The sequence below is a fragment of the Vibrio parahaemolyticus genome, assembly GCF_900460535.1.
GTDB classification, from domain to species: Bacteria; Pseudomonadota; Gammaproteobacteria; order Enterobacterales; family Vibrionaceae; genus Vibrio; species Vibrio parahaemolyticus.
Genome location: NZ_UHIL01000001.1, coordinates 2,883,032 through 2,998,374 on the forward strand (window position 1 = coordinate 2,883,032; position 115,343 = coordinate 2,998,374).

Sequence of the window (115,343 nt, forward strand, 5' to 3'; positions counted from 1 at the left end):
GTTCGCGAACTTCTGCTCGATTTCCAGAAAAATGCATGGTTTCTACTAACTGCCATCCCTGATTATCTGCAAAGGCAAAACACACCGTTCCAACCGGCTTTTCCTCACTGCCACCACCAGGGCCAGCGATGCCACTGATAGACACCCCAATTGTTGCATTGGAATGTTTTAATGCCCCCTGCACCATTTCGATTACAACCGGCTCACTCACTGCGCCATACGCTTCGAGTGTTTGAAGCTGCACTCCAAGCATCTCCATTTTGGCCTCATTACTGTACGTAACAAAAGCGCGGTCAAGCCAACCGGAGCTACCTGCAATATCAGTAATTGCGGCTGCAACGCCACCGCCAGTACAGGACTCTGCTGTAGTCAGCACATGCCCATGTCGCGCAAGTAACACACCTAAATCAGCACTTAATTTTGTTGTTTTTTCCATAGCCAAAATGCCCTTTGTCTCTTTTTACTTGATAGGGATTCACGTATCCTAAGCCGCTACGGAAATAAACAAAAGAACTTACCTGTGAAAGCTGAACAAAAACACACTCCGATGATGCAGCAATATCTCAAGCTAAAAGCTGAGAACCCAGAAATTTTGCTGTTCTACCGCATGGGCGATTTCTACGAACTCTTCTATGATGACGCGAAACGAGCGTCTCAACTGCTTGATATTTCATTAACCAAGCGCGGTTCATCGGCCGGAGAACCTATTCCTATGGCGGGAGTGCCATTCCATGCAGTGGAAGGGTATCTCGCGAAACTAGTTCAGCTTGGTGAGTCAGTCGCAATCTGTGAACAAATTGGGGATCCAGCGACGAGCAAAGGTCCTGTTGAGCGTAAAGTAGTACGCATTGTCACGCCAGGCACCGTAACCGATGAGGCGCTGCTTTCTGAACGTCTCGATAACTTAATCGCTGCGATTTACCATCACAACGGCAAATTTGGTTATGCGACGTTAGACGTTACTTCTGGCCGTTTTCAATTAACGGAGCCAGAAACCGAAGAAGCCATGATGGCAGAACTACAACGCACCGCACCGCGTGAGTTGTTGTTCCCTGAAGATTTCGAGCCAGTCCACTTGATGTCGAACCGTAACGGTAACCGTCGTCGCCCTGTATGGGAGTTTGAACTGGATACAGCCAAACAACAGTTGAACCAGCAGTTTGGTACCCGTGATCTTGTCGGTTTTGGTGTTGAGCACGCCTCTCTTGGCTTATGCGCCGCAGGTTGTTTGATCCAATACGTAAAAGACACACAACGCACTGCTCTACCACATATCCGCTCACTAACATTTGATCGCCAAGATCACTCTGTAATTTTAGATGCAGCTACGCGTCGCAATCTAGAAATCACCCAAAATTTAGCTGGCGGCACGGACAATACACTCGCCGCAGTTCTCGACCATTGCTCAACCCCGATGGGCAGCCGCATGTTAAAGCGTTGGCTGCATCAACCGATGCGTTGTATTGATACGCTAAACAACCGTCTGGATGCGATTGGTGAAATTAAAGATCAAGGCTTATTTACCGATCTTCAGCCAACTTTAAAACAGATTGGCGATATTGAACGTATCTTAGCGCGTCTTGCTCTACGTTCTGCTCGTCCACGAGACATGGCTCGCCTACGCCATGCCATGCAGCAACTTCCTGAACTAGAATCACTCACTGCATCCTTAACTCATCCATACTTAGTGAAGTTGGCTCAATATGCTGCGCCAATAGATGAAGTATGTGAGCTTCTTGAACGTGCTATCAAAGAAAACCCGCCGGTAGTGATCCGCGATGGTGGTGTGATTGCAGAAGGCTATAACGAAGAATTGGATGAGTGGCGTAAGCTCGCTGATGGTGCAACCGAGTATCTAGAAAAGCTCGAAGCGGATGAACGCGAGCGTCATGGCATCGATACGCTGAAAGTTGGCTACAACGCCGTACATGGATTCTTCATTCAGGTAAGTCGTGGCCAAAGCCATTTGGTACCGCCACATTACGTGCGTCGCCAAACTCTGAAAAATGCCGAGCGCTACATTATTCCTGAGCTTAAAGAGCATGAAGACAAAGTTCTGAACTCAAAATCAAAAGCACTCGCACTAGAGAAAAAACTGTGGGAAGAGCTGTTCGATTTGCTGATGCCTCATCTTGAACAAATGCAAAACCTAGCTTCTGCCGTTTCACAGATGGACGTGTTACAAAACCTAGCAGAACGCGCAGACTCATTGGATTATTGCCGCCCTACTCTAGTTAAAGACGCAGGTATTCACATTCAAGCAGGTCGCCACCCGGTAGTAGAGCAAGTCACCTCGGACCCGTTCATTGCTAACCCAATAGAATTAAGCTCAAGCCGTAAAATGCTCATCATCACGGGTCCAAACATGGGGGGTAAATCAACCTACATGCGCCAAACTGCGCTAATTGCGTTGATGGCTCATATCGGCTCTTATGTACCTGCAGAATCAGCACAAATTGGCTCATTGGATCGCATCTTTACTCGTATCGGTGCTTCAGATGACTTGGCATCAGGTCGTTCAACCTTCATGGTAGAGATGACAGAAACGGCCAACATTCTCCACAACGCAACCAAGAACAGCTTGGTGTTAATGGATGAGATCGGTCGCGGTACCAGTACTTACGATGGTCTTTCATTGGCATGGGCAAGTGCCGAATGGCTTGCAACACAAATTGGCGCGATGACACTTTTCGCTACGCACTATTTTGAACTAACCGAATTACCGAACTTACTACCAAACTTAGCGAATGTTCACCTAGATGCGGTAGAACATGGCGACAGCATTGCTTTCATGCACGCTGTTCAAGAAGGCGCCGCAAGCAAATCATACGGCTTGGCGGTTGCGGGCTTAGCTGGCGTACCTAAAACGGTCATCAAAAATGCTCGTACTAAACTGTCTCAACTAGAGCAACTCGGCCAAGCTAGCGACTCGCCTCGTCCAAGCACTGTGGATATAGCAAATCAGCTCAGCTTAATCCCTGAACCTAGCGAAATTGAACAAGCGTTATCAAACATCGATCCAGACGACTTAACACCTCGTCAAGCCCTTGAAGAGCTGTATCGTTTGAAGAAAATGCTTTAACGAGAATATCTAATCTCCCCTAAAACAGAAAAGGGCTATGGTTATCCATAGCCCTTTGTGTTTCGAGAAAGCTTAGTATTAATCGTCTTCGACGTTAAACAAGTTTTCCATATTTAGGCCTTGTTTAATTAGGATTTCACGAAGTCGACGTAAACCCTCCACTTGAATTTGACGTACACGCTCACGGGTAAGACCAATCTCTCGTCCCACTTCTTCAAGCGTAGACGGCTCATAACCAAGCAAACCAAAACGACGTGCAAGCACTTCTTTTTGTTTTGGATTCAACTCTTCCAACCAATGGATCAAAGACGATTTGATGTCATCATCTTGAGTCGACACTTCTGGATCAGAGTTATTTGCGTCAGGAATAATATCCAGAAGCGCTTTTTCACCGTCACCACCAATTGGGGTATCAACGGAGCTAATACGCTCGTTAAGACGCAGCATTTTGCTGACATCTTCTACTGGTATATCTAATTGAGCAGCAATTTCTTCTGCAGTTGGTTCATGATCGAGCTTTTGAGAAAGTTCACGCGCAGTACGCAGATAAATGTTCAGCTCTTTCACGACATGAATAGGCAAGCGAATGGTGCGAGTTTGGTTCATCAACGCACGTTCGATCGTTTGACGGATCCACCATGTTGCGTAAGTTGAGAAACGGAAGCCTCTTTCTGGATCGAATTTTTCAACCGCTCGGATCAAACCGAGGTTACCTTCTTCAATAAGATCGAGTAGCGCTAGGCCACGGTTGCTGTACCGACGAGAAATTTTTACTACTAAACGCAAGTTACTTTCGATCATGCGCTTACGAGCCGCTTCATCACCACGCAATGCTCTGCGGGCGTAAAGGACTTCTTCTTCAGCAGTAAGTAGAGGTGAGAAGCCAATTTCACCTAGATACAATTGAGTTGCGTCTAGGCTTTTACTGCTCGCGTCAAACTCTTCACGGACAGCTGTTTTGCCTTCGGTAGTAGATGATGATTTTTCGAGTTCGTTATCAATGGTCGTCTCTGACGCATTGTCGTATTCAAACTCTTCAACTTTGGATACTGTGTTGCTGATACTCATAACTACTCATAACGCCTCCCCCTGGCGAGTTAGCAAGACATGACAACTCAATATGTCGCTAAATGATTTCGCAAGTTGTTTTTCAAAGTCTTACGGTAAATAGCGTTTTGGATTCACTGATTTACCTTGGTAGCGAATTTCAAAGTGCAGCTTGACGGATTTTGCGCCTGAACTACCCATGGTCGCAATTTTCTGTCCGCTTTTTACACTCTGACCTTCTGTTACCAGCAGTTTGTCGTTATGTGCGTATGCGCTTAAATAATTGTCGTTATGCTTCACTATAATTAGGTTGCCATAACCTCTTAGCGCATTACCCGAATAAACGACCGTGCCGGCTGCGGTTGAAACGATAGGCTGACCACGCTGTCCTGCGATGTCAATGCCTTTATTTCCCTGTTCTCCCGCCGAGAAGTTCTTGATTACTCTCCCTTTTGTCGGCCACAACCACTTCGATACTTTGTCGTTTTGTACCGTCGTTGTTGGCGGCTTCGGTTTAGTAGGTTGGTTATCTTTTGAACCAACATACTCCTTTGCTTTGGTTTGTTCAACTTTCTTTGGCGGCTCTTTTTGTGCGACTTTAGTCGGAGTTGTTGTAGGCTTTTGACTAGAGTTTTTACTTGAAGTCACAGGCTTTGTCGTCGTCGTTGGCTTCACCACTGGAGGCGGTGTCGTTGTAACTACAGGTACTACAACGGGTTCAACTTTTTGGCCATATTTTGGCGCGACATATTTCGGAGCCCAAAGTTTTAGCTTTTGACCTGGATAAATGGTGTAAGGCTGAGAGAGTTCGTTGTAACGTACAAGATCATTTACATCTTTATCTGTGACGTAAGCAATGAAATAAAGTGTGTCACCTTTCTTTACTTCGTAGTAACTCCCTCTATAACTGCCACGCTCAACGCTCGAATAATCCTTCTTTAGGCTGGAAACAGGCGCAGGTGAGTGAGCCGCGCAACCAACGAGTCCCGCAGCTAATACAAAGCTAATACCAATATGACGCAGTAACTTACTCACCTAACCTCAGATCCTTAAGCCAAATCACCCGCGACAAGAGGAACAAAGCGAACCATTTCCACAACGGTAGAAAGGTACTCGTCACCCTTGCGTTCAATTCTAAGTAGTTGCTGCTCAACATCTCCGACAGGAATCACCATTTTACCGCCATCTTTTAACTGTGAGAGAAGAGCTTGGGGAATCACTTCTGCAGCAGCGGTAACAATGATGGCGTCAAACGGACCTTTCGTTTCCCATCCTAACCAGCCATCACCATGCTTCGTCGAGACATTGTAGATATCAAGTTGCTTAAGACGACGTTTCGCTTCCCATTGCAAAGATTTGATGCGTTCAACGGAATAAACATGGTCAACGATTTGTGCTAAAACTGCGGTTTGGTACCCAGAACCGGTTCCGATTTCCAAAACGTTACTAGCACGTTGAAGCTCAAGCAGCTCGGTCATGCGAGCGACGATGTAAGGTTGAGAAATAGTTTGTCCCTGACCAATCGGTAGCGCATTGTTATCGTAGGCTTGGTGCATCATCGCTTGAGAAACAAAGCTCTCTCTCGGTAAACAATGCATTGCATCCAAAACGCGTTGATCTTTGATGCCACTGGAGATAAGAAACGCTATCAACCTGTCAGCATGTGGGTTACTCATTACTTCTCTTCCTTCAACCAACTATCCATCGTACGCAGAGACTCATGAGCCGTGAGGTCTACTTGCAGTGGGGTAATAGAAACTCGACCATGCTCAATCGCATAGAAGTCGGTACCTTCACCCGCATCTTGTTCTTTCCCCGGAGGCCCTAACCAATAGATATCATGCCCACGCGGATCTTTCTGCTTGATCATATTTTCTGCGTGATGACGAGCACCTAAACGGGTCACTTCGATTTCACCAAGACTCTCGAGAGGCAAATCAGGTACGTTCACGTTCAACAAACGGTTGGTTGGGATTGGCGCTGCCAAGTGTTGCTCAACCAACTGTCGAGCAATTTTAGCAGCCGACTCAAAATGACGTTTACCAACCAGTGAAAATGCAATGGCTTGCACGCCAAGAAAATGCCCTTCCATTGCAGCAGCGACGGTACCAGAGTACAGAACGTCATCCCCCAGATTTGCACCATGATTAATGCCAGATAATACAAGATCTGGCAGGTCATCTTTCATCAGCTCATTTAGAGCAAAATGAACGCAATCTGTCGGTGTCCCTTGAACCGAATAAGTATTAGGAGCAATTTCTGTGACTCGCAGAGGCTGTTCCAATGTCAGTGAGTTTGATGCACCAGAACGATTTCGGTCTGGGGCAACAATGATCACTTCCGCGATGCTTCTCAGCTCATCCGCTAACGCGTGAATTCCTTGAGCATGCACACCGTCGTCATTACTAATTAGAATTCTTAAAGGTTTTGTATTTAGTGAATCCAGTTCCATTAGTATTCTCTTTCTACTTTGACCTCATTCACCAACTCACGAACAATGGATGTGGCAAAAGAGCCTGCATCGAGTGAGAAGGTCAACGTAATATTGTTACCTTCAACGTTCCAAGCTAAGTCTTTTGGTTTGAGTGCGATTTCACGACGATCGTGACGCATACGATTCCCACGGATCAGAGCCATTAAATCAGGTTCTTCATCAATAAATGGCTGTTCTAATGCAAGTGCATCAGCTTGGGTCGGTAACGCATTATCACCCGCTAAAGCGGCAGTAATCTCAACTTCACTCAATGCAAGCTTGTTTTGCATATCAGCAAGGTTATTCGCATCAACAGCCAACAATCCTTGTGATGTCTGTGCGATGTCACCATCGATGAATTTATCAAACACACCATTTTCTAGACGAGCAGAAACGATGCGGTTGAAAATCCATGAACGCGCGGCAGACAGGTACATGCTGCGTTTGTTTTGGTTACGCGTACGAACGTTCTCTCGTCCCCAACGACGGGCTTCGTCGAGGTTATTTCCATCGTTACCAAAGCGTTGGCTACCAAAGTAGTTTGGCACACCAACTTGTTTAACTTTTTCAAGGCGTTGCTCTACATCCGCCATATCTGTCACTTCAGACAAGGTAACCACAAACTCGTTCCCGATTAAGTCACCAGGACGCAGTTTTTTGTTGTGTCGATCGATCGCCAGAATTTCAATACTTGGGTATTGCGCCAAAAATGTCGAAAAATCTGGAGTCTCACCTTTAGGCAGATGAACACTTAGCCATTGTTCGGTTACTGCATGGCGATCTTTCAGGCCTGCCCAACTAACGTCTTTAGACTTAACACCACAAGCTTTCGCTAGCTCGTTAGCGACGAAACTGGTGTTCTCACCTGTTTTTCGAATGCGCACCATTAAGTGTTCACCTTCTCCCGTGAAGGCAAAACCCAAATCTTCGCGAACCTGAAAGTGTTCTGGTTGCGCTTTAATTTTTGCTGATGCGACTGGCTTGCCTGTGAGGTAAGCCAATGAGGATAAAATATCTGACATGATGTATTTCCACTGCTTACGCAGCTTTAAGGAGCAAATTATTCGATTATTGCTTAAATAGAAGCACGACTGCTTCTGTAGCAATGCCTTCTTTGCGTCCAGTAAAACCAAGACGTTCTGTCGTCGTTGCTTTTACGTTAATGTTGCTAATATCGGTTTCTAGATCTTCGGCAATGGCTGCACACATTGCATCAATGTGAGGCGCCATTTTCGGCGCTTGCGCCATGATGGTGACGTCTGCATTACCAAGGCGGTAGCCTTGTTCTTTTACTCGACGGTAAACGTCTTTCAATAATTCGCGGCTGTTTGCACCTTTCCATTTATCGTCGGTATCTGGAAAATGACGGCCAATATCACCCGCAGCAATCGCACCTAACAAAGCGTCAGTGAGAGCATGCAGAGCAACGTCGCCGTCTGAGTGCGCAATCAGGCCTTGTTCGTAAGGAATTGCAACACCACCAATAATCACAGGGCCTTCACCGCCAAATTTGTGTACGTCGAAACCATGACCAATTCGAATCATTTTTTATCCTTTATTTTCTAACCGCGCTCGCGGCTAAGATAAAACTCGGCTAAGGCGAGATCTTCTGGCTGAGTAATTTTAATGTTATTCGCACTACCTTGAACTAAAGCTGGCGTTTCTCCCAACCACTCTAAAGCCGATGCTTCATCAGTGATCGCAACACCTTGCTGCAATGCGTCTGCCAGTGCTCTTGTTAGCTGCTGAGTTTTAAACATTTGTGGAGTCAGTGCATGCCACAATGCTTCTCTGTCTACGGTATGATCGATGTTGTTTTCTTTGTTCGCTCGTTTCATTGTATCTCTCACGGGCGAGGCAAGAATGCCACCAGTAGGATGAGCACAACAAACATCAATCAGACGATCAATATCGTTTAATGTTACGCAAGGTCTCGCGGCATCATGGACCAGAACCCATTCACACGGAAGCTGCGCACTTACATAGTTTAGCCCTGAAAGCACTGAATCGGCTCTTTCTTTACCACCAGCGACACGTATTACGTCTGGGTGCTGGGCAATCGATAGTTCAGGGTAGTATGGGTCACCTTCTGTAATCGCAACCACAACTTTCGCGATTTGAGGGTGAGCAAGCAGTTTCTCTACGGTATGTTCCAATACCGTTTTTCCATCGATTAACAAATACTGTTTAGGTCGATCTGCTTTCATTCGGCTACCAACACCAGCCGCAGGTACAATAGCGATATGAGATGAAACGTTCTCTGACATCTTACGGGTTTTCCTCACCAACTATGCGGTAGAAGGTTTCTCCTTCTTTCACCAAGCCAAGTTCATGACGAGCTCTTTCTTCAATCGCATCAAGTCCTTGCTTTAAGTCATCTATCTCAGCAAACATTTCATTATTGCGAGCTTGTAGCTTGCTGTTCACCTGCTGTTGAACTTCAATTTCATCTTTTACTGTGTAGTAGTCAGACACCCCGTTTTTACCAAACCATAGAGTGTATTGAAGCCAACCAAACAGTAACGTAAGGGCTATAACAAAGATTCGCATATCGCTGCTAACATTCTGTACCGGAAGGAATTAGATAAGGTGACATATATAGCATAAATGCCGAGTTGCCTCTAGGGGATAAAGGGAGACTCACACGCTCCTTACAGGAAATAAGCACGAAAATAAAAAATGCCTAAGTTCGATGGCACTCTTTAATCGAGAAAGTAAAGAACCGTTTACGTGCTAGAAAGAGGAAGATTCGGTTTCAATTACCTGAGAAATTAGGACTGTTAGCTAACTAAGAGCTTGCTAGATACAGATGAGTTGGTTGCTTCTAGGTATTACCGCAGTACAGTCAGAACGGCTCATCACTCTAAAATACCGGCCTTTAAACACAAAAACGCCCCACCGAAGTAGGGCGTTTTTAGAAAGCTTTCAAGCTAAACTTTATTCAATTAAGAATTAAGCTTGGCCTTTAACTTCTTTAAGACCGTTGAAAGGAGCGCGCTCACCTAGAGCTTCCTCGATACGGATTAGTTGGTTGTACTTAGCAACACGGTCAGAACGGCTCATAGAACCAGTTTTGATTTGACCTGCAGCTGTACCTACCGCTAGGTCAGCGATAGTTGCATCTTCAGTTTCGCCAGAACGGTGAGAGATTACTGCTGTGTAACCTGCGTCTTTAGCCATCTTGATTGCAGCTAGAGTCTCAGTTAGAGAACCGATTTGGTTGAACTTGATTAGGATAGAGTTAGCGATGCCTTTCTCGATACCTTCAGCTAGGATCTTAGTGTTTGTAACGAATAGATCGTCACCAACTAGTTGGATCTTGTCGCCTAGAAGTTGAGTTTGGTGTGCGAAACCATCCCAGTCAGACTCGTCTAGACCGTCTTCGATAGATACGATTGGGAATTGCTCAACTAGACCAGCTAGGTAGTGGTTGAACTCTTCAGAAGTGAAAGTTTTGCCTTCACCTTTCATGTTGTAGATGCCAGCTTCTTTGTCGAAGAACTCAGATGCAGCACAGTCCATAGCTAGAGTAACGTCTTTGCCTAGCTCGTAACCAGCAGCAGCAACAGCTTCTGCGATAACTTCTAGAGCTTCAGCGTTAGATTTAAGGTTAGGAGCGAAACCACCTTCGTCACCAACAGCTGTGTTGTAGCCTTTAGACTTAAGAACTTTAGCTAGGTTGTGGAATACTTCCGCACCCATGCGTACAGCTTCTTTAAGAGTTGCAGCGCCAACTGGTTGAATCATGAATTCTTGGATGTCAACGTTGTTGTCTGCGTGCTCACCACCGTTGATGATGTTCATCATTGGTAGAGGCATAGAGAACTGACCAGCAGTACCGTTTAGCTCAGCGATGTGCTCGTATAGAGGCATGCCTTTAGCTGCTGCTGCAGCTTTAGCGTTTGCTAGAGAAACTGCTAGGATAGCGTTCGCACCGAATTTAGATTTGTTTTCAGTGCCGTCTAGTTCGATCATTACTGCGTCGATTGCAGCTTGGTCTTTAGCGTCTTTGCCAACTAGAGCTTCAGCGATTGGGCCGTTTACAGCTTCAATTGCTTTAAGAACACCTTTACCTAGGAAACGTGCTTTGTCACCGTCACGTAGCTCAAGAGCTTCGCGAGAACCAGTAGATGCGCCAGATGGAGCTGCCGCCATACCTACGAAACCGCCTTCTAGGTGTACTTCAGCTTCTACAGTTGGGTTACCACGTGAGTCGATGATTTCACGACCTAGAACTTTAACGATCTTAGACATTAATGTTTCCTCTCGTTTCAAATATAAATGTCAATTTTAAAGGGCAGCAGCACAACCTTCGCCGCCGCCCGTATCCTTTTACTTCTCGAATTCGCCGCGTGAGTATTGACCCGCAGCCTTAACGAAACCTGCAAACAATGGGTGACCATCGCGAGGAGTCGATGTGAATTCAGGGTGGAACTGAGCTGCTACAAACCATGGGTGAGCTGGGTTCTCAATCATTTCCACTAGCTTCTTGTCCGCAGATAGGCCTGACACTTTAAGACCTGCTTTTTCAATTTGTGGACGAAGAACGTTGTTCACTTCGTAACGGTGACGGTGACGTTCATGGATCGTCGCGCTACCGTACAGTTCACGAGCTTTTGTACCTTTTTCTAGGTGACATAGCTGAGAACCTAGACGCATCGTACCGCCAAGATCAGATGATTCAGTACGCTCTTCCACGTTACCTGTTTCATCAACCCATTCTGTGATCAAACCTACCACAGGGTACTTCGTGTCTTTGTTAAATTCTGTTGAATGTGCACCTTCCATACCCGCAACGTTACGCGCGTATTCGATAAGGGCAACTTGCATACCTAGACAGATACCTAGGTAAGGCACTTTGTTTTCACGTGCGTATTGAGCCGCACGGATCTTGCCTTCAACACCACGATCACCGAAACCACCTGGAACTAGGATAGCGTCTAGACCTTCTAGAAGCTCAACGCCTTTAGTTTCGATGTCTTGAGAGTCTACGTACTTAATGGTTACGTTTAGGCGGTTTTTCAAGCCTGCGTGCTTAAGTGCTTCGTTCACAGATTTGTACGCATCTGGTAGTTCGATGTATTTACCGACCATACCGATAGTTACTTCACCTGTTGGATTCGCTTCTTCGTAGATAACCTGTTCCCATTCAGAAAGGTCAGCTTCTGGCGCATCAATACCGAAACGAGTACACACTAGGTCATCAAGACCTTGAGACTTAACAAGTTGAGGGATCTTGTAGATTGAATCTACGTCCTTCATTGAGATTACCGCTTTCTCAGGAACGTTACAGAAAAGTGCAATCTTCTTACGCTCGTTCGCTGGGATCATGCGATCGCTGCGGCAAACTAGGATGTCTGGTTGGATACCGATAGACAGTAGCTCTTTAACAGAGTGCTGAGTCGGTTTAGTTTTCACTTCGCCAGCTGCTGCTAGGTAAGGAACAAGAGTTAGATGCATGAACATTGCGCGTTCACGGCCAAGTTCTACTGCTAGCTGACGGATTGCTTCCATAAATGGTAGCGATTCGATATCACCTACCGTACCACCAACTTCAACGATAGCAATATCGTGGCCTTCAGAACCTGCGATTACGCGGTCTTTGATAGCGTTAGTGATGTGAGGGATAACTTGAATTGTTGCGCCTAGGTAGTCACCACGACGTTCTTTACGAAGTACGTCGGCATAAACACGACCTGCAGTGAAGTTGTTACGCTTGGTCATCTTGGTACGGATGAAACGCTCGTAGTGACCAAGGTCAAGGTCAGTCTCTGCGCCATCTTCCGTAACAAACACTTCACCGTGCTGAGTTGGGCTCATTGTGCCTGGATCAACGTTGATGTAAGGGTCAAGCTTCATCATAGTCACTTTAAGACCACGAGCTTCTAGAATAGCTGCAAGAGATGCTGCTGCAATACCTTTACCTAGAGAGGATACAACCCCGCCAGTAACAAAAATGTAATTTGTCGTCATGTTTAACCTGAAATTGGTTGAATGAGGGAAATGGAGTGCTTCTGGACGGGAGATAAATATACCAGAAGCTCCTTACCGCCACAACGTGAAATCTATCACACCGTAATTTTTTATTTTTTGCTTCAAATCAAAGTGGGTAGAGACAAAGCAAAGTGCTTATTTATGTTCTGAGTCAGACTTGTCCCATAAATCGCGCTGTGACTACTTTGTCTGCAACTTCACTCTTCTTTTTTCACTTCATTCCAAAAATTGTCGAGTTCTGACAACGTACACTCGGTGAGTGTTCTTCCTGATTGCACGACCTTACCTTCAACTTGCTTAAAACGCTTGGCAAACTTAATGTTCGCTTTGCTTAATGCCACTTCTGGGTCTTTGCCAAGATGACGTGCTAAGTTGACCGTGGCAAACAACAAGTCCCCTAACTCAAGTTCGACTTTCTCTTCATCTGGTTCGATTTGAAGCGCTTCTTCCATCACCTCATCCACTTCTTCTTGAACCTTACTGACTACTGGCCCAAGCGAATCCCAATCGAATCCGTATTTCGCACATTTTTTCTGAATCTTTGTAGCACGAGAAAGCGCCGGTAAAGAGTTTGGTATTGAGTCTAGGATACTTTCTTCAGCTTTGCCTACTTGCGCTTTTTCTTTTGCTTTTTCCGCTTCCCAGTTGGCGTTAATTTCCTCGTCAGACTCAAACTCAACATCCGAAAAAACATGAGGATGGCGACGCGTCAGTTTTTCGTTCACGGTTTCGACCACATCCGAAAATTCGAACAGCCCTTGCTCTTTCGCTAATTGACTGTAAAAAATCACCTGGAACAGCAAATCACCCAACTCTTCTTTTAAATTTGGCCAGTCTCGATTTTGAATCGCATCCACAACTTCATAGGTTTCTTCTATAGTGTGCGGAACAATGGTGTCAAAGGTTTGTTTTAAGTCCCAAGGGCAACCGCTTTCTGGGTCACGTAGCTTCGCCATGATTTGTTCTAATTGTTCAATTGGATGACTCATTTTCTGTTCCTGTAAACCTTTCTATCTAAAGAAAAAGGTGAGCAGCCAAAACCACTCACCTTCTACATTATATTTTCTCAGCAGCTTTCACTAAGTAATTGTTACTTTGACAAGGCAACAAGTTTTCGCGACTCCTGAGCATAGCTCGCCTATGTGATGAGCCTGGGCCGGCACTCCGGAGTAAACGCAGTAAAAGTGACAAGTACGACGTGAAAGTTAGCCTAAGCGTTTTACCGACATAACATCCTTGATCTGCTCGACACGTTTCGAAACGCGAGAGAGCACCTCAATATTGGTCACTTCAAGATCAAAATCCATGATGGCGAGCTGACGACGGTAATCGACACGGCTCTTCATGCTGGTTACTTTGATTTTCTCGTTGGCAAATAGTGTGGTGATGTCTTTCAATAGACCGCCTCGCTCCATCGCTTCGACACGCACGGTGAGGATGTATGACCCTACAAATCCGCTGCCCCATACGGTATCAATGATACGTTCTGGAGCGTGATGACGCAGTTCTTCGAGCTGTTCACAGTCACTGCGGTGCACTGAGATGCCTCGGCCTTGGGTGATGTAACCACAAATGTCATCGCCTGGAATTGGCTGACAACAGCGAGCTAGGTGCGTCATTAGGTTATCAACACCTTCTACTACTACCGCGTCTTTTTTCGGGCGACTTTGCGCTGGTGCTTTGTGCTCGGCTTCTTGGAGTTTTTCTAGCGCTTGCTGATCCTCTTCTTCCGCCGTTGGTTTATTCACCAGTGCATTGATGTGGTTGATGATCTGATTGATACGCAGGTCGCCACTGCCTACACCGACGTAGAGTTCATCCGGCGTGTTGACGTTGAAGCGTTTTAGGGCGTAATGCTCTGCATCTTTTAACGTCGCACCAATCTTCACCAACTCGTGTTCGAGGATTTCACGTCCCGCTTCGAGGTTTTTCTCACGACTCTGTTTACGGAACCAAGCGTTGATCTTCGCACGAGCACGCCCTGAATGAACAAAGCCTAGTGAAGGGTTTAACCAGTCTCGCGATGGGTTTGGCTCTTTTGCTGTGATGATTTCGACCTGATCGCCCATGTGGAGTTTATGGGTGAACGGCACGATTCGGCCACCAACTTTAGCGCCAATACAACGGTGCCCGACTTCTGAGTGAATGTGGTAGGCAAAGTCTAGTGGTGTTGCCCCCATTGGTAAGTCGACAACATCGCCGCGAGGTGTAAATGCGTAGACGCGGTCATCGAAGACTTGGCTTCGGAGCTCATCCAACATCTCACCAGAATCGGACATTTCTTCTTGCCAATCCAATAGTTTACGCAGCCAGGTAATTTTCTCATCGTAACCACTGCGACTGCTCGCACCTTCTTTGTATTTCCAGTGCGCGGCAACGCCCAGTTCAGATTCTTCGTGCATTTGCTTGGTACGAATTTGAATCTCGATGGTTTTGCCTTCAGGGCCAAGAATCACGGTGTGAATCGATTGGTAACCGTTTGGTTTTGGGTTTGCAACGTAGTCGTCGAACTCACTCGGTAAGTGCTTGTATTTGGTATGAACCACACCTAACGCAGCGTAACAATCTTGCAGTTTGTCGGCGATGATACGTACTGCACGCACGTCAAACAATTCATCAAACGCCAAACTCTTCTTCTGCATTTTTCGCCAAATGCTGTAGATGTGTTTAGGACGACCACTTACTTCGGCATTAATGCCACAAGCTTTCATCTCTTGAGATAAGTCTTCGACAAAATCTTTGATGTATTGCTCACGGACAATACGACGCTCAGCAAGCTGCTTTGCAATTTGCTTGTAAGTGTCCGGTTGTTGATAACGGAAAGCGTAGTCTTCGATTTCCCACTTAAGCTGACCGATACCTAGGCGGTTAGCCAGTGGAGCATAAATGTTGGCACACTCTTTCGCCGCAGCACGTCGAACTTCGTCCGGTGCTTTTTTGACTTCAATAAGGTTGCAAATTCGTTCTGCTAGCTTGATGACAACGCAACGAAAATCATCCACCATGGCAAGCAGCATGCGACGAACGTTGTCTACTTGAGACGACGCAGCGCTGCCTTCCATCGTGACGTTAAGCTGACCGATAGCGGCCATTTCTTCTACGCCATCAATGAGCTTAATGATTTCTTTGCTGTATTTTTCTTCAAGAAGTTCTCTGTTGAAAGCACCACTTGAAACCAAAGGAAACAGTTGAGCCGCCACTAATGTTGCTTTGTCCATCGACAAGGTGATCAGAATTTCGATCATCTCTCGTCCACGCCACAACAGGAGTTCGGCTTGTTCGTGACCCGCCAAAATCGTTTGGCAATCTCGATAAACTTCGATTAAGCGTGATGCTGTGCTTTTCTCTTGTCCTAGGCTAGCCACCCAGTTTTCAAGTTCAAACTGTTCATTTTGGTTTAAATGCGCGCTTCTTACCGCAACCATCTCATCATCCTAATTATTATATTTGTGTGGTTTGACTAACACCGTCCAGGTTAGTTCTTTGCCTCCACGTTGAGTGTTGGCTTTATGACCGCCCACCACAAGTAAGCGGCCAAAGTCTTAAAAGTTAAGACTTTTCAAACAGTGCCATCGATTCTAGATGGCTGGTATGAGGGAACATGTCCAGCATACCTAATTTGGTTAGTTGATAGCCTTGCTCTAGCAAGCTCTGACTGTCCCTTGCAAGGGTAGCAGGATTACAAGAAACATAAACTACACGCTGAGCGCCAAGCGCAGAAACTTGATCGATGATCCCACTCGCTCCTGCTCGTGCAGGGTCCAGCAATACTTTGTCAAACTTTTCCGCAGCCCAAGCTTGGCCGTCAAAATCCTGCTCAAGGTTAGCGTGATAAAATTGCGCGTTATTGATTTGGTTCAAAGATGCATTATTTGAGGCTTTTTCAACCATCTCAGCCACACCTTCTACGCCAACGACATGTTTAGCACGCTTTGCGATCGGCAAGCTGAAGTTGCCTAATCCACAAAACAAATCTAACACTCGTTCGTCACTTTGAGGGTCTAACCACTGAATCGCCTGTTCCACCATTTTCTGGTTAACCGCTTGGTTGACCTGAATAAAGTTGTTCGGTGCAAAAGGGATTTTTACGCCCGCTTCTTGATAGAAAGGCACCTCACCCGCAACTAAGTTAAGTTGGTCAGTTTCTGGCATCAGATACAGCGAGGCTTGATGGCGTGTCGCTAATTCAACTAATGCACTGACTTCTTCATCGGCCAAATTGCTTAAGTGTCGCAGCGTGATACAAGGCCCGTTGTCACCCAACACCAGTTCTACATGCCCCAATTGCTCTGGCTTTTTGAACGCTGTTAGCACCGAATAAATCTCAGGCAATAGCGCATTCAACTCAGGAGCCAATACCGGACAATCCGTCACTTGTGCAATTTGCTTGCTTTGCTTTTTGCGGAAGCCGAAGTGCAACTGACGCGTTTTCTTATCGACAAACAAACTCACGCGAGCACGACGTCGGTAACCTAAAGACTCGCCCAATACTGGCGCATCCAACTCAATGTCACTGCCAGCAAATTTTCGCATTAACTGACGCAGCGTCTGCTGTTTGTGCGTCAATTGTTGGTCATAATTGAGGTGCTGCAAATCACAACCGCCACATTCATGATAATGCGGACAAAATGGCTCAACGCGCGCGTCGCTTGGCTTTAGGATTTTAATCAGCTTGCCGCGAGCAAATTTGCTCTTCTCTTCCACCAATTGCGTCACCACTTCTTCACCTGGTAATGCGCCGTCAATGAACAACGGTTTCTTTTTAAGGTAAGCAATACCTGCGCCGTGGTGATCCAAACGCTCTACTTGTACCGCTTGGTGACGAGTGTTTAATTGCGTTTTCTTTTTAGGTTGAAAGATACGTGCCATGCTCTGTGCCTGATTAGTGTCTAATTGCTCTGCTGCTTCACTATTCTTGATTGCAGCCGTTGTGTGATTCGAGTGACTTGATTATGCTTACCGTTTATCCGGTGACGTCACTTCTTTGCTCAAGGTAGTATGACTACTCTTGAGAAATAATGCGTTATTTTCCCATATCCAGACTCCGATGTAATTAGATAACATGACCAGATATGGCTTACGAGCACGTGTAATTACGCTGACTCTCGCTCCCACTCTCATTATTGGTTTATTACTGAGCGGCTTTTTCTCCTTTAATCGCTATCAGGACCTAGAGAAACAAGTAATCACTACGGGCAATAGCATCATTGAACCTCTTGCGATCGCCAGTGAATCTCACCTACTTGCTGAAAGCCGTGAAGCCGTACGTCGCCTGATTAGCTACGCGCACCGTAAAAATTCCAAACTCGTTCGCAGTATTGCCGTATTTGATGAACACCATGAACTGTTCGTCACGTCAAACTTCCATCCTAATTTTGAAGCGCTGATGTTCCCAAAAGATAAGCCGATCCCGAAGCTGGGAAATTCGGAAATCTATGAAAACTCCCTGATCCTGCGTGTGCCGATCTTGTCGGAAGGACACTATTTATCAGAACTGTCTAACGAAAACCAAGGCACGAAAGCCATTGGCTACATCGCGGTAGAAATGGATCTTTCTTCTCTGCGCTTACAGCAATACCAAGAAGTCTTCTCCGCTTTCCTTGTTTTGATCCTTGGTCTTGGGCTTGCGAGCGTGTTTGCTTCCCGCTTAATGCATGATGTTACCCAACCAATCACGCACATGAAAAACGTCGTTGATCGTATTCGTCGTGGTCACTTAGATGTGCGTATCGAAGGCAAAATGCACGGCGAGTTAGACCAACTGAAAAACGGTATCAACGCCATGGCGGTTTCGCTATCGGAATACCACGTCGAGATGCAGCACAGTATAGACCAAGCCACGTCAGACCTACGCGAAACCTTGGAACAGTTAGAAATTCAAAACGTTGAACTCGATATTGCGAAGAAGCGCGCACAAGAAGCCGCACGTGTGAAGTCAGAATTTTTGGCCAATATGTCGCACGAATTACGTACGCCATTGAATGGCGTGATTGGCTTTACTCGTCAAATGCTCAAAACGCAGCTTTCTAATAGCCAAACCGACTACTTGCAAACCATTGAGAAGTCCGCAAACAACCTATTAAACATCATCAATGACATTCTCGATTTCTCGAAATTGGAAGCCGGTAAGCTGGCGTTGGAAAACATTCCGTTTGATTTCCGCGAAAGCTTAGAAGAAGTAATCAACCTACAAGCCACCAGCGCGCATGAGAAAGGTCTGGAGATCACCTTGAAAGTGGATCCGAAGATCCCGCCAGGTCTAGTCGGAGACCCGCTACGTATCCAACAAATTTTGACTAACTTGGTGGGGAACTCCATTAAGTTTACTGAGCGCGGAAACATCGATGTTAGCGTCGAAATGCGTTCACAAGCAGGTGACTCGGTTGAGCTGCAATTTATGGTGCGAGACACCGGTATCGGTATTTCAGAGCGTCAACAAGCGCAGTTATTCCAAGCATTCAGCCAAGCGGATGCCAGCATCTCTCGTCGATATGGTGGTACGGGTCTGGGCTTGGTTATCACCCAGAAACTGGTTAGTCAGATGGGCGGCGAAATCAGTTTGACCAGTCGTCTTCACCAAGGTTCGACATTCTGGTTTACGCTTCGCCTCAACTCGACAGAAATGCCAATGAGCGATCTGATTGAAGTCGAGCTACTAACAGGCAAACAGTTGCTGTTGGTAGAACCAAACATGCAAGCGGCATCGGTGACTCAGCAGATCTTGAGTCAAGAAGGTATTCTCGTGACCTATCGTTCTTCCTTACCAGAGAACGAAGAGCACTACGATTACGTATTGCTGAACTTGGCAGCTAACCAAACTTATGACGAGCAATCAGTCGCTGCTTGGATTGAGCAAGCGAAGCGCATGGCGCCAAGTGTCATCATGGGTACACCGAGCACCGAATTAGCGCTTGCCGACCAAATCATGACCGAGCATCAAATCCAGTGCTTAACCAAACCGCTATCTCGCCGTAAGCTGCTGCAAAGTTTGATCAATGAACATGTTGAAGCACCTCAAGCTATTGCCGCTCCTGTTGAAACAGAAGAAAGCGAACGACTGCCACTGACGGTGCTCGCGGTGGATGATAACCCTGCAAACCTAAAACTGATTTCAGCACTACTGAAAGAAAGGGTTGAAACCGTAACGGCTTGTAGCAATGGCCAGCAAGCCGTAAATCTCGCTACCGAGAAGAAATACGACCTGATTTTTATGGACATCCAAATGCCATTAATGGATGGCGTGACCGCTTGTCAGAACATCAAAGAGCTTGAGTTAAACAAAGACACACCAGTGATCGCCGTTACCGCGCACGCCATGGCCGGGGAGCGCGACCGCCTACTCGCAGCAGGTATGGATGATTACCTCACCAAACCAATTGAAGAGCATGTACTGCAACAAGTGTTGGTCCACTGGAATCCGAATACCTGTACAGAAAGCATAGGGAAAGTTGCGCCGTCCTACGTCGATGAACCAGCAAGTGAAGCTCCTGCCACAGCTGAAAATACACAACCGGATGTGATTATTGACTGGCAAGCCGCATTGAAACAGAGCGCGAATAAGGAAGACTTAGCCAAAGATATGCTGCGTATGTTGATCGATTTCATTCCAGAAGTAGAAGAAGTTGTCGACCACGCACTTGAGCAAGACGATTATTCGCGTGAAGAGTTAATTCATGTGATCCACAAACTGCATGGCAGTAGCTCTTATTGTGGCGTACCAAGACTAAAATCTCTCTGTGCTACGCTTGAACACGCACTTCGTTCAGGATCCAGCATTGAGGAAATTGAGCCTGAAATGTTTGAATTGCAAGATGAAATGATTAAGGTCACCACCACCGCAAAACTTTATCTAGAGCAGTAGCATTCTGACTAAACTTCATACAAAAAAGCCAGAGCATTTGCTCTGGCTTTTGTTATTCAGCTTAAAGGGTTAGGATTCAAGAATCACGGTCGCAACCGCGTAGTGACGTTCATCAGAAATAGATAAGTGAACGTGATTAACGCCCATCGTCTGCGCCATTTTTTGAGCCACGCCAGACAGCATTAAAACTGGCTTACCCAACTCATCATTCGAGACGGTAAAATCATGGAAAGTCACGCCTTGAGCAATCCCCGTACCTAGCGCTTTCGATGCTGCCTCTTTAGCGGCAAAACGCTTAGCAAGATAACGCCCTTGCTGCTTGAGTTGCGAAAACTTTGCCATTTCATCCTCAGAGAGAATACGTCGAGCAAAAGGTTCACCACTGCGGCCTAGCGCTTTATCTATACGCTCGATTTCAGCAATGTCGGTTCCTAAACCTAAAATAGCCATTCGTAGAACCTAGTTATTTGCGTGCCGCGATCATCAGTGCTTTCATCTCTGCCACAGACTTTTCTAGGCCATCAAACACTGCACGTCCAATGATAGAGTGACCAATGTTCAACTCGTAAATTTCTGGTAGCGCAGCAATTGGTGCCACGTTGTGGTAAGTCAGACCGTGGCCAGCATTCACAATAATACCAAGGTCATCAGCGTAGCTTGCACCCGCAGCAATCTTCTTCAACTCTGCTTGTTGCTCTTCTTCTGTTTCTGCATCAGCGTAATGACCAGTATGAAGCTCGATAAATGGTGCACCACACTGCTTCGCCGCTTCAATTTGCTGACGATCCGCATCAATAAACAGAGAAACTTTAATGCCCGCTTCCGTTAGCTTTTGCGTTGCCGCTTTTACTTTCTCAAGTTGGCCAACCACATCTAAGCCGCCTTCAGTAGTGAGCTCTTCACGCTTTTCTGGTACGAGACAAACAAACTCTGGCTTAGTTTTTAGTGCGATCTCAACCATTTCCTCAGTGACCGCCATTTCTAGATTCATACGTGTTTGAATCGTCTCACGTAGAATACGCACATCACGATCCAAAATATGGCGACGGTCTTCACGCAGGTGGATGGTAATGCCGTCCGCCCCAGCACGCTCTGCGATTTCCGCAGCGTGTACAGGATCTGGGTATTTTGTACCACGCGCATTACGTAGAGTGGCAATATGGTCGATATTAACGCCTAAATAAATTGAGCTCATTTTCCATTACTCCGTGCTCTGGGTGTCTGAATAAACAATTCACGACTTTTTAAAGGTTTGCCGCCAAGATACGGCTTTAAGGCTATACGTGTAAAGCGTTTTGCCGCTTTTAGCTGCTCTTTAGTGACAAACCGCCGCTCACTGATTGCAATCAGCTCATTGCCCAGAAATGTTAGATTGTCCCGCCTTACCGATGCGATAAATCCCTTTTGTTCTCGGTAGCGGTACGTCATCTCAGGATCGACCGGCTCACCCGTGCCAGCACAGTGCAAAAAGTCGACGCCATACCCCATTGAAGAGAGCAAAGCCAACTCAAAACGGCGTAATGCGGGTTCTGGGTTTTCACACTGAGCGAGCTCGGTTAAGGCATGCAGGTAATCATGAAACAGTGCAGGCATTGGGACTTCTGCCATTAGCACTCGCCCAACGAGCTCGTTGACGTACATGGCTGAGTACAGGTTGATCCCAAACAAAGGTAAACCTAGGCTGATAGGCTCTGCTTGGCGCAACGTTTTCATCGACCCTTTACCAGACCATTTAAGCAATAGAGGCGTAAAAGGTTGCAGTGCGCCTTTTAGATTGGAGCGTTTACTACGCGCGCCCTTGGCCATTAGCGTGATACGACCATACTCCTCGCTAAATACATCAAGGATTAAGCTCGATTCACTGTAAGGGCGTCGGTGCAGGACAAAGCAGCGTTGAAAACCTTCTGCGGATAAGTTGCTCATCTAAATCTATGTGCCTAAAAATCTAATGCCAGAATAGTAAAAAATAAGGAGCCATGCGGCTCCTTATTTTAATCGATATTGGATTCTACTTAATATTGAAACGAAGTGTTCTCGCCTCAAATTATAGATCGTCGATGTAACCCAGTGAGCGTAGTGCACGTTCGTCATCTGCCCAACCAGACTTCACTTTCACCCAAGTCTCTAGATAAACTTTACGGCCGAACAACTCTTCCATATCTAGACGTGCTTCACGACCAATGGTTTTGATCTTCTCGCCGCCTTTACCAATCACCATTTTCTTCTGACCATTACGTTCAACAAGAATCAAAGCATTGATATGGAAACCGTCGGTTTCTGGGTTGTAGTCGAAACGCTCAATCTCAACCGTTACAGAATATGGCAGTTCATCACCAGTAAAGCGCATTAGCTTTTCACGTACGATTTCTGAAGCCATGAAACGCTGAGAGCGATCCGTTACGTATTCTTCAGGGAAGTGATGCGTCGCTTTCGGCAGGTGATTACGTACGTGCTTGCGCAATACATCAATGTTCTTACCTTGCTTCGCAGAGATTGGCACTACATCGACAAAGTCCATTTTTTTAGACATTTCAGCCATGTGTAGCATCACTTCATTACGATCTTGCACGTTATCGACTTTGTTAACACAAAGTACAACAGGGAAGTTCGATTTCTGAAGCTTGGTCAACACCATCTCGTCGTCTTTCGTCCAATGGGTACCATCGACTAAGAAGAAAACTAGGTTCACGTCACTCAACGATGAGTTTGCTGCGCGGTTCATCAAACGGTTGATTGCACGTTTTTCTTCAATGTGAAGTCCTGGTGTATCAACGTAAATCGCTTGGTAATCGCCATCTGTGTCGACGCCCATGATGCGGTGACGCGTCGTTTGTGGCTTACGTGACGTGATCGAAATCTTCTGACCTAGAATTTTATTCAGAAGCGTCGATTTACCCACGTTAGGACGACCAACAATGGCAATGAAACCACAATGCTGGTTTTCCGGTGAGCTCACCTCACCATGTGATGCGAAAAACGCATCGATGTCGAATTCGTTATCAGCCATTAGTTAATTGCTCTAGTGCTGTTTCTGCTGCCGCCTGTTCTGCCTTGCGGCGGCTGGTGCCTTTACCGATTACAGGCTTATCCACACCTGCTACTTCGCACTCAACCGTAAACTCTTGGTTGTGCGCTTCACCTTTAATATTAGTCACTGTGTAGACAGGCAGCGGTTTTCTTCTGCCTTGCAGGAACTCTTGTAGGCGAGTTTTTGGGTCTTTTTGTGATACGCCAGGTTTGATGGCTTCAAGACGCGAGTTGTACCAACTCAGAACAATACTGCGTACTTTCTCAATATCACTATCTAGGTAAATCGCACCAATAATGGCTTCTACCGCATCGGCTAGAATAGAGTCTCGGCGGAAACCGCCACTCTTCAATTCACCTGGACCTAATTTTAAATAATCTCCTAGATCGAATTCACGACCCAGTTCCGCCAATGTGTGTCCACGTACCAGAGTAGCGCGCATACGGCTCATGTCACCCTCGTTCACTTTCGGAAAACGATGGTACAGATCATCAGCGATGACAAAACTTAAAATTGAATCGCCCAGAAACTCAAGACGTTCATTGTGCTTGCTGTTGGCGCTGCGGTGAGTCAGCGCCAAGTTGATAAGCCCAGCATCCTTAAATTGGTAGCCGAGCTTTCTCTCTAGTTTATCAATTGGAGAATTCATACTCTCTCGATATTAAATAGTTAGTGAATACCACCGATGCGGTTGAAACGCACACCAGTTGGGATCCATGAAGGTAGAACGCTATCTGCGCCACGATCAAACTCAAAGCTGATCCAAATGGCAACAGCTTTGCCGACAAGGTTAGCTTCAGGAACAAAGCCCCAGTAACGGCTGTCTGCACTGTTGTCACGGTTATCACCCATCACAAAGTACTGACCTTGAGGTACCACCCATTCAGTTGTACCGCTACGTGGGAAGTATTGCTCCACACGGTTACGTACAAGTGGGTTAACCAAAATATTGTGCTCAACGTTACCCAATTTCTCATCCAGTTGGATCATTGGGATACCGTTTGATTTGAATTGACTCTCTTCTACATTACTCAGCTTAACTGGCTTACAGCTGGATTCGCCTTGGCTTTGAATGCACAACTGCTTATCACCAGAATAACGAACAATGTCACCCGGCAAACCAACGACACGTTTGATGTAATCAACGCTTGGTTGAGGTGGGTATTTAAAGACAACAATATCACCACGTTCAGGCTTACCAGTTTCCACTAGCTGAGTACGCCATACTGGGTCTTTTAGACCGTACGCGTACTTCTCAACTAAAATGAAATCACCAACCAGCAAGGTGGGCATCATTGAGCCTGACGGGATTTGAAACGGTTCATAGATAAAAGAACGTAATACTAAGACGAAAGCGATAACAGGGAAAATAGACACACTGTTTTCAATCCACCATGGCTGGCGATCCACTTTCTGTAGAGTGACCGCATCCAAACCATTTGTAGTTTGCGCTTGAATCTCCGCTACTTTCGCTTGACGTTTTTTTGCAAACACCAGCTTTTCCAGTAGCCAAACTACACCCGTTACCAAGGTGACGATAACCAGCATCAGTGAGAATGTATTCGCCATTAAATTCCCTTATCTAAAAATACGAAAGTGAAAGAGCCTAAACCCTTTCACTTATTTAAGTTCTAACGTCTTATGACCAACAATAGCGGGACAAAGTTCAACTCTAATCTTTGCCGACGTGAAGAATTGCTAGGAACGCTTCTTGAGGCAGTTCAACGTTACCGATCTGCTTCATACGTTTCTTACCTTCTTTCTGTTTCTTCAGAAGTTTCTTCTTACGACTCACGTCACCACCGTAACATTTTGCGATTACGTTTTTACGTAGCTGCTTAACGGTAGAACGCGCAATGATGTGGTTACCAATAGCCGCTTGAATCGCGATATCGAACATCTGACGAGGGATAAATTCTTTCATCTTCTCAACCAGCTGACGACCACGAGTCTGAGACTGATCTTTGTGCGTGATAAGCGCAAGTGCATCCACTTTGTCGCCGTTCAATAGTACGTCGACGCGTACCATGTTTGACGCTTCAAAGCGTTGGAAGTTGTAATCCAGAGATGCGTAACCACGTGACGTAGACTTCAGACGGTCGAAGAAATCGAGTACTACTTCTGCCATTGGAATATCGTAAGTTACTGCCACTTGGTTACCGTGGTAAACCATATCAACTTGGAGACCACGCTTCTCCACACACAGTGTGATCACGTTACCTAGGTAATCTGCTGGTACCAAGATATTACAACGTGCAATCGGCTCACGAATCTCTTCGATGTCGTTAATAGCAGGTAGCTTCGCTGGGCTATCAACGTACAGTAGCTCACCATCCGTTTTCTCAACTTCGTAAACTACCGTTGGCGCTGTGGTAATCAGGTCGAGATCGTATTCACGCTCTAGACGCTCTTGGATAATTTCCATGTGCAGCATGCCAAGGAAACCACAACGGAAACCAAAACCAAGCGCTGCTGAGTTTTCTGGTTCGTAGAATAGCGATGCATCGTTTAGGCTCAATTTACCCAGTGCGTCACGGAAGTTTTCGTAATCGTCAGATGATACAGGGAACAGACCCGCGTATACCTGAGGTTTCACTTTCTTAAAGCCAGGGAGTGGCTTGTCGCTGCCGTTTTTCGCTAACGTTAGCGTATCACCTACTGGTGCGCCTAGGATGTCTTTGATACCACAAACAACCCAACCTACTTCGCCAGTATTTAGAACATCAGTATCCACTTGCTTAGGTGTAAAGATACCCAAACGGTCTACACCCCAAGCTTGGCCTGTGCTCATTACTTTGATTTTGTCGTTCTTCTTCAGTGAACCGTTTTTGATTCGTACCAAAGATACTACGCCAAGATAGTTATCAAACCATGAGTCGATGATCAGCGCTTGTAGTGGCGCATCAGGATCACCTTCTGGTGCTGGAATTGCTGATACGATGTTTTCTAGAACGTCCTCAACACCCAGACCTGTCTTCGCAGAACAGCGTGTTGCGTCCATCGCATCAATACCAACGATTTCTTCAATTTCTTCAGCTACACGTTCAGGATCAGCGGCTGGCAAGTCGATCTTGTTTAGGATTGGCACTACTTCCAGATCCATTTCGATCGCGGTGTAACAGTTAGCAAGTGTTTGCGCTTCTACACCCTGACCAGCATCAACAACCAATAGCGCGCCTTCACAAGCCGCTAGAGAACGTGATACTTCGTATGCAAAGTCTACGTGTCCCGGAGTATCGATGAAGTTCAGCTGATAAGTTTCACCGTCTTTAGCGGTGTAGTTTAGCGTCACACTCTGAGATTTAATGGTGATACCACGCTCACGTTCAAGATCCATAGAATCCAGAACCTGTGCGGCCATTTCACGATCGCTTAATCCTCCACAAACTTGGATTAGACGGTCTGATAGGGTCGACTTACCATGGTCGATGTGGGCGATAATCGAAAAGTTACGAATGTGCTTCATAGATTTAGGGTGACTAACTCTTTACAAATTGGGACAGTAAGAAAGCCATCATTTGACGGCATTTCAATCAAGTTGGCAGATTCTACCGAATTTCGTTAACGGGCGCACCTAATTTAAAGTGTAGAGCTTATTGGATAGGTTCACCGAGAACTCGAATGAGGGTGACTTGGCGTTTTGACTCATCTTCAAGCGGTTTTGATAGGCGTTTTGCGAACCACATACCACCGCCTGCAAATAGCATGGATGCGAGAATAACAATGCCTTCTCCACCAGCGGTCAGAGGAGTCAGTAAGAAATGACCAACCATAGCACCAAGAATCAAACCAAATAAAGGCAGTAGATACACCGCCATGGCTGACTTGATAAGGCTGGATTCAGGAAAGCCGATTTCCACGACTTGACCGACTTGCACGTTTTTTTCTGTGCGCAGATGCCACGACAGGCTCTTATTACCTATCGCTTTAGTGACAACACCTGTGCCACAACTTTTTTGCGAGGAGCAGCTGCTGCAACTCGTTTGCTGCTCGCAGCTTAAATCTATCTCGTACTGCTTACCGTGACGCTCTACTCCGGTCACGGTAGCTAACGCAGTCATCATTATTGCTTACTCTTTGTTACATTAAATGTGACAGATTGAGCAATGCGCTGCGCCGTAGCTGGCGGAATATCTCCGACCACAGAGATTTCATAATCACCATTCACAAAACTGTGTAAGGTTCTACGGCCTTGACGAACCAGTTGTCCTTTTAATGAATGCTCATCTTTGTTTGCTACGTAAACAGAGAAGTTGAACAAGCCATCAGAATACAACTGACTTTCTACCATTTGGTCTGTTGATGCCATACGGTAGCGGTTGAGATCGTTTGGATGAAAACCGTCTGGAGTCCAGCCCACAGTCCAATTGCTCGTGCCAATTTCACCTTTCGGCATTGTAAGCACAGCAGGAAGTTGAACGTCTTCAAGGCCGCTCATCAACTCTGCAATTTTAGGGTTTACTGTGTAAGAGATCGTGCGGTATTGCTCTAGCATCTCGCCATCACGATCGACAAGATCGGCGCGAAGTGGCAATTTGCTCTTTTCGTCAATCCAAAGGACATAGGAATAACGTAGTCCGTCTTTCGGCACAATACGCAATACCTGAGTTGGAACACCGGCTTCACGCGCACGCCCTACTTGAACGTAGTCGTAATACAGGTTTAGCTCGTCGATATTGGTGTTGAGCATCGGTATCGTTGGTGCAACCATTTTGCCTGATTCGATAGTGAACGGTTCCACGCCAGTTTCGATATAACTCACTTCTGTTCCGCGACGAATCACCTCACGTACAGGTCCACTTAAATAAACAAGATGAGCGTACTGATCTTCGCCGTGTGTCGCGTGACGATACAGCAAAGGCTCAATGCTGTTCTTTTTGATAAGGATGTAAGAAAGTTCGTAACTTAAATTCTTACTCGCCTCGCTCATTTGATGCAATAAAGCCTCCGCCGGCTTATCACCAGCAAAGGCTTGCGAAGACATCATACTGAACAGAGCGCAAGCGCTGATCAGAAATTTTTTCATTCACTATCCGGAGTCAGATGCGCATCTTGCTGAGATGCGTCACTGTTAATTCTTAACTGCAATTCGTAGTCACGCAGCATAGCATGAACGCGTTTACGTTGCTCCTGCATATTTGCCTCACCCACTGAGCGCTCTACGGACTCACGAGTTAAGCTCACAGGTTCAGCACTGCCTGCAAACGGAACGGTTTGCAAAACTGGTAACTGTTCAGCTTGTGGCGACATTGGATCGCTACCACCGTATTGCTGCACACCTAAGATAACGACTAGCGACACACATGCAGCAACAGCGACTTGCCCAAACTGAGTTAACCACGCTGGCAACTGACGTTTGGCTTTTTGCGGTTCTGGTTGCGACTCTTTAGGCGCATCAGCGATTGAAATGACATTGGCACTGCGCGAATCGATCGCTCGATGCACAGGTTCATCTTCTAACGCTAACGCTACGCTTTCAGCAATATTCCACTCAGGTTTTGCTGGCGCCTCGCCTCGCATAACATCACCAATTAGGTGATAGTTCTGCCAAGCTTCACGGCTCTCTTGGTCTTGCTCTAACTCTTGAATTAAAGCCTTATCGACCAATTCTCCATCCATGAGAGCTGAAAGTTGTTCTTTGTCAGCCATTGTTTTCACCATAGTTATTACTTGTACTAGCGCTGTAAAAGAGGTCTGATTTTCTTTTCCACCGCTTCACGAGCACGGAAGATACGTGAACGTACCGTTCCTACCGGGCAATCCATTACTTCAGCAATTTCTTCATAACTTAAGCCATCGAGCTCTCGCAATGTCATTGCTGTCTTTAAATCTTCAGGTAAAGCTTCGATTGCACTGAACACTACCCGTTGCAATTCTTTGGACAACGTTAAGTTCTCAGGGTTCGAAATTTCTTTAAGTGCACTACCTGTTTCGTAAAATTCAGCTTCTTCAGCATCAACATCTGTCGCTGGGGGTCTGCGCCCTTGAGCCACAATGTGATTTTTCGCAGTATTCACTGCAATGCGATACAGCCACGTATAAAACGCACTTTCCCCGCGAAAGCTAGGGATAGCTCGGTAAGCTTTGATAAAGGCTTCTTGTGCTACATCTGGTACATCGCCAGGATTACTAACGTATCTGGAAATAAGATTACACACCTTGTTCTGATACTTTGTTACCAGCAGGTTGAATGCTTGCTTATCACCATTCTGAACTCGCTCAATCAATACTTGATCGGTCAGCTGCTCGTTCATTCGAGCGGATACTCCTATTTGTTATGCCCCTACTCTTCTCAGATATGGGTACTAATTATGCAAAACGTAGTATTGACACCACTGCTTACTTGAGCACTATTGTGACTCCAATGTGAATGAGAAAGTTCCATGGTTTCTCAAGTTTTTTGTCATTGTTTTTTCACAGTGTGATGTCATGCGCCAAATCCCATGCACTGCCTGACTTATGTCTAATTTGACAAGCGAGCATATTAAAGGGAAATGGGTATAATGGATGATCTCTGTCCCAGATTGTGCTGGGTAGAAACTAGAAAAGCAATGAGATTGACAAACTATTACTTTTCATTTGCATGGCTATTGGCTGTCTGAATAACGCGTTTTCAACCAAAACTCAGAAAACAACCGTGTGTCATTAGGCCTCAATGACCTAAGCATGCAAAAAGAAGAGTGGCTCAAGTCACCAGAGTAACTGTGATTTAGATAAGTCTCCCAACTTAGCCCTTAGTGACGGATGTCACGCATATGGAATGCACATGGTGTGCAAATAATACACAAGGTAACGTTGTTACCTTAGCTTGGGATTATAAAAGTTATATGAACACAAATCGTGAACATGAATGTGATGTGTTAGTGGTAGGGAGTGGCGCTGCGGGCTTGTCGTTGGCTTTACGTGTCGCAAACCACTGTAAAGTAATGGTACTCAGCAAAGGACCGCGCAGCGAAGGGGCAACTTACTACGCTCAAGGCGGTATCGCCGCTGTGTTCGATGAATCCGACACCATTGAGTCGCACGTTGAAGATACCCAAATTGCCGGGGATGGTATCTGCGACGAAGAGACCGTGAGATTCATTGCAGAACACTCAAAAGAATGTGTGCAATGGCTGATTGACGGCGGTGTACCGTTTGACCGTGAAGACGATGATTCTGACGATGAACCTCGTTACCACCTAACCCGCGAAGGTGGCCACAGCCGCCGCCGTATTCTGCACGCCGCAGACGCAACCGGTATGGCAATGCAAACCTCATTGCAGGACAACGCCCACAACCATCCCAATATTCATGTTCTTGAACGCCACAACGCTCTGGACTTGATCACTGAAGATAAAATCGGTGGTGATAAAAACAAAGTCATCGGTGCCTATATCTGGAACCGAAACGAAGAGCACGTAGAAACCGTGCGCGCCAAATTTGTGGTTCTAGCGACAGGTGGCGCGTCAAAGGTTTATCAATACACCTCTAACCCTGATGTCTCATCGGGTGATGGTATTGCTATCGCGTGGCGAGCTGGCTGTCGAGTGGCGAACTTAGAGTTCAACCAGTTCCACCCAACTTGCCTTTACCACCCTGAAGCTCGCAACTTCTTGCTGACCGAGGCCCTTCGTGGTGAAGGCGCTTACCTTCGTCGCCCAGACGGCACTCGCTTTATGCCAGATTTTGATGAGCGTAAAGAACTCGCCCCCCGCGATGTTGTCGCTCGTGCCATCGACTTCGAAATGAAACGCTTGGGTGCAGACTGCATGTATCTCGACATCAGTCATAAACCAGCGGACTTTATCACCAAGCACTTCCCCACCATTTACTCGCGCTTGATGGACTTGGGCATTGATATGACCAAAGAGCCTATTCCAATCGTACCAGCTGCGCACTATACCTGTGGCGGCGTGATGGTGGATCAAAACGGTCATACGGATTTGAAAAATCTATACGCGATTGGCGAAGTGAGCTACACCGGCTTGCATGGTGCTAACCGTATGGCATCGAACTCACTGTTGGAATGTGTGGTTTATGCGTGGTCTGCTGCAAAAGATATTCTGAAACATCACACCAGCATTGAGCTGCCTTCACGTGTTCCATGTTGGGATGAAAGCCAAGTCACCAACAGCGATGAAGAAGTTATTATTCAACACAACTGGCACGAACTTCGCCTGTTCATGTGGGACTACATGGGCATTGTGCGTACCGATAAGCGCTTAGAGCGTGCATTGCGCCGCATTCAACTGCTACAACAAGAAACGCATGAGTACTACAGTAACTTCCGCGTATCTAATAACTTGTTGGAACTGCGTAATCTACTGCAAGTTGCAGAGCTTATGGTTCGCTGTGCGATGCAGCGTAAAGAGAGCCGAGGCCTGCACTACACGCTTGATTACCCAAATCAACTGGAAAACAGCGGCCCGACAATTCTGGTACCAGCAAAACAGTTAACCGATAAATAATATCGAATCTAACGCTTATCAACAGGGAGCTTTGGCTCCCTGTTTCATTTTCCATTGACGCAAAATCAAGGAAAGTTGCCGATAGCACCGTTCATCACAACTGTCTCGCCAAATCGTCACCATTTCACCCGACTCTAGCGTAAAGGAGAGTTTAAAAGGCAGCGTCGTCAGGCTGACGTGTTTGATATGCGAATTACTCGTTTCATTTTTTACCGTGCCGTCGCTGTGCACATACCAATGCCCTTGACTCGACAAAAGGACAAAGCCTGGATCACGTAGCTTGCTAGCAATCAGTAATAACAAATAAATCGATAATACGAGCGGAATGTCGGAAAGAGACACGGCCCAAGTCAAGCTTAAGAAAACGGTCAGATTGCTGACTTGAGCCGTAATTGAGGAAGATACGTTAAGATTAACGAACTTTGCTGAGGTTGTGGGCAACAATTTTATCAACCATTGCTGCGTGGCCTAGGTTCTCGCTACGACCATGTCCCATCACCCAAGTGAACAGATCTGGATCATCACATTCAAGCAGAGAAACAAAGTCACGCTGTTCTTGTTCGTTCAGCGCATCAAAGCACTCTTCAAAAAACGGCATAATCACCACATCCAGCTCAAGCATGCCACGACGACAAGCCCATTTAATACGCGCCTTTTCTTCAGGAGTGTACATTCATTATTCCTTCATAGATGTCTTGTTATTAATGCGGAGTGTAACAAGGGATGTGCTACGTCACTAGTGTGCGGGTCACAATACGTTAAGTAACTTCAAGGTGTCAGATTCAAAGCTGGTCACTGATTCAACACCACTGAACCTCACGTTTAGAAACAGCGAGCTCTTTCCTAATTATTCTGCCATGAAATCACGATAGAAAACGTCACCTATCCTTGATTGGCATACGTTGTTGACGTTTCTTACTCAAGGTTGATTAGATTTCCAAATTACCGCTACATCTGAAAACTGAGCGGTTCTCGCTAAACCGAACACCTTAAGGTGACTTGGGCATATTGAAAGCTGACAAATGGTGAATCTGCATTTAACATAGCTGAAAAATATCTTCAAAAGGCATTGTAATCATGGAATGGCAAACTCGCTTTTCACCGCTCAACCTATCGACTCAAGATGCTCTACCAGAACTGTCTATCTCACGACTCGATCATCTAGGCATGATCACCATGGTAGGCGATGACAAAAAATCGTACCTGCATGGTCAAGTTACCTGTGATGTGGTTTCTCTAGAAAAAGACCAATCAACACTCGGTGCGCACTGCGACGCGAAAGGTAAAGTGTGGAGTGTATTCCGCTTGTTCCATCATGGTGATGGCTACGGCATGATCCAGCCGAAATCTGCGATTGAAATCGAACTGAAAGAAATAAAAAAATACGCCGTATTTTCCAAAGTCACGATTGAAGAATCTAACGATGTGATTCTTGGCGTTGCAGGTGTCAACGCCGATGCGTTTGTGTCTGCTTTAAATGAAGATGCCGGTGATGTACGCATCATCAATGGCGGCACTGCGGTAAAAGTAGAGGCGAACCGTTGGTTACTTGTTGTGACAGAAGAAGCGGCGCAAGCACTGATCGAAAACAGCGATGCTACGCTGACAACACGCGAGCTTTGGACTCGGTTCGACATTGAATCTGCACTGCCATTCGTTTCTGCCACAGCGCAAAACGAGCACATTCCACAAGCCTTGAACATTCAAGCCCTAGGTGGCATTAGCTTCACTAAAGGCTGTTACACAGGCCAAGAAACCGTAGCTCGAGCGAAATACCGCGGCACAAACAAGCGCGCTATGTACATCGTGAAAGGCGTAACGTCGACCGCGTTAAACGATGATGCGATTGAACTAGAACGCAGCGTAGGCGACAACTGGCGCTCAGTCGGCACGTTACTGGCTCACTATCAATTCAGTGATAACCAAGCTATGGGTTTGATCGTGTTACCAAATAATCTGGATGACGACACTCGCCTTCGTTTGACGTCTCAGCCTGATTGTGAATGGGCCATCGCAGAATTGCCTTACAGCCTTGATGATGAATAATGCCATTCATACTCCTTTGATGCAGTTTCTTGCCGACCAAAACATCACGTTTCGTCTGCTTCCGCATCAAAGACCAGCTACAACAATTGAGGATGCCGCGCAACAACGCGGCATTCGCCCTTCTCAAATGGTCAAAGCGATATTGCTGCGAGACATGGGCAATCAATACGCCCTCGCCTGCGCCCCTGGTGATCGCAGTGTGGATCCAAAAAAGGTACGAGCTTTACTGCAATGTCGCCGCATGACTTGTGTCGATCAGGCCGATGTAGAAGCCATCACTGGTTATAAAATTGGCACTGTGACGCCGTTATTACTCAAACGACAGATGCCGATTGTGTTTGACCCAAGCTTATTGGAAGAACGTGAAGTCACCATCAGCAGTGGGGACCGCATGGCAGGGCTGGCGTTATCCATCGACGATTTGGTTCAGTTGTGCCAACCCACCGTGGCCGAAATCTGTCGTTAACATCCAATTCATAATGCAATAAAGCGCAGTGTTCTCATCACTGCGTGATCTCCCTCATATCTATAAAAACACGCCGCAGAATTTTTAATCAAAATTAAAACATAAATAGTCACCATTATAAAACTCGTATATGCTGATTCTGTTGGTTAAGTTTTCAACAAGCACTTAACCAACATAAAGTGAATCGGCTGACAGGCATGACCACGCTCGTGATGTCAGCTATCCACTTTTGTGTAATGCATCTGTGACTATTCGCCCGCTCAAGCGGGCTTTTTTTGCTTGGAACTTTTTTCAAGCAGTCTCATCTAATCTTGTGTAAGCAAGCTATAACACTTAGATAGAAGGTGTAGGTTTGAAAAGGAAACAATTAGCAAACAATCATTTTCCTTCTATTCTTATTTCTGTAACAAAACTATTGCTTAATGCACCACGTATGAAGGAGAACAGAAACATTTGGGTTCCTTCCAGTGTAATTTTTTGGGGTAATCCTCACGCTATTTGAGATATCAGTCTGTCAATTTGTCTAAGGCAGCACAATTCTCCAAAGCGATACATTTCACCTGTACTTAATACTATTGCTGTCACAATAATTTTTACGTCCAAAACGTAGAATAACTGGGCTAAGTAAGAGAAAAGGAAAGTAAATATGAGACTGTTTAAGCGCTATACACCAAGTATGATTGCTAAACATATAAGTCGTCTTTTTAAGGGAAGAATCTATATTTACGGGGTCGGAAGATTCGAGTTTGATAACGGTAAATTGATACTACCGGAAAAAGCGGAACAACGTCATTTTCGAGCGGTAAAAGAGATTAACCAAGAAATAATGAAACTCCGATGCGCATACGCTTAGCACTTCATCGATGTCAAAAAGATAAGTAAAACAAAGGCTGGATTATCCAGCCTTTTGTATTTTCAGGTAATGTAACTCAGAGCTATTGACGAGCCAGTTCTGGTAGGTGCCCCTTCAAACCCAGTGCACGCTTCATGATCTCATCTTTAGCACCCGGTAATTGTCCCGCTAAACTCAAGCCAATACCGCGAACCAGTTTTTTCGCTGGATGGCCACCAGAGAATAAATCACGGAAACCTTGCATCGCCGCAATCATCTTCGCCGCTTCAGCCTTACGCCAACGCTCATAGCCACGCAGATTGCGTTTACTACCAATGTCTTGCCCTTGTTTCCAAAGAGTCAGTACTTCTTGCGCCAGACTGGCTGCATCCAATAAGCCGAGGTTCACGCCTTGGCCAGCTAAAGGGTGGATGGTATGAGCCGCATCACCAACCAGTGCAACACGTTCAACCACAAAGTCTCGGGCATAACGCATTTTTAGCGGAAACGCAGCCCGCTCTCCCACCACTTCACACACGCCTAAACGAGCATCGAATTCGCTGGTTAGCGTTTTGTTGAACACTTCATCGCTCATGGCCAGCAATTCTTCCGCTCGGTTTGGCTCTGTCGACCAAACGATAGAACACATGTTTGGTTGAGACATCGGTAAAAATGCCAAAGGCCCATGAGGTGTAAAAATCTGACGCGCGATGCTGTGGTGCGGATCCGCTGTTTTCACATTAGCAACCAACGCATGGTGACCGTAGTCCCAATGCGTCAAAGGAATATCCATCTGGTTACGCAGCCACGAATTCGCGCCATCTGCGCCCACCACCAACTTCGCTGTCATCGCTTGGCCGTTATCGAGCGTTAACCAACTCTCTTGTTCACCAACCGCGAGTGTCGCACAGCGCGCAGGCATGAATAACGTTACGTTCTCTAGCTTTTGCACTTGTTCCAACAACGCTAACTGAATCACGCGATTTTCAACGATGTGACCCAAATCAGGTTGCGCCATACTTTGTGCATCAAACTCTATTTTTGCGAAGCTGTCTTGCTCCCACACTTCCATACCGTAGTAAGGTGAAGCTCGGCGTCGCTCAATACCCTGCCAAGCTCCTAGCTTACGTAAAATGGTTTCACTTGAGCGGCTCAGTGCAGAAACTCGCACATCAGGCAGTTCATTCAACGTTTCATCTGGCACTTTACCTTCGATCACGGCGATACGCAGGTCACTGTCTTTGAATGCGGCGGCAAGCGCCAACCCAACCATCCCTCCGCCGATGATGGCGATATCTACACTTTGCATCATTGCTATTTATTACCTAATAACTGGTTGTTACCTAGTTTGTTGCAGTCAATCATCGTTTCACTAAACCAAGAGTATGGCGCAAGAGCGGCTGCTTAAAAATAGAAAGGTTATCCATCGCGGCTAAGGCTGTATTTCGCCCAATTCGCATCGCGAGTAAATCGTTCGAAAAAACATGGACTAACGAGCTTGTTAGCCAAATGGTTTCGTTGCGGTCTGCTTCTCGGCGTTGACTAAAGCGGATCAGGCCTTGGTAACGCCCAACATCTTCACCTTGCTTGACCAGTTCCTCAGCGAGAGTGACCACGTCTCGGATCCCCAAGTTGAAGCCCTGCCCAGCAATGGGATGCAGCGTTTGTGCTGCGTTACCGACTATCGCAAAACGGTGTGAAATATTTTGCTTACGGTGACGAAGCAACAACGGATAGCTCGCACGGAGGCCCACTTTTTGCATCGCACCTAATCGCCAACCAAAATCTTGCTGAAGCCGTTCAAGAAATTCGCTTTCAGACAATTCCATTACAATTTGAGCTTCATCAGGGCGTAAGCACCACACGAGCGACATTCGATTATCACTCATTGGCAGCAGGGCAACTGGGCCGTTTTCAGTAAAACGCTCAAATGCGCGACCTTGATGCGGCTCTTGAGTCACAATATTGGCAATTACGGCAACTTGGTCGAAATCATGCTCAGAAAGCTCCAAACCAATTTGCTGACAACATTGCGAAACCGCACCATCGGCGGCAACAAGTAATTTCGCATTAAGCAACTCACCACTAGCAAGCTCAATCGTCACATTTTCTTGAGTTCGGGTAATGTGCTTCGCGGAGTTTGGGCAGTACAAATCGATAGCGGTACTGTGAGTCAGCAATTCTTGGTAAACACGACCAACATCGGCTAACTCTACGACATAACCTAACGCTTCAACGCCAACGTCGTACTTAGTGATGTCCGTCATTCCCGCATGAGAACGATCGGACACATGGATGTGTTCAATCGGGGTCGTAAAAGGTTCAATCGCAGACCATAACTCTAAGTGACGCAGCAGGTTAACCGTACCATAAGACAAAGCAATCGAGCGCGAATCAAAGCCCGGATGCTGATCAGATTGCGCTTTAAACGGTTCAACAACGGCAACACGCAAAGCCCCTTGAGACAAATGCTCAATCGCTAAAGCTAGTGTAGCCCCAGCCATGGCACCACCAGCAATTACTACGTCATATTGCTTCATGTTAACCTCTGGTCTATCTACGATTAATGGATCGTCGGTTTGCTTTCGCTGCTTTCTGGGCGAGCTCCGAACTCTGCATGAATGGTAAGTACGCAAGCTTTCACGTGTTCAATGACTTGTTCCAGCAATTGTGCTTGTTCACCAAAGTCATCATCTTCATCAATGCCTAACTTGGCAATTTCTTCTAGGTCAGCCAACGCTTCTTTTGCATCATCCGATGCATTGTTCAGCGCAATGCCTGCTAAACCAAGACCAGAGATAAAGTGATTCACAAAATCAGACAAGCTATCTGCCAACGCGAATAAACCCTCTTCGCCCGACTCATCCGGCAGAAGTAGTGACAGCTCCATGGATGAACCCGTTAGCTCGTTCGCCGTCACTTTGAAGACCGTCTGTGCAAAAGCTAACGCAGTCGTTGGCCAGCCCATGCCATCATTGGTGTAATCGAATAGAATTGGTTGCCAGGTTTGATCGTTAATCGCCAATCCACCACTTAGCATGCCGACAAGCAAACCGTGCAGCTCAGCAGGTGTCACAGCTAAACTTGCAGATTGTAGCTCTGCAGCAATAGATTGATATTCTGGAAGGGTGATTTCACTCATAACTTGGCTCATTCTTGCGTAATAATGTATCGACATATCCTACCATCAAGGTTAGTCGTCTGAAACGGCTATCAAATTCAATTTTGAACACCATTTGTTCAATTTGCCCAATTCCTGTGTGATCACGTCATCATTTCTCTTTCTGTGATGGGAAATGCTTGAATCTTAATAACGGTTTTCCTATAGTTTCCTCCTCGGTAGTTGCACGTAGCAACACCTTAGATAGCGCGAATATAGAGTTTATTCATCATGAGCAATCAAGCGATCGACGTAGAAATACTAGGCAAAGTTACACGAGTAAATTGTCCAGCAGGGCAAGAAGAGTCTCTCGTTGCAGCAGCAAAAGATCTTGATCGCCGATTGAAAGAGATGAGCGAACGTACTAAGGTAACCAATGAAATTCAACTGCTGACGTTTGCTGCATTAAACATTTGTTATGAGTTGCACACCAAGTCATACGAATCAAACGGTCAACAACAAGAAATTACTGAGCGCATGGAAAAGCTCACCGCGTCTTTAGAGAACGCACTAAGCAAAGTTACGCAAGGACAGCCGTAGATACAAAATTTACCCTGGGGTGTTCGTCAGACGGATTTAAGTCCCTGAGCCGATAAGCAATACCAAAGGGTTAGTACTTGATAGCTATTGAGCAAGCTTGGCATGCACCGAGAAGCCTACGGTTATCATTGCTGATCCGCCTTGAACCAGCTGGTTCAAGGGCCACAATCCTCAACGGCACCCTGGGGTATTCCTCTATGTCAGAACTTTCTCGACAAGACTTTCGTAAATTGATCCGTGAAAAACGCAACGCCTTGTGTAGCGATACGCAGTTTCAAGCGGGGCTAGACCTAGTTACTCAATTCGCCCAACTTCCAGAAATCCAACAAGCGCAGAACATTGCCATTTATCTCTCTGCCGATGGTGAACTCGATACGAAGCCACTGATTGAATGGTTATGGCAACAGGGAAAGTCGGTGTATTTACCCGTCATCCATCCGTTTTCAAAAGGCCAGTTATTGTTTCTTCAATACGTGAATGAAGATCAACTGGTCTACAATAAGTACCGCATTCTCGAACCAAAGCTCGATATTCGCCACCTTCTTCCCGTCAAACAATTAGATGTAATCTGCACACCTTTGGTCGGCTTCGACAGCATCGGGCACCGCTTAGGTATGGGTGGAGGCTACTACGATCGCACTCTTTCTCATTGGTTCAAGACAGGAGAAGGTGCCAAACCGATTGGCATTGCTCACGATTGCCAGCATGTAGAACGCTTACCAATTGAAAGCTGGGATATTCCATTACCTAAGATCGTGACTCCAAGCCAAATATGGCAATGGGAAAAGTAACGCTTAGCCGCTATAATCACGCCCGCAAACGTTAACGAACATCTATTCAGGAGATTGGCATGACTCAAGATGAAATGAAAAAAGCGGCTGGTTGGGCAGCACTTAAATATGTTGAGAAAGGCAGCATTGTCGGTGTTGGCACAGGCTCTACCGTGAATCACTTCATCGATGCACTAGGCACTATCAAAGATGATATCAAAGGTGCAGTGTCTAGCTCAGTTGCTTCTACAGAGCGTCTAAAAGAGCTTGGTATTGAAGTTTTTGAGTGCAACGACGTAATTAAGCTAGACGTATATGTTGATGGCGCAGACGAAATCAACCCTGCGCGTGAAATGATCAAAGGTGGCGGTGCTGCGCTAACTCGTGAAAAAATCGTTGCAGCAATCTCTGAAAAGTTTGTATGTATCGTTGACGACACGAAAGCGGTTGACGTGCTTGGCCAGTTCCCTCTTCCTGTGGAAGTGATTCCAATGGCACGTTCTTACGTTGCTCGTGAGTTGGTGAAACTTGGTGGCGACCCTGCATACCGTGAAGGTGTTGTAACGGATAACGGCAACATCATCCTAGATGTGCACAACATGCAAATCACCAACCCGAAAGAGATGGAAGACAAAATCAACGGTATCGCGGGTGTGGTAACGGTTGGTCTTTTTGCTCACCGTGGTGCTGATGTTGTGATCACTGGTACGCCAGAAGGCGCAAAAATTGAAGAGTAAATAACAGCCATGAATCGGTCTATCTGATTCAGTTTTCTGTTATTTCATTACAGACGGTGCTGCAAGGCGCCGTTTTTTATTCCTTTCTCTAAGAAAATTATCTCTTATTCCGTAATTTTCTTACCCAAAGCAATTTTTTTTTGTTACTTTATTGAACAGAAGACGCACAAGGAAACGTTTGTCCTCCTACAAAACTATTAATTATCCCCTTTTTAATGGTTTTGCCCAATGTGCGCCACATTAGCCCACCTTTCCATTTTAAGGACGAGAAAAAATGGCCAAAGTTTCACTGGAAAAAGAAAAGATTAAGATCCTCTTACTCGAGGGACTTCACCCTTCTTCAGTTGAAGTTCTTCAAGCAGCTGGTTACACCAACATTGAATATCACAAAGGTTCGCTTTCAGAGGAAGAACTGATTGAAGCAGTTAAAGATACGCACTTCATCGGTATCCGCTCCCGAACGAATCTATCCGAGGAAGTGATCAATGCGGCAAACAAACTGGTTGCGATTGGCTGTTTTTGTATCGGAACTAACCAAGTCGATCTTGGTGCGGCGGCAAAACGTGGTATTCCTGTATTCAATGCACCGTTTTCAAACACGCGAAGTGTAGCAGAACTCGTGCTTGGTCAGATTCTTCTGCTCCTTCGTGGGATTCCTGAAAAGAACGCTTTAGCACACCGTGGTATTTGGAAGAAGAGCGCAGACAACTCTTACGAAGCGCGTGGTAAACGTCTTGGTATCATTGGTTACGGCCATATCGGTACTCAGCTGGGCATTATTGCTGAAAACTTAGGTATGCGCGTGTACTACTACGACATCGAAAACAAACTATCACTTGGCAACGCAACGCAAATCCACACGATGAGCGAGCTGCTAAACAAATGTGATGTTATTTCGCTGCACGTACCAGAAACACCTGAAACGAAGAATATGATGGGCGAAGAAGAATTTGCTCGCATGAAGCCTGGCGCAATCTTCATCAACGCCGCTCGCGGTACCGTTGTTGATATTCCTGCGCTTTGCCACAGCCTAGAAGCAGGTCACTTAGCTGGCGCAGCAATCGACGTATTCCCAGTTGAACCAAAAACAAACGCTGACCCGTTTGAATCTCCACTACAGAAATTCGATAACGTCATTCTAACGCCACACGTGGGCGGCTCTACTCAAGAAGCACAAGAAAACATCGGCGTGGAAGTTGCGGGTAAACTGGCGAAATATTCAGATAATGGTTCAACACTATCAAGCGTTAACTTCCCTGAAGTATCTCTGCCTGAACACGGTCGTGAGTGCTCTCGCTTACTGCACATTCACAAAAACCGCCCAGGTATTCTGACTCAAATTAACACAATCTTCGCAGAAGAAGGCATCAACATCGCAGCGCAGTACCTACAAACTGAAGCTGAGATCGGCTACGTAGTTATTGATGTGGAAACTGAGCGTTCAGAAGAAGCACTAACTAAGCTGAAAAGCATTGAAGGCACGATTCGTGCTCGTATTCTTCATTAAGAAGAATCCATACAACAAAGGCAGGGATTATCCCTGCCTTTTCTTTTTGTGTTACCAAAACAAATTATTTTAATTTGTAAACCACATCCACTTGGTCACGAATTACAAGAGTCGAGTCTTGGTAACTGTTCGAACCTTGCTTGCTGTCCATCGCCATTGAGCGCATCAACACAGGCTGTACATGCATTTGGTTATAGTTAATTTGCCAGATTCCGCCGAGTTTTTTATCAAAGCCAGATGCAAGCGATGCCGCTTTTTCTCTCGCATCTTTGATCGCAGCCATGCGCGCTTTTTGTTGGTATTCCACTTGATTGCTCACTTTCAATTGGATGTTGTCGACCTGATTAATGCCAGCTTTCAACGCCATATCCAAATACTGGTTAAGATCGGCTAAATCTGTCACTGTTACATTGATGCTGCGTGATGCTCTGTATCCAACCAACTCCGCTTTGCCCGATTTAGGGTAGTGATACTGAGGCGCAAGATACAGGTTTGAGCTGGTGATATTGTCCTTTGATAAACCAGCATCAGACAGATATTGGAGAAAATCTTCGACTGTTTTATCGACGGATTGTTTTGCTTGTTCCGCTGTCATGGTGGTATCCACCACTTTTACAGAAAAGGTCGCCATGTCTGGTGTTGCGACCACCTCACCGTAACCCGTTGTTGTTACGTGAGCAAATTCAGGCACATCAGCCAAGACTGAAACACTGCTAAGACTAAGAGCTGAAGCCAGCAAACACGAATACAGTTTCATTCGACAAATCCATCCATATCAATAGTGAAGTGTCTCCACAAATCAGCATCACCGACTTTGTTAAGTCGCCGAGCTGTAGGAGTAAGTGGTTTCATAATAGAAACTTCCGGTGATTATCCAAGCTCCTAACTTCACTTCTAACACAACTTTGACTGTGTAACTTTGGTGTAATTTCAACCATTCGTCATTTAATATTCGTCAGAAATGGTCGTCTATTCAATCACTACTGTGGTAAATGACGCTGTGCATAATTGACAATCGCTTGTGAAATCTCCTGCAATACGCCAGTTTCCAGCTGCCAATGATGCCAATAAATACGATAAGACATCAGGAAGCCAGGCGTAATATCAATTAACGAGCCTTGCTCTAGCTCATCAGTAATTTGCAGACGAGGGATCAAACAATATGCCACTCCAGCTAACGCCATTTTGAGAAAAGCCTCTGAGCTGCTGATGTTGTGATGAATCACGCTATCAGGACGCACATTGAAATGCTCCGTGAGAAACTTTTTATGTAAGTCATCATACTGATCGTAGGAAACCGCTGGCGCCTTTGCTAAGGTCTGATTGTTTACACCTTCAGAAAAGTAACGCTGATAAAACTCAGGGTTAGCCACACAAACGTAATCAATTCGTCCTAAGTAATCGGCGCGACAATTTGGTATTGCTTGAGACTCTAAACTGATCGCCCCTGCGACCTCACCACTTTTCAGTTTTTCTATTGAACGTGATTCACCGTAAATCGTCAGCTTCAACTCTACTTGACGAGTTTTCATGACATCTTGCAAAGCAGGCAGTAACCACGTTGCCAAACTGTCGGCGTTAGTAGCCAAAGACAGTTGTACTGGGCGCGTTGTAGTATCGTTTTTTATCTCAGGTAAAATTTCGTGCTCTAGCAACCGAACTCGGCGGTAAAGCCCCAATAGTTTTTTCCCAATGGGAGTTGGCTTGGGTGGCTGCTCTCGAATTAACACAGGTTGCGCCAAGAATTTTTCGAGCTGTTTAATACGCTGCGAAATGGCAGATTGTGAGACAAACAGATGCTCAGCAGCTCGTTCAAAACTGCCTTGATAAACAACGGCATCCAAGGCTTCTATCCATTTGTAATCCAACCCTCGCATTCACTTTCTCCCAAAAACCCAACACCAAACCACCAAATAAGTAACTCTAATAATATATTAAAATCATTAATTATACTTATTTTACCAAAGCCATTATCTTTCTCGTCTCTGTCGTTTTCTTAATTATTTGAGGTGTATCGTGAGCTTTTGGGTTTTATTGCAAGGATTTGGTTTAGGGGCATCGATGATCATTCCGATCGGAGCACAAAATGCGTATGTCTTGAATCAAGGCATAAAGCGCAATCACCACCTGACGACAGCCACTATTTGTAGCGTCTTAGATATGATCTTCATTTCTCTAGGTATCTTTGGTGGTGGAGCTATTCTGTCTCAAAATGAAATCCTACTGACATCGGTGACGCTTGGTGGTATTGCCTTCCTGAGCTTCTATGGACTACTTTCGCTTAAAAGCGCATTCAAGCCAGAGAATGAATCGGAATCAAAAGGGGAAGTCGTAGCTCGTGGACGCCGAACGGTCATTTTAGGCGCATTAGCTGTCACCGTGCTCAACCCACATTTGTACTTAGATACCGTTGTTATCTTAGGCTCAATCGGTGGACAATTTGAAGGCCATGATCGAATCGCTTTCGCGTTAGGCACTATTATGGCGTCATTTGTTTGGTTCTATACCTTGTCGATGGGCGCCGCAAAACTCGGGCCTACGCTATCTAAACCGAACGTAAAAAAAGGCATCGATATCGCCGTTGCACTGATGATGTTCACCATTGCTTATGTACTCGCGAGCGAGCTCATCACTAAATACTGGTAATCCAAACCAAAGGGTATAAATGACATGGAGTCACTGGAAAACATCTATCGCATCAACAAAGAGCGATTGCATTCGCTCTCGATTCCATTTCGAGAATGGCGACATGAAGCCATTCTCGACTTCGACACCGACCTTAAAGTCGCGAAAGAACTCGGCTGGCAAGGCACACATAGCAAAAGCTTATTTTTAACACTCAAAGGTGGCGGGTATGCCGTGTTCATTACTGATAAAGACTCTCGCCTTGATGCCAACACGATTAAAGCAATATTAGGCAAGCGACCTTCTATTGGTAGTGATGAACTCATGCAGGAATTACTTGGCTGCCTACCCGGTGCTGTTTGCCCGATAGGTTTACCACCAGAGGTTGCGATCGTGGTGGATACTAAGCTCTATCATCACGAAGAGTTGCTTTATACACCAGGGCTACCAGAGCGCACCTTCGGTATTGCAGGTATTCATTTAAAACCACTCTTACAGATAGGTAATAACCCTCTGTTTGAAATATAAAAAAAGCGAGGCTAGTGCCTCGCTTTTTAGATTATCTATCGTTCGAATTAAGATTCGACACGGTTCAAATGAACATCCATTTGTGGGAATGGAATTTCGATACCGTTCTCGTCCAATGCTTCTTTAATGCCTTGCATTGAATCGAAGTACACACCCCAGTAATCCGCAGTTTTAACCCAAGGGCGCACTACGAAGTTAACTGAAGAATCAGCTAGTGTTAGAACACCGATAGTCATATCAGGATCTTTCAAGATACGAGGATCTTTTTCTAGCGTTTCGCGAATCACTTTCTTCGTTAGCTTAAGATCGGCTTTGTATGAAACACCGATAACCAAATCTACGCGTCGCGTTGCATGGCGAGAGTAGTTCGTGATTGCACCACCAATAACAGACGAGTTAGGTACAACAACCATTTTGTTGTCTGGTGTTTTTAGAACTGTTTGGAAGATTTGAATCGCTTCAACACTACCCGCTACGCCGCCAATCTCTACATAGTCGCCAGATTTAAATGGACGGAATGCAACAATCAGTACGCCTGCCGCAAAGTTTGATAGAGAACCTTGTAGAGCAAGACCAACAGCAAGACCTGCCGCACCGATTACAGCAACAACCGATGCCGTTTGAACACCTAAGCGGCCCAGAGCTGCGATAAGTACGATAACGAATAGTAGGTAACGAACAAGACCGTGAATAAATTCTACGACCGCCTTATCCATGTTTTTCTTTTCAAGTACTTTGGAAACACTGCCAGCGACTGCTTTAACGATAATATTACCGATAAATAGGATAATCAGCGCTGAAATAATGTTCACACCGTACTGAATAAGTAGGTCTGAGTTGTTTGTAAGCCAAGTCTCAGCTTGAGTCAGCCCATCTGTTAGAGTGGTATCGATACCCATCGATTCACCTGCCATAATTCTTATCCTCAAAAATAAAGATATATAAATCTAATTGCCGTTAACTTATGAGCCTTGTTTTTTATAGGCCCTTATCTACAACAATATCCCTATTGCCCAACTGAACAGTGTCAGATTTTTGGCACGATATCCCAACTTTGACATTTTGCAAAGTCAGAGTTTCGCAAAGATATGCAAAACAAGGCTTTATCAGAATTTTCTGATATCGACCTGTTACAGAGTACGCAATGCTTTAACATTTCGCCACTTCTATTACCTAGATTCATGCGAAGCGGCTAAAAAACAACCTAATGATTATTGGCGCATTATTGATACGTGCTTACATGCCCCCATCCATTCTTCTATTCAGCATGGGTATAAATCTATTTAACGTTGAAGAAAGCCAAATGACAGACACAAAAAAACCCGCTCAAAGAGCGGGTTTTTAGATAACTCAATTCAGACGAATTATAGTACGTCGATTGCGTTAAGGTCAGCAAATGCTTGCTCAAGACGAGTAACCATTGAAGCTTGACCAGCACGTAGCCATACGCGTGGATCGTAGTACTTCTTGTTTGGCGCGTCTTCGCCAGTTGGGTTACCGATTTGACCTTGTAGGTAATCGTGGTTTTCAGCTTCGTACTGACGGATACCATCCCAAGTTGCCCACTGTGTATCAGTATCGATGTTCATTTTGATAACACCGTAGCCGATAGATTCACGGATTTCTTCTAGAGAAGAACCAGAACCACCGTGGAATACGAAGTTTAGAGAGTTCGCTGGAAGACCGAATTTCTCAGAAACGTACGCTTGAGAATCACGTAGGATAGTTGGAGTTAGAACAACGTTACCTGGCTTGTAAACGCCGTGTACGTTACCGAAAGATGCTGCGATAGTGAAACGGTGGCTGATAGCGTTTAGTTTCTCGTATGCGTATGCAACGTCTTCTGGAGAAGTGTATAGCTCAGACGCGTCCATATCAGAGTTGTCAACGCCGTCTTCTTCACCACCAGTACAACCAAGTTCGATTTCTAGAGTCATGTTCATTTTAGCCATGCGCTCTAGGTACTTAGCAGAAATTTCGATGTTCTCTTCTAGAGACTCTTCAGAAAGGTCGATCATGTGAGAAGAGAATAGAGGTTTACCAGTTTGCGCGAAGTACTCTTCACCAGCGTCTAGTAGACCGTCGATCCATGGTAGAAGTTTCTTAGCAGCGTGGTCAGTGTGTAGGATTACTGGAACACCGTAAGCTTCAGCTACAGCGTGAACGTATTTCGCACCAGCAACAGCACCTAGGATTTGAGCTTCTTGACCTTCAAGTTTTAGACCTTTACCAGCAAAGAAAGCAGCGCCACCGTTAGAGAACTGAACGATAACTGGAGCTTTAACTTTTGCAGCTGCTTCAAGTACTGCGTTTACAGAGTCAGTACCAACACAGTTTACTGCTGGAAGTGCAAAGTGGTTTTCTTTTGCAACTTCAAATACTTTCTGAACGTCATCGCCAGAGATAACACCTGGTTTTACGAAGTCGAAGATCTTAGACATGGATGTAATCCTATTTATCTGTCGTTTTTAAACAAAACTTGTTAAGTTGAAAATCTTGCAAACGTTTGCTCACAACTGAGGCTATTCTAGCAGAGTTCCTCTCACGTTGCAGCAAACAAGAAAGCGGGAGAGTAACTCCCCCGCTTTGCTTTAATTACTTAGCGCGTGCTTCTAGCATTTCTACTGCTGGAAGAACTTTACCTTCTACGAACTCAAGGAAAGCGCCGCCGCCAGTAGAGATGTAAGATACGTCAGCTTTGATACCGAACTTGTCGATAGCTGCTAGCGTGTCACCACCACCTGCAACAGAGAAACCTTCAGAAGCTGCGATAGCTTCAGAGATACCTTTAGTACCTGCTTCGAAGTTCTTGAATTCGAATACACCTACAGGACCGTTCCATAGGATAGTTTTCGCGTTTTTAAGGATTTCAGCTAGAGCAGCTGTTGATTCTGGACCAAGGTCGAAGATCATGTCGTCGTCTTGTACTTCAGAAACGTGTTTGATTTCTGCTTCTGCGTTCTCGTCGAATGCTTTCGCACATGCAACGTCAGTTGCCACTGGAATTGCACACTCGTCCATTAGTTTCTTAGCAGTGTCTACTAGGTCAGCTTCGTATAGAGATTTACCAACGTTGTGACCAGCAGCAGCGATGAATGTGTTAGCAATACCACCACCAACAACAAGTTGGTCAGCGATTTTAGATAGAGATTCAAGAACAGTTAGCTTAGTAGAAACTTTTGAACCACCTACGATAGCAACCATTGGACGAGCAGGCTTGTCCATTGCTTTGCCTAGAGCTTCTAGTTCGTTTGCTAGTAGAGGACCAGCACAAGCTACAGGAGCGTGCATACCAACGCCGTGAGTTGACGCTTGAGCACGGTGAGCCGTACCGAATGCATCCATTACGAATACGTCACATAGTGCTGCGTATTTCTTAGATAGCTCTTCTTCGTTTTTCTTCTCGCCTTTGTTGAAGCGAACGTTTTCTAGAACAACAAGCTCACCAGCGTTTAGCTCTAGGCCATCTAGGTAATCTTTAGCAAGTTTAACTTCGCAATCTAGTGCGTCGTTTAGGTAGTTAACAACTGGTTGTAGAGAGAACTCTTCAGCGTATTCACCTTCAGTTGGACGACCTAGGTGAGAAGTAACCATTACTTTAGCGCCAGCTTCTAGGCAGTGCTTAATAGTTGGAAGAGATGCGATGATACGTGCATCAGAAGTTACTTTACCGTCTTTTACTGGCACGTTTAGGTCAGCACGGATGAATACACGTTTACCTGCAAGATCCAGGTCAGTCATCTTGATTACAGACATGATGTGTCCTCTCAAATATTTAATAATTAAAGTTTTTGAAAACTCGGCAACCCTGCCAAGCCTGTTAATTCTTCAAACTGGTTATAGATATGGAGATACGTCAGATTTATTTCAAGGCTTGAAATAAAAATTCTCTCCATCACTTCTTCACCTTTAAAGCTCCACTTGTGAAGAAGCTTTCATTGCTAAAGCGGTATCCAGCATCCGGTTAGCAAAGCCCCATTCGTTATCGCACCAAACGAGCATTTTTACTAATTGCCCGTTACTCACTCTTGTCTGAGTTCCATCCACTATCGCGCTATGGGGATCGTGGTTAAAGTCGATGGAAACGAGTGGCGATTCAGTATAGTCAACAATGTTACGTAATGTACACTGAGATGCGTTAACAATGGTTTGATTTACGTCATTAACTTTCACATTTGTATTAATTGTGACACTTAAATCCATTGCAGTGACGTTAACTGTCGGAACTCGAACGGAAATGGCTTCGAATTTGTTGGAAAATTTCGGGAAGATTCTTTCAATTCCTTTATGCAACTTGGTGTCAACAGGAATGATAGATTGGCTCGCAGCTCGAGTACGACGTAAGTCATTATGGTAGGCATCAATAACTTGTTGGTCGTTCATGGATGAGTGGATTGTGGTAATGGTACCTGACTCAATCCCAAATGCTTCATCCAATACTTTGATGATGGGAACAATACAGTTGGTGGTACATGAACCATTGGACACCACGCGGTGTTCATCTTTGAGAGTTTCGTGGTTCACACCGTAAATAATGGTGTTATCGAGATCGTTCGCTCCTGGGTGAGAGAAGAGCACTTTCTTCGCTCCGGCTTCGATATGGGCAAGACCATCCGCCTTTGAACCATAAACGCCGGTACAATCTAAAACGATATCGACTTCAAGGTCGCGCCACGGAAGCAGTTCAATTTCAGAGAGATGAAGAATTCGGATGGCATCATATTCACCGCTTTCATGGTGAACATTCAAATGTTCTTGATCGTGGGAGATTTTCTTACCGAAACGGCCATGACTGGTGTCATATTGTAGAAGGTGAGCCATTGCCTCTGGTTGAGCAAGCTCATTAACCGCTACCACTTTAATCTGCTGATGTTTGCCGCTTTCATAGACAGCTCGCAGAACATTACGACCTATACGTCCAAATCCATTGATCGCAACTTTTAGCATTTATCCTTCGTCCCACCAAAAATTTCGTGGCACAGATAGTACCTGATAAGGCTGAAAAACGCACCTAATGAATCATAGTAAAGCATGATTTAAAAAGGCTGGGACATAGCCCAGCCTTCTTTGAAAGAGATTAGAATGCTACGTCTAACCCTAACCAGTAACGACGTCCATCTTCGACGTACCCATATTCTTTGTAGTTGATGTCTTCATCGAACAGGTTGTAAATCGCACCTTTGATCTTGGTGTTATCCGTCAACTGATACGTTACGCCGGCATCTACAAACGTATAAGCAGGTTCAACGATGCTGTTGCGTGATGGGCCAGTGACGGGATCCATTTCTTTTCCTCGGTAGGTCACTTTCGTCCAGCTCTCTAGGTTGTCTGTTGTTTGCCAAGTGACATCAACATTAAACAGGTGCTTTGGAAGTTGCTGAAGTGGCATGCCTTTGTATTCACCCGTTTTTTGCTCCGAGTCGGTAAAGGTATAGCTTGAGCTTAAGTAGATAGTCTCGGTTAGTGGTTTCGCCAACGTTGCTTCTACACCCTGAGTAACAGCTTCATCCACATTAATGCGGTAAGTAGGATCTGCCCCCCATTGGTTTGGGCCATCCGTACAAATTGTATCTGGGCACACCACGCGAGTGATCTTATCTTTAAACTCATTGTGGAAGGCGGTTAACGTCACATCAAGACCAGAATCACCTTGGTAAAGCACACTGATTTCTTTGTTCAGTGAAGTTTCCGGATCCAAATCTGGGTTACCATAAATATTGCCGCCACCACTGACTTGCGCCCAACCTGGGGTAATTTCACGTAACTGAGGAGAGCGGAAGCCTGTCGCCACACCGCCTTTGACCGTCCAAGCAGGATCAACACGCCACACACCATACACTCGCGGACTAAAATGCGCGCCGTAGTTTTCATCGTGATCCAAACGACCACCTAATGTCAGACTAAAAGGTTCTGCGATCTTCCATTCATCTTCGATGAACACAGCCCATTGTGTATTTGATGCTTTCGTTTTAGATGATGCTTTGTTGGACGTAAAATCTTCCAACTCGGCATGCGTCGCATCGACACCAGTTGTCAGTGTATGCGCGCCCAGCCCTTTAACTAGACTGGATTTAAACGTGGTATTTACAATAGTCATTTCGCGAGATTTGTTTTCACTCTCCTCGCGCTGCAAGTAGGTATCAGAGTTACCCAATAACTCCCACTCCGCGGTGTGACTAAGCGTAACGTAGTTGCGACGGTATTCATTCAATGAATCTTCACAGCCTCTACGACAGCCCGTCGTAGGTACAGAAAGACCAACATTACCGCGACGACTTTGTGCCGATGTACCACCCTCTAACTGCACAGAGTGACGGTCATTGATTTGATAGATCAGTTTTGAAGAGATGCTCTGCATATCTTTGTCTTCATAACCATAATCAATGTCATCTTCTTCCCTTGCGGTGTATTGACCATAAACCTGTAGCAACAAGTTTTCTGCAAGAGGGCCATTTACAAAGAAGTTCGCACTCTGTTCACCACCAGAACGGCTGTTTTCTTGGATAACCGTCCCCAGCTGCACATTACCTGTCCACTCAAGCGCATCTTTACGGGTGATCACGTTAATCACACCACCAATCGCATCGGAACCATATAGTGTCGACATCGGGCCACGGATCACTTCGATTCGCTCAATGGCTTGAAGTGGTGGCAACCAACCTTGTTCAATACCAGGGCCATCGCTATTTGGGCGAGTTTCGCGAGTACTTTGGCGCTTACCATCCACAAGAATTAACGTGTACTTAGAGCCCATACCACGAATGCTGATATCGGTTGTATCACCACCACCAGTCACAACAACACCCGGCACACTTTTCAGTGCATCAGTCACGTCGCGGTAGTAGCGCGAGTCCAATTCTTCTCGCGAGATAACACTAATACTTGCAGGCGCATCCGCTTGGGATTGCTCATAACTTGACGCTGTCACCACGACGGTTTCCATTTTAGAAACTGAGTCGTTAGCAAATACATGAGGGACACTGACGAAGGCTAAAACACCAGTTGCAGTTAGCACTGGCAGTCTAAGAGTGGACATCTACATCTCCATAATTGATAATGATTATTATTTTCGAAGTGGAATTATTCATAAATAGAATGAGATGCATAGTGAGAGTTATGGAACGGTTCTTCCCATATATGGAATCCGTACATAACGCAGTAAGGAGTAAGATATGCACGACTTAGCATCAATTCGTGCTTTTGATGCGCTTAACCAACACAAAAGTTTGACCGCAGCCGCCAAAGCATTGAATCAGCCGAAATCCACCGTGAGCCGCCGCTTAGCACAATTAGAAGCCGACTTTGGCCAAGCGCTAACAACTCGACAAGGCAACCGCTTGATTCTGACACGCGCAGGGGAGATTTTTGCCGACTACAGCCGCCAGATCCTAGAGCTCAGCGAGGAAAGTTATGAGGCGCTTCAAGGCTTAAATAATCAAGTATCAGGCTCTCTACATATCGTTTGCCACGCAGCGTTAGTTCGCAGTTGGTTAGGCGATGTGCTCAATGAATTTCTGGCGGAGAACCCTGACGTCAGAGTCCAGCTCACCAGTGATTTTTCCGATACACACCACGATCCAGATTTGTTTATCTGGCTAGGTGAACACAAAGGGCTGGATTGGCGCAAAGAAACGCTTGGCGTATTTCGTTACACCCCATTCGCGTCGCCAAACTACATCGGAAAACATGGCCCCATCCACCACCCGAGAGAACTAAACAAACATCCGTGGATAGATTTTGGGTCGATACAAGAGAATGGTTTGCTACTCTCGCACCCAGAACAAGGGGAGTTTTTTCTAGAGCCATTTGTCAGCCGACTCTATAGCGACAACATTGCTATGCAGATCGATAGTATCGCCAACGGACACGGCATTGGTCTCTTGCCAACTTGGACTGCACAAGGGTATGAGAAACATCACCCCGGCCGTATCACCCCATGCCTTGAAGGCTGGCTTTCAGAGCCAATAACGATCAACTGTTATACACCAGCAGGGCGTCATCCTCTTCGCTTATCCGTACTGCTTGAAGATATTCACCAAAGTATTCCGCTAGATTGGAAATATTGAGACAAATAAAAAGGCCATCAACATGATGGCCTTTTCTCACAACCGCTCAACAGAGTCGGTTTAAACAACTGTCTCGATTACGCTAGTAGTTCTTTTGCTGTGTTCACTACGTTTTCTACAGTGAAACCAAACATTTCGAACAACTGGTCAGCAGGTGCAGATTCACCGAATGTTGTCATACCGATGATGCGACCGTCGAAACCAACGTACTTGTACCAGAAGTCTGCGATGCCCGCTTCAATAGCGATACGAGCTGTTACGTCTGATGGTAGAACTGCTTCACGGTAAGCTGCGTCTTGTTTGTCGAATGCATCTGTTGATGGCATTGAAACCACGCGTACTTTCTTACCTTCTGCTGTTAGTTGTTCAGCGGCTTTCACTGCTAGCTCAACTTCAGAGCCTGTTGCGATAAGGATTAGCTCAGGCTTACCTTCACTGTCTTTCAGGATGTAAGCACCTTTCGCGATGTCTGCGACTTGCTCAGCGCTGCGTGGTTGTTGCGCTAGGTTTTGACGAGAGAAGATAAGTGCTGTTGGTGCATCTTTACGTTCAATCGCTAGTTTCCATGCTACAGCAGACTCAACTTGGTCACATGGACGCCATGTGTTCATGTTTGGAGTCAAACGTAGAGACGCCATTTGCTCAACTGGTTGGTGAGTTGGGCCATCTTCGCCAAGACCGATAGAATCGTGTGTGTACACTTGGATGTTCTGAATTTTCATCAAAGCAGCCATACGCATTGCGTTACGAGCGTATTCCATGAACATTAGGAATGTTGCGCCGTAAGGAACGAAACCGCCGTGTAGTGCGATACCGTTCATAATAGCAGTCATACCAAATTCACGTACACCGTAGTGGATGTAGTTACCAGAGAAGTCGTTCGCTTCTAGAGACTTAGAGCCCGACCACATGGTTAGGTTAGAAGGTGCTAGGTCAGCAGAGCCGCCCATAAATTCTGGTAGCATTTGACCGAAAGCTTCTAGAGCATTTTGAGATGCTTTACGTGACGCAATGTTTGCTGGGTTTGCTTGAAGATCAGCAATGATTTGGTTTGCTTTCTCTTCCCACTCTGCAGGAAGTTCGCCGTTTAGACGACGCTTAAGCTCTGCTGCTTCTGTTGGGTAAGCCGCTGCGTATGCTTCGAACTTCGCGTTCCACGCCGCTTCTTTTTCAGCGCCAGCTGCTTTTGCATCCCACTCTGCGTATACATCAGCAGGGATTTCAAATGCAGGGTGTTCCCAACCTAGGAATTCACGCGCTGCTGCGATTTCTTCCGCGCCTAATGGTGCACCGTGACAGTCGTGTGAACCAGATTTGTTTGGAGAACCAAAACCGATGATAGTCTTCGTACAAATTAGCGTAGGACGAGGGTCTGCTTTTGCAGCTTCAATCGCTGCGTTGATTGCTTCAGAATCGTGACCATCTACTGCTGGAATTACGTGCCAGCCGTACGCTTCAAAACGCTTAGGTGTATCGTCAGAGAACCAACCTTCAACGTGACCATCGATAGAGATGCCGTTGTCATCCCAAAATGCGATCAGTTTACCTAGACCTAGCGTACCAGCAAGAGAACATGCCTCATGCGAGATACCTTCCATCAGACAGCCATCCCCCATGAACACGTAAGTGAAGTGGTCAACGATGTCGTGGCCTTCTTTGTTGAATTGTGCTGCTAGCGCTTTTTCTGCTAGAGCCATACCAACAGCGTTCGTGATACCTTGACCTAGAGGGCCTGTTGTCGTTTCGATGCCTGGTGCGTAGCCGTACTCTGGGTGACCTGGAGTCTTAGAGTGAAGCTGACGGAAGTTTTTCAGATCATCAATAGATAGCTCGTAACCGCTCAAGTGCAGTAGAGAGTAGATCAGCATAGAACCGTGGCCGTTTGAAAGTACAAAACGGTCGCGATCTGCCCACTCTGGGTTAGCTGGGTTGTGGTTTAGGTGAGAGCGCCAAAGAACTTCAGCGATATCAGCCATACCCATAGGTGCGCCTGGGTGGCCAGAGTTAGCTTGTTGAACACCATCCATGCTTAGAGCACGAATTGCATTGGCAAGATGTTTACGAGACGACATGTCTGCTCCTGAGTACATTAAGCGAAACGAAAAAAGAGGTCACAATTCTCTCAAAGCCAAGTGGGGTGTGCAAACGTTTTCCAACCCAAAACCTCACAAATATTGCACCTTTCAGTTCAAATACATCGAAGTTCTAAAAATTATCAATAATTCAAGCAAACGTTTGGTTATAACAAAAACCAAAAAAGAGCTTGTAATTCGAGCAATCAAAATTAGAATAGACGTCTAGATGTAGATACACCTACAAATATTAGTATTAATTTGCGCTGGGGAGTTTATCATTCCTCAGTTTTAAACCAGATATAGTGGAGCTAACATGGCTAAGCACCTGTTTACTTCTGAGTCAGTATCAGAAGGTCATCCAGATAAAATTGCAGACCAGATTTCTGATGCGGTTCTTGACGCGATTCTAGAGCAAGATCCAAAGGCTCGTGTTGCATGTGAGACTTACGTTAAAACCGGTATGGTAATGGTGGGTGGTGAAATCACGACTTCAGCATGGGTTGACATCGAAGAGTTAACTCGTGAAACCGTTCGTGAAATCGGCTACGTACACTCAGATATGGGCTTTGACGCGAACTCTTGTGCAGTTCTAAACACAATCGGTAAACAGTCTCCAGATATCAACCAAGGTGTTGATAAAGCTGACCCTAAAGAGCAAGGTGCAGGCGACCAAGGCATCATGTTTGGTTACGCATGTAACGAAACTGAAGTACTCATGCCAGCGCCAATCACTTACTCTCACCGTCTTGTTGAAAAGCAAGCAGAAGTTCGTAAAAACGGCACACTACCTTGGTTGCGTCCAGACGCAAAATCTCAGGTAACGTTCCAGTACGACCAAGGTAAGATTGTTGGTATCGATGCTGTTGTTCTTTCAACTCAGCACTGTGATTCAATCTCTACGCCTGACCTACGTGAAGCAGTAATGGAAGAGATCATCAAACCTGTTCTTCCTGCAGAGTGGATCAGCAAAGACACTAACTTCTTCATCAACCCAACCGGTCGTTTCGTTATCGGTGGCCCAATGGGTGACTGTGGTCTAACTGGTCGTAAAATCATCGTAGATACTTACGGCGGTGCAGCTCGTCACGGTGGCGGTGCATTCTCTGGTAAAGATCCATCGAAAGTAGACCGCTCTGCAGCTTACGCAGCACGTTACGTAGCGAAAAACATCGTAGCGGCTGGTATGGCTGACCGTTGTGAAATCCAACTTTCTTACGCAATCGGTGTTGCTGATCCAACGTCTATCATGGTTGAAACGTTTGGTACCGAGAAAGTATCTCACGACATCATCATTGAAGCGGTTCGTCAATTCTTCGACCTACGTCCATACGGTCTACAAGAAATGCTTAACCTACTTCAACCAATCTACAAGAAGACAGCAGCATACGGTCACTTCGGTCGCGAAGAGTTCCCATGGGAAGCGACTGATAAAGCTGAGCTTCTACGCGATTTCGCTGGCATCAAGTAATCGAGCCACGCAAGAATCAACAAAGCCCTCGCCTTATGGCGGGGGCTTTTTGTATCGAACATTCCTCCCTCCCCTTGCCGAACAAAAATTCAGCAATTATTTGTAAATTCCCCTATCACCGCCAATAGTTAACATAATGTTAAATGCACTTTTCGATGCATATAACACCGAGTAATAAGATGTAGGTTCACGTGGTGAAGTCCGTGATTAAAACACGTAAACCAAACATCCTTTTGTATGGCTCGATACCAAGTCACTGTACTCCTTAATATAACCATTGAGATGGTCGAGTACTGACGACCTTGGTAAGCGTTGACACCGTGGGAATTAATCAAGGAGGAGTTATGCCTCGTACCGTGAATCCATCTGACTTCCAAAGCAAACGAAAGGAAGTACCAGATAATGAATACGCCAGAACCATTCCGTGTAACACCGTCAATCTGAGTGCCCCCTTTCATTGGTTAGCTCTGGGGTTACATGATTTCGTACGTATGCCTCTCATCAGTGCTTTTTACGGCATCTGTTTTATGGCAGCAGCGATTGGTATTGTGCTTCTGGTGCAATGGCAAGGCACACACTTAGTGGTGATGCCAAGCCTCATCGTCTATATGCTCATAGGTCCGTTTTTAGCACTGGGTCTTTATGATGCGAGTTGGGAGAGAGAACGTGGGCACAAAGCGCGCCTGCTCCATTCCATGAAAGCGATTGGTCGTAACTCCAGCTCACAATGGGCGTTCGCAGTATTGCTCGCCGTCTGTATGATTTTCTGGATGCGTATCGCTGCGCTGCTCCACGCGTTGTACCCATCCGTACAAGGCGCACCACTGACTGAGTTTTTGCCTTTTCTGGTCATAGGTTCATTGGTTGGATTCGTGTTGGCGTGTACCGTATTTAGTATCTCTGCATTTTCGATTCCATTAATGATGGAGCGCCGTGTCGACATGATGACAGCGGTGTTTACTAGCTTTAACGCGGTGAAATCCAATATTCCGGCCATGATTGTTTGGGCAGCGATTATTTGTGGCGGTATCTTGATTGGCTTTGCTACCTACGGAATCGGTATGTTGTTTACCATGCCAATTTTGGGCTACGGTACATGGCACGCCTACCATGCAACCATCAAGAAAAAACACACGCCTTAACGGACAAATGCTATGATTCAGCCCTCGCCAACGCGGGGGCTTTTTATTGAATACACCGGAGTATGGATGGACATTGAACTGAGTTATAAAGCCAAGCAAGTCATGGCTGATTGTATCTCTTTGGCACAGCAAGTATTTAAGCGCTCATTCCCTATCCCAAGCATCACATTCAACGTTCGCGGCAAAGCAGCGGGAAAAGCCTACCTTCAATTAAATCAGATTCATCTCAACCCTATTTTATTTAGAGAAAATCCACAGGCGTTTTTGGAAGAAGTAATTCCTCATGAAGTCGCCCACTTAATCACCTACCAAGTGTACGGCCGAGTTCGACCACACGGAAAAGAGTGGCGGGGCGTCATGGAATCCGTATTTGGTATTCCTGCCAACACCACACACCGCTTTGAAGTTACCTCAGTCCAGGGTAAGACGTTTGAGTATCGTTGCGGCTGCATGACCTACCCGCTCTCGATTCGCCGACATAATAAAGTTCTGCGCAAAGAGGCAGCCTACTCCTGTCAAAAATGCCACCAGCCTTTGAATTTTACAGGTGTTCAACTTTCTTAATCTCGCCGGTGAGAAACAGCGGCGATCACTTGTTTATTTTTATTATTAACAGACTCATTACGAAAGCCAATCTCTGAGTGGTAGAATGATTAAAGTCATACTTTTTAAAGACTTTAATCATGAAATACTTGTTTACTCTGTTTCTCTTTGTTCTTTCTAGTTCCGCTTTTTCTGCCCCTCCTAGCTCATTTTCTGCCGCCAAACGTGAAGCGGTGAAAATCTATCAAGACCACCCAAGCAGTTTTTACTGCGGTTGTGATATCCAGTGGCAAGGCAAAAAAGGCGTTCCTGACTTAGCCTCTTGCGGTTACCAAGTTCGCAAACAAGAAAAACGCGCAGCTCGCATTGAATGGGAACATGTGGTTCCTGCTTGGCAATTCGGCCACCAGCTCCAGTGTTGGCAAAGCGGTGGGCGCAAAAACTGTTCGCGCAACGACACGGCCTTTAAACTCATGGAAGCGGATTTACACAACCTGACCCCAGCGGTTGGTGAGGTGAACGGAGACCGTTCTAACTTCAACTTCAGCCAATGGAACGGCATGGATGGTGTCAGCTATGGCCGCTGCGACATGCAAGTGAACTTCAAGCAACGCAAAGTAATGCCACCCGACAGAGCTCGCGGCTCGATTGCTCGCACTTACTTGTACATGAGCAAGGAGTACGGATTCAAACTATCCAAACAGCAAACTCAGCTAATGAGTGCTTGGAACAAAACCTATCCGGTAGACAAATGGGAATGTGAGCGTGATGAGCGCATCGCCAAAGTACAAGGTAACCACAACCCGTTTGTTCAAGAGGCTTGCCGCGCACTGTAAAAACACAAGCGCACCCGAGCTTTGTTTGAGGCGTTTCCTTCATTCGAAACGCCTCTTGCCCCTTGTTTTTTCGGTGGAAAGCATCCATGTTAGGAACTAAGTTTATTCTCTTGCTGGAAATCTCATGCGTATCCCTCGAATTTATCATCCAGAAACCATTCATCAACTTGGTACCATCGCTTTAAGCGAAGACGCTGCAGGCCATATCGGCCGAGTACTTCGCATGAAAGAAGGCCAAGATGTTCTATTATTTGACGGCAGTGGCGCAGAGTTCCCAGCAGTGATCAGTGAAGTCAGTAAAAAGAACGTTCTCGTTGACGTAACTGAGCGCGTCGAAAGCAACATTGAATCCCCTCTCGACTTACATCTTGGCCAAGTCATTTCACGTGGCGATAAGATGGAGTTCACCATCCAGAAATCAGTAGAGCTTGGCGTTAATACCATCACACCACTTATTTCTGAACGTTGTGGCGTAAAGCTGGATCAAAAACGTTTTGAGAAAAAGCTCGCGCAGTGGCAGAAGATTGCGATCAGTGCGTGTGAACAATGTGGTCGCAACGTAGTACCAGAAATTCGCCCAATCATGAGCTTGGAACAGTGGTGCCAAGAAGAGTACGATGGTCTAAAGCTCAACCTTCACCCTCGTGCAAAATACTCAATCAACACCCTGCCGACACCTGTAGAGAAAGTGCGTCTTCTGATCGGCCCTGAAGGCGGTTTGTCTTCAGAAGAGATCGACATGACTCGCGAATACCAATTTGAAGAGACGCTACTCGGCCCGCGCGTTCTACGCACCGAAACTGCGGCTCTGACAGCAATTACAGCCTTACAAGTTCGTTTCGGCGATCTTGGTTAAAACGGAGAAAAATAATGATCAAACTCGGTATTGTAATGGACCCAATCTCGTCCATTAACATCAAGAAAGACTCTAGCTTTGCCATGATGCTTGAAGCGCAACGCCGCGGCTATGAAATCCACTACATGGAAATGAACGATCTTCACCTAGACCAAGGCAAAGCGATTGCCGACACTAAAGTGGTTGAGCTGAAAGAAGATCCAAACGGCTGGTACGAGTTCAAATCTGAGCAGACGATCGAACTGTCTGAGCTCGACGCGGTGCTCATGCGCAAAGATCCTCCGTTTGATACCGAGTACATCTACGCGACTTACATTCTTGAGCGTGCTGAAGAACAAGGCGCATTGATCGTTAACAAACCTCAAAGCCTACGCGACTGCAACGAAAAACTGTTTACCGCTTGGTTCCCAGAACTTACGCCAACCACAATCGTGACACGCAAAGCAGAAAAAATTAAAGCCTTCCGTGAGGAGCACGGCGATGTGATCCTCAAACCTCTTGATGGTATGGGCGGCGCTTCAATTTTCCGCGTAAAAGAAAACGATCCAAACGTGTCGGTGATCATCGAAACGCTGACTAACCATGGTCAAAACTACGCGATGGCGCAAACCTTCGTGCCAGACATCAGCAATGGTGATAAGCGTATTCTTGTTGTTGACGGTGAACCGATGCCTTACTGTCTTGCGCGCATTCCTGCTAAAGGCGAAACGCGCGGCAACCTAGCTGCTGGTGGTACTGGTGAAGCTCGTCCACTAAGCGAAACAGATATGAAGATTGCTCAAGCTGTTGCTCCGACTCTAAAAGAAAAAGGGCTTATCTTTGTTGGTCTTGATGTGATTGGCGACAAGCTAACTGAAATCAACGTGACTAGCCCAACTTGTATTCGTGAAATCGAAGCGGCATTCGACATTTCTATCACTGGCAAACTGATGGATGCCATTGAACGTCGTGTGAAAGGCGAATAACTGAATTTATAGTACAGTTATAGTAGAGAACCAGACATTATCTTAAGCAAACTCATGCACATAGTCGCGAGTTTGCTTAAGTGCATTTACGAGTCTTAAAGGTCGGTATGAGAATGAACCTCACAAACCATTTTTTAGTAGCCATGCCTGGAATGAAAGATCCGTATTTCCAGAATAGCGTTATCTACGTTTGTGAACATAACGAAGAAGGCGCTATGGGCCTGATGATCAACGCGCCTGTTGATATCACCGTTGGCAACATGCTCAAGCAAGTTGACGTGCAGCCTGTTCACCCGCGCCTGTTTGAAGCCAGCTTAGATAGACCCGTCTACAATGGCGGTCCAATCTCAGAAGACCGTGGTTTTATTCTACATAAACCGAAAGATTACTATGAATCCAGCATTCAAATGACCGACGACCTTGCTGTCACCACTTCACGAGATATTCTTTCCGTATTGGGGACAGAGGCTGAGCCAAGTGACTATTTGGTTGCTCTTGGTTATTCCGGTTGGAGTGCTGGTCAGTTAGAAAATGAACTGGTTGAAAACTCTTGGCTAACCATCGAAGCCACACCAGAAATCATCTTCGATACGCCCATTACAGAGCGCTGGAAAAAAGCGGTAGAAAAGCTAGGTATCGACCCAAGCCAATTGTCGGCAGACGCAGGTCATGCGTAACGCAACCGCCTTCCTTAACTTCCACTTCATTAAGATTTGAGACACTGTATGTCACGCACAATAATGGCCTTCGATTTCGGTACTAAAAGTATTGGTAGCGCGATTGGTCAAGAAATCACTGGCACCGCTTCACCACTGAAAGCGTTTAAAGCCAATGATGGCATTCCAAATTGGGATGACATAGAAAAACAAATTAAAGAATGGCAACCAGATTTATTGGTCGTAGGCCTGCCAACGGATTTACATGGTAAAGATTTAGAAACCATCACCCCGCGTGCGAAAAAATTTGCGAAGCGTCTGCAAGGTCGTTATGGCTTGCCTGTTGAATTGCATGATGAGCGCTTATCAACTTCAGAAGCGCGCGCAGAATTGTTCAGTATGGGTGGCTACAAAGCCTTATCGAAAGGCAATATCGACTGCCAATCTGCCGTGGTCATTCTGGAAAGTTGGTTTGAAGCGCTTTGGGGCGAATAAACCTTGCAAGCACAATGAAAAAGGTTGGCAGAAGCCAACCTTTTTTGTGTCTTTAATACGCTTAATCCATATCGATTTTGACGTTGGCAAGACTGCCTGTAGAGAACGGCTCACCACGCTGTGTTTTCAGCATTAAACGAAGATCGTTGGCTGAATCCGCACTGTGCAATGCATCCTCTTCGCTGATCTTACCTTGCATCACCAGCTTGTAGAGCGATTGGTCAAACGTCAGCATACCAAACTCATTGGATCGTGCCATGGTTGACTTCAATTCGTGTAAATCACCACGACGGATCAAATCCGACACTCGTGGACTGTTTAGCAAGATCTCAAACACACCATGACGCCCTTGACCATTCTTATCACGGATCAGCTGCTGACCAATCACGCCTTTTAAGTTCATCGACAAATCAAACAAGAATTGCTCTTTTTGATCTTTAGGCACCAAATGGAGAATACGTTCTAACGCTTGGTTGGCGTTGTTGGCGTGCAACGTTGCCATACACAAGTGACCCGTTTCGGCGAAGGTCATCGCGTATTCCATCGTTTCTCGGCTACGGATCTCACCAATCAAAATCATATCAGGCGCTTGGCGCAACGAGTTTTTCAGTGCGACTTCATAACTTTCGGTATCCAAGCCCACCTCACGCTGAGTCACGATACAACGCTTATGCTCATGCACAAATTCGATCGGATCTTCGACCGTCAAGATGTGACCGGTTTTGTTGCTGTTTCGATAGCCCGTCATCGCCGCCATCGTGGTCGATTTACCCGAGCCAGTCGCGCCGACCACCAGCACCAAACCACGCTTGGCAATCGCTAAGTCTTGCAGCACTAAAGGCAATTTTAACTGCTCAAAAGTAGGAATAATGGTTTCGATACGGCGAATGACTGCTCCCGGCAGTTCTCGCTGAAAAAAAGCACTAATACGGAAGCGACCACAATCTCTGACGATAGCAAAGTTTGATTCGCGGCTTTTGCGAAACTCCTGACGCCGATCCGGATCCATTGCGCTATCAAGCAACTTTGCAACATCATGTTCGGTGAGTTTCTCCCCTTGCGGACGCAATTCGCCATCCACACGAAATAGAATTGGCGCACCAACCGTGATGTAAAGATCCGACGCTTTTAGCGTCAACATACCTTCAAGAAATTTATTCAGATCCATCTTCCGTATTCACCATTATCTGTATGAGCGTTACGAGAATTGCTGCACTTCAAGCCCAATCTTGCTGTCGACTTCTTCGCGTGAAACCATACCTTGCGCCATCAACTGACGGGCATTTTGTTCCATGGTTTGCATTCCATGCGCGGCACCCGTTTGAATGATTGAGTACATCTGCGCGACTTTGTCTTCGCGAATCAAGTTACGAATCGCGGGCGTTGCCATCATGATTTCGTGACAAGCGATACGACCACCGCCATTACGTTTCAACAGTTTTTGCGCGATAACTGAACGAAGGGATTCAGACAACATGGAACGCACCATGTCTTTGTCGCTACCTGGGAACACATCGATGATACGGTCGATGGTTTTTGCTGCTGAACTGGTGTGCAACGTACCGAAAACTAGGTGACCCGTTTCCGCCGCCGTTAACGCTAGGCTGATGGTTTCTTTGTCACGCATCTCACCGACAAGGATCACATCCGGGTCTTCACGCAATGCGCTGCGTAGCGCGTTTTGGAAGCTATGGGTATCACGGTGAACCTCACGTTGGTTGATCAAACACTTATTGTTGTTGTGAACAAATTCAATCGGATCTTCAATTGTGAGGATATGCTTGTTGTGATTACGGTTAATGTAGTCAACAATGGCTGCTAAGGTTGTCGATTTACCAGAACCCGTTGGGCCAGTAACCAAAACCAAACCTTTTTCAGCATTCGCGATTTTTTTGAAGATCTCTGGCGCTTCTAGCTCCTCCAGAGTTGGGATGCTACTTGGAATGGTACGGAACACTGCCGCACAACCGCGAGATTGGTTGAAAGCGTTGACACGAAAACGGCCAACGTTATGCAATTCAAAAGAGAAATCGACTTCGAGTTTTTCTTCGAACTCACTGCGCTGGGCATCGTTCATGATTTCAAAAACCAAACGATGCACTTCTTGGTGTGTAAACGCTGGAATGCCCAGTTTTCTCACATCACCATCAATACGAACCATTGGTGGTACACCTGCAGAAAGATGTAGATCCGAAGCATTATGTTTTACACTAAAATCCAGTAACTCAGTGATATCCATTTAAAATCCTTAAGTCTAAAGTACAGCTATGAGTAGTATTCAACAAAATATTGAACATATCACCTCTCAAATTCGACGCGACGAACAAAAATGTGGTCGATCTCCAGAGTCAGTGCAACTTCTAGCGGTAAGCAAAACTAAACCTGTCGAGGCAATTCTCGAAGCCTACCAAGCGGGACAAACCGCGTTTGGTGAAAACTACGTCCAAGAAGGCGTCAGTAAAGTTCAGCACTTTGCCGAGCATTATCCAGATAATCGAATCGAATGGCACTTCATTGGCCCGATTCAATCGAATAAATCGCGACTTGTTGCTGAACATTTCGATTGGGTTCACACCATTGATCGCGCTAAGATCGCACAGCGACTCAATGAGCAACGTCCGCAAGAACTCAAACCATTGCAAGTGCTGATTCAAGTCAACACCAGTGGTGAAGATTCCAAATCTGGCGTTAGTGACGCAGAAATATTCGAACTGGCTGAGTTGATTTCTCGCCTTCCCAACCTCACTTTAAGAGGATTGATGTCGATTCCTGCGAACGTGTCAGACTACGACGCCCAGCTTCGTGAGTTCGAGAAGCTAGCGACACTGAAGCAAACCCTTGAACAGCAATACCCAGAAATCGATACCTTATCGATGGGCATGAGTGGCGACATGACCGCTGCGATTGAAGCAGGCAGCACCATGGTTCGTATCGGAACGGCTATCTTTGGCGCGCGAGACTACAGCACGAAAAGTGAATAGTCATTTAAGAGCGAAAATGCTTAATTGATACCGCGATGAAACAGCGGTTAACGCAAAGCGGCGCCATTATACACCTGAGCGCACAATAAATCGTAAATATCATGATGGAAATCAGACAAATGGAACATAAAAAGATCGCCTTTATCGGTGCGGGAAACATGGTCAGAGCCATTGTTTCTGGCCTCGTGGCTAACGGCTACCCTGCACAAAACATTGTTGCAACCGCCCCATCAGAGGCGCGTCGTCTGCCGCTTGAGCAAGATTTTGGTATCCGCACCACCAGCGACAACATGCTGGCAGCGTCCGAGGCCGATGTGGTGGTTCTGTCTGTGAAACCACAAATGATGGCGGATGTTTGTAAACCTCTGCAATCTATCGACTTTAGCAACAAGCTCGTGATTTCTATTGCGGCAGGCATCAATTGTTCACGTTTGGATGAGATGCTAGCGACAAAATTGAATTTGGTTCGCGTCATGCCAAACACTCCATCTCAGTTGGGTTTGGGCATGAGTGGCTTATTCGCTCCAGAACATGTCAAAGAACAAGACAGAGCCTTTGCCGCAGAACTGATGCAAGCGGTTGGTAAAGTTTGCTGGGTGGAACAAGAATCTGGCATCAACAATGTGATTGCAGCCGCAGGCAGCGCTCCGGCATACTTCTTCCTGTTTATGGAAGCGATGCAAGCTGAAGCGATAGCTCAAGGTTTTGATAAAGAAACGGCTCGTTTGTTGGTTCAACAAGCAGCGCTGGGTGCGGCAAGTATGGTGGTGAGCAATCCAGACACTGAACTGTCGACACTGCGTGAAAACGTGACTTCGAAAGGCGGCACAACCGCCGAAGCACTTCGTACATTCAACGAACATCAGTTAACGGACATCGTTGCAAAAGCCATGCAAGCTGCGGTTGCTCGCGCAGAAGAAATGGAAAAACTGTTTTAATTATCTGGATGATTCTCAAGAAACATCATCCACTACTTGTTAAGGGTACCTTATGAATTCAATGAGTTTTCTCATCTCAACCCTATTTGACCTGTATATCATGGTCGTGATTTTGCGAATTTGGTTGCAAGCTGCACGTGCAGATTTCTACAACCCGTTCTCGCAATTTATCGTAAAAGCGACTCAGCCAGTCATTGGCCCACTGCGTCGTGTTATTCCATCTATCGGCAATATTGACCTTGCAACGGTTCTGTTCGCTTACGTGCTGTGTGTATTGAAATTTGTCGCGCTGATTTTGATTGCGTCTAACGGCTCTGTCTCTTTTAGCGTTGATTTCCTATTCTTAGGTTTGTTATCGCTACTAAAAGCTGCTGGTGGCCTTCTGTTCTGGGTATTGTTGATTCGCGCAATCCTAAGCTGGGTAAGCCAAGGCCGTAGCCCAATTGAATACGTGTTCCATCAATTAACCGAGCCAATGTGCGCACCAATTCGTCGCGTGCTTCCTGCTTTTGGCGGCTTGGATTTGAGCGTGCTGGTTCTGTTCATCGGTTTGCAATTCGCAAACTTCTTGATGGGCGATATCATTGGTCCTGTTTGGTTCCAACTGTAATGTCCGCAGCAGTTTGGCAAGATGGCGAGGACATCGTCCTTAAGCTTTATATTCAACCAAAAGCAAGCCGCGATAAGATCGTCGGCTTGCACGGTGAAGAGCTCAAAATCGCCATCACTGCACCGCCTGTCGATGGCAAAGCCAATGCTCACCTCACTAAGTTCTTAGCCAAGCAGTTCAAAATCGCTAAGGGTTTGGTTCACATAGAAAAAGGTGAACTAGGACGGCACAAACAAATTCGGATAGAATCGCCCGTACAGATACCCGCTGAAGTAAAAGCCATCTTATGATGGCTTTTTATTTATAATTTTGTACCACACTTACTAGTACCAACTATCGGACATGCTTTTTTAACCTGCCACTCGGGTAAAAGTGCAACTATGGTTGGCTCATAACGAGTGCTTTGAGGAAGTAACAATGAGCAAATGGATTACCGCATTACTGATCAGTCTGTTGTCATTACCGACCTTTGCTGAACAGTTCAAAAACATGAAAGACATCGAAGTACACTATGTAGCTTTTAACTCGACTTTCCTGACACCTAAAGTCGCTCGCAGCTACGACATCAAACGTAATGGTTACGTGGCTGTAGTGAACATCAGCGTATTAGACAGCGCCTCTTTAGGTAAGCCAGCGGTCGAGGCGAAGGTAGGCGGACACGCGAAAAACTTAATAGGCCAAACTCAAAAATTAACCTTTCGTGAAATTAAAGAAGGCGAAGCCATTTACTACTTAGCTGAGCTGCCAATTACTCACGAAGAAACTTTTACCTTCGATATTGACGTTAAAGCTGGAAACAAAGGCTCAGGTAAGCTTAAATTCACCCAGAAATTTTTTGTCGAAGAGTAATTGGGTTGTGATGATCTAAATGCTTTTTGATCTAAGTAGGCCAAAAGCCTCTATCAGTTCCAGAATATCTAGAGGAGAACGATTTGTTCTCCTCTATCACTATTAAAAGAGATTCCCATGAAAAAAATTGTGCTAGCAACAGGCAACCAAGGCAAAGTTCGCGAGATGGCAGATCTACTGTCTGACTTCGGTTTTGAAGTATTAGCGCAAAGTGAATTCAACGTATCAGAAGTTGCTGAAACGGGCACCACGTTCATTGAGAACGCAATCATTAAAGCTCGCCATGCCGCGCAAGAAACTGGCTTACCAGCGATTGCAGATGATTCTGGTCTGGAAGTCGATTTCCTAAAAGGTGCACCAGGCATCTACTCAGCTCGTTACGCCGGCGAAAAAGCCTCTGACCAAGAAAACTTAGAGAAATTGCTAGCCGCAATGGAAGGCGTGCCAGAAGCAGAGCGTACCGCGCGTTTTCACTGCGTATTGGTATTGATGCGTCACGAAAACGATCCAACACCTATCGTTTGTCATGGCAAATGGGAAGGTCGCATTCTGACTGAAGCACATGGCGAAAATGGCTTTGGTTACGACCCTATCTTCTTCGTACCAGAAGATAACTGTGCGTCAGCAGAGCTAGAGCCGGCACGTAAAAAGCAGTTGTCTCACCGCGGTAAAGCACTGAACTCACTGTTTGCTCAGTTATCAGCGCAAACCGCACAGTAAGATCGAGTGAACTTGTCCATGTTAACGCCCCCAGCACTCAGCTTGTATGTACACATCCCATGGTGTGTACAAAAGTGCCCTTATTGCGACTTTAACTCCCATGCGCTTAAAGCGGAGATCCCAGAAGAAGAGTACATCAGTGCCCTTCTAGAAGATCTGGATACCGATATTGATAAGTACCGCTTAAATGACGCACCGCGTCCGCTGCATTCCATCTTCATTGGCGGTGGTACGCCAAGTTTGATTTCTGCAGAAGGCATTGAGCGTTTGCTAAAAGGCATCGAAGCGCGAATTCCATTCAAGCCAGACATTGAAATCACTATGGAAGCAAACCCTGGCACCATCGAAGCAGAGCGTTTCGTGGGTTATCGTAAAGCGGGGGTCACGCGAATTTCCATCGGAGTTCAAAGCTTTGAGCAGGAGAAGTTGGAGCGTCTAGGACGAATTCATGGTCAAGGCGAAGCCGTTAATGCAGCGAAACTTGCCCATCAAATTGGTTTGAACAGCTTTAACCTCGACTTAATGCACGGCTTACCCGATCAAAGCATCGAACAAGCGCTAGCCGATTTGGACAAAGCGATTGAGCTCGCACCGCCGCACCTGTCTTGGTATCAGCTCACCATCGAACCAAACACCATGTTCTACTACAAGCCACCGACACTGCCAGATGACGATGACTTGTGGGACATCTTCGAACAAGGGCATGAAAAGCTAGCAGCAGCAGGTTACGTTCAGTACGAAATCTCTGGCTACAGCAAACCGGGCTATCAGTGTCAGCACAACCTGAATTACTGGCGCTTTGGTGATTACCTCGGCATCGGCTGTGGCTCACACGGCAAATTGAGTTTCGCTGATGGCCGCATCATTCGTACCACGAAAGTGAAGCATCCTCGTGGCTACTTGGCAGCTTATCAAAATATGGTAAAACCGTATTTGCATACCGAGCAGCTCGTTGCCGATGAAGACCGCCCATTTGAGTTCTTCATGAACCGCTTCCGCTTGATGGAAGCGTGTCCGAAGCAAGATTATGTGGATACCACGGGCTTACCGCTCAGTAGCATTCAAGACACCATCAACTGGGTGTTAGAGATGAGCTATTTGAGTGAAACGGAGACGCACTGGCAGATCACCGAGAAAGGAAAGCTGTTCCTCAACGACTTACTTGAAGCCTTTATGGCAGAAGAAGACGAAGAGTAAACCACGCGAACTACAGAAAAGCCTCTCAGACGAGAGGCTTTTTGTATAGAAACAGTTAACACTAAAAAATCGAACGGCCAATTCGCTCAGAGAGCAGTTCCAGTGCTTTCGTACCCGCCAGCGAGTTCCCTGACGCATCAAGTTCTGGAGACCAAACCGCAATGGTCATTTCACCCGGCACTACGGCAATAATACCGCCGCCAACGCCAGATTTACCCGGCATACCCACACGGTAAGCAAACTCACCGGCACCATCGTATAAACCACAAGTTGCGAGCAATGCATTCAGTTGCTTCGTTTGTGTTGGTGACACCACTGGCTTGCCCGTTTGCACGGAAGTGCCTTTGTTGGCTAGGTAGCTAAAGGTTTTTGCTAAGTCCACACAGCTCATCTTTAAAGCACAGGCATGGAAATAGTTTTGCAGCACAGGAATAACCTCGTTTTCGAAGTTCCCGAATGAACGCATTAGGTAAGCAATCGCCGCGTTGCGATCTCCGTGCATCATTTCCGACGCGGCCACGACTTTGTCGTAGACAATGTGAGTATCGCCCGACAACTGACGAACAAACTCAAGTAAGCGCTGACGAGGTGCAGACAAACGACTTTGCAGCAAGTCAGCCACAACAATTGCACCCGCGTTAATAAACGGGTTGCGTGGAATACCCTGTTCCATCTCCAACTGAATCAGCGAGTTAAACGCCTGACCTGATGGCTCTTTACCAACTCTTGCCCAAATTTCTTCTTGTTTGTACAAGCACATGGCCAACGTTAGGCTCAGTGCTTTCGAAATAGACTGAATAGAAAAAGACTCATCGGCATCGCCAGCCTTAATCACTTCACCTTCATTGGTGTATACCGCAATAGCTAATTTATTATTCGGTACTTTTGCCAGAGCCGGAATATAGTCCGCCACTTTTCCTTGGCCGATCAAAGGGCGCACTTCCGCCAGAATATCTGTCAAAATTTCCGCTGTCGGTTTCATTGTCTACCTTCTTGTCACAAGAGTATTCGCTCAGAGGTAAAAAAAGCCAACAGAGCGTTGGCTTTTCATCGGATTCGTTATCGAAGATTCTATTATGGTTTCACTGCCACAATAATATTGCGGTTGATAGATTGATCAACACGGTGAAGATAACCGATGTAAGGCTCTTCTGAAAGTACCTTCCACCCTTGCTCTTCAAATAATGCCGCGACATCTTTCCATTTCAACGTGAATTCATTGAAAGACAGCACTACAGAACCTTGTTTTTTCAGCACCACTTTCCATGCAGGCAGAGCCTCTTTCAAAAGCTCTAGTGGGCTACGGTTCAGCTTGCTGTCTTTGGCATTTTTGCTACCGTGCTGCACACCATAAGGTAGGTCAGACACCATGACGTCAACCGAGTTTTTCTTCACAACTTGGTCAGCGATACGGGTATCTGCTGAATACAACTTCATGGTTTGAAGATTACCCTGGAGGTAGTCTTCTTTACTTGCAGCCGCTTCAACAACGAAGCCATCTGCCACTTTCTTGCCACCAGAAGTGCGCTTTTCTTTGCTCACTTTGTGCTTGAAGCGGCCATTCTTCATAAACTTAACGATGAAGGTTTGGATCTCTTGAACCCACTTCTGGTTGATCTCCACACCCACGACATTCAAGCCATGGATCAAACCTTCAAACAGTGTTGTACCCTTACCACACATTGGATCCATCAGCGTTAGCTGCGTGCTGTCAGTATTTGCAGCACTCACGCCAAGGTTAACCATCAAGCGAGTAAACTGCTCATTGGTTTTGCCGGTATAACGCAGGATCTGGCTCATGCTCTCAGGGAAAGTATTGAATGCAGGCGCCTGAATTGGACGAAGCAAACCATCTTCACGCACTTCAAACAGCGCGTAATAGATAGAAGATGCGGCAATCTTACGAGACTGCGCTTCACTTAACGCTTGCTCACAAGAAAACACCAGCGCCGCAGGTAAACCCACGTCTTTGCTGCCAATTTCAGTCACTTCAACACCTTCAGAGGCCAAAATCGCTTTAAGCTCTGAGCATGCAATGGTCATTGCGCTATCAAAGTAAATTCGGTTGTGACCCGGATTCGCTAATATCGCGTAGTGGTACATCAACTGACTCCTTAAGCAGTGCGTTTGTATTTAATATCCCACACACCGTGACCTAGACGGTGACCACGAGCTTCAAACTTCGTCAGTGGACGATCTTCAGGACGAGGAACAAAGTCACCGTCTTGCGCAATATTTTCGAAACCTGGCGCTTGGTTCATGATTTCAATCATGTGCTCTGCGTAGTTTTCCCAGTCTGTTGCCATGTGGAAAATGCCTTCGTTCGGGATAAGCTTTTGACGAACCATTTCAGCAAACTCAAGCTGCACGATACGACGCTTGTGGTGACGCTTTTTGTGCCAAGGATCTGGGAAGAATAACTGTAGCGTAGCAAGGCTGTCATTTGGGATCATGTGCTCAAACACTTCAACCGCATCGTGACACATTACGCGAAGATTAGTGATACCCGCTTCGCGTGCATCTGAAAGACAAGCACCAACACCTGGGCTATGTACTTCAATACCGAAGAAGTTTTTCTCAGGTGCATTCTTTGCCATTTCAACTAATGAAGCACCCATACCAAAACCGATTTCTAGTACGACTGGATTATCGTTACCAAACACTTCTTTCCAATCAAGAAGTTCTGCTTTGTAGTCGATACCCATTGTTGGCCAGCACTCGTTCATCGCGTTCTCTTGGCCTTTCGTTAGACGACCTTCGCGACGTACAAAGCTGCGGATTTTACGGATCAGCTTGCCGTCTTCGTTGTATTCGTTAGTGGTTACTTCACTCATTGATTTTGCCTGCACATTGATTAATCAAAGCGGGGATTATCCAAAGAATTTACTCGGGTGCAAGTATTTGTTGAGCTTGTGGCCTATCGCTACCCAAAAGCCATCACACCCCCTGTAATATCCCCACTGTTTACCAGTTGTACTTCTTACCCATTCTGTGGTGCAATTTTGCCCCTAACCAATAATAGAATACAGAGCAAGTCGTGACCCCTTTCGCCAGTGCCATCTTAGAATGGTATGACGCATACGGAAGAAAAGATCTTCCGTGGCAACAAAACAAAACCGCATACAGTGTCTGGTTGTCTGAAATCATGCTTCAGCAAACACAGGTCACTACCGTTATTCCTTATTACCAACGCTTCTTGGAACGCTTTCCGACTGTCGTCGACCTTGCGAACGCAGAGCAAGATGAAGTGCTACACCTTTGGACTGGCCTAGGTTATTACGCGCGTGCTCGCAACCTTCATAAAGCCGCTAAAGAGGTCGCCCATAAATACAGTGGCGAGTTTCCACTTAATCTAGAACAAATGAATGCGCTTCCTGGAATTGGTCGCTCAACCGCAGCAGCCGTATTGTCATCGGTACACAAGCAGCCGCATGCCATTCTTGATGGCAACGTAAAACGAACGCTATCACGCTGCTTTGCTGTAGAAGGTTGGCCAGGCCAGAAGAAAGTTGAAAATCAGTTATGGGAAATTGCCGAAGCGCATACTCCGCAAACTGATGTAGATAAGTATAACCAAGCCATGATGGACATGGGGGCGATGGTTTGTACCCGCAGCAAACCTAAGTGCACCCTATGCCCTGTTGCTGATTTATGTGTGGCGAAAAAACAAGGGAACGTGCTCGACTACCCGGGTAAAAAACCGAAGAAAGAAAAACCGGTCAAACAAACCCGCTTCGTGATGCTTCATCACCACAATGAGAACGGACACGAAGTATGGCTAGAACAAAGACCACAAACTGGTATTTGGGGAGGTTTATTTTGCTTCCCACAAACCGAACATGTGGACGTCGAAAGCGATATCGATTTACTACTTGAGCAACGTAGCATAAAAGCCAGCGACATCAACAAGCAGGAAACGTTAATCACGTTTCGCCATACATTTAGTCATTACCACCTAGATATCACACCGATTTTGATTGACCTGTCAAAGCAACCCGATGTGGTAATGGAAGGCAGCAAAGGTCTTTGGTATAACTTATCTCAACCTGAAGAAGTGGGCTTAGCCGCACCAGTGAAACTTTTATTGGAAGCGCTACCTCACGAACTTCGTTAATTGAATACAAGGAGTCATTATGAGCCGCACTGTGTTTTGTGCTCGACTAAAGAAAGAAGGCGAAGGTCTGGACTTTCAACTTTACCCAGGTGAACTAGGTAAACGCATTTTCGATAACATCTCGAAAGAAGCTTGGGCTCAGTGGCAACACAAACAAACCATGTTGATCAACGAGAAAAAGCTCAACATGATGGATCCAGAGCATCGTAAACTGCTCGAAACCGAAATGGTGAACTTCCTATTCGAAGGCAAAGACGTTCACATTGAAGGTTACACACCACCAAGCGAATAAAGCCAATTTGTTCAAAAGCAATGACATCACAACCTAAACTGTGATGTCATTTTTCCTCCAGCGCCTTGTCCTCATCACCTAAAAACTTATGAAGAAAATTGCTTTTATTGCCACCGCTCTCTTATTGGCGGGCTGTAGCCGCGAATTCGTCGAAAAAATTTATGACGTGAACTACGAGCCAACCAACCGCTTTGCAAACAATCTAGCAGAGCTACCAGGCCAGTTTGAGAAAGATACCGCCGCACTCGATGCGTTAATCAATAGCTTCTCAGGCAATATCAAAAAGCGTTGGGGACAACGTGAAGTGAAGTTCGCAGGTAAAAGTAACTACGTCAAGTACATCGACAATTATTTAAGTCGGGCAGAAGTGGATTTCCAGAAAGGTCTTATTACAATCGAGACCGTTTCTCCGACCGAACCACAAAAACACTTGAAGAACGCGATCATCACCACATTGCTAACGCCAGATGATCCAGCAAACGTCGACTTGTTCTCATCGAAAGAGATCAAACTCGAAGGCCAACCCTTTTTGTACAAACAGGTGCTCGATCAAGATAAAAAGCCCATTCAATGGTCATGGCGCGCGAATCGCTTCGCTGACTATCTGATTGCCAATAACATCAAAACCAAAGATGTAGACTTTAAAAAAGCGTATTACGTTGAGATTCCAATGGTAGAGGATCACTTCTCTCAGCGTAGTTACCAATATGCGGATATCGTGCGTCGCGCATCAAAAAAATACGACATTCCTGAAGATCTGATTTACGCCATCATCAAAACCGAGAGCAGTTTTAACCCTTACGCAGTAAGTTGGGCCAATGCTTATGGATTGATGCAAGTAGTGCCTAAAACCGCTGGTCGTGATGTATTTAAGCTCGTAAAGAACAAATCAGGACAACCTAGCCCAGAGTATTTGTTCAACCCAGAAAACAATATTGACACAGGAACCGCCTACTTCTACATCCTCAAAAACCGTTATTTACGCGAAGTTCAGCATCCAACTTCGTTAGAGTACAGTATGATTTCCGCTTACAACGGTGGAACTGGTGGTGTTTTAAACACATTTAATCGCAGTGACCGAAAACGCGCGATGCGAGATCTCAATTCTTTGCAACCCAACCAAGTTTATTGGGCGCTAACTAAGAAACATCCGAACGCTGAAGCGCGTCGTTACCTAGAAAAAGTTACAAATTTCAAAAAGGAATTTAACTCTGAGCACACTTTGTAATGACAGTTGAATAAAAAGCGTTCGAACAACCACTTTTTTGAAATTATTTAAAAAAAGTGGTTGACGCAAAGCGGGAAAATCCGTTTAATAGCGCTCCGTTGCCCGGATAGCTCAGTCGGTAGAGCAGAGGATTGAAAATCCTCGTGTCGGTGGTTCGATTCCGCCTCCGGGCACCACAATTTGATTTGTTGGTGTCTTAGCAAAAGTTATTACACGAACAAAAGCACAAAGAATACAGTGTGCCGACTTAGCTCAGTAGGTAGAGCAACTGACTTGTAATCAGTAGGTCACCAGTTCGATTCCGGTAGTCGGCACCATTCTTTTGCCTCGATAGCTCAGTCGGTAGAGCAGAGGATTGAAAATCCTCGTGTCGGTGGTTCGATTCCGCCTCGAGGCACCATTATTTGGTGTGCTTGCTTCATTTGATGATTAGCAAGACACAAACAACTTTTTGTTGTTAAAAGAACAATTCCTCCTTAGCTCAGTTGGTAGAGCGACGGACTGTTAATCCGCAGGTCGCTGGTTCGAGCCCAGCAGGAGGAGCCACTTTTCAGAGTTTCACTTAAGTGAGATTCTAAAAGATGAAGAGTTGAACTCTTCTAAAAAGAATAAAGTGTGCCGACTTAGCTCAGTAGGTAGAGCAACTGACTTGTAATCAGTAGGTCACCAGTTCGATTCCGGTAGTCGGCACCATTCTTTTGCCTCGATAGCTCAGTCGGTAGAGCAGAGGATTGAAAATCCTCGTGTCGGTGGTTCGATTCCGCCTCGAGGCACCATATTTGGTGCACTTGCTGAATGGCAAGACACAACAGAATAGTTCCTCCTTAGCTCAGTTGGTAGAGCGACGGACTGTTAATCCGCAGGTCGCTGGTTCGAGCCCAGCAGGAGGAGCCAATTTAAAAAGCCGCATCACTTGATGCGGCTTTTTTGCATCTGCCCTATTCTCCATTTTAATATTCCTTTGCTTCGCACTTCATATCCAAACATCACCAAATATTAAATCCCCTCTTCAAAAATACTTATTTCACGCTAAAAATTTAATCCTCATCATAGTTTCAATACGTGCTTGTAGGCGTAATACCACTTCTTCAATAAGATGCGTCGGCTATTAGATTATTGACATAAGCCATGCTTTGCATAGCAATGACACATTTTGTGAGCCAAATATGAAATTAAAAACTCAAGCCTACTTATTATCCGCGATCATACTGTTAGCTTTGCTAGCCTTGACCGCTACAGGTTTATGGACCTTACGCGTCGCAAGTAACCTCGATAACAAAGCTCGAGTAACTGAGCTATTCAAGAGTGCATACAGCATTCTGACTGAAGTAGAAAAAATGGCAGTTGAAGGCAAGATGCCTGAAGAGGAAGCAAAAGCACTCGCAACACGCCTACTGCGTAACAACATCTACAAAGACAACGAGTACGTTTATGTGGCGGACGAAAATATGATGTTTATTGCCGCACCACTAGATCCTCAACTACACGGAACCAGTTTCCATGACTTTAAAGATGGCAGCGGTAATAGCGTAGGCCAACTCATCCTAGATGTTTTGGGTCGCAAAACAGGTCAGATTGTTGAATATACCTGGAGCCAAAAACAGGCCGACGGCAGCATTGAAGAAAAACACTCAATAGCAGAAAAAACACCACATTGGGGTTGGGTTGTCGGCACAGGTATTGGCTTTAATGAAGTGAATGCACGTTTTTGGTCGACAGCACAGTGGCAGCTTATGCTGTGTCTGGTTATCGCAGGTTCAATTCTTGGAGGCTTGATCATCTCGATTCGCAAAATGCTCAATCTCTTAGGAGGTGAACCTAACGATGTACGAGAAGCGGTTCAAGCGGTTGCACAAGGTAACATCCAAACTAGCTTTGATACCGTCGCTCCAAAAGGCAGTATCTACCATGCGGTTCAGAATATGAGCCAATCATTGGCAACCATGGTGACTAACCTTGAACAATCGATGCACGCTCTACGCGATGAGCTATCAGCAGTAGAGTCGCGCTCAAATTCCATCGCCGATCTTACCGTTTCTCAGCAGCAATCGACCGCAATGATTGCAACAGCGATGACAGAAATGGCTTCTTCCGCTAACCATGTGGCAAGCTCTGCTAGCGACACAGCACGTAATACCGATGAAGCAGATAAACAAAGTCAGCACACTCAATCACTGATCCACAGCACTGTAGATAACGTCCAAGGTCTTGCGACTCAGCTGAATACTGCAAGTAAAGCGGTTGCCGATCTCGATCAAGATGTAAACAACATCGTGAAAGTTCTGGATGTAATCGGGGATATTGCGGAACAAACCAACCTATTAGCCTTGAACGCTGCAATTGAAGCAGCCCGAGCAGGCGAACAAGGACGAGGCTTTGCTGTAGTAGCAGATGAGGTACGTAATCTTGCAGGTCGAACTCAAGACAGCACAAAAGAGATCCAACACATGATCTCGAATCTTCAAGAAGGCTCTCGCAATGCCATTCATACAATGGAAATCTGTGCGGAAACAAGTGAAAGCACAGTAACTGAATCGATGAATGCATCAGAAGCTCTCCAACAGATCGTTACCGCGCTTGAATCTATCACAGCAATGAGTCAACAAATTGCGACGGCAGCAGCTGAGCAAACGCAAGTCAGTGATGACATTGCACACCGCATAAATCTGATTGAAGAGAGCGGAAGTAAGCTAAATTCAGTGGTAACAGAGAGCCAATCGAGCACCCAAAGTTTGGCCTCTTTGGCAAATGAACTGGAAGGATGGGTGAATAAGTTCTCCGTAAAGCACTAGTTTAAAGTCAATTGTTCACTAAAAAGCACGTTTTCAAACGTGCTTTTTTTGTTTTCGTCGCATTTATTCAGCAAACAAGCTCGTAATTTCTTTCTTAGAAAAGCTTAAAACATGGTGTATCCCTATTTAAAACGCATAAAAACAGCCCACTCCGAGCACATTTTCATCAAACGATATTTTATTTTAATTTTATTGTTGACCTGAAAGCCGAAAAGCCTTTTAATACACCTCGTCGCCCGGATAGCTCAGTCGGTAGAGCAGAGGATTGAAAATCCTCGTGTCGGTGGTTCGATTCCGCCTCCGGGCACCACAATTTAAAATTGTTGGTGTCTAACACGAACAATATAAAGAATAACGGTACGCCGACTTAGCTCAGTAGGTAGAGCAACTGACTTGTAATCAGTAGGTCACCAGTTCGATTCCGGTAGTCGGCACCATTTATTCTTAAAAAAGACAATTCCTCCTTAGCTCAGTTGGTAGAGCGACGGACTGTTAATCCGCAGGTCGCTGGTTCGAGCCCAGCAGGAGGAGCCACTTTCAATTGGCAAGCTAATTACTTGTTAATGAAAATGTGCCGACTTAGCTCAGTAGGTAGAGCAACTGACTTGTAATCAGTAGGTCACCAGTTCGATTCCGGTAGTCGGCACCACTTATTAAAATTTGTTCCTCCTTAGCTCAGTCGGTAGAGCGACGGACTGTTAATCCGCAGGTCACTGGTTCAAGTCCAGTAGGGGGAGCCATATTAGAAGAAGCCGCATCACTTGATGCGGCTTTTTTGCATCTGGAAGAAATACACCCTTCTCTCCTCTTTGCTCTATAAACAAAAAAGCCAGGTTTAGAAACCCAGCTTTCTCTTTTGCACTCTCATCCAAAGATCAGTTTAAGCCACCAAGACAAATGTATTTCGTCTCTAGGTATTCATCGAGCCCTTGTTTCGCACCTTCACGCCCAACACCTGACTCTTTAATACCACCAAATGGTGCAACTTCTGTCGAGATGATACCTTCGTTCACACCAACCATTCCGTATTCCAAACCTTCAGTGAACTTGATAATTCGTTTAAGGCTATCGGTATAGAAATAACAAGCTAAGCCATACTCGGTATCATTGGCCATTGCTAACACTTGTTCATCATCTTCAAATGTTAATACGGGTAATACTGGCCCAAACAACTCTTGCTGCACGATAGCCATACCTTGATCGACATTATCCAAAATTACAGGCTCCATAAAGCGCCCTGCGAGCTTTTGAGGACGGTTAGCAATGGTAGCCCCCTCTTGTAACGCCTGATCAATAACAGCCTCCAGACGATGCTTAGAAGCCATGGTGATCACTGGTCCAACTGTCACACCAGACTCCAAGCCATTCCCAACATTTAGCTCCATCATTTTCGCGAGCACTTTTTCCATAAAGCGCTCTTTGACATTTTGATGTACATATAAACGGTTTGTACACACGCACGTTTGCCCTGCATTACGGAACTTGGACGCGATAAGCCCATTAGCAGCTGATTCCAAATCAGCATCCTCAAAAACAATAAACGGAGCGTTACCTCCAAGTTCCATCGATACCGCTTTAACAGTTTCACTAGCCTGCTTCATCAAAATTTTGCCGACGCGAGTCGAACCCGTAAATGAAATCTTCTTGATCCTAGGATCCATCGATAACACCTGACCAAACTCAGCGGCCTGTTCAGAAATAACAACAGGTAAAAGCGGCTTAGGGATACCAGCCTGATACGCAAGTTCAACAACCGCTAGTGCGGTCAGAGGGGTCAACTCGGACGGTTTGATGATCATCCCACACCCAGCAGCTAACGCAGGTGCCGCTTTTCGTGTGATCATAGCAATAGGGAAATTCCACGGTGTAATCGCAGCACACACGCCTACAGGCTGTTTAATTGTAGATAAACGTCTATCTACAGCAGGAGCTGGGATAACTTCGCCATAAGCTCGTTTAGCCTCTTCTGCAAACCACTCTACAAAAGATGCCCCGTAGCTCACTTCCCCGCGGCTTTCAGACAATGGCTTACCCTGTTCCAATGTAATAATGGTCGCTATATCTTCAGCGTGTTCCATCAACAATTGATGCCAGTTTTTCAAACAGCTAGAGCGCTCTTTCACACTCAACTTAGCCCATCGAACTTGTTCAGCCGAACACGCTTCAATGAGGCAATCCAACTCTTCAATTGAACTCGGTTTCAAGCGAATTAACTCTTGCTCAGTTGCAGGGTTGATGACCACAACTCCGTCGTCGGAAGCCCATTGTTTAAATACTTCTTTTAAGGTTTCATTTTTTATTTGTTGCATCACCAGACTAACTCCTACGAGAACTCCTTTTAGGGTAATCCTTCTAGTAGAAATCAGCAAAGCAAACAAAGTTTTCTGACAGTGTTGACATTAACAAGCGAAAAAGCCGTGAGTATAAGGACTAGGAATGGATCACATAGCAAGCCAGTTCGAAAATTCAAAGATTGCATAAATTCGAGACTCATTTGATAACTTCGAGTCTCAACATGATGATATGGCAACGAAATACTAACTAAACTGAAGCTAGACTCAAGACACGAATGAAAACCAAAGCTTTTAGGCTAGGACTAAATGAATCAACAAAGCCATAAAGCTTATTCTTCTTAAGCAAACCAAAATGAGTCAAATCAGTTTGTATATGCCTAGAATACAGATAGGCAAAGACAGGTGCTTGTAGATGAGAGAGCATCGCTATTGCGAATGAGGATTCCGTATAAATGGCCGGACTACAAGGGTTGGAATAAGTACCGAGCACTGAAACGGAATTAGTTTCTCTGAAGGGGAAAATGACTTGGCCTTAAACGACGAAAGCCTTGCTATTTCTAGCAAGGCTTTCTAAATAAGTGGCGGAGCGGACGGGACTCGAACCCGCGACCCCCGGCGTGACAGGCCGGTATTCTAACCAACTGAACTACCGCTCCGCACTGGTTAGACTCTGGAGTCTAAATAAGAACCTGGCGATGTTCTACTCTCACATGGGGAAGCCCCACACTACCATCGACGCTACTTCGTTTCACTTCTGAGTTCGGAATGGAAATCAGGTGGGTCCAAAGTGCTATGGTCGCCAAGTAAAATTCTTTACATTTTGTTTTAGGCTTTAATTTAAAACATAAAACAAATAATAAATGGTGCTGATACCCAGAATCGAACTGGGGACCTCATCCTTACCAAGGATGCGCTCTACCGACTGAGCCATATCAGCACATTATTTGTGTCCGTGAGGACTAAAAAAGCCCGCTTTTACAAACGGGCTCTCTTAACTTTTGTCTTCGCCTTTTAAAAAGGAAAAAACTAAATTAAAGCCTGGCGATGTCCTACTCTCACATGGGGAAACCCCACACTACCATCGGCGCTATTTCGTTTCACTTCTGAGTTCGGAATGGAGTCAGGTGGGTCCAAAACGCTATGGTCGCCAAGCAAATTCTTTAATTCGGAAAGCTGTTTTTGTGTTCTCTACACATTCAATTCTGTTCTTTCTTCGAGTCCATCAAAACCCCTTGGGTGTTGTATGGTTAAGCCTCACGGGCAATTAGTATCAGTTAGCTCAATGCCTCACAGCACTTACACACCTGACCTATCAACGTCGTAGTCTCCGACAACCCTTTAGGATACTTAAAGTATCAGGGAAGACTCATCTCAGGGCTCGCTTCCCGCTTAGATGCTTTCAGCGGTTATCGATTCCGAACTTAGCTACCGGGCAATGCGTCTGGCGACACAACCCGAACACCAGAGGTTCGTCCACTCCGGTCCTCTCGTACTAGGAGCAGCCCCCTTCAATCTTCCAACGCCCACGGCAGATAGGGACCGAACTGTCTCACGACGTTCTAAACCCAGCTCGCGTACCACTTTAAATGGCGAACAGCCATACCCTTGGGACCGACTTCAGCCCCAGGATGTGATGAGCCGACATCGAGGTGCCAAACACCGCCGTCGATATGAACTCTTGGGCGGTATCAGCCTGTTATCCCCGGAGTACCTTTTATCCGTTGAGCGATGGCCCTTCCATTCAGAACCACCGGATCACTATGACCTGCTTTCGCACCTGCTCGAATTGTCATTCTCGCAGTCAAGCGGGCTTATGCCATTGCACTAACCTCACGATGTCCAACCGTGATTAGCCCACCTTCGTGCTCCTCCGTTACTCTTTGGGAGGAGACCGCCCCAGTCAAACTACCCACCAGGCACTGTCCGCAACCCCGATTAGGGGTCGACGTTAGAACATCAACACTACAAGGGTGGTATTTCAAGGACGGCTCCACACATACTGGCGTACGTGCTTCAAAGCCTCCCACCTATCCTACACATGTAGGGTCAATGTTCAGTGCCAAGCTGTAGTAAAGGTTCACGGGGTCTTTCCGTCTAGCCGCGGGTACACTGCATCTTCACAGCGATTTCAATTTCACTGAGTCTCGGGTGGAGACAGCGTGGCCATCATTACGCCATTCGTGCAGGTCGGAACTTACCCGACAAGGAATTTCGCTACCTTAGGACCGTTATAGTTACGGCCGCCGTTTACCGGGGCTTCGATCAAGAGCTTCGACCGAAGTCTAACCCCATCAATTAACCTTCCGGCACCGGGCAGGCGTCACACCGTATACGTCATCTTACGATTTTGCACAGTGCTGTGTTTTTAATAAACAGTTGCAGCCACCTGGTATCTGCGACTCTCAATAGCTCCATCCGCAAGGGACTTCACCGTCGAGAGCGTACCTTCTCCCGAAGTTACGGTACCATTTTGCCTAGTTCCTTCACCCGAGTTCTCTCAAGCGCCTTGGTATTCTCTACCCGACCACCTGTGTCGGTTTGGGGTACGATTCCTTACAATCTGAAGCTTAGAGGCTTTTCCTGGAAGCATGGCATCAATGACTTCACACCCGTAGGTGCTCGACGTCGTGTCTCAGCCTTAAAAAGAGCCGGATTTACCTAACTCTCAAGCCTACGCACTTGAACCTGGACAACCGTCGCCAGGCCCACCTAGCCTTCTCCGTCCCCCCATCGCAATTGTAAGAAGTACGGGAATATTAACCCGTTTCCCATCGACTACGCCTTTCGGCCTCGCCTTAGGGGTCGACTTACCCTGCCCCGATTAACGTTGGACAGGAACCCTTGGTCTTCCGGCGAGGAGGTTTTTCACCCCCTTTATCGTTACTCATGTCAGCATTCGCACTTCTGATACGTCCAGCATGCGTTACCACACACCTTCAACCGCTTACAGAACGCTCCCCTACCCAATATACAAAAGTATATTGCCGCAGCTTCGGTTTACTACTTAGCCCCGTTACATCTTCCGCGCAGGCCGACTCGACCAGTGAGCTATTACGCTTTCTTTAAATGATGGCTGCTTCTAAGCCAACATCCTGGCTGTCTGAGCCTTCCCACATCGTTTCCCACTTAGTAGTAATTTGGGACCTTAGCTGGCGGTCTGGGTTGTTTCCCTCTCCACGACGGACGTTAGCACCCGCCGTGTGTCTCCCGGATAGTACTTACTGGTATTCGGAGTTTGCAAAGGGTTGGTAAGTCGGGATGACCCCCTAGCCTTAACAGTGCTCTACCCCCAGTAGTATTCGTCCGAGGCGCTACCTAAATAGCTTTCGGGGAGAACCAGCTATCTCCAGGTTTGATTGGCCTTTCACCCCTAGCCACAAGTCATCCGCTAATTTTTCAACATTAGTCGGTTCGGTCCTCCAGTTGATGTTACTCAACCTTCAACCTGCCCATGGCTAGATCACCTGGTTTCGGGTCTATATCCAGAGACTGAACGCCCAGTTAAGACTCGGTTTCCCTACGGCTCCCCTAGATGGTTAACCTTGCCACTGAATATAAGTCGCTGACCCATTATACAAAAGGTACGCAGTCACAGGACAAAGCCTGCTCCTACTGCTTGTACGTACACGGTTTCAGGTTCTATTTCACTCCCCTCACAGGGGTTCTTTTCGCCTTTCCCTCACGGTACTGGTTCACTATCGGTCAGTCAGTAGTATTTAGCCTTGGAGGATGGTCCCCCCATATTCAGACAGGATATCACGTGTCCCGCCCTACTCGATTTCACTGAACACACGTCGTCAACTACGGGACTATCACCCTGTATCGTCGGACTTTCCAGACCGTTCGTCTAACGCGTGTAAAGCTTAAGGGCTAGTCCAATTTCGCTCGCCGCTACTTTCGGAATCTCGGTTGATTTCTTTTCCTCGGGGTACTTAGATGTTTCAGTTCCCCCGGTTCGCCTCCTTACCCTATGTATTCAGGTAAGGATACGTGCTTATGCACGTGGGTTTCCCCATTCAGAAATCCCAGACTCAAATGGTTGTTACTACCTAATCTGGGCTTATCGCAAGTTACTACGTCTTTCATCGCCTCTGACTGCCAAGGCATCCACCGTGTACGCTTAGTCACTTAACCATACAACCCGAAGGAGTTTCGAGCTGATGAACAAGTCACCAAAGTTGTCTGCAATTTTTATACATGATGCAGACTCGATTTTGCCGGACTCAAATTCCAAGAACACTTGAATGTGTTATTTTGGTGTTTGTCTTAAAGACAAACATTGAGAACTTTACAAACAACAATAAATTGTTGTTTTGTCAGCTTTCCAAATTGTTAAAGAGCTAATCACTTCTAATGAAGTAACCATTTTTAAAAGCACTCATCGAATGCGCTTAAAGATGGTGGAGCTATGCGGGATCGAACCGCAGACCTCCTGCGTGCAAGGCAGGCGCTCTCCCAGCTGAGCTATAGCCCCATCAAGGTGTCGATACTGTATGCCAACTCCCTAAAAGGAATTGGTGGGTCTGAGTGGACTCGAACCACCGACCTCTCGCTTATCAGGCGAACGCTCTAACCACCTGAGCTACAGACCCAGTATCGTCTCTTTTACATAAACCGTATCAATCTGTGTGGACACTCATCGTGAGTAATCATCGTTTAAGGAGGTGATCCAGCGCCAGGTTCCCCTAGCGCTACCTTGTTACGACTTCACCCCAGTCATGAACCACAAAGTGGTAAGCGTCCCCCCGAAGGTTAAACTACCTACTTCTTTTGCAGCCCACTCCCATGGTGTGACGGGCGGTGTGTACAAGGCCCGGGAACGTATTCACCGTGGCATTCTGATCCACGATTACTAGCGATTCCGACTTCATGGAGTCGAGTTGCAGACTCCAATCCGGACTACGACGCACTTTTTGGGATTCGCTCACTTTCGCAAGTTGGCTGCCCTCTGTATGCGCCATTGTAGCACGTGTGTAGCCCTACTCGTAAGGGCCATGATGACTTGACGTCGTCCCCACCTTCCTCCGGTTTATCACCGGCAGTCTCCCTGGAGTTCCCGACATTACTCGCTGGCAAACAAGGATAAGGGTTGCGCTCGTTGCGGGACTTAACCCAACATTTCACAACACGAGCTGACGACAGCCATGCAGCACCTGTCTCAGAGTTCCCGAAGGCACCAATCCATCTCTGGAAAGTTCTCTGGATGTCAAGAGTAGGTAAGGTTCTTCGCGTTGCATCGAATTAAACCACATGCTCCACCGCTTGTGCGGGCCCCCGTCAATTCATTTGAGTTTTAATCTTGCGACCGTACTCCCCAGGCGGTCTACTTAACGCGTTAGCTCCGAAAGCCACGGCTCAAGGCCACAACCTCCAAGTAGACATCGTTTACGGCGTGGACTACCAGGGTATCTAATCCTGTTTGCTCCCCACGCTTTCGCATCTGAGTGTCAGTATCTGTCCAGGGGGCCGCCTTCGCCACCGGTATTCCTTCAGATCTCTACGCATTTCACCGCTACACCTGAAATTCTACCCCCCTCTACAGTACTCTAGTCTGCCAGTTTCAAATGCAATTCCGAGGTTGAGCCCCGGGCTTTCACATCTGACTTAACAAACCACCTGCATGCGCTTTACGCCCAGTAATTCCGATTAACGCTCGCACCCTCCGTATTACCGCGGCTGCTGGCACGGAGTTAGCCGGTGCTTCTTCTGTCGCTAACGTCAAATGATAGTGCTATTAACACTACCACCTTCCTCACGACTGAAAGTGCTTTACAACCCGAAGGCCTTCTTCACACACGCGGCATGGCTGCATCAGGCTTGCGCCCATTGTGCAATATTCCCCACTGCTGCCTCCCGTAGGAGTCTGGACCGTGTCTCAGTTCCAGTGTGGCTGATCATCCTCTCAGACCAGCTAGGGATCGTCGCCTTGGTGAGCCCTTACCTCACCAACTAGCTAATCCCACCTAGGCATATCCTGACGCGAGAGGCCCGAAGGTCCCCCTCTTTGGCCCGTAGGCATCATGCGGTATTAGCCATCGTTTCCAATGGTTATCCCCCACATCAGGGCAATTTCCTAGGCATTACTCACCCGTCCGCCGCTCGACGCCGTTATCGTCCCCCGAAGGTTCAGATAACTCGTTTCCGCTCGACTTGCATGTGTTAGGCCTGCCGCCAGCGTTCAATCTGAGCCATGATCAAACTCTTCAATTTAAGATTTTGTTCGGCTCAATGAATACTGAACATTACATAAAGTAATGTTTGAATTGACTGTGCTGAATCCGAAGATTCAATGGTCACTTCGTATCATTGAAACCTAATTTGATACCGAGGTATCTAATTGGATTATCATCAACGAGTGCCCACACAGATTGATAGGTCTATATTGTTAAAGAGCTATTCTTCTTTGTGATTCACATCACTTCGGAAGAGGCGGCCATTCTAGCGAGATAATTTATTGTGTCAAACACTTTTTTAAAATTATTTCGTTTTTCTTTCTAGCCTTGCCAACCTTGCTGAAACCCTTGCGAGCCCTTGCCCTGTCGACGAGGTGGCATTATAGAGATCGCGCTCACATTGGCAAGTGTTATTTTGCAAAAATTGCAAAAATAATGATTAAACGACGACTTTTCGCCCAAAGCTTTATTTATCCAACTTTACCCAAAACTATCAAACAACTTATCCACAGAGTTATCCTAAAATGTGTATTTTTAATCCCATTACTTATGCCTATAAATAAAGAAAGCTGCGTGATCGCAGCTTTCTTCTATAGATAGATATATCTGTAACTAGATACCTGAACCATCTTGTTCATTACCATCATCTTCATGAAGTCCACATTCACGCTTTAAACCAAAGAAGCGAGTTTCTTCCTCTGACATTCCTGGCTCCCATTTACGTGTCGTATGTGTATCCCCAACAGACAAGTAACCTTCTTCCCAAAGTGGGTGATAGGTAAGACCATGTTGCTCGAGGTAGTAGTGAACATCTTTATTAGTCCAATCGATTACGGGCAGAAACTTAAACACGCCATTTTGAATCGACAGTATCGGTAAACCCGCTCGTGATTTACTTTGCTCTCTACGTAAACCTGAAAACCATGTTCCAACATTAAGTTCTTTCAATGCACGACGCATTGGCTCGACTTTATTTATTTTGTTGTACTTCTCGATCCCTTCAACGCCCTGCTCCCATAATTTGCCATAACGTGCTTCTTGCCATTGAGCACTTTGCTCCGCTCGATAAACTTTTAGATTAAGGTTGAGTTTTTCTGTCAACTCATCAATAAAGCGATACGTTTCTGCAAACAGATATCCGGTATCCGTAAGAATAATTGGGATGTCAGGTTTTTCTTGAGTCACAAGATGAAGCATGACAGCGGCTTGGATACCAAAGCTTGAGGATACCGCAAACTCTCCATCCAGATTTGCCAAAGCCCACTTTACTCGCTCTTGTGCCGACAGCGGTTCAAGTTCGACATTGATTTGTGCAAGACGGAGAATTTGCTCCGTCTTTGTTAATGTCAGTAACTCCGCCAGCTCCGGTTTGGAAGCCACAGAATCAAGCATAGAAGTCCCTCTTTGATACGAACACTTCTTGAATGATGCCTGCACGAATGGTGAAATCGCCAAAGGCTTCGCCTTCCTCACGCTCTTTCGACCATCGAGCCACCAGCAGATCAATCTCTTCTAGGATTTGTTTATCCGTGATGTTCTCTTTATACATTTTAGGTACACGTGTACCAGCACGATTCCCCCCCAAATGTAAGTTGTAACGACCCGGCGCTTTACCTACCAGACCAATTTCAGCCAACATCGCACGGCCACAACCATTTGGGCACCCGGTCACGCGCAGAATGATATTGTCATTTTCTGGCAATCCGTGTTTTTCCAGAATGCCTTCAACATCCGTGACAAACTGAGGGAGGAAGCGTTCAGCTTCTGCCATCGCTAGAGGACAAGTTGGGAATGCCACACACGCCATTGAGTTTTTACGTTGCTCGCTGACGTTGTCATCCATTAAGCCATGTTCACGAGCGATCTTTTCAATCTTCGCTTTTTCGCTTTTAGGTACACCCGCAACAATTAGGTTTTGGTTGGCGGTCATACGGAAGTCGCCTTTGTGGATCTTCGCGATTTCAGCGACGCCCGTTTTCAGCGGCTTCCCCGGATAATCCAGCAATCGACCATTCTCGATAAATAACGCCAAGTGGAATTTACCATCGATACCTTCTACCCAACCAATACGGTCACCACGTTCAGTGAACTCATACGGGCGGCTAGCTTCAAACTGAATGCCCGCACGTTTTTCTACTTCTGCTTTAAAGACATCTGTACCGACGCGGTCGAGTGTGTATTTGGTTTTAGCGTTTTTACGGTTTGAACGGTTACCCCAGTCACGCTGAGTTGTTACAACCGCAGCCGCGACATCTAAGGTTTTTTCTAGAGGAATGAAACCAAAGTCATCAGCTCGACGTGGGTAAGTCGACGTATCGCCATGTGTCATCGCCAAACCACCACCCACTAGCACATTAAAGCCAACCAATTTGCCGTTATCGGCAATCGCAACGAAGTTCAAATCGTTCGCGTGGACATCCACATCATTTTGTGGAGGAATGACTACGGTTGTTTTGAACTTACGTGGTAAGTAAGTTTTGCCCAGAATCGGCTCATCTTCTTCGGTCGATTCGACTTTCTCTCCGTCTAACCAAATTTCAGCATACGCGCGAGTTTTAGGTAGAAGGTGTTCACTGATCTTCTTCGCCCACTCGTAAGCTTCTTGATGCAATTCAGACTCTACCGGGTTAGTGGTACACAGTACGTTACGGTTAACATCTCCTGCTGTCGCGATTGAATCAATACCGATGCTGTTTAGCGTTTGGTGCATCAACTTGATGTTTGGTTTTAGTACGCCATGGAACTGAAACGTTTGACGCGTCGTCAGGCGAATACTTCCATATAACGAGTGTTCTGTAGCAAACTTGTCGATCGCCAGCCATTGTGTTGGCGTAATAATACCGCCAGGCATACGAGCACGAAGCATCACGTTATGAAGAGGCTCAAGCTTTTGCTTGGTACGCTCGTTACGGATATCGCGATCGTCTTGCTGATACATACCGTGGAAACGAATAAGCTGGAAGTTATCCGCTGTAAAGCCGCCAGTGATTCGGTCTTGCAAATCTTCGGCGATGGTTCCACGTAATAGATTGCTTTGTTTTTTTAGGCGTTCGTTATCAGATAGTGGCCCTAGCTCTTCGCCTAATACAATCTGCTTGTTATTTTCAGTAGAAAAAGTCATTAGTACACATCCCTCTGATAACGTTTCGCTTTACGTAAATCATTAATAAATTGTTCTGCATCGTCACGTGGCATCTTGCCTTCTTGCTCCGCAACAATGACCAATGCGTCATGTACGTCTTTCGCCATACGAGTCGCATCACCACATACATAGATGTAAGCGCCATCTTGAATCCACTGCCATACTTGCGCGGCGTTTTCTAAAATGCGGTGCTGTACATAAACCTTTTCTACTTGGTCACGACTGAAAGCAACATCTAAGCGGCTTAACACTCCCGACTTAAGGTATTTTTGCCATTCCACTTGGTACAAGAAATCTTGTGTGAACGTGCGATCACCAAAGAACAACCAGTTTTTACCTTCAGCATCGCGGTTTTCACGCTCTTGAATAAAGCTGCGGAATGGCGCAATACCAGTGCCCGGCCCAACCATAATGATCGGTGTATTATCATCTTCTGGCAGTTTAAAGTTATTGTTGTGCTCTACAAATACTTTTACGTCACCGCCTTCGTCTAGACGTTGAGCTAAGAAGCTCGATGCGCCACCGTAACGTTTTTCATCGTTGTGGTCATATTCAACCAACCCGACGGTAAGGTGTACTTCTTCATCCACTTCAGCTTGGCTAGAAGCAATAGAGTAAAGACGAGGCGTCAAACGGCGCAATAAACCAACCAACTCATCCGCGGTCAGTTTGGTTTTCTTCTCTGCGAATACATCAACAATTTGAGTGTTGGCAGAGTACTCACGAAGCTTGTCTTTATCTTCCACCAGCTTTTGTAGTTTCTTGCTGCCAGATAACTCGGCAAACTTAGCCACTAGCTGTGGGTTAGATGTCGTGATCTCGAACTTACTCACTAAAGCACTGTGAATAGATAAGCTTTCGCCATCAACGTCAACTGTTTCAACACCAGACAAACCAACTTTACCTAGAATTTCATTAGCAAGCTCAGAGCTGTTTTCGTACCACACACCCAAAGCATCACCTGGTTGATATGTCAGACCCGAACCATCTAGATCGACTTCGATATGGCGAACATCTTTACCCGAGTCTCGACCCGTGATCTTTTGGCTGGTGAGTAACGTCGCTGTGTATGGATTTTGTTTGTTGTACTGAGAATGTGAAGCTGCCGCTTGTCCTACAGGAAGTTGAACAATTTCCGCTTCATTGCCAGAAGATAGTGTCTCTTTAACTTTACCTAGCGCATTCTTGCGCCATTCTTCCGCTGCCGCTTCGTAATCAACATCGCAGTCAATACGGTCAATAAAAGACGTCGCGCCCAGTTTTGCTAAGTACGTGTCAAAGTCTTTACCAGTTTGGCAGAAGAACTCATAACTAGAATCACCCAATGCAATCACACCATATTGAAGGTTTGATAGCTTAGGCGCTTTCTTAGATTGTAAGAACTCGTGCAGCTCAATGGCATTGTCTGGCGCTTCACCTTCACCGTTGGTAGAAGCAACAATGATGACGTGCGTTTCTTTGGCTAAGTTTTTGCCTTTGTAGTCGCTTGCGTCAAACAACTCTACTGCAATTCCTTCTGCTTTTGCTTCTTGTTCCAACGCTTCAGCAACACCTTTTGCGTTACCGGTTTGAGAAGCAAAAATGATGGTCAACTTACCGGCAGGCTTTGCTGATACTGCGGCAGCTGCTTGGGCGATTGGTGTTGCCGCCGCACTTGGTTGATGTTGAGCTAAACCCCAAAAGTACCCACTGACCCAAGCAAGTTGCTGCGAAGACAACTCAGAGACAGTTTGTTGGAGTGAATTAAATTGTTGGTCATTCAGAGGGCTTGCGATCGGAGGATTTCCGCCTTGCCCATAATTATCTTCAGACACATTCTTGTGAGAATACTCATTCTTTTGAAAAGACATTATCACGACATCCCTATTCATTGCGTGACGATAGAGTACCCACTCTCCTTAATAACAAGAAAGAATAGAAGTGAATGTTTTATAACTTTTTGGAAGTAAGAAAGGCTTACTTTTTGCTCAGCGATCTTCGATGCGGACTTGTTGAAAGCCCACCGCCATGGCTGATTTTGAGGCGGCATCTAAATCTTCATACAAACATTCTTCACCGTGACTGTCGGTCAGAAACACGAAACCACCTCGCGCATGCCTAAACTCAACAACCCATCCACCTTCTTGGATTGCTGGCTCAATAATGGCTTCAACAAGCTGGTTTTCACGAAATAGATGTCTTAGTTCATTTATTGTCATCGCTATCCCTGCTCTAACTTTCCCATTGCTCCTAAATAAGCATGGTCTACCTGAACAAAATAGGGAGAGAAATTCGAATAGATATAATGAAGTGGTATAAAAAAACGCCACTTATATCGTGGCGTTTTTAAAACTGAAGAAAGGAATCGAATTAAAATGAGTATTCCGCGCTAACAAAGAAGCCATTTGCGAAGATAAACTCTTTACCTAAGCTTGAGAGAAACACTTCCGACTCCAAATCGATCACGCGGTATCCACCACGGAAAGCCAACTGAGCGTCTTGTAGTGGCACATGGTATTGAATGCCAGCCATTAAGTCCGTGCTCTTGATGCCTTTGTTGTCACCAAAGTTCATCTCACCAATCACATCAAAGTTCGTATTAGGCACTTGGATCTCTGCGTAGCCGTACCAAGCCCAGATAAGCTCATCAAACTCTTCAGTACGCTTATTTGTACCAGCATCAATGTATTTCGTATCGCTTAGATTGCTGAATGTAACACCCGCATCAAAATGCAATAGATCATGGTCTAGCACTTGGTAGTACATGGTTAAATCGAGTTTATCAAAGCCCATGTAATCGGCATCAACACTTGAGTAACGTAGACGTGCATTCGGTACGTATTTCACATCGTGCTCAATGGCAGCGTAAAAAGTACCCGTTGTACTGCTATCTCTTCTTACTTCATTAACTTTTGTATCTGCACCCCATACTTCTGCCCCCACTTTTGCGGAAAAAGAAGATTCTGCGAATGTAGGAAGAGATGCGGCTAATGATAATGCTGTTAAAGCGATGGTCGCTTTATTTGTCATGGAATGTGTACTCCGAGATAGCTGATATTCAACAATGAGGGCGTGAGGGGAAATATACCATACTCTCACGCCTCGCTATCAACTAAATCGTCTATACCCAACTATTTATAACGCGGTTGGGCAACGAAGTTTTTAAAGAACCAAATACCCAATGCGATGACTATCAGCCATGGTAATAGTTTGAGTACCGCGCCGATCATGCCAAGTAAAAACATCACAACCAACGCAATACCTGTTGCTGCGAACACTGTCATCATCGTGATGCCTGTTACTAATAAGGTCGCGGCAAATACTAAAATAAAGATCAGCTCCAACATAATCACTTCTCCATTTGTTTTAAACGACTAGAGCAGTTTCCATACCAACTTATCCAAAATAAATTAAGGTTATGATTTCTAAATAAAAATAAAGCCAGAGGCATTTCTGCGCTCTGGCTTCGCTGTCCGTAAGTTGGTATTTTTAGCCAACCACTGGTGAATTTTACACATTCAGCTCTTTTGGAATCTTCGCTAACGCATCCTGTAGCACTTCTAGGCCAGAACCTGGCTTGTGCGCATTTTCACTGATGTGACGACGCCATTGGCGAGCACCCGGCATATTTTGGAACAAACCCAACATATGACGCGTGATATGACCAAGATACGCACCTTTCGCAAGCTGCGCTTCAATGTATGGGTACATCTCTTCAACAATTTCACTGCGCTTCTTCACTGGGGCATTAGAACCAAATAGTTCTTGATCTACCGAGGCAAGCAAGTAAGGGCTTTGGTAAGCTTCACGGCCAATCATCACACCATCTAGGTGCTGGAGGTGCACTTTTGCTTCTTCCAGAGATTTCACACCACCATTAATAGCAATAGTTAAGTGAGAAAAATCTTGCTTCAATTGGTAAGCACGTGGGTAGTCCAGCGGCGGAATCTCGCGGTTTTCTTTCGGGCTCAGACCACTTAGCCACGCTTTACGCGCGTGAATAGTGAACTGCTCACAGCCGCCTTTCTCAGAGACGATCGATACGAAGTCCGTTAGGAACTCATAAGAATCTTGATCGTCAATGCCGATACGTGTTTTAACCGTAACAGGAACATCAACCACCTCTTTCATTGCAGCGACACAGTCCGCAACCAATTGCGGCTCCGCCATCAGGCAAGCACCAAAGCGACCGTTTTGAACGCGATCCGATGGACAACCTACGTTTAGGTTGATTTCATCGTAGCCACGTTCTTGCGCCAACTTGGCACACTTGGCCAAATCTTCTGGGTTTGAACCACCCAACTGAAGGGCTAACGGATGCTCCTCTTCGTTGTAAGCGAGGAAATCTCCTTTTCCATGAATGATCGCACCTGTCGTCACCATTTCAGTGTACAGCAGGGTTTCTTTGGTCATTAAGCGATGGAAGTAGCGACAATGACGATCGGTCCAATCCAACATTGGTGCTACGGAGAGCCTGCAAGAATGAGTCATGATTTAAACACCCGTTTTTATGTTGCTAAGGTCGAGCGCAGCAGTACGCTCAAAAAATAAGTCGGGTATTGTATACCCAGTGTCCAGCGGATGCGAGCCTTGTCCATCAATCAAAGAAAAGTGAACAAGGGACGATTCCGGCACGGTTATCTCGTTCTGTGATGGCTATTCCGGCTTCAGACCCTGTGCGACTTGCTTTAATTCATGATTTTCGTTCTGATAGTGGGTAAAATGAAGCATTTCTAAACGAACTTCGTATAGAAATGATTTATCATAGAGCACGTCCGATAGTTATGGTGAAAGGTTTGAACCCAACAATCATTGAACAAATTGAAAGTATCTGCGCAGAGCGTGGAGTAAGATTGACTCCGCAACGCCGACGCGTGTTTGAACTCATTTGTTCTAATCGCCGCGCCTCAAGTGCGTATGAGCTATTGGAGCAACTAAAAGAGAGTGAGCCTCAGGCCAAGCCTCCAACTGTTTATCGAGCGTTAGATTTTCTCTTAGAGCAAGGTTTTATCCACCGAGTGGAATCGACAAATAGCTTTATTACTTGTTGTTCTTTCAATACTCAACAGCACTTTTTCCAATTACTAATTTGCGATAAATGTGGTGATGTCGTTGAACTCGAAGATGAGACACTGATATCCTTGTTAGCTGAAAACGCCGAGAAGCATGGATTCAAACTGACCAACCAAGTTATTGAAACTCATGGTGAATGCCAGGCCTGTTCCTCCGAGACGAAAGAAAAAGTATAGAAGAACGTTATGCGCGCTGAATTTGTAAACCCGTTTTTAGCTTCTTTAATGAACGTGCTAAAAACCATGGCTTCTCTTGAGCTGAAGCCACAAAAACCGCGAATCAAGAAGGATGAGATCGCACGAGGTGACGTTTCTGGTTTGATTGGCATGGTTGGCCCACAAACACGTGGTTCAATGTCAATTACCTTTGATGAAGCGTTAGCGCTAGAAATCATGCAGAACATGCTTGGTGAGCGTCCAAACGGACTCAACGAAGAAGTGACCGATATGGTGGGTGAGATCACCAACATGGTTACTGGTGGTGCGAAGCGCATTTTGGCTGAAAGCGGTTTTGATTTTGATATGGCAACACCCGTTGTGGTATCTGGCCGAGGCCATACGATTCGCCACAAGTGTGAAGGCTCAATAATCATCATGCCTTTCTCTTCCCAGTGGGGAAATGCCTTTATCGAAATCTGCTTCGAATAAAAGAGAAAAAATAGGTTGGCCAGTGCCAACCTATTTTGTTTCTGCCTCAGGCAATAAAAAGGTCAGCATTTGCTGACCTTTTCTTTTTCTATTCAAACATTCACTAAGCTTTGAACGCTTTAAATGCGTTGATTAGACCGTTTGTTGAGCTGTCGTGCGAGTTGATTTGAGACGCATCTGCAAGCTCAGGTAGGATTTGGTTAGCCAGTTGTTTACCTAGCTCTACGCCCCATTGGTCAAAGCTGAAGATGTTCCAGATAACACCTTGTACGAAGATTTTGTGTTCGTACATCGCAATCAAGTTACCTAGCGTACGAGGCGTGATTTGCTTCACTAGGATAGAGTTTGTTGGACGGTTACCTTCAAACACTTTGAATGGCGCAATCGCTGCCACTTCTTCAGCGTTCTTACCTGCTTTCACCAACTCTTCTTTCACGGTTTCTTCACTCTTACCAAACGCTAGTGCTTCAGTTTGCGCAAAGAAATTCGACATCAGTTTTTGGTGGTGGTCACCCGCAGGGTTGTGGCTGATTGCAGGTGCAATGAAGTCACATGGGATCAGCTTAGTACCTTGGTGAATTAGCTGATAGAAAGCGTGCTGACCGTTGGTACCTGGTTCACCCCAAATGATTGGGCCTGTTTGGTAAGTCACAGCATTGCCTTCACGGTCAACATATTTACCGTTTGACTCCATGTTACCTTGCTGGAAGTACGCCGCGAAACGGTGCATGTACTGATCGTAAGGTAGAATAGCTTCTGATTCCGCACCGTGGAAGTTGTTGTACCAAATACCGATAAGCGCAAGGATCACAGGAATGTTGCTTTCTAGATCTGTTGATACAAAGTGCTTGTCCATCTCGTGAGCGCCATCAAGCAGCTCAACGAAGTTGTCGTAGCCTACCGCTAATGCGATTGATAGACCGATCGCAGACCATAGTGAGTAACGACCACCAACCCAGTCCCAGAATTCGAACATGTTCGCTGTATCGATACCGAATTCAGACACGGCTGTCGCATTCGTTGAAAGCGCAGCAAAGTGCTTAGCCACGTGAGCTTGATCGCCTGCTGACTCTAAGAACCAATCACGTGCTGTGTGCGCGTTAGTCATGGTTTCTTGCGTTGTGAACGTCTTAGACGCGATCAAGAATAACGTCGTTTCTGGGTTAACTTTCTTCAACGTTTCAACGATGTGAGTACCATCAACGTTAGATACGAAGTGAAGGTTTAGATGATTTTTGTACGGTGCTAGTGCTTCCGTCACCATGTAAGGGCCAAGGTCAGAACCACCGATACCGATGTTCACGATATCTGTAATTGCTTTACCAGTGTAACCTTTCCATTCACCGCCGATAACGCGGTCAGTGAATGATTTCATTTTTTCTAGAACCGCGTTCACTGCTGGCATTACGTCTTCGCCGTCTACCATTACTGGTGTGTTCGCGCGGTTACGTAGTGCAGTGTGAAGAACAGCGCGACCTTCTGTTTGGTTGATCGCTTCGCCACTGAACATCGCTTCAATTGCAGATTTCAGCTCAGTCTCGTTCGCAAGAGCGAACAGGTGCTTCAGAGTTTCCTCATTGATGAGGTTCTTTGAGTAATCGACTAGGATGTCTGAGCCGAAACGTGCAGAGTATTTGTCGAAACGCGCTGCGTCTTGAGCAAATAACTCTTTAAGATCCATATCTTGTGCAGATTCGAAATGCGCCGTTAGCGCTTTCCAAGCTTGTGTTTGCGTTGGATTGATATTTTTCAACATGGTCTTTATCCCGATGTTACAGTAGGTTCCATTCCTTACAGTCTAGCGAAAACTGTGGAATCCCCGATTTAGCAAATAGAATATTAATTAGATGTTTGGGCGAATTGCCACAAAACAAGTCTTTGTAATTTTTTTTCAGGCGCCAATTATGACCGAGTGCTTTTACACTCACATTGAGTTAGGTCACGTTCCCTGCCCTGAATTTGAACAATTCATTTATGGTGGCAAGAATCATATCATTTACTTATGACAGGCTCTAATTGGAATAGGATAGACGCCAATTTATAAATTTCCAAAGGAACACGTATGTGGGCACAAAAAACACTGCAATTAAAAGCGAGAAGTCGCGGTTTTCATCTAATTACTGATGAAATTGAACAACAATTACCGCAAATACACGATCTTTCAGTAGGTTTGTTACATCTATTTATTCAGCATACCTCCGCCAGTCTGACCTTAAATGAGAATGCAGACCCAACTGTGCGCATGGACATGGAAGCGCATTTCAACAAGTTTGTGCCGGAGAGAGCTCCTTATTATCAGCACACCTATGAAGGTGATGACGACATGCCAGCACACATTAAAGCATCGCTGCTTGGCAGTAGTGTGACGATACCAATCCAAAATGGTCGATTAGCATTAGGAACATGGCAAGGTATTTACTTGGGTGAGCACCGAGACTTTGGCGGCAGCCGCCGCATCATTGCAACCATCAATGGCGAGTAAGAAGGATAAAACAAAGGCTAACCGTAAGATTAGCCTTTGTTTTTGTCATCTTGCTTAGAAGGGTTGATTGATCATCACTCGGAACGTCCCTTCGTCTGCACCCTTGGCAACTTCAGCGCGAACCACAACACCTTCAACTTGGAAACGAACCGCGCCACCGACGCTCCATTTCATGTCTTCATGGAGTGTTTTTAAATCGTATTCATCGGCAACTCGCCCCACCTCAACAAACGCAACCCATTGCCACCAAGGCATATCGTAGTAATTGAGAATGGGAATGTCGTCCAGAGGCTGCCAGTCTGGTAATACTCGATATTCGGCAGAATAGTGAATTGCAGAGCGTCCATGGTAACGACCTGCGGTATAGCCTCTCAAACGGTACAACCCACCCAAACGAACTTGTTCTTGCTCTGGCGGACGACTACAAACAACACCATCACATTGATTCCAAGTTGGTGTGTCGGCTGTATAAAAATCCAAGGCCAGTACTTGTTGATCAAACCAATCACCAAGAGGCCCCAGCGAGTAATATTGGCTATTTTGGAATTCCCACTTTAGCCACAGATCCTCTGATTGCCCACTTTCTGCGCCCGTCGTCAAATTCAAAGAGGTATGCGAGCCTCGGGTCGTGTTACGTGCGCTATCGCGGTTGTCCCAATCAAAACCCAATGTAAAACCGTAAGCTTGCTCTTTCTTATCATTGTATACATCCAACGCTCGTGAAGAATAAAAAGGCGTCAGCAGGATAGAGCTAACGCCCGACGCCAAAGGCGATGCATTGCGAACGTCGCGGCTGGGTAGAAACGCGCCTTTCAAACCATGATCGTTCACCGCCCCCCACGGCAACAGGTATTTGAATTCGAACTTATACTTTTGCTCATCACTGTTTGTGATCGTCTGAGATTCAAACGACGAATTGTTATCGCCTTGCTCACCTAAGTAATAGGGACTGTCATTAAAACGAGCTTGGTACATCTGAGTACTGAACAGCACATTGGGGGAGAGCGCATAATTAAATGCAGAGAGGAAACCAATATAGCTGTCTTTCTCCGAATACAGCCCCATACCAAATAGTGCAGCTTGAGGCTGACCAACCCCTTTAGCAACCCCCGCAACTCCAACGGTACTGCCCAACGTATCGGTACTGAAATAGAACGGGACAAAGGCTGAGTCTTTCTCTGAACTTAGCGCCGGAGAAGACAAAAAAATGCTGGCAGAAAGTGCCAGCATTGAGGTGATTCGTTTATTCATGGATTACTTGGTATATTCCATTTCGACGCGAGGCGTCAATTTGGTCACCAACTCATAAGCTATCGTACCAATGTGATTCGCAACCTCTTCGACAGGTAATTCTTTACCCCAAAGAATCGCTTCGTCACTGACCTTATCTGTGGCATCAGGACCTAAATCTACCGTCAGCATATCCATTGATACTCGACCCGCGATCGGTACTGTACGACCATTCACCCACACCGGTGTACCATTGGGTGCACTTCTTGGGTAGCCATCGCCATAGCCCACTGCAATAACGCCGACTTTTGTGTCGCGTTCACTTGTCCAGATACCACCGTACCCCACGCTTTCACCTTTCTTGACTTCACGAACCGCAATAAGATGAGACTTCAACGTCATCACTGGTTGGTAACCCAAATCTTGAGCCGTTTTGTCGCTAAATGGTGATACGCCGTACATAATAATGCCCGGACGAACCCACTCTAATTGGCTTTGAGGCCATGCTAATAAACCCGCAGATGCCGCTAGCGAGCGCTCACCCTGACAGCCCGAGGTTAATGACATAAACAGCTCAATTTGTTGCGGCGTGATGCTACTATCAAGCTCATCCGCACAACCAAAATGACTCATGTATCGCAATGGCTTCGCCACATTCGGGCACGTTTTTAAGCGAGAAATGAATTCATCATACTGCTCAGGGCGAACACCCAAACGATGCATACCACTGTCGATCTTCAACCAAACGACCACTGGCGTTTCTAAATCCGCCTGTTCCAACGCGATAAGTTGCTCTTCACAGTGCACCACGGTTTGGATGTTGTTCGTCACTAACACAGGCAGATCGCCCGGCGAATAAAAACCTTCTAGCAAGAGAATCGGCTTTACCACACCACAAGCACGCAGTTGCAGCGCTTCTTCAATGCGAGCCACACCAAAGGCATCGGCATGGTTAGCATGTTTCGCCACATGACGTAGACCATGGCCATAACCGTTGGCTTTCACTACCGCCATCACTTTACTTTCTGGTGCTTGCGCTTTCACACGCTGCAAGTTGTGCTGCAACGCAGACAAGTCAATGCATGCTTTTGCGGCTTTCATGTAGCTCATAGCATTACTCATCATCAATATCGAATGCTGGACCCGCGTAATTATCAAAGCGCGAGTGTTGTCCTTGGAATGTTAAACGCACCGAGCCAATAGGACCGTTACGTTGTTTACCGATAATTATTTCCGCCGTGCCTTTGTATGGGCTATCTGGGTGATAGACCTCATCACGGTAGATGAACATGATCAAGTCGGCATCCTGCTCGATGGAACCCGATTCACGCAAGTCCGAGTTAACAGGTCGTTTATCCGCTCGTTGCTCTAGGGAACGGTTTAGCTGCGATAGTGCAACGACAGGCACGTTCAACTCTTTCGCCAGTGCTTTAAGCGAGCGAGAAATCTCGGCAATCTCAAGAGTACGGTTATCGGTTAGCGAAGGTACGCGCATCAACTGAAGGTAGTCAACCATGATCATTGACAGACCTCCGTGCTCACGAGCAACACGACGGGCACGTGAACGCACTTCGGTTGGCGTTAAGCCTGAACTGTCATCTATGTACATATTTTTCTTCTGCATCAGGATACCCATGGTAGAAGAAATTCGTGCCCAGTCTTCATCATCCAACTGACCCGTACGGATCTTGGTTTGATCTACGCGAGACAAGGATGCCAACATACGCATCATCAACTGTTCCGCCGGCATCTCTAGCGAGAAGATCAAAACGGGTTTGTCTTGCTGCATTGCCGCGTTTTCACACAAGTTCATCGCAAAGGTGGTTTTACCCATCGATGGACGCGCTGCCACGATAACTAAGTCAGAACCTTGGAGACCCGCGGTCTTTTTGTTGAGGTCAGTAAAACCAGTATCGACACCTGTCACGCCATCTTGCGGCGTTTTGTACAGCAGTTCGATACGTTCTAGCGTCTTTTCTAGGATGTTGTCGACGTTTTGTGGACCTTCGTTTTCACTGGTGCGAGACTCGGCGATAGCAAAAACTTTACTCTCCGCCATGTCTATCAAATCTTCAGAACTGCGACCTTGAGGATCGTAACCCGCGTCCGCAATTTCGTTCGCAACACCAATCAAACCACGGACGATCGCACGTTCAGCCACAATATCTGCGTAGGCATTAATGTTGGCAGCACTGGGCGTGTTTTTCGCTAAGTCAGCAAGGTAAGCAAAACCACCCACATCTTCTAGTTGCTCGTGTCGCTCTAGGTGCTCAGACAGAGTGATAAGGTCAAGCGGTTTGCCCGACTCAAGAATGGTTTTCACACCTTCAAAAATAAGACGGTGCGGACGGCTATAGAAATCACTGGCGACAACTCGCTCAGCAACGGTATCCCAACGTTCATTGTCCAGTAAGAGACCACCAATCACTGATTGCTCTGCTTCTAGTGAGTGAGGTGGCACTTTGATTGCGTCGACCTGACTATCTGAAGGTTTGCGATTTCTGTTTTCCGCCATGACTTTGCTCGATAACTACTAATGACCCACGATTATAACCTTAAAGTTAACTAAGATGCTTCCCCGAAGCGACAATTACTTGTTAAGAAATCAACATGCCGATAGCTAGCCTAAACGTTTTAAATTCGCCCCTTTCATCAAAACATATAACCCTTAGATAAAACGATTGAAGCGGAAGATTTGATGCAGGTGTCGCCTTAGCAATAAGTGGGAATTCCATTCAGCTCTAATAAAATTTAACCTACCATTGACCCAACAAAATATCTGTATCAGTATCATGCCCCTCCTTTTTAATTACGTTCGAGGTTGATGTGTCCCGATACTGGTTACTTGGCTTGAGCTTACTGTGCACGACTGCATCGTACGCTGAAGAATCAGTACAGCCAGAGCAAAATATTGATGTGCCCAACCCTCTACAAACTGAGGTAGAGTTTGGCTATCAAGCTCACACAGGTAACACGGACTCTCGTTCCCTGAATGCTCGTTTGAGTGCTGAATATACGTCTGGCAGGCACCGTTCAAACGGTGAATGGAAGTACTACAACCTGTACAAAGACGGCGAAGAAGACAAACGTTCATCAACATATTCTGTTCAAAGTGACTACAAGTTAGGACCAAAAACCTACTTGTATGGTAGCTTTAAAGGCGTTGATTCGCGCTATAGCGCCTATTTCAAAGATTACACCTTATCAGGCGGTCTGGGTTATCAGTTTTCCTACACCGAAAACTTTATCTTAGAAGCTGAGATTGGCCCTGGTTTTCGTTATCAGGAACCGAACTTGGATGAGATTGATGATGACGATATCGTCTTTCCTAACATCGTTCGTGAAGGCATTTTCCGTGGCAACCTCAATACCACGTGGCACGCTCTGGATAACTTGAGCTTTGCCGCTGATATCACGCTTGTTACGGGTAGAAGTAATACGCGAGTGGATAGCGAACTCAGTGTCACTAATGACATTACCGAAGACATTGCATTGAAACTGGCTCACTCGCGTCAATACCACGATAAAGTACCAGAGGGATTAAGCAAAGCCGACAGTGTGTTCTCCGTCAATCTGCTTTTCGCGTTTTAATCTCCAATTTTTATCACTCAATTTCAGACCAAAAAAAAGCACCTCCGAAGAGGTGCTTTTTAGTATTTCGTCTTAATACTGAATTACTCAGCAGCAACAACCTGTACTTTCGCAGTAGCGAAAACTTCAGAGTGAAGTTGAACGCTGATCTCGAACTCACCAGTTGTACGTAGAGCACCTTCAGGAAGGCGAACTTCGCTCTTAGCAACTTCAACGCCTGCAGCTGTGATAGCTTCAGCGATGTCACGAGTACCGATTGAACCGAATAGTTTGCCTTCGTCACCAGCTTTAGAAGCGATAACAACTGCTTCTAGAGCGTTAACTTTCTCAGCGCGAGCTTCTGCAGCAGCTAGTTGCTCAGCAACTTTAGCTTCTAGTTCAGCACGACGTGCTTCGAACATTTCAACGTTGCCTTTAGTAGCCATAACTGCTTTACCCTGAGGGATAAGGAAGTTACGAGCGTAGCCAGATTTAACGTTTACTGTATCGCCAAGACCACCTAGGTTACCGATTTTATCAAGTAGAATAACTTGCATTGCTTAATCCTCTTTCTTAATAAACGGAACCGATTACTGATGCTTGTCAGTGTACGGTAGTAGAGCTAGGTAGCGTGAACGCTTGATAGCACGTGCTAGTTGACGCTGGTACTTAGCGCTTGTACCAGTGATACGGCTAGGTACGATTTTACCAGCTTCAGTGATGTAGTTTTTAAGAGTTGCTACGTCTTTGTAATCAATCTCTTGTACGCCTTCTGCAGTGAAACGGCAGAATTTACGACGACGGAAGAAACGAGCCATGGGCTATCTCCTGATCTTAAATTTGAGTAATATTGTCGGCATGTAACACTAATTTCCCAACGCCATTTCGGCCGGTCTGATAAGCGACAAAACCACTTACCTTAATGTTACTGCCTTGTACTAAATTCTGAGTAATTGCTTGTGACCTAAGCCCGCTGACGACTACCGGCATACGACAATAAACTTGTCTCGGTAAATCAGCTTCGATAACAGTAGAGCGATGCTCTAACCAAAACCGACAGTGTTCAATGCCACCAGGGCTTTTGCTACGAATGGGCGGTTTGGCAATGGTGCCGCTCAGCTCCATTCGGTTGGTCATAACAAAACTTACTCAGCAGCTTCTGATTTAGCTTCAGGCTTAGCTTCAGAACGCTCTTCACGACGTGGAGCACGCTCTTCTTTTTGCTTAAGCATGATAGATTGCTCAGTGATCGCTGCTTTAGTACGCATGATCATGTTACGTAGAACTGCATCGTTGAAACGGAAAGCAGTTTCTAGCTCATCGATTACAGCTTGGTCAGCTTCAACGTTCATTAGAACGTAGTGAGCTTTGTGAAGCTTGTTGATTGGGTAAGCCAGTTGACGGCGGCCCCAGTCTTCTAGACGGTGGATTTTACCGCCAGCTTCAGTGATAGAACCAGTGTAACGCTCGATCATGCCAGCAACTTGCTCGCTTTGATCTGGGTGCACCATGAATACGATTTCGTAATGACGCATGGGTTGCTCCTTACGGATTATTCAGCTTCCACAAATGGCTCAGTCGTCCAGAGGAAGCAAGGAACTAAAGAAAATTGACTGAGTTTAAGGAGCACGAATAGTACAGAAAGGCCGCAAAATAGGCAAGTGATTATTTGCGCAGCGCGCGGGATATTTTTGTTTGGCTCGTGCCAGAAACGACAAAGGCTGCCAGCAAAGTGGCAGCCTTTAAAATCAGAGCGTTATAACGCTTATTTTTAGCACTTATTCTACTTGAGCAAGCTCAGTGCGCATTTGGTCGATCACTTGTTTGTAATCTGGCTGACTAAAAATCGCAGAACCCGCCACAAACATGTCCGCTCCTGCTTCAGCAATTTCACGAATGTTGTCGACTTTCACACCACCATCGATTTCCAGACGGATATCGCGACCAGACTCATCGATCATCTTACGAACAGCGCGAAGTTTATCTAGCGTGTGAGGAATGAATGACTGGCCACCAAAGCCTGGGTTTACCGACATCAGTAGAATCAGGTCAACTTTGTCCATGATGAACTCAAGATGCGCAAGCGGTGTTGCTGGGTTTAATACCACACCCGCTTTACAGCCGTGTTCTTTGATAAGCTGAAGAGTACGGTCTACGTGATCAGAGGCCTCAACGTGGAAAGTGATCATTGATGCGCCAGCTTTCGCAAAATCAGGGATGATGCGATCTACCGGTTTTACCATTAGATGAACGTCGATTGGCGCAGTGATACCGTAATCGCGTAGCGCTTTACACACAGGAGCACCAAAAGTCAGGTTTGGTACATAGTGGTTATCCATAACATCGAAATGCACCACATCTGCACCCGCTGCGAGTACTTTTTCTACGTCTTCACCTAGACGTGCAAAATCAGCCGATAAAATGGATGGAGCAATAAGAAAATCTTTCATACCTGACCTCAGTAGTGACGAGCAAAACAGCAAACCAATTTGCGCGCAATTCTACCGAAGCCAGTGGGGAGATCCACTATTTAGAGAAAATAGTGTCAGAACTATGAAGCAGCGCTATCTGATTCCGGCGCTTTGAACAAGGCGAGCAGTTCGTCAACTTTGTTACGACCACTACCGTTTCGGCTAATGGTGCGTTTCACTTTCACCACACTTAAATCCGCACCGTGGTAAAGGCGGCGCGTTAGTGTTGTGTCGTGATTTGAAATCAACACCGGAATCCCACGCTCAGTAGCCGTTCTTTCTGCCATGTCGGCTAGTGCCGCTTGGTCGTCCAACGTGAAACCATTACCTGCGTATGAAGTGAAGTTTGCCGTGTTTGAAAGTGGCGCATAAGGTGGATCGCAATACACAACGCTGCCCTTGCGCGCACGACGAAATGTTTCAGGATAACCTTCGCACACAAACGTAGCTTTTTTGGCTTTCTCGGCAAAAAACTCCAATTCCGCCTCTGGGAAATAAGGTTTTTTGTAAGAGCCAAACGGCACGTTGAAGCCACCTTTTTTGTTGTAGCGGCATAAACCATTAAAACCAAAGCGGTTCATGTAAAGGAATGCAAGTGAGCGATACATTACGTCATCGGTTTTATTAAACTCAGCACGAATGCTTAAGTACGCTTCTTTGCGATTGTTTTCGGCGACAAACCAGCGCTTCGCTTCTGAGATATATTCCTCAGGACGCTCTTTAAGCAGGTTGTAGAGATTAATCAGGTCGGGATTGATGTCCGCCAACAGATAGTGGTCATAGTCGGTATTAAGAAAAACCGAGCCAGCACCAACAAAAGGTTCAACCAGCTTTCGAGCCGGTGGCAAATGACGTTGGATGTCTTCAACCAGTCCGTATTTTCCTCCTGCCCATTTAAGAAAGGCTCGCTGCTTTTTCATCTACTGCTCTATCTATCGACCAAAAATTAAGGCTGCGGAATGTAACATATTTTTCAGCGAAGCTCAGGATTATTTCACGCGATCAATTTCTCGATGAACTTGGCCTAGCGATTTTGCCCATGGGCTCACCGACTTAAGTGAATCTGGCAGCTTCTCTACCGCGTCTCGAGCCATTTGAATTGTCGGATAATCTTGGTAAGTCACGATGTACCATTCCGTTCCACTGCGAACCGTCGGATAAATGCGTACCTTGTTATTCAGCTGATGCTCATCAAGAAAAGCTTGCACATCTTCCATTGATGTCATGGCTGCTAACTGCAAGGTGTACGCTCTTGGAGATAACGCTTTTAACTCTTCACGTGAAAACGAGAATTTGACGATAGGTTTACTTGAGGTCGTCTCTGTTTTAGCAACCTCTTCTGATGCGGCATCGCTTGGCTTCACCACTTTAATCAAAGAAGAGTTTGTCTCTGACTGGGTTTTCGCTTGAGGTTCAGCCCCTTCTACTAACGCTTTAATATTGTCTGTATTCGCTTGCTCAGGCTTACCTTCTAACAGAGCATCAACCACGTCAGATTCAATCACCACACGCTGTTGGGTGTCATCATTTCCGACGCTTGCTACTTCTTCTGTCACCGTTGGTGGCAATGAGTTGGAATCGTCAGTCGCATCTGATAAATCGCCGTCATTTGGCAAGTCGTCAGTCACTGAGGTTAAATTAGATTCTGATGGCGAAAGAGTCGGCTCAGTGAGTGTCGGAATGGCAGTTTGCTCAATGCTTCCCGTGATCTGCTGCGCTTTGTCATCTGGGCTTGGCTGATTAAACATCCACCAATAACCACCAGCGGCCAGCAACAGTAGCACCAAAACCACTAATGCGATGTTGAGTGGCGATCCGACAATTGAACGGATAATGATCCTTTTTTCCACTTTCATCTCTCCTAATGCCATGATGTCACCCGGAATCGGGTCGACTTTCTTAAATGCATCTCGAACACGTTTCTCCGCATCGTCATCGACATACCTAACCACTAGTGATTCGAAGAAACGACGCGCTTCCACTTCGGATAGCATATCAATATCAAGTTCAACTGGCTTAAGTTCTTGCCCATAACTCAATCGAGACAAGACCGACTCCAAACGCCCAGACTGAGTAAAAAGCAACACGTTGATCGTCCAGTTCGGCTTTTCATGCGCCTCTAAGACTAACGTCCATAACTCCGAAACGAGCGTTTCACTAAGTAAATGAGCGTCATCAATAACAATCGCAATATCGCAAGGCTCACCTTCGAGAATACGCTCTAGACTGTCGAGTAAAGGCTCTTGTTGATTAAACAATGCATCGGAAACCAGCTGACTCAAGATGAGGACGCGACGCTGCACGTCATCTTGGGTCGCATGGCAAAGTAACAAACATTGATTTTTGTTACTCGCCCCCAACTCAAGGTATCGTTGCGCCAGCCAAGATTTTCCATACCCATCAGGGCCATTGATCGCAATAAGGTTGGATCCAAAGTTGGTCAACAACTCCAATCTATCCAATAACTCGGTTTGAGAATCTAATTCCAAAACGTGAGCAAAACTCATCTAATAACCTTCTTAAACAACAAGAATGACGCCAGATGGCGTCATTACAAGGTTAAATATTGCGACCGAAATCAATAGCCTGCTGAATCACTTCTTGTGAAGTATCGGCTATCACTTCCGCACTGCCAATTCCGGTTGGTAGAACTAAGCGCAATTGACCTGACAGCACTTTTTTATCACGCATCATATGCTTGATAAAGTCATCAAAACTCATGCTGTCGGGTGTGTGGACTGGCAATTTCGCTCTGCGCAACAATGCAATAATACGCTCAAACTGCTCTTCAGAAATCAGTCCACGCAGAAGTGACGTTTTGGCCGCCATCACCGTACCAGAAGACACCGCCTCACCATGTAACCAATTGCCGTAGCCTAATTCAGCTTCTATCGCATGACCGAAAGTGTGACCCAAATTGAGCAACGCTCGAATTCCAGACTCTTTTTCGTCTTGTGCAACCACTTCAGCTTTAATTTGGCAGCAACGTGCAATAGCATAGGTAAGCGCGTCTTCATCCAACGTGTATAAACGGTCTAAATTTTCTTCCAGCCAATCAAAGAATGCACCATCATAAATAATGCCGTATTTGATCACTTCAGCTATACCAGCAGCAAATTCACGCTCAGGTAGCGTCGATAAACAGTTGGTATCGATGATCACCGCTTTCGGTTGGTAAAATGCGCCAATCATGTTTTTACCTAGCGGATGATTGACTGCCGTTTTGCCGCCAACGGAAGAATCCACTTGGGACAACAACGTCGTTGGAATTTGGATAAAGTCCACACCTCGCTGATAACAGGCTGAAGCAAACCCGACGAGATCTCCGATTACACCACCACCGAGGGCGATAATGACCACATCACGAGCATAACTTCCCTCTAGCAGGAAATTCATGACTTGGTTAAACACATCCAGGTTTTTGTACTGCTCGCCATCAGGCAACTCAAGTAACGAAGCATCACAACCAAGTTGTTTTAGTTGATGAAGGATTTTATCGGCATACAAAGGTGCCACTGTGACATTACTGATCACAACGACTTTTTGATTGGTATTTTTGTTTGAGAGAACTTGAGAAAGGTACGCCGGGTCCTCAAACAACCCGGCGCCTATAGAGATTGGGTAGCTACGCTCTGCTAGATTGACCGTAATCCGTTCCATCGGTGTGCTCCAATTAAAAGAAGATAAGTACTTATCTCTCTTCTAGCATTTTTACGATCTGGTTGGCTACCACTTTTGCACTTTGATCGTCAGTGCGAACAGTGTAATCCGCTACTTCTTCGTATAACGGGTTACGTTCTTCAGCTAATTGCTCCAATACTTCACGAGGGTTGTCCGTTTGAAGTAGAGGACGCTTCTTGTCACGGTTAGTACGTGCAAGTTGCTTTTCAATTGTCGTTTCTAGGTAAACAACTACACCGCGAGCAGAAAGACGGTTACGGTTCTCTTTGCTTTTCACAGAGCCGCCGCCAGTTGCCAGCACGATGCCTTGTTCTTGAGTCAGATCTTCAAGTACCGCTTCTTCACGCTTACGGAAGCCTTCTTCACCTTCTACATCAAAAACCCAAGAGATGTCTGCACCAGTGCGTTCTTCAATCACTGTATCGGAGTCAACAAACTCCATATGCAGTTGCTGTGCTAGATGTCTACCAATTGTACTTTTGCCGGCGCCCATTGGGCCAACAAGGAAAATATTACGTTTCTCAGCCATGTTTAGCAGTAATTTACAACATTGATTCAATAAGATCGCCACAAGAAAACACAGCTAAACCGCTGTTCTACAAGGCTTGTGGCACCAGTTCCTCACAGATAATTCGTGATAAGACCCGAAATTATCCAAGCATGGTGCCACTAATGCAACTTTATTTTTGATCTAATCGCCTATTTACTTGATAGCCACTACTGAATAACGACCTTAGGCGTAACGAAAATTAGCAACTCACTTTTACCAACGTTTTCGTAACTTCGGCGGAAAAGTGCGCCTAATAGCGGAAGATCGCCCAACAATGGCACTTTATCCACTGAGTTAGTAATGCTGTGCTGGAAAATACCACCGAGCACAACCGTCTCACCATTATTAACCAGAACTTGGGTGCCAATGCGCTGCGTATCAATTGCCATTGCCTCTCCTGTACCCGTTTTCACTACCTTACCAGGTCGGTCTTGGGTCACACTCAGATCCAACACTAAACGATTGTCAGGTGTGATCTGCGGTGTCACCTTCAAGCTCAACACCGCTTTTTTAAAGGTCACTGACGTTGCACCACTCGATGAAGATTCTAGATAAGGAATTTCGGTACCTTGTTCAATGTACGCGGGCTTCTTATTGGTCGTGATCAATCGTGGGCTAGAAATGATTTCTGCTTTTGATTCTTGCTGCAATGCAGACAGCTCTAAGTCCAATAATGTATCAGAACCTAACTTTGCCACTTGGAACGCAATGCTCGCCGCATTCGGGTTGGTCGCGGCTAAATTCACATTAAGAAAATCATCGATACCAACACCATCACCACCCTCTTCACCTTCGCCATCACCACCACCTTCGTACAAACCGATTGTCGCTAGGTTGTTCTCAATAGAGCCACCAACGGTGTTATTACCATTAATAGATGTGAAGCCCCAACGAATACCTAACTCATCCATGTTACCCTCACTGATGGTGACAATTCGGGCTTCAATTTGTACTTGTTTGACTGGGATATCGAGCGATTCAATGATTTCGCGAATAACGGCGATGTTCTCTGGCAATTCTCTGATTAATAGCGAATTGGTTCGCTCATCAATGGTCATACTGCCACGCTCTGACAACATGCTAATGTTGCCTTCACCATTAATCATCTCTGCAATATCCGAAGCTTTAGCAAAATTGACTTTGATGATTTCTGATGAAAGTTCACCCATTTCTTCCGTCAGCTTTTGTTTTTCTAACTGCTGCTTCTCGCGCAAATCCAGCTCATCGGTCGGGGCGACCAAAATCACGTTGCCATCAACACGCTTATCTAACCCTTTCACTTGCAAGATGATGTCGAGCACTTGCTGCCACGGCACACCATCAAGACGCAGTGTAAGGTTGCCTTCGACAGAATCCGAAACCACCAAGTTAAACTGGTTGTAATCTGCAATCAGCTGCAAAACGTTACGCACAGGAATGTCTTGGAAGTTAATAGAGATCAGCTTGCCTTCTTTTTCTAAGATGCTCTTGTCTGGCACTTTTTCATTTGGTTTAAGCTTGCTGACAGTGATTTCAAGATAACGCCCCGTCAAACGATAGTCATGCGTGTATTCTTCATCGATATACGCAACTAATCGTGTGGTGGAGGTATCGCGGAACACTTCCACACTTTCCACCACCGTCGCGAAATCTTTCACGTCGAGAAGGTAAAGCTGTTCGTCTTTTACCGACGTGTTCATTAAATCAATGCTTAATCCTTCTTGAACACGTTTAACATCAACAATAGCCGCCGGGGATGCAAGCTCCACCACAATCACGGCATCTTTGCTTTTGTTAGTGCGAAAGTCGATGCTCTTGAGCGCATTAGACTGTACATCTTCTGCTGCTGCTAAAGGGGCCAGAAGTAAAAACAACCATAAGGAGAAGAGCCCAGTAAGCATCCTTGGTGTACGTGTTAATCCTTGTCTCATTTTCATTACTCAATATCAAAAATAAATGCAGCTATATCTATCTCAAAGCCAACTTAACTTTACGTTTTTGCCAGCACCCCAAACCATCGGGCAAGGTTTCATTAATCAACAAATAGGAGTGGGTAACATGGGTGACCTTACCGTTATTACGCCCGAGGTATTGACCTGGTTTCACTTTGTAAACCGTGCCATTCGGGGCTTGAACTAAACCAGAAACGGTGTTCCCCATACCCATCACTCCTTTTAAACGAAGTTGGCTGAGTGGGAATTTTTCTAACTTGCCAGATCTCGCTCGGTTCGGCGGTTGCCAACAATCTTTTCTCGCCACAGGTTGAGTCGCGATGGTCGCCTCTTTGGGCAATTCGAAAGGAGCACGCATCACTCCTGGGGCATACGCTACTGCGATGTATTTGTCAGCAGGTTTGAGTTTCTCCACATCTCGCCGCGCCTGGCTTTCAACACCACGAATAAAATCCGTTAATGATTCATCATTCGCCTGGCACCCGACCAATAGAGCGCTTACCAACACCGTCAGCAAAGATTTATTTTTCATCTTTCTTTTCCTCAGGCTTGAACTGATAAGTGTTTGCTCTCACTCGGAAGTGCAAAGTTTCACTCTCTTGGCTGACACGCTGCCAAGTCACATCTTTAAAGGTGATGATTCGTGGCAGTGTGGCAATGGCCTGTGAAAAACGACCGATATCGTGGAAATCACCTGTTAGCTCGATATTTAGTGGCAATCGATACAGGAAGTTTTCAGATTGCTTTTCTCCCCAATCGATTCGAGTAAACGTTAACTTGTTGTCGATACCGAGTTCGTTTACCGACGCCAACATTGTGGCCAACTCTTTTTGTGCCGGTAGTTGTTGCAACAGCAACTCATAACGCGTAGTGAGCTCGTCCAGTTGAGATTGCAACTGAGGCAATGCAGCCACCTTGTTGGCTTTTATGCGCAATGCCACTTTTAATGTTTGCTCCTCTTGAATCAAATTGTTCAAGCGAGCCTCTTCTGGCTTTAAGTAAAACCAATAACCAAACCCTTGGATAAGAAGAACAAGCAGGCAGATCACTACAAGCTGAGGCAGTAATGGCCATTCAGCAATCTCATCCATTTCTAGATCTTGCCAATTAACCATGTTGTTTTCCCTCTTTCTTCTCTTCTACCGTGTTAAACATGAAGGACACTTTAAAGGTCTGAAACTCTTTACCAAAACGGGCTTTTCCGTGCACGATAGAGTGCATTTCAACGTCCAGTAGCTTGGCAGAACGTTCCATGTTATCGAGCATGGTTGCTAGCCGTGGTGTACTGTCTGAAATACCTGAGATTTCAATTTCTAGATCGTTCATTTTGATCTTGTCGACATATACGCCTTCTGGAATAACAGCAGGCATGAGGTTCATAAAATCAGTGGTTTTATTCCGACCATTTTGCAACGCTTCCACAACTTTCAAGCGTTCCAAGATTTTGCTGTGTTCAAGCTCCGCGATCTTCATCGCTTCTATCCGCTTATCTAGATCAGAAATGTACGTTGTTAGATAGTCGAGTCGCTCTTGTTGAAGATCTTGTTGATACTCATAATATTTGCCAACGCCCCACTGAATCCCCAACGCCACCATGACGCCCAATACCACTAAACCGACAAATCGACGACGATGCTCTTCCCTTTGATTTTCGCGCCAAGGCAATAAGTTAATGCGATACAGCACGCACACCTCCTAACCAATGAATGCCACGCACCGCCAGCCCTGCAGCCGTCGAAAAATGTTGCCAATCGGCCGCTCGGCGCTTGCGTTTCGACACTTTCATTTCAAACAGTCCGAGTGGGTTTAACAACTCACACTCCAATGCCAACTGATGCGACAGCTCTTCTGCCAACATTGGCGTTGATGCCCCCTCGCCCGATAACCAAATGCCTTTGATGTTTTGCGAACCGTTGATCGAGGTATAGAGCTGCATTTGACGTTTTACGCGCTCAACCACTTGACGATTGAACTGTTCCGTTTTGGCTTGAGCATCATCAGAAAGTAAGTCTTCTTGTGACGTCCCCATTGAGATACGAGTACCGCACGCAAACTCCTTATGAAACAGTTCGCCTTGCTCGGTAAACATGGTGAATGAACTCGCTAACGAGCCGATGTCTAACAAACAGTATTTGTTTTTTTCAGGAAAACGCTCTGCGGCAAGCTTCCAGATATGACCTAGGCTTTGAGAGTGCACGTCAACCAACACAGGCTTTAAACCAGACTGTTGTAACGCTTCAACTCGGCTTTCAACCACATCTTTGCGCGTAGCGAATACTTGATAACTGTCCGTTCCACGCATCCCTTCTTCCGCACGAAGGCGTACGAAATCCAAACTCAGTTCTTCCACAGGAAAAGGAGATTGATGAGAAAAAGCTTGTACCACCGCAAACTCGATTTCGCTCTCATCAAGGCTTTGTTCGATTTGCAGTTTCTTGCTAATAACTGAGTTGTCTGGAACAGAAATTGCCACTCGCTTGGCCCCAAAAGGCAGCTCTTTTTTCATCTGCTTTAGGGTCTTTACAATTTCTTGATGATTTATAGTGTTATTTTCAGCGACAATACCTTCCTTAAGTAATATTTCTTTGTAACCCAGTAAGGCGTATTGATCGCCAATGGGTTTAAGTACTACGGCTTTGAGGCTGTTATGGCCAATATCTATGCCGGTAACGATTAGCTTATCCATCTCTACTCTCGCTCCGAAATTTCTTCGCGCAAAGGTTGTTATTAGCACCCAAATAAGAGTTAATATCTCTATGTGCTAAATTTTTGACCTAAGAGTACAAGGGTTTGCCGTTACACAGCCTCAACCAATCAGGGATTCTCCGGTGAAGTTCATAAAGCGTTTATTATTTTTAACATTGATTTGCATAATTCTTGGAGTCACCACAATTTTTGGCTTCTATCAGTACGTGAAGCCTGAATTGCCAGACGTTGCAACTCTAAAAGACGTTGAATTACAAACACCTATGCAGGTATTTAGTCAAGACGGGAAGCTGATCGCACAGTTTGGTGAAAAGCGTCGTATTCCTGTTACTTACGATGAAATTCCTCAAGACCTAATTCACGCACTGATCGCCACCGAAGACAGCCGTTTTTACGAGCACCCTGGTATCGATCCAATCGGTATTACTCGTGCAGCTGTCGTGGTTGCTCTTTCCGGCTCAGCAAAGCAAGGCGCGAGTACCATCACTCAGCAGCTAGCGCGTAACTTCTTCTTATCCAACGAGAAGAAACTAATGCGTAAGATCAAAGAGATCTTCATTGCCATTCACATTGAGCAACTGCTGAGCAAACAAGAGATCATGGAACTTTACGTTAACAAGATCTTCCTTGGCTATCGCTCATACGGTTTTGGTGCAGCAGCTCAGGTGTATTTTGGTAAGAGCCTAAATGAGCTCTCGCTTAGTGAAATTGCGACACTTGCGGGGATGCCAAAAGCCCCTTCAACCATGAACCCAATTTACTCGCTAGAACGTGCAACAAAACGTCGTAACGTTGTGCTAATGCGTATGCTCGATGAAAAATACATTACGCAAGAACAATTCGATGAAGCACGTAACGAACCAATCATTGCTCGTTACCACAGTGCAGAAATTGAAGTGTCTGCGCCTTACGTTGCCGAGCTTGCACGTGCATGGGCAGTAAAAGAGTACGGTGAAGAGAAAGCCTATACGTCGGGTTTAAATATCTACATGACAGTTGACTCTAAACTGCAAGACGCTGCCAATAAGGCTGCGGTAAACAACCTAATGGCTTATGACGAGCGTCATGGCTACCGCGGCGCAGAAAAAGTGTTGTGGAAAGAAGGGGAAGCCGCTTGGGATGCAGAACAAATTGAGAAGCATCTAAAAGGCCAGCCAACTTACGGCGATCTTTACCCTGCGGTCGTGACAAAAGTGGAAGGCAAAACAGCACAAGTTGTTGTGAAAAATAACGACGCACAAACCATCCCTTGGACTGGCATGAACTGGGCACGCAAATTCCTCACCGATAACCGTCAAGGTTCAACGCCAAAATCTGCACAAGAGGTTTTAGCTGCAGGTGAACAAATTTGGGTTCGCGAGCTAACGACCACCAATGAAGATGGCAACACTCAAAGCAGCTGGAAGCTAAGCCAAGTGCCTAGCGCGAACACCGCATTTGTCGCG

The 115,343-nt window shown here is 45.9% G+C and carries 106 protein-coding genes, 16 tRNA genes, 4 rRNA genes and 1 other RNA gene (2 of these 127 running past the window's edge); 50 read left to right on the forward strand and 77 right to left on the reverse strand.

Annotated elements, in window-relative coordinates:
* On the reverse strand, positions 1-436 hold the 5' portion of the coding sequence (gene pncC, locus DYB02_RS14690) for a nicotinamide-nucleotide amidase (protein WP_025795578.1). 47 nt of this gene lie to the left of the window's left edge; the window shows 436 of its 483 coding nt (coding positions 1-436); it begins with the start codon at positions 434-436; its stop codon lies off the left edge, out of view.
* Positions 437-520: 84 nt separating this feature from the next.
* Between pncC and mutS the strand changes: the two genes are divergently transcribed.
* Complete coding sequence (mutS, locus tag DYB02_RS14695) at positions 521-3,082, forward strand: DNA mismatch repair protein MutS (RefSeq protein WP_029804975.1); 2,562 nt, start codon at positions 521-523, stop codon at positions 3,080-3,082.
* 78 nt (positions 3,083-3,160) lie between these two features.
* Here the strand turns inward: mutS and rpoS are convergent, their stop codons facing one another.
* From rpoS to rlmD, 13 genes are all read right to left on the reverse strand, one after another.
* Positions 3,161-4,150 (reverse strand): RNA polymerase sigma factor RpoS, encoded by a 990-nt coding sequence (gene rpoS / locus DYB02_RS14700; RefSeq protein WP_005478537.1) that lies wholly within the window; start codon positions 4,148-4,150, stop codon positions 3,161-3,163.
* Positions 4,151-4,240: 90 nt separating this feature from the next.
* Positions 4,241-5,164, reverse strand: coding sequence for a peptidoglycan DD-metalloendopeptidase family protein (locus DYB02_RS14705; RefSeq protein ID WP_005455560.1), 924 nt, complete (start codon positions 5,162-5,164; stop codon positions 4,241-4,243).
* Positions 5,165-5,178: 14 nt separating this feature from the next.
* Positions 5,179-5,805 (reverse strand): protein-L-isoaspartate(D-aspartate) O-methyltransferase, encoded by a 627-nt coding sequence (locus DYB02_RS14710; protein WP_029804973.1) that lies wholly within the window; start codon positions 5,803-5,805, stop codon positions 5,179-5,181.
* On the reverse strand, positions 5,805-6,581 hold the full coding sequence (surE, locus tag DYB02_RS14715) for a 5'/3'-nucleotidase SurE (protein ID WP_029804971.1): 777 nt from the start codon (positions 6,579-6,581) through the stop codon (positions 5,805-5,807). Before surE ends, DYB02_RS14710 begins: the two co-directional genes overlap by 1 nt.
* Entirely contained in the window at positions 6,581-7,624 is a 1,044-nt protein-coding gene (gene truD / locus DYB02_RS14720) for a tRNA pseudouridine(13) synthase TruD (protein WP_029804969.1), read from the reverse strand. Before truD ends, surE begins: the two co-directional genes overlap by 1 nt.
* A 46-nt stretch (positions 7,625-7,670) precedes the next feature.
* Positions 7,671-8,147, reverse strand: coding sequence for a 2-C-methyl-D-erythritol 2,4-cyclodiphosphate synthase (gene ispF, locus DYB02_RS14725; RefSeq protein ID WP_005380896.1), 477 nt, complete (start codon positions 8,145-8,147; stop codon positions 7,671-7,673).
* 17 nt (positions 8,148-8,164) lie between these two features.
* On the reverse strand, positions 8,165-8,869 hold the full coding sequence (gene ispD / locus DYB02_RS14730) for a 2-C-methyl-D-erythritol 4-phosphate cytidylyltransferase (protein ID WP_005455574.1): 705 nt from the start codon (positions 8,867-8,869) through the stop codon (positions 8,165-8,167).
* 1 nt (position 8,870) lies between these two features.
* A complete protein-coding gene (gene ftsB / locus DYB02_RS14735; RefSeq protein ID WP_005455577.1) occupies positions 8,871-9,152 on the reverse strand; it encodes a cell division protein FtsB in 282 nt (93 codons plus the stop codon).
* A 402-nt stretch (positions 9,153-9,554) separates the two neighbouring features.
* The gene (gene eno / locus DYB02_RS14740; protein ID WP_005455579.1) at positions 9,555-10,856 is read right to left on the reverse strand and encodes a phosphopyruvate hydratase; all 1,302 of its coding nucleotides are present in this window, start codon (positions 10,854-10,856) and stop codon (positions 9,555-9,557) included.
* Between the two features lie 78 nt (positions 10,857-10,934).
* Positions 10,935-12,575 (reverse strand): CTP synthase, encoded by a 1,641-nt coding sequence (pyrG, locus tag DYB02_RS14745; protein ID WP_005455581.1) that lies wholly within the window; start codon positions 12,573-12,575, stop codon positions 10,935-10,937.
* A 218-nt stretch (positions 12,576-12,793) separates the two neighbouring features.
* Positions 12,794-13,585 carry a nucleoside triphosphate pyrophosphohydrolase gene (mazG, locus tag DYB02_RS14750; RefSeq protein WP_020841273.1) on the reverse strand — a complete coding sequence of 264 codons (792 nt, stop codon included), beginning with the start codon at positions 13,583-13,585 and terminating at the stop codon, positions 12,794-12,796.
* A gap of 216 nt (positions 13,586-13,801) precedes the next feature.
* Positions 13,802-16,021: a GTP diphosphokinase gene (relA, locus tag DYB02_RS14755; RefSeq protein ID WP_005490307.1), complete on the reverse strand. Its 2,220-nt coding sequence runs from the start codon at positions 16,019-16,021 to the stop codon at positions 13,802-13,804.
* Between the two features lie 124 nt (positions 16,022-16,145).
* Positions 16,146-17,465, reverse strand: coding sequence for a 23S rRNA (uracil(1939)-C(5))-methyltransferase RlmD (gene rlmD, locus DYB02_RS14765; protein WP_025638521.1), 1,320 nt, complete (start codon positions 17,463-17,465; stop codon positions 16,146-16,148).
* Between the two features lie 193 nt (positions 17,466-17,658).
* On the opposite strand from rlmD, the gene barA reads away from it, so the two are divergent.
* Positions 17,659-20,457, forward strand: a complete 2,799-nt coding sequence (gene barA, locus DYB02_RS14775; RefSeq protein ID WP_029805412.1) for a two-component sensor histidine kinase BarA — start codon at positions 17,659-17,661, stop codon at positions 20,455-20,457.
* 69 nt (positions 20,458-20,526) lie between these two features.
* Here barA and acpS read toward each other — a convergent pair whose 3' ends face one another.
* The 11 genes from acpS to rpoE form a co-directional block, all read right to left on the reverse strand.
* Positions 20,527-20,907, reverse strand: coding sequence for a holo-ACP synthase (gene acpS, locus DYB02_RS14780; protein ID WP_021450032.1), 381 nt, complete (start codon positions 20,905-20,907; stop codon positions 20,527-20,529).
* Positions 20,908-20,920: 13 nt separating this feature from the next.
* Positions 20,921-21,652, reverse strand: a complete 732-nt coding sequence (gene pdxJ, locus DYB02_RS14785) for a pyridoxine 5'-phosphate synthase (protein WP_005484124.1) — start codon at positions 21,650-21,652, stop codon at positions 20,921-20,923.
* Complete coding sequence (gene recO, locus DYB02_RS14790) at positions 21,649-22,380, reverse strand: DNA repair protein RecO (protein WP_005482573.1); 732 nt, start codon at positions 22,378-22,380, stop codon at positions 21,649-21,651. Before recO ends, pdxJ begins: the two co-directional genes overlap by 4 nt.
* A gap of 121 nt (positions 22,381-22,501) precedes the next feature.
* The gene (era, locus tag DYB02_RS14795; RefSeq protein ID WP_005460684.1) at positions 22,502-23,464 is read right to left on the reverse strand and encodes a GTPase Era; all 963 of its coding nucleotides are present in this window, start codon (positions 23,462-23,464) and stop codon (positions 22,502-22,504) included.
* Positions 23,457-24,134, reverse strand: coding sequence for a ribonuclease III (gene rnc / locus DYB02_RS14800; RefSeq protein ID WP_005460683.1), 678 nt, complete (start codon positions 24,132-24,134; stop codon positions 23,457-23,459). Before rnc ends, era begins: the two co-directional genes overlap by 8 nt.
* Before the next feature lie 20 nt (positions 24,135-24,154).
* Complete coding sequence (gene lepB, locus DYB02_RS14805; RefSeq protein WP_029804537.1) at positions 24,155-25,054, reverse strand: signal peptidase I; 900 nt, start codon at positions 25,052-25,054, stop codon at positions 24,155-24,157.
* 103 nt (positions 25,055-25,157) lie between these two features.
* Positions 25,158-26,951, reverse strand: a complete 1,794-nt coding sequence (gene lepA, locus DYB02_RS14810) for a translation elongation factor 4 (RefSeq protein WP_020835382.1) — start codon at positions 26,949-26,951, stop codon at positions 25,158-25,160.
* A gap of 127 nt (positions 26,952-27,078) precedes the next feature.
* On the reverse strand, positions 27,079-27,549 hold the full coding sequence (locus DYB02_RS14815; RefSeq protein WP_005493915.1) for a SoxR reducing system RseC family protein: 471 nt from the start codon (positions 27,547-27,549) through the stop codon (positions 27,079-27,081).
* A complete protein-coding gene (gene rseB / locus DYB02_RS14820; protein WP_005490311.1) occupies positions 27,549-28,511 on the reverse strand; it encodes a sigma-E factor regulatory protein RseB in 963 nt (320 codons plus the stop codon). Before rseB ends, DYB02_RS14815 begins: the two co-directional genes overlap by 1 nt.
* Complete coding sequence (locus tag DYB02_RS14825; protein WP_005481241.1) at positions 28,508-29,134, reverse strand: sigma-E factor negative regulatory protein; 627 nt, start codon at positions 29,132-29,134, stop codon at positions 28,508-28,510. Before DYB02_RS14825 ends, rseB begins: the two co-directional genes overlap by 4 nt.
* A 26-nt stretch (positions 29,135-29,160) precedes the next feature.
* Complete coding sequence (gene rpoE, locus DYB02_RS14830) at positions 29,161-29,739, reverse strand: RNA polymerase sigma factor RpoE (RefSeq protein ID WP_005493913.1); 579 nt, start codon at positions 29,737-29,739, stop codon at positions 29,161-29,163.
* Positions 29,740-30,312: 573 nt separating this feature from the next.
* Here rpoE and nadB point away from each other — a divergent pair.
* A complete protein-coding gene (gene nadB / locus DYB02_RS14840; RefSeq protein ID WP_025612414.1) occupies positions 30,313-31,935 on the forward strand; it encodes an L-aspartate oxidase in 1,623 nt (540 codons plus the stop codon).
* 18 nt (positions 31,936-31,953) lie between these two features.
* On the opposite strand, the gene DYB02_RS26120 is transcribed toward nadB, so the two are convergent.
* Positions 31,954-32,388, reverse strand: coding sequence for a protein YgfX (locus DYB02_RS26120; protein ID WP_077345657.1), 435 nt, complete (start codon positions 32,386-32,388; stop codon positions 31,954-31,956).
* Positions 32,348-32,608, reverse strand: coding sequence for an FAD assembly factor SdhE (locus tag DYB02_RS14850; protein WP_005458651.1), 261 nt, complete (start codon positions 32,606-32,608; stop codon positions 32,348-32,350). Before DYB02_RS14850 ends, DYB02_RS26120 begins: the two co-directional genes overlap by 41 nt.
* Before the next feature lie 404 nt (positions 32,609-33,012).
* Here DYB02_RS14850 and ygfZ point away from each other — a divergent pair, with 404 nt between their 5' ends.
* The 3 genes from ygfZ (at position 33,013) to DYB02_RS14865 (ending at position 35,300) form a co-directional block, all read left to right on the forward strand.
* Positions 33,013-33,981, forward strand: a complete 969-nt coding sequence (gene ygfZ, locus DYB02_RS14855) for a tRNA-modifying protein YgfZ (protein ID WP_029804538.1) — start codon at positions 33,013-33,015, stop codon at positions 33,979-33,981.
* Positions 33,974-34,447, forward strand: coding sequence for an aminoacyl-tRNA deacylase (locus DYB02_RS14860; RefSeq protein ID WP_005481229.1), 474 nt, complete (start codon positions 33,974-33,976; stop codon positions 34,445-34,447). The genes ygfZ and DYB02_RS14860 overlap by 8 nt, the downstream gene beginning before the upstream one ends.
* 646 nt (positions 34,448-35,093) lie before the next feature.
* Positions 35,094-35,300: a DUF1107 domain-containing protein gene (locus tag DYB02_RS14865; RefSeq protein WP_005380970.1), complete on the forward strand. Its 207-nt coding sequence runs from the start codon at positions 35,094-35,096 to the stop codon at positions 35,298-35,300.
* An 82-nt stretch (positions 35,301-35,382) separates the two neighbouring features.
* On the opposite strand, the gene DYB02_RS14870 is transcribed toward DYB02_RS14865, so the two are convergent.
* From DYB02_RS14870 to DYB02_RS14880, 3 genes are read right to left on the reverse strand one after another with little or no spacing between them, the layout of a single operon-like run.
* Positions 35,383-36,591, reverse strand: coding sequence for an FAD-dependent 2-octaprenylphenol hydroxylase (locus DYB02_RS14870; protein WP_029804540.1), 1,209 nt, complete (start codon positions 36,589-36,591; stop codon positions 35,383-35,385).
* Between the two features lie 49 nt (positions 36,592-36,640).
* Positions 36,641-37,819 (reverse strand): 2-octaprenyl-6-methoxyphenyl hydroxylase, encoded by a 1,179-nt coding sequence (gene ubiH, locus DYB02_RS14875; RefSeq protein ID WP_025606734.1) that lies wholly within the window; start codon positions 37,817-37,819, stop codon positions 36,641-36,643.
* Between the two features lie 23 nt (positions 37,820-37,842).
* On the reverse strand, positions 37,843-38,421 hold the full coding sequence (locus tag DYB02_RS14880) for a YecA/YgfB family protein (protein WP_005457285.1): 579 nt from the start codon (positions 38,419-38,421) through the stop codon (positions 37,843-37,845).
* 249 nt (positions 38,422-38,670) lie between these two features.
* Here DYB02_RS14880 and DYB02_RS14890 point away from each other — a divergent pair, with 249 nt between their 5' ends.
* From DYB02_RS14890 to serA, 5 genes are all read left to right on the forward strand, one after another.
* Positions 38,671-38,979, forward strand: coding sequence for a cell division protein ZapA (locus DYB02_RS14890; RefSeq protein WP_005484120.1), 309 nt, complete (start codon positions 38,671-38,673; stop codon positions 38,977-38,979).
* 8 nt (positions 38,980-38,987) lie between these two features.
* Positions 38,988-39,172, forward strand: a non-coding RNA gene (gene ssrS / locus DYB02_RS14895) — 6S RNA.
* Between the two features lie 4 nt (positions 39,173-39,176).
* Positions 39,177-39,770, forward strand: a complete 594-nt coding sequence (locus DYB02_RS14900; RefSeq protein WP_023585650.1) for a 5-formyltetrahydrofolate cyclo-ligase — start codon at positions 39,177-39,179, stop codon at positions 39,768-39,770.
* A 59-nt stretch (positions 39,771-39,829) separates the two neighbouring features.
* A complete protein-coding gene (gene rpiA, locus DYB02_RS14905) occupies positions 39,830-40,486 on the forward strand; it encodes a ribose-5-phosphate isomerase RpiA (protein WP_005493901.1) in 657 nt (218 codons plus the stop codon).
* 274 nt (positions 40,487-40,760) lie between these two features.
* On the forward strand, positions 40,761-41,993 hold the full coding sequence (gene serA, locus DYB02_RS14910) for a phosphoglycerate dehydrogenase (RefSeq protein WP_005482463.1): 1,233 nt from the start codon (positions 40,761-40,763) through the stop codon (positions 41,991-41,993).
* Positions 41,994-42,057: 64 nt separating this feature from the next.
* Here the strand turns inward: serA and DYB02_RS14915 are convergent, their stop codons facing one another.
* Together DYB02_RS14915 and DYB02_RS14920 are read right to left on the reverse strand one after the other, a co-directional pair.
* The gene (locus DYB02_RS14915; protein WP_023585651.1) at positions 42,058-42,750 is read right to left on the reverse strand and encodes an oxidative stress defense protein; all 693 of its coding nucleotides are present in this window, start codon (positions 42,748-42,750) and stop codon (positions 42,058-42,060) included.
* A 223-nt stretch (positions 42,751-42,973) separates the two neighbouring features.
* On the reverse strand, positions 42,974-43,870 hold the full coding sequence (locus DYB02_RS14920; protein WP_005482449.1) for a LysR family transcriptional regulator ArgP: 897 nt from the start codon (positions 43,868-43,870) through the stop codon (positions 42,974-42,976).
* Positions 43,871-44,009: 139 nt separating this feature from the next.
* On the opposite strand from DYB02_RS14920, the gene DYB02_RS14925 reads away from it, so the two are divergent.
* Complete coding sequence (locus DYB02_RS14925) at positions 44,010-44,639, forward strand: LysE/ArgO family amino acid transporter (protein WP_025623201.1); 630 nt, start codon at positions 44,010-44,012, stop codon at positions 44,637-44,639.
* Positions 44,640-44,663: 24 nt separating this feature from the next.
* A complete protein-coding gene (locus DYB02_RS14930; RefSeq protein ID WP_005493893.1) occupies positions 44,664-45,146 on the forward strand; it encodes a YbaK/EbsC family protein in 483 nt (160 codons plus the stop codon).
* 47 nt (positions 45,147-45,193) lie between these two features.
* On the opposite strand, the gene mscS is transcribed toward DYB02_RS14930, so the two are convergent.
* The 5 genes from mscS to DYB02_RS14955 all read right to left on the reverse strand — a co-directional run bounded on the left by mscS (position 45,194) and on the right by DYB02_RS14955 (position 52,182).
* The gene (mscS, locus tag DYB02_RS14935) at positions 45,194-46,060 is read right to left on the reverse strand and encodes a small-conductance mechanosensitive channel MscS (RefSeq protein WP_005482477.1); all 867 of its coding nucleotides are present in this window, start codon (positions 46,058-46,060) and stop codon (positions 45,194-45,196) included.
* Positions 46,061-46,510: 450 nt separating this feature from the next.
* Positions 46,511-47,587: a class II fructose-bisphosphate aldolase gene (fbaA, locus tag DYB02_RS14940; protein ID WP_005482445.1), complete on the reverse strand. Its 1,077-nt coding sequence runs from the start codon at positions 47,585-47,587 to the stop codon at positions 46,511-46,513.
* 154 nt (positions 47,588-47,741) lie between these two features.
* Positions 47,742-48,902: a phosphoglycerate kinase gene (locus DYB02_RS14945; protein ID WP_005482432.1), complete on the reverse strand. Its 1,161-nt coding sequence runs from the start codon at positions 48,900-48,902 to the stop codon at positions 47,742-47,744.
* Between the two features lie 153 nt (positions 48,903-49,055).
* Positions 49,056-50,093: an erythrose-4-phosphate dehydrogenase gene (epd, locus tag DYB02_RS14950; protein ID WP_005461726.1), complete on the reverse strand. Its 1,038-nt coding sequence runs from the start codon at positions 50,091-50,093 to the stop codon at positions 49,056-49,058.
* Between the two features lie 130 nt (positions 50,094-50,223).
* A complete protein-coding gene (locus tag DYB02_RS14955; RefSeq protein ID WP_029806135.1) occupies positions 50,224-52,182 on the reverse strand; it encodes a ligand-gated channel protein in 1,959 nt (652 codons plus the stop codon).
* Positions 52,183-52,318: 136 nt separating this feature from the next.
* Between DYB02_RS14955 and DYB02_RS14960 the strand changes: the two genes are divergently transcribed.
* Positions 52,319-53,212, forward strand: a complete 894-nt coding sequence (locus tag DYB02_RS14960; protein ID WP_029806136.1) for a LysR family transcriptional regulator — start codon at positions 52,319-52,321, stop codon at positions 53,210-53,212.
* 77 nt (positions 53,213-53,289) lie between these two features.
* Here DYB02_RS14960 and tkt read toward each other — a convergent pair whose 3' ends face one another.
* Positions 53,290-55,284 carry a transketolase gene (gene tkt / locus DYB02_RS14965; RefSeq protein ID WP_046269193.1) on the reverse strand — a complete coding sequence of 665 codons (1,995 nt, stop codon included), beginning with the start codon at positions 55,282-55,284 and terminating at the stop codon, positions 53,290-53,292.
* Positions 55,285-55,600: 316 nt separating this feature from the next.
* Here tkt and metK point away from each other — a divergent pair, with 316 nt between their 5' ends.
* The 8 genes from metK to ruvX all read left to right on the forward strand — a co-directional run bounded on the left by metK (position 55,601) and on the right by ruvX (position 62,248).
* A complete protein-coding gene (gene metK, locus DYB02_RS14975) occupies positions 55,601-56,755 on the forward strand; it encodes a methionine adenosyltransferase (RefSeq protein WP_005461723.1) in 1,155 nt (384 codons plus the stop codon).
* 344 nt (positions 56,756-57,099) lie between these two features.
* A complete protein-coding gene (locus DYB02_RS14980) occupies positions 57,100-57,897 on the forward strand; it encodes a DUF2189 domain-containing protein (protein WP_029805629.1) in 798 nt (265 codons plus the stop codon).
* Between the two features lie 66 nt (positions 57,898-57,963).
* The gene (locus DYB02_RS14985) at positions 57,964-58,461 is read left to right on the forward strand and encodes a SprT family zinc-dependent metalloprotease (protein ID WP_029805631.1); all 498 of its coding nucleotides are present in this window, start codon (positions 57,964-57,966) and stop codon (positions 58,459-58,461) included.
* Between the two features lie 119 nt (positions 58,462-58,580).
* Positions 58,581-59,276, forward strand: a complete 696-nt coding sequence (gene endA, locus DYB02_RS14990) for a deoxyribonuclease I (RefSeq protein ID WP_005493878.1) — start codon at positions 58,581-58,583, stop codon at positions 59,274-59,276.
* A gap of 124 nt (positions 59,277-59,400) precedes the next feature.
* Positions 59,401-60,132 (forward strand): 16S rRNA (uracil(1498)-N(3))-methyltransferase, encoded by a 732-nt coding sequence (rsmE, locus tag DYB02_RS14995; RefSeq protein WP_017449132.1) that lies wholly within the window; start codon positions 59,401-59,403, stop codon positions 60,130-60,132.
* Between the two features lie 14 nt (positions 60,133-60,146).
* A complete protein-coding gene (gene gshB, locus DYB02_RS15000; protein WP_005425823.1) occupies positions 60,147-61,097 on the forward strand; it encodes a glutathione synthase in 951 nt (316 codons plus the stop codon).
* A 113-nt stretch (positions 61,098-61,210) separates the two neighbouring features.
* Positions 61,211-61,774, forward strand: a complete 564-nt coding sequence (locus DYB02_RS15005; RefSeq protein ID WP_005461717.1) for a YqgE/AlgH family protein — start codon at positions 61,211-61,213, stop codon at positions 61,772-61,774.
* A gap of 48 nt (positions 61,775-61,822) precedes the next feature.
* Positions 61,823-62,248: a Holliday junction resolvase RuvX gene (gene ruvX / locus DYB02_RS15010; protein ID WP_005461715.1), complete on the forward strand. Its 426-nt coding sequence runs from the start codon at positions 61,823-61,825 to the stop codon at positions 62,246-62,248.
* 61 nt (positions 62,249-62,309) lie between these two features.
* On the opposite strand, the gene DYB02_RS15015 is transcribed toward ruvX, so the two are convergent.
* Both DYB02_RS15015 and DYB02_RS15020 read right to left on the reverse strand, forming a co-directional pair.
* Positions 62,310-63,416 (reverse strand): PilT/PilU family type 4a pilus ATPase, encoded by a 1,107-nt coding sequence (locus tag DYB02_RS15015; protein WP_021454419.1) that lies wholly within the window; start codon positions 63,414-63,416, stop codon positions 62,310-62,312.
* 30 nt (positions 63,417-63,446) lie between these two features.
* Complete coding sequence (locus tag DYB02_RS15020) at positions 63,447-64,487, reverse strand: type IV pilus twitching motility protein PilT (protein ID WP_005461712.1); 1,041 nt, start codon at positions 64,485-64,487, stop codon at positions 63,447-63,449.
* Between the two features lie 28 nt (positions 64,488-64,515).
* Here DYB02_RS15020 and DYB02_RS15025 point away from each other — a divergent pair, with 28 nt between their 5' ends.
* The 7 genes from DYB02_RS15025 to hemW all read left to right on the forward strand — a co-directional run bounded on the left by DYB02_RS15025 (position 64,516) and on the right by hemW (position 69,543).
* A complete protein-coding gene (locus DYB02_RS15025; RefSeq protein ID WP_005461710.1) occupies positions 64,516-65,229 on the forward strand; it encodes a YggS family pyridoxal phosphate-dependent enzyme in 714 nt (237 codons plus the stop codon).
* Positions 65,230-65,348: 119 nt separating this feature from the next.
* Positions 65,349-66,167: a pyrroline-5-carboxylate reductase gene (gene proC, locus DYB02_RS15030; RefSeq protein WP_005482485.1), complete on the forward strand. Its 819-nt coding sequence runs from the start codon at positions 65,349-65,351 to the stop codon at positions 66,165-66,167.
* A gap of 52 nt (positions 66,168-66,219) precedes the next feature.
* Positions 66,220-66,777, forward strand: a complete 558-nt coding sequence (locus DYB02_RS15035; RefSeq protein ID WP_025796429.1) for a YggT family protein — start codon at positions 66,220-66,222, stop codon at positions 66,775-66,777.
* Positions 66,777-67,067 (forward strand): DUF167 family protein YggU, encoded by a 291-nt coding sequence (gene yggU, locus DYB02_RS15040; RefSeq protein ID WP_005482461.1) that lies wholly within the window; start codon positions 66,777-66,779, stop codon positions 67,065-67,067. The genes DYB02_RS15035 and yggU overlap by 1 nt, the downstream gene beginning before the upstream one ends.
* Before the next feature lie 127 nt (positions 67,068-67,194).
* Positions 67,195-67,626, forward strand: a complete 432-nt coding sequence (locus tag DYB02_RS15045; RefSeq protein WP_005461703.1) for a DUF4426 domain-containing protein — start codon at positions 67,195-67,197, stop codon at positions 67,624-67,626.
* A gap of 117 nt (positions 67,627-67,743) precedes the next feature.
* Complete coding sequence (locus tag DYB02_RS15050) at positions 67,744-68,346, forward strand: XTP/dITP diphosphatase (protein ID WP_021822221.1); 603 nt, start codon at positions 67,744-67,746, stop codon at positions 68,344-68,346.
* An 18-nt stretch (positions 68,347-68,364) separates the two neighbouring features.
* Positions 68,365-69,543, forward strand: a complete 1,179-nt coding sequence (gene hemW, locus DYB02_RS15055) for a radical SAM family heme chaperone HemW (protein ID WP_029805641.1) — start codon at positions 68,365-68,367, stop codon at positions 69,541-69,543.
* Between the two features lie 61 nt (positions 69,544-69,604).
* On the opposite strand, the gene glsB is transcribed toward hemW, so the two are convergent.
* The 3 genes from glsB to trmB form a co-directional block, all read right to left on the reverse strand.
* Entirely contained in the window at positions 69,605-70,525 is a 921-nt protein-coding gene (glsB, locus tag DYB02_RS15060) for a glutaminase B (RefSeq protein ID WP_005482494.1), read from the reverse strand.
* A 92-nt stretch (positions 70,526-70,617) separates the two neighbouring features.
* Positions 70,618-71,646 (reverse strand): TRM11 family SAM-dependent methyltransferase, encoded by a 1,029-nt coding sequence (locus tag DYB02_RS15065; RefSeq protein ID WP_005482466.1) that lies wholly within the window; start codon positions 71,644-71,646, stop codon positions 70,618-70,620.
* 11 nt (positions 71,647-71,657) lie between these two features.
* On the reverse strand, positions 71,658-72,377 hold the full coding sequence (gene trmB, locus DYB02_RS15070) for a tRNA (guanosine(46)-N7)-methyltransferase TrmB (protein WP_025510552.1): 720 nt from the start codon (positions 72,375-72,377) through the stop codon (positions 71,658-71,660).
* Between the two features lie 203 nt (positions 72,378-72,580).
* Here trmB and mutY point away from each other — a divergent pair, with 203 nt between their 5' ends.
* The 16 genes from mutY (at position 72,581) to DYB02_RS15150 (ending at position 78,709) form a co-directional block, all read left to right on the forward strand.
* Positions 72,581-73,657 (forward strand): A/G-specific adenine glycosylase, encoded by a 1,077-nt coding sequence (gene mutY, locus DYB02_RS15075; protein ID WP_029805640.1) that lies wholly within the window; start codon positions 72,581-72,583, stop codon positions 73,655-73,657.
* Between the two features lie 19 nt (positions 73,658-73,676).
* The gene (locus tag DYB02_RS15080) at positions 73,677-73,949 is read left to right on the forward strand and encodes an oxidative damage protection protein (protein ID WP_005482430.1); all 273 of its coding nucleotides are present in this window, start codon (positions 73,677-73,679) and stop codon (positions 73,947-73,949) included.
* Between the two features lie 88 nt (positions 73,950-74,037).
* Positions 74,038-75,177 carry a membrane-bound lytic murein transglycosylase MltC gene (gene mltC, locus DYB02_RS15085; RefSeq protein ID WP_005490305.1) on the forward strand — a complete coding sequence of 380 codons (1,140 nt, stop codon included), beginning with the start codon at positions 74,038-74,040 and terminating at the stop codon, positions 75,175-75,177.
* Positions 75,178-75,277: 100 nt separating this feature from the next.
* A tRNA-Phe gene (locus tag DYB02_RS15090) sits at positions 75,278-75,353 on the forward strand.
* Positions 75,354-75,418: 65 nt separating this feature from the next.
* Positions 75,419-75,494 (forward strand) — tRNA-Thr (locus DYB02_RS15095).
* 7 nt (positions 75,495-75,501) lie between these two features.
* A tRNA-Phe gene (locus DYB02_RS15100) sits at positions 75,502-75,577 on the forward strand.
* 70 nt (positions 75,578-75,647) lie between these two features.
* Positions 75,648-75,723, forward strand: a tRNA-Asn gene (locus tag DYB02_RS15105).
* Positions 75,724-75,794: 71 nt separating this feature from the next.
* Positions 75,795-75,870 (forward strand) — tRNA-Thr (locus tag DYB02_RS15110).
* A gap of 7 nt (positions 75,871-75,877) precedes the next feature.
* Positions 75,878-75,953: transfer RNA gene (locus DYB02_RS15115), tRNA-Phe, on the forward strand.
* Positions 75,954-75,995: 42 nt separating this feature from the next.
* A tRNA-Asn gene (locus tag DYB02_RS15120) sits at positions 75,996-76,071 on the forward strand.
* Between the two features lie 272 nt (positions 76,072-76,343).
* Positions 76,344-77,969 (forward strand): methyl-accepting chemotaxis protein, encoded by a 1,626-nt coding sequence (locus DYB02_RS15125; protein ID WP_020841295.1) that lies wholly within the window; start codon positions 76,344-76,346, stop codon positions 77,967-77,969.
* Between the two features lie 234 nt (positions 77,970-78,203).
* Positions 78,204-78,279 (forward strand) — tRNA-Phe (locus DYB02_RS15130).
* 51 nt (positions 78,280-78,330) lie between these two features.
* Positions 78,331-78,406, forward strand: a tRNA-Thr gene (locus DYB02_RS15135).
* Positions 78,407-78,427: 21 nt separating this feature from the next.
* Positions 78,428-78,503 (forward strand) — tRNA-Asn (locus DYB02_RS15140).
* A gap of 39 nt (positions 78,504-78,542) precedes the next feature.
* Positions 78,543-78,618: transfer RNA gene (locus DYB02_RS15145), tRNA-Thr, on the forward strand.
* Positions 78,619-78,633: 15 nt separating this feature from the next.
* Positions 78,634-78,709: transfer RNA gene (locus DYB02_RS15150), tRNA-Asn, on the forward strand.
* 135 nt (positions 78,710-78,844) lie between these two features.
* On the opposite strand, the gene DYB02_RS15155 is transcribed toward DYB02_RS15150, so the two are convergent.
* The 16 genes from DYB02_RS15155 to dusA all read right to left on the reverse strand — a co-directional run bounded on the left by DYB02_RS15155 (position 78,845) and on the right by dusA (position 94,048).
* Entirely contained in the window at positions 78,845-80,281 is a 1,437-nt protein-coding gene (locus DYB02_RS15155) for an NAD-dependent succinate-semialdehyde dehydrogenase (RefSeq protein ID WP_161793085.1), read from the reverse strand.
* Between the two features lie 561 nt (positions 80,282-80,842).
* Positions 80,843-80,919 (reverse strand) — tRNA-Asp (locus tag DYB02_RS15160).
* A gap of 31 nt (positions 80,920-80,950) precedes the next feature.
* Positions 80,951-81,067, reverse strand: a 5S ribosomal RNA gene (gene rrf, locus DYB02_RS15165).
* A 57-nt stretch (positions 81,068-81,124) separates the two neighbouring features.
* Positions 81,125-81,200 (reverse strand) — tRNA-Thr (locus DYB02_RS15170).
* Positions 81,201-81,299: 99 nt separating this feature from the next.
* Positions 81,300-81,415: ribosomal RNA gene (gene rrf, locus DYB02_RS15175) — 5S ribosomal RNA — on the reverse strand.
* Positions 81,416-81,506: 91 nt separating this feature from the next.
* Positions 81,507-84,397, reverse strand: a 23S ribosomal RNA gene (locus DYB02_RS15180).
* 264 nt (positions 84,398-84,661) lie between these two features.
* A tRNA-Ala gene (locus DYB02_RS15185) sits at positions 84,662-84,737 on the reverse strand.
* 41 nt (positions 84,738-84,778) lie between these two features.
* Positions 84,779-84,855: transfer RNA gene (locus DYB02_RS15190), tRNA-Ile, on the reverse strand.
* A gap of 65 nt (positions 84,856-84,920) precedes the next feature.
* Positions 84,921-86,473 (reverse strand): 16S ribosomal RNA (locus DYB02_RS15195).
* Together the 16S, 23S and 5S rRNA genes with 4 tRNA genes alongside form the textbook arrangement of a ribosomal RNA operon.
* Positions 86,474-87,048: 575 nt before the next feature.
* Positions 87,049-87,828 carry a phosphoadenylyl-sulfate reductase gene (locus DYB02_RS15210; RefSeq protein WP_021823290.1) on the reverse strand — a complete coding sequence of 260 codons (780 nt, stop codon included), beginning with the start codon at positions 87,826-87,828 and terminating at the stop codon, positions 87,049-87,051.
* Complete coding sequence (gene cysI, locus DYB02_RS15215; RefSeq protein WP_015297344.1) at positions 87,821-89,557, reverse strand: assimilatory sulfite reductase (NADPH) hemoprotein subunit; 1,737 nt, start codon at positions 89,555-89,557, stop codon at positions 87,821-87,823. The genes DYB02_RS15210 and cysI overlap by 8 nt, the downstream gene beginning before the upstream one ends.
* Positions 89,557-91,428 carry an assimilatory sulfite reductase (NADPH) flavoprotein subunit gene (locus DYB02_RS15220; protein ID WP_029846292.1) on the reverse strand — a complete coding sequence of 624 codons (1,872 nt, stop codon included), beginning with the start codon at positions 91,426-91,428 and terminating at the stop codon, positions 89,557-89,559. Before DYB02_RS15220 ends, cysI begins: the two co-directional genes overlap by 1 nt.
* A 117-nt stretch (positions 91,429-91,545) precedes the next feature.
* Positions 91,546-91,776, reverse strand: a complete 231-nt coding sequence (locus DYB02_RS15225; RefSeq protein ID WP_005455817.1) for a hypothetical protein — start codon at positions 91,774-91,776, stop codon at positions 91,546-91,548.
* A gap of 151 nt (positions 91,777-91,927) precedes the next feature.
* Positions 91,928-92,587, reverse strand: coding sequence for a TIGR04219 family outer membrane beta-barrel protein (locus DYB02_RS15230; RefSeq protein WP_005455819.1), 660 nt, complete (start codon positions 92,585-92,587; stop codon positions 91,928-91,930).
* Between the two features lie 101 nt (positions 92,588-92,688).
* Entirely contained in the window at positions 92,689-92,904 is a 216-nt protein-coding gene (gene pspG / locus DYB02_RS15235; protein WP_005496590.1) for an envelope stress response protein PspG, read from the reverse strand.
* Positions 92,905-93,067: 163 nt separating this feature from the next.
* A complete protein-coding gene (gene dusA, locus DYB02_RS15245) occupies positions 93,068-94,048 on the reverse strand; it encodes a tRNA dihydrouridine(20/20a) synthase DusA (RefSeq protein ID WP_005477377.1) in 981 nt (326 codons plus the stop codon).
* Between the two features lie 293 nt (positions 94,049-94,341).
* Between dusA and zur the strand changes: the two genes are divergently transcribed.
* Positions 94,342-94,806, forward strand: a complete 465-nt coding sequence (gene zur / locus DYB02_RS15255; RefSeq protein ID WP_005381268.1) for a zinc uptake transcriptional repressor Zur — start codon at positions 94,342-94,344, stop codon at positions 94,804-94,806.
* Positions 94,807-94,815: 9 nt separating this feature from the next.
* On the forward strand, positions 94,816-95,277 hold the full coding sequence (locus DYB02_RS15260; protein ID WP_005381269.1) for a chemotaxis protein CheX: 462 nt from the start codon (positions 94,816-94,818) through the stop codon (positions 95,275-95,277).
* A gap of 103 nt (positions 95,278-95,380) precedes the next feature.
* On the opposite strand, the gene pgi is transcribed toward DYB02_RS15260, so the two are convergent.
* On the reverse strand, positions 95,381-97,033 hold the full coding sequence (gene pgi, locus DYB02_RS15265; RefSeq protein WP_029784682.1) for a glucose-6-phosphate isomerase: 1,653 nt from the start codon (positions 97,031-97,033) through the stop codon (positions 95,381-95,383).
* A 306-nt stretch (positions 97,034-97,339) separates the two neighbouring features.
* Between pgi and DYB02_RS15270 the strand changes: the two genes are divergently transcribed.
* On the forward strand, positions 97,340-97,759 hold the full coding sequence (locus DYB02_RS15270; RefSeq protein WP_029806651.1) for a secondary thiamine-phosphate synthase enzyme YjbQ: 420 nt from the start codon (positions 97,340-97,342) through the stop codon (positions 97,757-97,759).
* A 54-nt stretch (positions 97,760-97,813) separates the two neighbouring features.
* Here DYB02_RS15270 and DYB02_RS15275 read toward each other — a convergent pair whose 3' ends face one another.
* The 3 genes from DYB02_RS15275 to DYB02_RS15285 are packed head-to-tail and all read right to left on the reverse strand — an operon-like array spanning position 97,814 to position 101,504.
* Positions 97,814-99,010 carry a BamA/TamA family outer membrane protein gene (locus DYB02_RS15275; RefSeq protein ID WP_029845808.1) on the reverse strand — a complete coding sequence of 399 codons (1,197 nt, stop codon included), beginning with the start codon at positions 99,008-99,010 and terminating at the stop codon, positions 97,814-97,816.
* 3 nt (positions 99,011-99,013) lie between these two features.
* Complete coding sequence (gene alr, locus DYB02_RS15280; RefSeq protein ID WP_005496583.1) at positions 99,014-100,090, reverse strand: alanine racemase; 1,077 nt, start codon at positions 100,088-100,090, stop codon at positions 99,014-99,016.
* Between the two features lie 13 nt (positions 100,091-100,103).
* Positions 100,104-101,504, reverse strand: a complete 1,401-nt coding sequence (locus DYB02_RS15285; RefSeq protein WP_005455859.1) for a replicative DNA helicase — start codon at positions 101,502-101,504, stop codon at positions 100,104-100,106.
* A 311-nt stretch (positions 101,505-101,815) separates the two neighbouring features.
* Between DYB02_RS15285 and DYB02_RS15290 the strand changes: the two genes are divergently transcribed.
* Positions 101,816-102,580 (forward strand): DUF481 domain-containing protein, encoded by a 765-nt coding sequence (locus DYB02_RS15290; protein ID WP_029806380.1) that lies wholly within the window; start codon positions 101,816-101,818, stop codon positions 102,578-102,580.
* An 83-nt stretch (positions 102,581-102,663) separates the two neighbouring features.
* Here DYB02_RS15290 and rplI read toward each other — a convergent pair whose 3' ends face one another.
* The 14 genes from rplI to pilM all read right to left on the reverse strand — a co-directional run bounded on the left by rplI (position 102,664) and on the right by pilM (position 113,878).
* Positions 102,664-103,116, reverse strand: coding sequence for a 50S ribosomal protein L9 (rplI, locus tag DYB02_RS15295; RefSeq protein WP_005480442.1), 453 nt, complete (start codon positions 103,114-103,116; stop codon positions 102,664-102,666).
* 33 nt (positions 103,117-103,149) lie between these two features.
* Positions 103,150-103,377 carry a 30S ribosomal protein S18 gene (gene rpsR / locus DYB02_RS15300; protein ID WP_000090472.1) on the reverse strand — a complete coding sequence of 76 codons (228 nt, stop codon included), beginning with the start codon at positions 103,375-103,377 and terminating at the stop codon, positions 103,150-103,152.
* A 16-nt stretch (positions 103,378-103,393) separates the two neighbouring features.
* A complete protein-coding gene (priB, locus tag DYB02_RS15305; RefSeq protein WP_005467185.1) occupies positions 103,394-103,696 on the reverse strand; it encodes a primosomal replication protein N in 303 nt (100 codons plus the stop codon).
* A gap of 8 nt (positions 103,697-103,704) precedes the next feature.
* The gene (gene rpsF, locus DYB02_RS15310; RefSeq protein ID WP_005381299.1) at positions 103,705-104,094 is read right to left on the reverse strand and encodes a 30S ribosomal protein S6; all 390 of its coding nucleotides are present in this window, start codon (positions 104,092-104,094) and stop codon (positions 103,705-103,707) included.
* A 243-nt stretch (positions 104,095-104,337) separates the two neighbouring features.
* Entirely contained in the window at positions 104,338-105,009 is a 672-nt protein-coding gene (gene rpe / locus DYB02_RS15315; RefSeq protein WP_005496581.1) for a ribulose-phosphate 3-epimerase, read from the reverse strand.
* A gap of 101 nt (positions 105,010-105,110) precedes the next feature.
* Positions 105,111-105,950, reverse strand: a complete 840-nt coding sequence (locus DYB02_RS15320) for a Dam family site-specific DNA-(adenine-N6)-methyltransferase (protein WP_005486862.1) — start codon at positions 105,948-105,950, stop codon at positions 105,111-105,113.
* Positions 105,951-106,019: 69 nt separating this feature from the next.
* A complete protein-coding gene (locus DYB02_RS15325; RefSeq protein WP_025532850.1) occupies positions 106,020-107,537 on the reverse strand; it encodes an SPOR domain-containing protein in 1,518 nt (505 codons plus the stop codon).
* 52 nt (positions 107,538-107,589) lie between these two features.
* Complete coding sequence (aroB, locus tag DYB02_RS15330; RefSeq protein WP_005496576.1) at positions 107,590-108,690, reverse strand: 3-dehydroquinate synthase; 1,101 nt, start codon at positions 108,688-108,690, stop codon at positions 107,590-107,592.
* A gap of 31 nt (positions 108,691-108,721) precedes the next feature.
* Positions 108,722-109,240 carry a shikimate kinase AroK gene (gene aroK, locus DYB02_RS15335; protein ID WP_005381319.1) on the reverse strand — a complete coding sequence of 173 codons (519 nt, stop codon included), beginning with the start codon at positions 109,238-109,240 and terminating at the stop codon, positions 108,722-108,724.
* Positions 109,241-109,428: 188 nt separating this feature from the next.
* The gene (locus DYB02_RS15340) at positions 109,429-111,177 is read right to left on the reverse strand and encodes a type IV pilus secretin PilQ (protein ID WP_005488227.1); all 1,749 of its coding nucleotides are present in this window, start codon (positions 111,175-111,177) and stop codon (positions 109,429-109,431) included.
* Positions 111,178-111,208: 31 nt separating this feature from the next.
* Entirely contained in the window at positions 111,209-111,724 is a 516-nt protein-coding gene (locus DYB02_RS15345) for a pilus assembly protein PilP (protein WP_017449464.1), read from the reverse strand.
* Positions 111,714-112,307, reverse strand: a complete 594-nt coding sequence (locus DYB02_RS15350) for a type IV pilus inner membrane component PilO (RefSeq protein ID WP_005480482.1) — start codon at positions 112,305-112,307, stop codon at positions 111,714-111,716. The genes DYB02_RS15345 and DYB02_RS15350 overlap by 11 nt, the downstream gene beginning before the upstream one ends.
* Complete coding sequence (locus tag DYB02_RS15355) at positions 112,300-112,878, reverse strand: PilN domain-containing protein (RefSeq protein WP_015297396.1); 579 nt, start codon at positions 112,876-112,878, stop codon at positions 112,300-112,302. The genes DYB02_RS15350 and DYB02_RS15355 overlap by 8 nt, the downstream gene beginning before the upstream one ends.
* The gene (gene pilM / locus DYB02_RS15360) at positions 112,862-113,878 is read right to left on the reverse strand and encodes a type IV pilus biogenesis protein PilM (protein ID WP_005496568.1); all 1,017 of its coding nucleotides are present in this window, start codon (positions 113,876-113,878) and stop codon (positions 112,862-112,864) included. Before pilM ends, DYB02_RS15355 begins: the two co-directional genes overlap by 17 nt.
* Positions 113,879-114,020: 142 nt before the next feature.
* Between pilM and DYB02_RS15365 the strand changes: the two genes are divergently transcribed.
* Positions 114,021-115,343, forward strand: partial view of a penicillin-binding protein 1A gene (locus DYB02_RS15365; RefSeq protein ID WP_029804285.1) — the 5' portion only. It continues 1,248 nt past the right edge of the window; 1,323 of the gene's 2,571 nt are visible here — the first part of the coding sequence; it begins with the start codon at positions 114,021-114,023; its stop codon lies beyond the right edge, outside the window.

Bases quoted from the DNA above. Each gene is read 5' to 3' on its own strand.
- eno (WP_005455579.1), bottom strand. From the start codon at position 10,856: ATGTCTAAGATCGTTAAAGTTCTAGGTCGTGAAATCATCGACTCACGT.
- DYB02_RS14850 (WP_005458651.1), bottom strand. From the start codon at position 32,608: ATGTACACTCCTGAAGAAAAGGCGCGTATTAAATGGGCTTGTCGTCGT.
- DYB02_RS14880 (WP_005457285.1), bottom strand. From the start codon at position 38,421: ATGAGTGAAATCACCCTTCCAGAATATCAATCTATTGCTGCAGAGCTA.
- DYB02_RS15340 (WP_005488227.1), bottom strand. From the start codon at position 111,177: ATGAAAATGAGACAAGGATTAACACGTACACCAAGGATGCTTACTGGG.
- rlmD (WP_025638521.1), bottom strand. From the start codon at position 17,465: ATGGCACGTATCTTTCAACCTAAAAAGAAAACGCAATTAAACACTCGT.
- mazG (WP_020841273.1), bottom strand. From the start codon at position 13,585: ATGAGTCATCCAATTGAACAATTAGAACAAATCATGGCGAAGCTACGT.
- DYB02_RS15050 (WP_021822221.1), top strand. From the start codon at position 67,744: ATGAAAAAAATTGTGCTAGCAACAGGCAACCAAGGCAAAGTTCGCGAG.
- DYB02_RS14825 (WP_005481241.1), bottom strand. From the start codon at position 29,134: ATGGCTGACAAAGAACAACTTTCAGCTCTCATGGATGGAGAATTGGTC.
- ispF (WP_005380896.1), bottom strand. From the start codon at position 8,147: ATGATTCGAATTGGTCATGGTTTCGACGTACACAAATTTGGCGGTGAA.
- hemW (WP_029805641.1), top strand. From the start codon at position 68,365: ATGTTAACGCCCCCAGCACTCAGCTTGTATGTACACATCCCATGGTGT.
- DYB02_RS15210 (WP_021823290.1), bottom strand. From the start codon at position 87,828: ATGCTTGATTCTGTGGCTTCCAAACCGGAGCTGGCGGAGTTACTGACA.
- ftsB (WP_005455577.1), bottom strand. From the start codon at position 9,152: ATGCGAATCTTTGTTATAGCCCTTACGTTACTGTTTGGTTGGCTTCAA.
- DYB02_RS14710 (WP_029804973.1), bottom strand. From the start codon at position 5,805: ATGAGTAACCCACATGCTGACAGGTTGATAGCGTTTCTTATCTCCAGT.
- DYB02_RS14890 (WP_005484120.1), top strand. From the start codon at position 38,671: ATGAGCAATCAAGCGATCGACGTAGAAATACTAGGCAAAGTTACACGA.
- ispD (WP_005455574.1), bottom strand. From the start codon at position 8,869: ATGTCAGAGAACGTTTCATCTCATATCGCTATTGTACCTGCGGCTGGT.
- metK (WP_005461723.1), top strand. From the start codon at position 55,601: ATGGCTAAGCACCTGTTTACTTCTGAGTCAGTATCAGAAGGTCATCCA.
- gshB (WP_005425823.1), top strand. From the start codon at position 60,147: ATGATCAAACTCGGTATTGTAATGGACCCAATCTCGTCCATTAACATC.
- DYB02_RS15285 (WP_005455859.1), bottom strand. From the start codon at position 101,504: ATGGCGGAAAACAGAAATCGCAAACCTTCAGATAGTCAGGTCGACGCA.
- pdxJ (WP_005484124.1), bottom strand. From the start codon at position 21,652: ATGAGCTCAATTTATTTAGGCGTTAATATCGACCATATTGCCACTCTA.
- mscS (WP_005482477.1), bottom strand. From the start codon at position 46,060: ATGGCAGGTGAATCGATGGGTATCGATACCACTCTAACAGATGGGCTG.
- serA (WP_005482463.1), top strand. From the start codon at position 40,761: ATGGCCAAAGTTTCACTGGAAAAAGAAAAGATTAAGATCCTCTTACTC.
- dusA (WP_005477377.1), bottom strand. From the start codon at position 94,048: ATGACTCATTCTTGCAGGCTCTCCGTAGCACCAATGTTGGATTGGACC.
- fbaA (WP_005482445.1), bottom strand. From the start codon at position 47,587: ATGTCTAAGATCTTCGACTTCGTAAAACCAGGTGTTATCTCTGGCGAT.
- DYB02_RS15020 (WP_005461712.1), bottom strand. From the start codon at position 64,487: ATGGATATCACTGAGTTACTGGATTTTAGTGTAAAACATAATGCTTCG.
- aroK (WP_005381319.1), bottom strand. From the start codon at position 109,240: ATGGCTGAGAAACGTAATATTTTCCTTGTTGGCCCAATGGGCGCCGGC.
- rnc (WP_005460683.1), bottom strand. From the start codon at position 24,134: ATGAATTCTCCAATTGATAAACTAGAGAGAAAGCTCGGCTACCAATTT.
- lepB (WP_029804537.1), bottom strand. From the start codon at position 25,054: ATGGCGAATACATTCTCACTGATGCTGGTTATCGTCACCTTGGTAACG.
- pilM (WP_005496568.1), bottom strand. From the start codon at position 113,878: ATGGATAAGCTAATCGTTACCGGCATAGATATTGGCCATAACAGCCTC.
- rpoS (WP_005478537.1), bottom strand. From the start codon at position 4,150: ATGAGTATCAGCAACACAGTATCCAAAGTTGAAGAGTTTGAATACGAC.
- DYB02_RS15045 (WP_005461703.1), top strand. From the start codon at position 67,195: ATGAGCAAATGGATTACCGCATTACTGATCAGTCTGTTGTCATTACCG.
- DYB02_RS15230 (WP_005455819.1), bottom strand. From the start codon at position 92,587: ATGACAAATAAAGCGACCATCGCTTTAACAGCATTATCATTAGCCGCA.
- aroB (WP_005496576.1), bottom strand. From the start codon at position 108,690: ATGGAACGGATTACGGTCAATCTAGCAGAGCGTAGCTACCCAATCTCT.
- alr (WP_005496583.1), bottom strand. From the start codon at position 100,090: ATGAAAGCCGCAAAAGCATGCATTGACTTGTCTGCGTTGCAGCACAAC.
- DYB02_RS15270 (WP_029806651.1), top strand. From the start codon at position 97,340: ATGTGGGCACAAAAAACACTGCAATTAAAAGCGAGAAGTCGCGGTTTT.
- DYB02_RS15320 (WP_005486862.1), bottom strand. From the start codon at position 105,950: ATGAAAAAGCAGCGAGCCTTTCTTAAATGGGCAGGAGGAAAATACGGA.
- DYB02_RS15065 (WP_005482466.1), bottom strand. From the start codon at position 71,646: ATGTACCACTACGCGATATTAGCGAATCCGGGTCACAACCGAATTTAC.
- recO (WP_005482573.1), bottom strand. From the start codon at position 22,380: ATGAGCAACTTATCCGCAGAAGGTTTTCAACGCTGCTTTGTCCTGCAC.
- DYB02_RS14870 (WP_029804540.1), bottom strand. From the start codon at position 36,591: ATGATGCAAAGTGTAGATATCGCCATCATCGGCGGAGGGATGGTTGGG.
- DYB02_RS14860 (WP_005481229.1), top strand. From the start codon at position 33,974: ATGAATAATGCCATTCATACTCCTTTGATGCAGTTTCTTGCCGACCAA.
- rpsF (WP_005381299.1), bottom strand. From the start codon at position 104,094: ATGCGTCATTACGAAATCGTATTCATGGTGCACCCAGATCAAAGCGAG.
- DYB02_RS14985 (WP_029805631.1), top strand. From the start codon at position 57,964: ATGGACATTGAACTGAGTTATAAAGCCAAGCAAGTCATGGCTGATTGT.
- DYB02_RS15080 (WP_005482430.1), top strand. From the start codon at position 73,677: ATGAGCCGCACTGTGTTTTGTGCTCGACTAAAGAAAGAAGGCGAAGGT.
- rpiA (WP_005493901.1), top strand. From the start codon at position 39,830: ATGACTCAAGATGAAATGAAAAAAGCGGCTGGTTGGGCAGCACTTAAA.
- rsmE (WP_017449132.1), top strand. From the start codon at position 59,401: ATGCGTATCCCTCGAATTTATCATCCAGAAACCATTCATCAACTTGGT.
- relA (WP_005490307.1), bottom strand. From the start codon at position 16,021: ATGGTTGCGGTAAGAAGCGCGCATTTAAACCAAAATGAACAGTTTGAA.
- rplI (WP_005480442.1), bottom strand. From the start codon at position 103,116: ATGCAAGTTATTCTACTTGATAAAATCGGTAACCTAGGTGGTCTTGGC.
- truD (WP_029804969.1), bottom strand. From the start codon at position 7,624: ATGTCAGATATTTTATCCTCATTGGCTTACCTCACAGGCAAGCCAGTC.
- rpoE (WP_005493913.1), bottom strand. From the start codon at position 29,739: ATGAACGAGCAGCTGACCGATCAAGTATTGATTGAGCGAGTTCAGAAT.
- DYB02_RS15325 (WP_025532850.1), bottom strand. From the start codon at position 107,537: ATGAGTTTTGCTCACGTTTTGGAATTAGATTCTCAAACCGAGTTATTG.
- DYB02_RS14930 (WP_005493893.1), top strand. From the start codon at position 44,664: ATGGAGTCACTGGAAAACATCTATCGCATCAACAAAGAGCGATTGCAT.
- ubiH (WP_025606734.1), bottom strand. From the start codon at position 37,819: ATGAAGCAATATGACGTAGTAATTGCTGGTGGTGCCATGGCTGGGGCT.
- DYB02_RS15220 (WP_029846292.1), bottom strand. From the start codon at position 91,428: ATGTCTTTTCAAAAGAATGAGTATTCTCACAAGAATGTGTCTGAAGAT.
- DYB02_RS15025 (WP_005461710.1), top strand. From the start codon at position 64,516: ATGAGTAGTATTCAACAAAATATTGAACATATCACCTCTCAAATTCGA.
- DYB02_RS14960 (WP_029806136.1), top strand. From the start codon at position 52,319: ATGCACGACTTAGCATCAATTCGTGCTTTTGATGCGCTTAACCAACAC.
- DYB02_RS15275 (WP_029845808.1), bottom strand. From the start codon at position 99,010: ATGAATAAACGAATCACCTCAATGCTGGCACTTTCTGCCAGCATTTTT.
- zur (WP_005381268.1), top strand. From the start codon at position 94,342: ATGGTGAAAGGTTTGAACCCAACAATCATTGAACAAATTGAAAGTATC.
- DYB02_RS15015 (WP_021454419.1), bottom strand. From the start codon at position 63,416: ATGGATCTGAATAAATTTCTTGAAGGTATGTTGACGCTAAAAGCGTCG.
- DYB02_RS14980 (WP_029805629.1), top strand. From the start codon at position 57,100: ATGCCTCGTACCGTGAATCCATCTGACTTCCAAAGCAAACGAAAGGAA.
- epd (WP_005461726.1), bottom strand. From the start codon at position 50,093: ATGCTAAAAGTTGCGATCAATGGATTTGGACGTATAGGTCGTAATGTT.
- DYB02_RS14815 (WP_005493915.1), bottom strand. From the start codon at position 27,549: ATGATGACTGCGTTAGCTACCGTGACCGGAGTAGAGCGTCACGGTAAG.
- DYB02_RS15350 (WP_005480482.1), bottom strand. From the start codon at position 112,307: ATGGTTAATTGGCAAGATCTAGAAATGGATGAGATTGCTGAATGGCCA.
- DYB02_RS14945 (WP_005482432.1), bottom strand. From the start codon at position 48,902: ATGTCTGTAATCAAGATGACTGACCTGGATCTTGCAGGTAAACGTGTA.
- pyrG (WP_005455581.1), bottom strand. From the start codon at position 12,575: ATGACGACAAATTACATTTTTGTTACTGGCGGGGTTGTATCCTCTCTA.
- lepA (WP_020835382.1), bottom strand. From the start codon at position 26,951: ATGAAGCACATTCGTAACTTTTCGATTATCGCCCACATCGACCATGGT.
- pgi (WP_029784682.1), bottom strand. From the start codon at position 97,033: ATGTTGAAAAATATCAATCCAACGCAAACACAAGCTTGGAAAGCGCTA.
- DYB02_RS15345 (WP_017449464.1), bottom strand. From the start codon at position 111,724: ATGAAAAATAAATCTTTGCTGACGGTGTTGGTAAGCGCTCTATTGGTC.
- DYB02_RS14865 (WP_005380970.1), top strand. From the start codon at position 35,094: ATGAGACTGTTTAAGCGCTATACACCAAGTATGATTGCTAAACATATA.
- ruvX (WP_005461715.1), top strand. From the start codon at position 61,823: ATGTCACGCACAATAATGGCCTTCGATTTCGGTACTAAAAGTATTGGT.
- proC (WP_005482485.1), top strand. From the start codon at position 65,349: ATGGAACATAAAAAGATCGCCTTTATCGGTGCGGGAAACATGGTCAGA.
- surE (WP_029804971.1), bottom strand. From the start codon at position 6,581: ATGGAACTGGATTCACTAAATACAAAACCTTTAAGAATTCTAATTAGT.
- rpsR (WP_000090472.1), bottom strand. From the start codon at position 103,377: ATGGCTCGTTTCTTCCGTCGTCGTAAATTCTGCCGTTTCACTGCAGAA.
- mltC (WP_005490305.1), top strand. From the start codon at position 74,038: ATGAAGAAAATTGCTTTTATTGCCACCGCTCTCTTATTGGCGGGCTGT.
- endA (WP_005493878.1), top strand. From the start codon at position 58,581: ATGAAATACTTGTTTACTCTGTTTCTCTTTGTTCTTTCTAGTTCCGCT.
- glsB (WP_005482494.1), bottom strand. From the start codon at position 70,525: ATGAAACCGACAGCGGAAATTTTGACAGATATTCTGGCGGAAGTGCGC.
- rseB (WP_005490311.1), bottom strand. From the start codon at position 28,511: ATGAAAAAATTTCTGATCAGCGCTTGCGCTCTGTTCAGTATGATGTCT.
- DYB02_RS14915 (WP_023585651.1), bottom strand. From the start codon at position 42,750: ATGAAACTGTATTCGTGTTTGCTGGCTTCAGCTCTTAGTCTTAGCAGT.
- ygfZ (WP_029804538.1), top strand. From the start codon at position 33,013: ATGGAATGGCAAACTCGCTTTTCACCGCTCAACCTATCGACTCAAGAT.
- DYB02_RS15225 (WP_005455817.1), bottom strand. From the start codon at position 91,776: ATGACAATAAATGAACTAAGACATCTATTTCGTGAAAACCAGCTTGTT.
- DYB02_RS15125 (WP_020841295.1), top strand. From the start codon at position 76,344: ATGAAATTAAAAACTCAAGCCTACTTATTATCCGCGATCATACTGTTA.
- DYB02_RS14955 (WP_029806135.1), bottom strand. From the start codon at position 52,182: ATGTCCACTCTTAGACTGCCAGTGCTAACTGCAACTGGTGTTTTAGCC.
- trmB (WP_025510552.1), bottom strand. From the start codon at position 72,377: ATGAGTGAAGTAACCACTAACGAATACAACGAAGACGGCAAGCTGATC.
- barA (WP_029805412.1), top strand. From the start codon at position 17,659: ATGACCAGATATGGCTTACGAGCACGTGTAATTACGCTGACTCTCGCT.
- yggU (WP_005482461.1), top strand. From the start codon at position 66,777: ATGTCCGCAGCAGTTTGGCAAGATGGCGAGGACATCGTCCTTAAGCTT.
- DYB02_RS14920 (WP_005482449.1), bottom strand. From the start codon at position 43,870: ATGCGAGGGTTGGATTACAAATGGATAGAAGCCTTGGATGCCGTTGTT.
- priB (WP_005467185.1), bottom strand. From the start codon at position 103,696: ATGACCAACCGAATGGAGCTGAGCGGCACCATTGCCAAACCGCCCATT.
- pspG (WP_005496590.1), bottom strand. From the start codon at position 92,904: ATGTTGGAGCTGATCTTTATTTTAGTATTTGCCGCGACCTTATTAGTA.
- acpS (WP_021450032.1), bottom strand. From the start codon at position 20,907: ATGGCTATTTTAGGTTTAGGAACCGACATTGCTGAAATCGAGCGTATA.
- cysI (WP_015297344.1), bottom strand. From the start codon at position 89,557: ATGACTTTTTCTACTGAAAATAACAAGCAGATTGTATTAGGCGAAGAG.
- DYB02_RS15035 (WP_025796429.1), top strand. From the start codon at position 66,220: ATGAATTCAATGAGTTTTCTCATCTCAACCCTATTTGACCTGTATATC.
- DYB02_RS15260 (WP_005381269.1), top strand. From the start codon at position 94,816: ATGCGCGCTGAATTTGTAAACCCGTTTTTAGCTTCTTTAATGAACGTG.
- tkt (WP_046269193.1), bottom strand. From the start codon at position 55,284: ATGTCGTCTCGTAAACATCTTGCCAATGCAATTCGTGCTCTAAGCATG.
- era (WP_005460684.1), bottom strand. From the start codon at position 23,464: ATGGCTGATAACGAATTCGACATCGATGCGTTTTTCGCATCACATGGT.
- rpe (WP_005496581.1), bottom strand. From the start codon at position 105,009: ATGAAAGATTTTCTTATTGCTCCATCCATTTTATCGGCTGATTTTGCA.
- DYB02_RS14900 (WP_023585650.1), top strand. From the start codon at position 39,177: ATGTCAGAACTTTCTCGACAAGACTTTCGTAAATTGATCCGTGAAAAA.
- DYB02_RS15005 (WP_005461717.1), top strand. From the start codon at position 61,211: ATGAACCTCACAAACCATTTTTTAGTAGCCATGCCTGGAATGAAAGAT.
- nadB (WP_025612414.1), top strand. From the start codon at position 30,313: ATGAACACAAATCGTGAACATGAATGTGATGTGTTAGTGGTAGGGAGT.